Below are 115,343 nucleotides of genomic sequence, written 5' to 3'. Positions count from 1 at the left end.
AGAGCTCGCTGACGTTACCTGATAGCCCTCCGCTTCCATGCCGGCAACTAGTGCCGCAGAGAGCTTTCTATCGTCATCGATGACCAGGATATGAGAACGCCGCGGGGCGTTAAGCACGCTGACCTCCTGACATCATGATAGGCACAACAGCCAGGTGTTCAATTTCCCTGACCCTATTTGTCAGGAAATTGTCAGGATTCTGTCAGGCGACAAAATGATTCACTTCATGAGTATCAAGTTGAAGGAGGGTCATCATGTCATTTCTTCGCATCAGTTCGTTTCTGCTAGCTACGGCCAGCATCCTCCCCGTTCAGGCCCATGCAAAAACAGCAGGGACCGTTCCACAGCTAGCCGCACACGCTACACTGCCTATCACCTTCACCAAGAGCGTGAGTGCTTCCAACGCTAAGGCCGGAGACAGCGTTGAGGCCAGGACGATGCAGGCCGTTCATTTAGCGGACGGGCGCGAAGTGCCGGCTGGCGCACGAGTCACGGGTCATGTACTTACGGCGACGGCGTTCAAATATGACAGCACACCCTATGCGAAGCAGACCGCTGGAATCCTAGACATTCAGATAGACACGCTTGAGGTTCAGGGGGCACAGGTCCCGCTGCGAGTTTCTCTCCGCGCGATGGCCGACCCCACGACAACATGGCAGTCTCGCGAACCGGCTTCTTCGGACAATGATCCTCTGGCCACGACCACTCAGATCGGCGGCGATCTACTGACGCCTTCACAGAAGGAGATTCGCGACCGCATTGGCGATGTGATCGGCTACAACAAAAAAAGCGGACAGTTCGCACATCTGATCGCCAACTCTCGCGGGTCCCTGAGTTGCGACGGCGGAGATACAGAACAGCCTGTGTCGGTGTTCTCGGCGTCTGCCTGCGGTCTCTATGGCTTTACCGATGTTTCGTTGACCGATCTTGATCCGTCGCACATTGGTCTCTCCTCCACCCATGGCACACCCAAAATATGGAAGCACACCACAGCTCTTCTGGAAGTTACTCCACAGGGCTCAAAGTAGCCACGACCTGCTGCGAACGAGGAGGGTTCATGCTGCAACCCGGACCGGCCACGAAAGTGACGATCTATCTCAATCAAGACACAGGGGCTCGTCACGGATTTCTGAGTGACGAGATCCTATCCCTGCTCCAGGCAAAGGATGTGGGCGTGGCAGGCGCTACCGTCCTTCGTCCTTACGCCGGCTTCGGAGAGCATCGACACCTGCACAAGGCTAACGCAGGCGATGTAAGCGGGCTGCATCTGCCGGTGATTATTTTCTTCGTCGACACTGCTACAAAAGTGAATGCCCTTCTCCCGGCACTTTTAGACATGGTTACCGATGGTTTGGTTGAAGCGCACCCAACAGAGGTTTTGAAGAGTGCACGTGGGACGGAGAAGGTCATCTCCTGATGAAATTCACGAAGCCCCTTGCGCTTTGCGCACTGCTGTTTCCAACTTTCCACTGCTTCCTCCAAGCGCAAACCAGCCCGGCGCAATCGCCGACCGACATTTTGACGCTCTCGCAGGCAGAAGCCACAGCACTGGCGAATCAGCCCAGGATGCTAGCTGCGCAGCTTCGTGCGCGTGCTGCTGCGCAGAGGATTACAGAAGCGCGTTCAGCCTACTTCCCATCCGTGGACTTCCATGCGACCGGCGTTCGAATAGCGGATACCGGAACTGCGACAGCGGCTGGCGCATTGACGACGTCTTCCCTCTCCAATCGCTTCGCGTACGGCGCAGGATTAAGTCAGCTCGTTACCGACTTCGGTCGGACCAGCGCGTTGATTGGCAGTTCACGTTCCGATGCTCAAGCACAGCAAGACATCGCCACGCTGACGCGGGCTCAAGTGAGATTGAACGTTCGAGATAGCTACTATCAGGTGCTCGGCGCCGAGGCTATTCTTCGAGCAGCGCAATCAGCCCAGGCAAACCGACATCTGGTGGCTCGACAACTGAACGCGCTCGCACAGAGCGAGTTGCGGTCGACGGTCGACGTGAAGTTCGCGGAGGTCCTCGCGAGTGAAGCTGACCTGGCCGTGGTGCAAGCCAGCAGTATGGTGGCTCAGCAGCGCTCCCATCTCACTACAGCGATGGGAGCAACACGAACCATCGCCTCTGCGCTTACCGAGCCAGCCACGCCCGGTGCGCTTCCGCCGGATCCGGATTCGATCCTGCCCCAGGCACAAAATCTTCGTGCCGACCTGAACGCCGCGATGGCGCAGCAACATGCCGCCCGGCAGTTTGCAACGGCAGAAAAGAGATTGAGCTATCCCACCCTGAGTGTGGCTGGCGCTGGCGGGGAGATTCCGTATCACGATCACACCCTGCAGGATAACTACGCAGCCGCAGGCTTCAACCTCAACATACCGATCTTCAATGGCGGTCTGTTTGCGGCAAGGCGCGCAGAGGCCGACTTCGAATCGAAGGCACGCACAAAAGACGTTCAACAGTTGCACCTTGTGGTGACAGAGGAGGTTCGAAGCAGCTGGGAAAAAGCCAATGAGGCCTTCCAAAGTCTGGACGTCACGGCTCGGCTTGTGGCGCAGAGCAAGGAGGCTCTGCGTCTGGCCCAGGCACGATACGATGCAGGCCTCGGAAGCATCGTCGAGTTGAACGAGGCCCAGATGAACGAGACCTCTGCGGAGATCTCTGCGGCAGATGCGAACTACACCTATCTGTCCCGTCGCGCTGAGCTTGATTTCGCGGCGGGACTTCTGAACTGAGAGGGTTTCTCCGTATGGTTCAAAAGACGAGCAAGCTTGCACTGGGGCTGATGACGTTTTCGGGTGCGTGCCTGCTGATCGCATGCAAAGCGAACGTGGCGCCACCAGCCGAGCCTCCCATCGTACCCGTGGCCAGCGTCGGTCCGGCAACTCTGCAGAACAACGTGGTGCTGTCTGCCGAGTTTGAACCTTTCCAGGATGTGGATGTGATGGCGAAGGTGGCTGGCTATGTTCGCACGATTCGAGTGGACATAGGCTCCCACGTAAAGACCGGCGATGTCCTCGCTGTCCTCGAAGTTCCTGAGATCAACGACGATCTGCAAAAGGCAAAGGCAGGTGTTGCGGCCGCGCAAGCCAACATCGTGACCGCGCAAGCTGCGGTTCAGAGGGCAGAAGCTGGTGCCGACATCGCACACCTTTCGTACCAGAGGATCCATGATGTCGCAACCAAGAATCAAGGTTTGGTTCCGCGTCAGGATGTAGACGTCGCCCGGTCTCGCGATGCGGAAGCGGTTGCTCAGCTCGCGAGTGCGAAGTCCATGCTTCAGGCCGCGCAGGAATCGAAGTCCGCCGCCGATGCAGAGTACGCAAGAGCAGGGGCGATGATGCAGTACGCGACGATTCGCGCTCCATTCGACGGAATCGTAACGAAGCGTTACGCCAACACGGGTTCGATGATTCAGGCTGGCATCTCTTCACAAACGCAGGCAATGCCGCTTGTAAGACTTGCCCAGTACGATGTGCTTCGCCTTACGCTCCCGGTGCCTGTCACTGATGCCGCGGGAGTGAGGGAGGGGCAGCCCGTCGACGTTACAGTCGCCAATCCGAGCCGCCTGATCCAGGGCAAGATTGCACGCTATGCAGGCTCTGTCGAAATGGCGACTCGCACCATGGACACGCAGGTCGATGTACCGAACGCAGATGGCAGCCTGCTACCGGGCATGTACGCGCAGGTGCATCTTCACCTGGCCGATCGCCCGGATGTTTTGAGTGTTCCCATCGATGCCGTGGATGGCCTGGGGAGCAGCGTAGAGCAGGCATACACCGTGCGGAATGGCGTGGTGCGTATCGTTCAGGTGACCACCGGCATCCAGACGGCAACGCGCCTCGAAGTTCTTACCGGGCTAAGAGCCGGAGATCAGGTCATTGTCGGGCGGCATACAGGACTATCGGACGGAGAGCAGGTGCATGCCCAACAAGCCACCTACGAATCGGATGCCGCACATAGCTAGCGGCCAAGCAGCAGGCGGCACAAAAAGAAAATGCGAGGAATATGTCGGGATTCTCGATACGAAACCCTTATCTAATCGTCGTTCTGGGTCTGATGATGATGATCCTTGGCACGGTCAGTGCCTCGGATATGCCTGTCGATATGTTCCCGGCGGTAAACATGCCCGTTGTGGCTGTGGCGACGTTCTACTCGGGCATGCCTCCGGCGCAGATCGAGACCAACATTACGTATCATCTTGAGCGCCAGTTCACGCTGGCCAGTGGTATCGATCATATGGAGTCGCGCTCGCTCCCTGGGGTCAGCCTCATTAAGGTGTACTTCCGGACGGGCACGGATGCGGATGCAGACGCCGCAACAATCTCTTCGCTGGCCATGAGCGATCTACGGGATATGCCGCCCGGGACCTATCCACCAGTCGTGCTTAAGCAGGATGCAGCCAGTATCCCCGTTTCGCTTGTCACGCTTTCCGGTTCTGGTTTAGATGAGGCCAAGCTCAAGGACCTTGCGCAGAACTTCGTCCGCAACCAGTTAGCTGGCGTGGAGGGGGCATCCGTTCCGCAGCCCTTCGGTGGCCGCTGGCGGCAGATCATGCTGTATGCCGATCCTTACAAGCTGGAAGCCAATCAGCTAAGCCCGATGGATGTGGTTCGCAAGATAAATGAGGCCAATGTTGTACTACCCGCAGGCGACGTAGAAATTGGCCGCAATGATTACGATCTGTATACCAATTCCATGCTCGGAGCCGCGGGTGATATCGCTCAGGTCCCGCTGAAGATGGAGGGGCAATCACCTGTCCGCGTGGGCGATGTCGCGACTCCGCAGGACTCGTTCAGTCGCCAGTTCAACGTCGTTCGCGTAAACGGACAGCGCGCGGTGTACCTGCCGATTTTCAAGGCTGGAGCCGACTCCAATACCATCTCCATCGTCAACGGCGTGCGCGCGAAGCTGAAGAATCTCTTTGACGTTCCAGCCTCGCTCAAGACGGACGTCGTCTTCGACCAGTCGCGGTTTGTGAAGACGGCGATCGAAACGCTGCTACATGAAGGTGGCGTGGGACTATTCCTGACCTGCCTCATGATCCTGATCTTTCTGGGAAGCATGCGGGCCACGGTAGCCGTGTTCTTTTCGATTCCACTCTCGCTGCTTACAACGTTCCTGATTTTGAAGCTGACCGGCAGCTCTGTCAACAGTATGGTGCTGGGTGGCCTCGCGCTTGCGCTCTCTAGACTGATCGACAACTCAGTCGTCGTTCTTGAAAATATCTTCCGGCATCTGGAGGGTGGCGAAGCTCCAATGGTTGCCGCAGAAAAGGGGGGCAAGGAGGTTGCCCTTCCGGTGCTTGCGGGCACACTTTCTACCATCGTCGTCTTCTTTCCCGTAACAATGCTCTACGGTGTGAGCCGCTTCCTGTTCTCGTCACTTGCCCTCGCGGTCGTCATCTCACTGATCGCCTCTTACTTCGTGGCGCTCACCGTCGTACCGCTCTTCTGCTCGCGCTTTATCAAGAGCCCGCATGGTGAGATCGACCACATGTCTTCGCAGGATGAACAGATCGTAGCTGCAGACCAGCCACGCCAGAGAAGCCTTGGTCAACGCTTCAACAAGCGCTTTAATCGCTTCTTCGAAACGCTTCTTCACGAGTACGACAAACTGATCGCCAGAGTTCTCGATGCCCCAAGGACGATCCTGGCATTCTTCGCCGTCAGCTTCCTCGCAAGCTTATGCCTCTTCCCTCTCATCGGGAGGTCGTTCTTTCCAAGGACAGACGCCGGACAGTTTGTCATCAACTTCAAAGCCCCATCCGGAACGAAGCTGACCGATACAGAGGCAGAGGCTTCCAAGATTGAGAGCATCGTTCGCGGGATTGTCTCAAAACATGACATGGGGCTGACCGTGAGCAACATCGGAGTCGATCCCGGATTCTCTGCCCTGTTCACCCCGAACTCCGCAATGCATACCGGCTTCACGCAGGTCGCGCTCACCGAAGATCATACCGTCAGCAGCTACACCTATATAGACGAGGTAAAGCGTGCACTGTCCACTCAGATGCCCGAACTGCAAACGTTCTTTTCGAGCGGCAGCCTTGTGGATGGCGTGCTAAACATGGGAGCTCCCGCGCCCATCGACGTCCGAGTCGCGGGCAACAATATGACGGCTGACTTCCAGACGGCCCAGGCGCTTGCCGCCAGAATCCGGAAGCTCCGTGGCGTTGCCGACGTGTATATCCCTCAGGACATCGACTATCCGTCGCTCCGGATAGCGGTCGATCGCACCCGAGCCGATGAACTGGGGCTGACAGAACAAGAGATCGTCTCCAACGTCATCACAGCTGTCACATCGAATCAGATGATTGCGCCCTCGATCTGGATCGACCCCAAGAGTGGCAACAACTACTTTCTCACGGTGCAGTACAAGGAAGGTCAAATCAAGTCTCTGGAAGACCTCAAGGCCATCCCACTGCACGGTACGCATGTCACGCGCCCCACACGCCTGGACATGGTCGCCGACATCCAGCAATTCCAGGCTCCGACGGAGATGGACCACACGCAGATTCGAAGGTTTGTGGACATCTATGTGCGGCCACAGGATGAGCCGCTAAACCGCATTACAGACAAGATCAACAAGATCGTAGCGACGACGAACGCTCCACACGGGATCGACGTGACGCTGACCGGGAGCGTGAACTCCATGAACCAATCGTTCAGGAGTTTCGCGATCGGCTTGGGTCTTTCGGTGCTGTTGCTCTTTCTTATTCTGGTGGCGCAGTTCAGGTCTTTCACGGACGCCGGCATCATTCTGATGGCATTGCCGCCCGGCATTACCGGTGTCATTCTCGCACTTCTTCTGTGGCACACGACATTGAATGTCATGTCCCTGATGGGGGTCGTCATGCTTGGCGGTATTGCGACCTCGGACAGCATCTTGATCGTCGAGTTCGTGCATCATCTATTGGGCGAGGGCTTGCCCCTGCGTGAAGCCCTCTCTACAGCTTGCCGCGTTCGTCTGCGGCCGATCCTCATGACGTCCCTGGCGACACTCATCGGCTTGCTGCCGATGGCGCTCAAACTCGGCGAAGGTAGCGAAGCGTATGCTCCACTGGCGCGAGCCTTGATCGGCGGCCTCGCCGTGTCAGCAACTATGACCATCTTTGTTGTGCCTGCCGGCTTTTTTCTAATCTACCGAAACAAGCCTGAATTCCACGAGCAACAGGCGTGAACGTCCGTTCAGCACACCAGGGACACACCATATATTGGATGGATTCGGACGTTGATCCAGTCACAAAAGCCCTCTTCACAAAGGTGGGCTTGATTCCCGCAGCTACGGCTTGAAGCGGATCACCACGCCGGCTCCCAGCCGCAGCAGGTTCTGTGTATTACTGCCTCCATTGCCGAGCCCCGCATGCAGATAGCCCACATCCAGCACTCGGAACGCAATGTGCTGCGAGCTGCGACAGTCCAGCCCGCCATTCGCCTGAAACGCGAAGCTGCTCGCGTTTGATACCGCTCCGGTCGGCGTGGCAAATGTGCTATCCATCCCGGTCGCTTCGCCGATGAGCGCCTGCACGTACGGGGACCAGCGCCTCGCTGCATACATGCGGTAACGCGGGCCGACGGTCGCCGTGCCCAGCACCAGCGGCACACCGCTCGTACCGATGGAACTCGTCCGCGTGCCTGTGTAGTCGAAGGCAATTCCAAACCCATGCCCCAGGCCGATACCGAGCTCTGCCGAGCCGCCTTCCAGCCAGAAGTTCTGCCCCGTGCTGACCCGCAGTGTGCGCTGAGCGTTGAAGGTGAAGGCAACATCGACAGGATCGGCAGGCGCAGCAGCCTGCGCATTGCAAGCCGCTGCGCTGAATGCCAAGACCGCCGTGCAGATCGCCGTACGCAACATGGAAGACACTGGTGTCACTCTCCAGACCCTCAGGGATTTCAAACTGATCGTTGAGCTCACGTTACTCCACCACCAGAGTTACGGTCGTGGAGCGCTGCAGCGTTGCGCCGGTAGAGCTAGTGGCTGTTCCGGTCACGGTTACGGTGTAGGACTTCTGGTACTGCCCAAGGAATCCGTTGTTGGATCCGCAGCCGGTCAGACCACCGATTGCTCCCAGGGTAAGCAGCAGAAGTCCGCAGAGGGTAAGTAACCGTGTGCCGCGAACGCGACGGCGTAGGCTCTGCGAGAACGGCAGCAACAGCAGGCCCAGGGCAATCGTCACGCTGCCGAAGAACTGGTGCTGTTCTACCAACGCGACCAGAGTCAGGATCGTCATCGTAAAGGTGGTAGCAGTCGAGCCGAGCGTGATGGTCTGTGGATTGAAGCTGACTGTTGCTCCGGGCGGCAGTCCCGTGGCTGTCAGCACAATCGGCACGTTGAAGGGCAGGCCGACAGGGGCGACAGTGAAAGTGAAGACGCCAGCCTGCCCCGGCGTGACGGTCAGGTAGCCGTTCGCCGTCGACAGGTTGAGGCTGAAGTCCAGCACGGAGATCGGCAGCACCGGCGAGCTATTGCCTGTGTAATTGAGGTCGCCCGCGTACACCGCGGTGATGTTGTGCGATCCGTCAGCCAGAGCCGAGGTCGTCAGCGTTGCCACACCGTTCACCAGCGAACCACTTCCTATAGCCGTGGTGCCATCGAGGAAGGTCACAGTACCGGACGCAGGCACCGTACCCGCCACGTTCACTACCGCGGTAAAGAGGTCGGCCTGCCCATTGAAGGGGGTAGCTACGCTCGCCGTCAGCGTGACGGTGGTCGCCGTCTTGATCGCTGTGCCTGTGAGCAGGAGCGTTTGTGGCACAACACCCGCCCCACTGAAGATGACCGAACCCGAGCTTGTTCCTGTCACCAGCGGCGTATAAAGCAGATTCTCAACGCAGCTCGTGCCCGCCGTCAGCGTGATCGGCAGAGCCCCGCAGGGGCTGCCCGCTGCTGCCGAGTAGCTACCCGTGAACGCAGTTGAGGTGACGGTTATCGAAGCCGTACCTGTGTTGGCCAAAGTGACCGGCTGAGGCGAAGACGCCACACCGACTCCCTGATTCGCGAAAGTGATGGTCGGCAGAGCCGCGCCGCGAAGCCGCTGATTCAAGCGATCGCCGATGGAGAGGTTGCCCACTGCATCCGGCGCCACTGCCTTCGGCTCGTTCAGATTGACCTGGCTCGCAACCGAGCTGTCGCCGCCAAAGCCTTGCGCGCCACTGCCCACGATGGTGGCAATTGCACCCCCGCCGACCCGGCGGATACGCTGATTGTCTGTATCGGCGATATAAACATTGCCCGCAGCATCGACGCTGACGCCTGTAGGCTTGGCCAGCGTCGCAGCCGTAGGGCTGGCACCGTCACCTGAAAAGCCGCCCGAAAAACTGGCACTGCCACTGCCGGCGAGGGTCGAGATGATGCCGCTGGTGTTCACCACGCGGATGCGCTGATTGTTACGGTCGGCGATGTAAACCTTGCCTGCTGTATCGACCGCAACACCCGATGGCAGATCGAGTGCCGCTGCGGTCGCAGCTCCGCCGTCGCCAGCGAACAACTCTTCGCCATCGCCCGCGAGGGTATTGATGGTGCCACCGCTTACCTTGCGGATGCGCTGATTGTTGCGGTCGGCGATGTACAGATTGCCAGCGGTATCCACTGCCACTCCGCTCGGCAAGGCAAGTTGCGCAGCTGAAGCCGCGGCTCCGTCGCCGCTGAATCCTGGCGTACCCGTCCCCACCACCGTCGAGATGTTGCCGCCACTTACGAGACGGATGCGGTGGTTGTGCGAGTCCGCAATATAGATGTTGCCGCTGCCATCCACGGCCACGCCCGTAGGTGTATCAAGAAGCGCCGCCGTCGCCGCGCCGCCATCACCGCCGAACCCGGCCACGCCCGTTCCGGCGACCGTGGTGATCGTACCGTTTGTCGCAATCTCACGCACGACATGATTGAGCGAATCGGCCAGGTACAGATTGCCGTTGCCGTCATACGCCACCGCGCTGGGCGCGGCCAGCGTAGCGCTCGTCGCAGCTCCACCATCGCCGGTGTACCCCACCGTGCCAGTACCGGCAGAAGTAGAAAGCACACGCCCAGGCGTGACCGTCAAAATACCCTGCGCTTTGGCCAGACCGGCAGAGAGCAGCAGTGCCGCAGCGACCGCGACCCGCAGCGCACGGCCCCTGCCATGAGAAGGTTCAGAGAGATGTGCAGAGATCATAGGGTTCGACGCGGCGTTCGGTGTGGAGCATTCAGCCAGCGGTCTTGAAGCCGCAGCCCAGAACATCTGGATGGAGGTTTCGTTCGCGGCTACGGTTTGAAAACCGAGGCGACGATAGAGCGCCTCAGCCGGATTGCCCGGCGCAACCTGAAGGGTGATCGAGTTCCCTCCCGCAAGTGTTTGCAGGTGTGCGATTGCAAAGGAACCGATGCCCTGACTCTGAAACGCGGGCAGAACGGCGATATCGACCAGGTGGACGCCGCTCTCCGTCTTGCCGAAGAGCAGCCGACCGATGGGTGTAGCGTCGGCCAGGCTCAGGATGAGATTCTGCGCCGAAGGATAGCTGGCGGCATAACTCAGCACACGGCTGGAGTATTGCATCTCAGCGAGCTGAGACCGAAGCTCCTCCGGCATCAACGCGAGCGTCGCATTCGTCGAAACAAAGAGCAGGCGCAGAAACGCGTCGTCCTGGGGTGAAGCTGGCCGGAAGAGAATAGTTGACGACATCCGCGTTTGGTCTCGATCGTAAGGAAGTGATACCGGTGGCAATGAACACATCATCGCCACCGAAGGCTAAGTCGTTAGCTGCGTGCGGGGTAAATACCCTGCAGAGCGATGATGAACGTAAGACAAAGATAGGGCTGCATGTTGGTGTGAGGCTGACTGCCGCCAGCCGTTGCGATAGCGGTCGCGGCCATGGTGGTGTTCCCGGTGCCTTGTATGTAGCCAGGCTCAGGGGCTGCTGACTTTCCTGTACCGACACTGATTACCGCCGGTATCGCACTCGCCGGTGAGGTCTGGTTCGCCGTACTCGTGCTGGCATTATGCAAGTGGGTGTGTTGCGGCATCTGCGTCGATAGCAGCGTCACATTCTCTACACCCGCCGTTTGACCGACCACATATTGTGATCCGCTCGGAGCCGATCCCCAATGGATCGGCACCGTTCCCTGCAGATTCGGCAAGGCGAACGTGCTTGTGCCATTGCCGCCATACGTTGTGCCGAGCAAAGAAAACAGTGCAGTGTTTTGAGAAATGGACAGAATTGATCCATTACAAAGGGCCCAGCCTACGGGGGCAAAAGTGCCTGCAAACATTCGAATTTCACCAAGATACGGATCAGACATGACAAACTCCTGAGAAAACTGTTCGTTAATTGCTGGATGGGTAAATGCCCACCAAAGCGATGAGGTAAACCAGCGTGAGGTATGGCGGCTCTATATTGAACGGAGTACTGCTCCCGGTCAGGCTCACGGCGTTATTCGCCATCTGCGCTACCGGTGCTACCTGCGCGTAGGTTGGCAGCTGCTGCGCATCCTTACCTACACCCTGCACTGTAACTGCCGGTATGGATCCTCCCGGATTCACCGTGGTTCCATTGCCCGTACTCACGTTGATCATGTGATTGTGAGGCGGAAGGTTCTGAGTCTGCAGGGTGGCCGTCGTCGCTCCGCCGCTTTGTCCCAGCGTGTACGCGGGCAGGTTGTTGCCCTGACCAAAGCCTAGCGCCACCCGGCCGCGCAGGTCAGGCAGCGCGAAGTTCGATGTGCCGTTGCCGCCGAAGCGGGTTCCCAGCAGAGAAAACAGAGCGCTGTGACTGGCGATGGACATCAACTGGCCTTCGCAAAAAGCCCAGTTGGTGGGCGGGTTGTTCCCAGCCGCGAACCATGGAACGATACGAATTTCTCCAAGAAACGGGTCCATAGAAATCTTCCTCGAGCCTTTTGGGCGGTTAGGGCACCAGGACAGGTGCTGCTTGCTCTGTGTATGGAGGACACATCGTCCTCCCCTATGGCCCGAAATCTCCCGCTAAATCCGGCCAGTTCAAACAGCTGCGCTTGCTTCAAGCAACTACAAGTAAGTCAGTGGCAGATCTCCTACGCGAGGCACCTTTAGTTCGAGCGGCCCATCTTTCCTTTCATCTCTTTCTTCGCTGTGCTGACGAACGTCACGCAGAATGCCGAATGGGATGGATCGTTCCTCATCACCGCTGGCACACTCGAGCCGTCCGCTGCGATCTTTGGTTCCACCGCCGCGCTTGCCAGATGGTATTCACCGCTTGCGAGCAGCGGCGCATGGATGCGAAAGCGCATTCGGTAGTACCCGTTGTGAATGTCTTCAAGGGGAGTTTCCACGGGTGTGCTGGAACGCTGTGGACGCAGACGAAGCTCCAACACAGAACCCGCCCGGCTTGTTCGCTGTTCCACCGGTGCGGTAAAGCGCAAACGAAGGTTTTCCACGTCGGTAAGCGATAGTGCGGAGTCGATCGCCGGGTTCCACTCGAGCACCGCAATATCGCCATTCTGCACCGTAGGACAGGTCCCTGGCGTCAGCACTACTTCATTGCCGCTGGCGGGCTGCGCGTGGACGAACCCCGTCGCCATAGCCATCGTCACAACCGCCATGGCCTGGAGACACCGCCTGCTCACAGAACTTTTCTCTCTCCGACGCTTGGGAATCATTCCGTCACCTATCACTGGCACTTCATGGAAACGCTATAAACATCGAAGCCGCTCGTGTTGGACTCCTTGACGCCGATGTTGATCAGTTGGCCCGCGGCGACTGCCACCGTATGCGCTGTGTCCGAACACGTCACCGTCGTGCCTGGCGACGTGAGCGAAAGACCGCTCGCGCTGCAGGTCAGAGTCGATGCACTTTGATTGACATAGACCTGCACCGTGCCGGTCTGCGTTCCGCTGGGCGTACCACTCGTTCCGGTACTTGCAGTAAGGGCCACCTGCAGATTACTCAGTGTGCAGGCGTACGGCGCAGCGAAAAGATTACCGTTTTCGAAGGACGCGGCCGTTCCTCCGGTAGTAACACCAACGCTTACAACCCCGTTGACCGGCGAGAACAGATAGTTTGTGTTCGTGGTGAGCACGTCGTTATCGCTGAAGTTGGAGAACAGAATGCCTCCTCCACCGGACGACGGGAAGTTGATGGTCAGCGCACCAGTGCCTGTGTTCACGCTGGCCGAACCCGTCGCGTTCCCGTTCGTGACAGTCACCGATCCAACAGAGCCAGTGGCTCCAGCGGGTCCCATGGGTCCCACGGGTCCCTGCGCGCCAACATTGCCCTGTGGACCTTGAGAGCCGGTGGAGCCAGTTGGCCCGGTGGCTCCTGTTGCGCCACTTGAACCACCAGCGCTGTAGTTTTCAGGTCCCATGAAGTAGACCGACGCCTGATTATTGATACTCGCCGATGCGAGCAGGACGCCGACCACCTGGGTGCCGGTGGGGTAGGTTGCCACGGCGTGGCAGTAGCTGCCGAAGCCGGGTGTCGTGCTGGCGACGACGTAGTTGCCCGGTGCCCCACTGCCGTCAAAAAAGCAGTTTGCAATGCCCTCGAGTTGAATGGTGACGCTGTTTCCCGGAACAGCAAAGGACACGGCGACGCCGAGGACGGGACTGGTGGTGGTGCCACCTCCGGTGGTGGGAACCTGCTGTACCTGCCCAGCGGTACCGGTGAACTGTGCGAGTTGACCTGCACCGAGGGACGAGGTACCGCCATTGACGAAGCTCTGTGTACTGTTTGCGCTTCCTGTGGCACCAGTAGCTCCGGTGGTACCGGTCATTCCAGTTACGCCCGTAGCGCCGGTTGTGCCGTTGATACCCGTTGCGCCAGTGGCACCCGTCGAGCCGGTAACACCGGTGACGCCCTGCAGACCCGTTGCGCCGGTTGAGCCAGTAGCACCGATAGCACCCGTCGAGCCAGTCACACCGGTGACACCTTGGAGACCAGTCGCGCCGGTCGAACCAACGGCACCCGTTGCACCTGTAGAGCCAGTAGCACCGATAGCACCCGTCGAGCCAGTCACACCGGTGACACCCTGGAGACCAGTCGCGCCAGTTGAACCAACGGCACCCGTTGCACCTGTAGAGCCAGTAGCACCGATAGCACCCGTCGAGCCAGTCACACCGGTGACACCCTGGAGACCAGTCGCGCCAGTCGAACCGACGGCTCCTGTTGCACCCGTCAAGCCGGTGGCGCCGATAGCACCCGTCGAGCCAGTCACACCGGTGACACCTTGGAGACCAGTCGCGCCAGTCGAACCAACGGCTCCTGTTGCACCCGTCAAGCCAGTGGCGCCGATAGCACCCGTCGAGCCAGTCACACCGGTGACACCTTGGAGACCAGTTGCGCCCGTTGAACCAACGGCACCTGTTGCACCTGTAGAGCCAGTAGCACCAATAGCACCCGTCGAGCCGGTGACACCGGTGACGCCCTGGAGACCAGTTGCGCCGGTTGAACCAACGGCACCCGTTACACCCGTGGAGCCGGTGGCGCCGATAGCACCCGTCGAGCCAGTCACACCGGTGACGCCTTGGAGACCAGTTGCGCCGGTTGAACCAACGGCACCTGTCGCACCGGTAGAGCCAGTAGCGCCAGCCGTGCCCGTCGTGCCGGTGACACCCTGAAGACCGGTCGAGCCCGTTACGCCAGTGACACCTTGAAGACCCGTTGCACCAGTTGAGCCAACAGCACCCGTTACACCTGTAGAACCGGTTGCGCCAACAGCGCCTGTCGTACCTGTGACGCCTTGAAGACCGGTCGCGCCGGTAGATCCGATGGCCCCCGTCGCTCCAACCGCACCTGTGCTACCTGTCACACCTTGAATGCCTTGAGCGCCAGTCGAGCCCGTCGAACCGAGGGCTCCCGTTACGCCCTGAATACCTTGAGCGCCAGTCGCACCAGTAGAGCCGATCGCACCGGTGGCACCCGTGATGCCTTGAAGTCCCTGAGCACCAGTCACACCAACAGCACCCGTGCTACCTGTCACACCTTGAATGCCTTGAGCGCCGGTAGAACCCGTAGCACCAACGGCACCCGTAGCTCCAACCGCGCCAGTTGAGCCAATCGCGCCAGTCGTACCCGTCACACCCTGAATACCCTGAGCGCCGGTCACACCCGTGATGCCCTGAAGACCCTGGGCACCTGTAGCTCCAACCGCGCCCGTCACACCCTGGATACCCTGAGCGCCGGTCGCACCCACAGCACCCTGAATGCCTTGAATACCCTGAGCGCCAGTTGTGCCCACGAGGCCCTGAATACCCTGCGCTCCGGTTGCGCCTGCGATCCCTTGAATACCCTGGATGCCCTGCACGCCCTGAGCACCCGTGGCACCCGTAGCTCCGGTCGCGCCCATCGACGTGATCGTAATGTCCAGCGAGGCCGCATGGCCCGTTTCGTCGTTCTCCTTGGAATCCAGCAGGACGTAAGCGCCGGACGAGCTGAGCGCGAAGCCGAAGTTCGTCGCCGGTGTCGTCATCCAGCCCTGCACTGTGGACGTCACATCGAGCGTCACATACGTGCCCGCCGCGTTGGCGGAAAGCGTTCCCAGCGTCGCGCCGGTCGAGGGAATCGTGCTGTACGTCACACCCGACTCGCTCCAGGCAGAGGTCACCGGAGCTACTGCGATCGTTCCCGCCGCATTCACACGGTTTACGTAAACCGTCAGTGTCGCGCGCGCTATCTGGTTCGCGGTCACGCCTGTCGGCAGCGAAGTCAGGTCAAAGCGCAGCAGCGACGTGTTGCCGTTACCCACGTAGAGGTTCGCAACCGTCCCAAAGTTGTTGCCCGGGCGGGCGGAGCTGACGTGGGCGTCGGCGACCAGCGCGACCTGCGCAGCATGTGCAGCAGCCGGAACAGCGACAGCCAGAAAAGCAGCGGCAACAAGGCGGAGAACACCCGCACGGCACGAGAGGACGAACGATCGACGGTCCACGAATACTCCTCCCCGAGTCCAGACGCAGGCGTATACCAACTGCGGGGAGACCCGAGAAAACTAAACTTGTGACTTCGGCACAGCAACTCGCGTCCACGACGAACGGGAGCCAGCGCATATGTCGTCCGCGAAGTACATCGGTACGACTATGCCAACGGAGGTTTGAAATCTTTGAGGACGATACCCTGTCCGTCTGCGTCGTGTCAAAATAATCTTCGGCTCGCTCGTAATTTTTTTCCCGTCTCGCTTTTCCCTTCCTGGCACTCGTTGCTATTTGCCTGATTTTTCGCAAAGGACCTCCATCGCCTTGCCGCTGCCACCCTCCTCCGATCGCCGCCTTCCACTCGTCGCGACCGTCATCCTGCTACTGGCCGTCTGCCTTGTCTACGCCAACGCCTTTCAGAACGGTTTCCACCTCGACGACTCCCATACCGTCATCGACAACCCCTCCATCCGCAGCCTTCACAACGTCCCGCGCTTCTTTACCGACACCCGCACCTTCAGCGTGCTTCCCGCGAACCAGACTTACCGTCCGCTCGTCTCCGCGTCTCTCGCGCTTGACTACGCTCTAGGTCACGGTTACGTGCCTTTCTGGTTCCACCTCTCAACCTTCCTCTTGTTTTTGCTGCTGGTCTGGCTGCTTACGCAGATCTACCAAGTGATCTTCGATCGGACCGAGTCCTCAGCAGCCAATCCGTGGCTAGCCTTCGCAGCCGCCGCCTGGTTCGGCCTGCATCCCGCTATCGCAGAGACCGTCAACTACGTTATCCAGCGCGGCGACCTCTTCTGCACACTGGGCTGCGTCGCCGCGCTCTACCTGTTCGCGAAATTCCCCCAGCAGCGTCGTTTTGGCCTGTATCTGCTGCCATTCCTCGCAGCCATGTTGTCAAAGCCACCGGCAGCGGTCTTCCCGATCCTGCTGCTGCTCTACGTGCTTTTCTTCGAAAAGCCCCCGACGTCAACACGGGACTCGAAGCCACTTCGCTCCGCGCTCGTCGCCATCGTGCCCAGCGTCGTCCTCACCGCACTGCTGCTCTGGCTGCAGTCTGCGATGACGCCGAAGACGTATCTCCCCGCGATCGTCTCCGCTGCCAGCTATCGACTCACTCAGCCGTTCGTCTGGTTACGTTATGCAGGTACTCTCTTCTTGCCAATTCACCTTAACGTGGACACCGACCTCAGCCCGTTCCCCAGTTTCAATTTTGAAGCTGCCTGCGGTCTCTGTTTCCTCGTCGCGCTGATCGTTGCTATCGTCTACTGCTGCCGGCGACGCGCGCTCTATCCCATCGCCTACGGCCTGCTCTGGTTCATCATCACACAGCTGCCCACCTCGCTCTACACCTTGTCTGAGGTCGAAAACGACCACCGCATGTTCTTCTCTTTCGTCGGCCTTATCCTCGCCGTCGTATGGGCGGTCTGGCAACTGCTGCTTCGCTTCAGCACCTCCGAACAGCGCACCGCTCTCAGGCCTGTGCTGATCGCACTCGCCTGCCTCGTGCTAAGTGGCTATGCCTATGGCGTACACGTCCGCAATCGCGTCTGGCTCGACGAAGAGACGCTGTGGAAGGACGATGTCGCCAAGTCTCCACGCAACGGTCGGGGTCTCATGAACTATGGCCTCACGCAGATGAACAAGGGCAACTACGATGTTGCGCTTGATTACTTCGAACGCGCTCTGCAGTACACGCCAAACTACCCCACGCTTGAGATCAATCTAGGCGTCGTGAACGGTGCCATGGCCGACGCCGGTGCCACCACGCGAGGTCCCGAGGCCGAGCGCCACTTCCTCCGTGCGCTCGCGCTCGCTCCCGACGCCGATGAGACCCACACCTTCTACGGTCGCTGGCTGCTGCAACACAACCGCTTGCCCGAAGCCTTTCAACAGTTGAAGACAGCTATTACGCTCAACCCTATGCGCCTCATGCCGCGTGACCTGCTCATCGCCGCCGACAATCAGCTCGACGATACCGCTGCTGCACATCAACTCGCATCCGAGACACTCGCCATCGCCCCCGACGACGTGGCCGCACGCGCTTCCCTGCTACACCCCGCCACGCGGACAGCAGACTACTGGATCAATCTCTCGCTCACGCAATATCAGCAAGCGCAATATCCGCAGGCCATCGACTCCGCACAGCACGCACTCAGCATCAATCCAAAGTCAGCTCTCGCCTGGAACAACATCGGCGCGGCGCAGGCAGCCATGCACCAGTGGCAGCCAGCTATCGCCAGCGAGCGCAAGGCGCTGGAGATTGACCCCAGGTTGCAGATCGCACAGAACAACCTGCAGCTCTACACAAAGCAGAGCTCTGCCCCGAGCCAGGGACCAAAGACAGCCGCCGACCTGCTGGATGATTCTCTGAATCTCAACCGACAGGGCAAACTCGAAGAGAGCATCGCTGCCTCCCGTGCCGCGCTGCACCTTGATCCCGACATGGCCGAAGCCTGGAACAATATCGCCGCAGGCTATGAAGGGCTGCACCGCTGGGACGAGGCCATCGCAGCCGCCGAAAAGGCCATCGCCCTCAAGCCTGACTTCCAGTTGGCAAAGAATAATCTTGCCTGGTCGCTCTCACAAAAGCGACTACAACAAGGCGTCAAGTGAACTCCCTAACTTGTCTCTTCGGGCCGCACCGAGAACCGCGCCACCAGAGCGATCGCCAGGAAAAATAGCATTGTCACCGGCAGCACGCGATCGGCCCAGATCGTCAGCAGCACCCGCGCCGTGACCGTCTCACCCTCCACGAGCCAATAGAGGCTTGGCAGCCATGCGCAGGCAGCCAGGCTGAAGAGCCATGGCCGCGCGCGTTCGTAAAATACGTCGCGGCCACGCAAAGCCAAAAGTACGCCAGCCACGGGCAGCACGCTTGTGTACTGGTACTCCCACGTTGTGGGATACGCAAGGAAGAACGAGATCGACACAGCCATCAACAGCAGCAGCAAAGCCTCCAGCCGAGGTCTGCCCTGCCGCATCCGGCCCACCAGCAAAGACAGTCCCAGCACAGCTAGCGCAGGCATTTGATAGATCCATGCAGGCGTGCGCGTTCCCGTCAGCACATCCAGAAACACCGGCAGGGAGAATACGTCGATATGCACGAACCGCGTTCCCGTCTGGGCGATCAGGTTGAACCAGTGAATGCTGTTATCCTTCATGTCCGCGTTCAACTGGAAATGGTTCGCATAGATGTTCATCGTCGCGCGCACATAGCCAGGATGCCCTGCCAGCCAGGCCACGCGTCCCAGCCCGATCGCTTCAGGGTTCAGCGCGGGCACAACTTCAAAGACAACCGACACGATGGCATACACAGCCAGCGCGCGCACCGCCGATCGCCGCGTTTCCTTCACTAACAGCAAGGCAGGAAACATCAGCAGCACCACCGGCTTCGACAGCAGTGAGAGCAGCAGCCCTGCCAGCAGCAGCGTTTCGCCACGCCCACGATACGTCATCGCCAGCACTCCGGCAAACACCATGCCTATAGCCAGCACCAGCACCGCTTGCACGTTGCCTACAAACAGCATCCAGTACGTCGGGAACGCTGTCAGCATCAGGAACCAGATCAGCCGTTGCATCAGCGCATCGTCGGTCTGCCGCGACAGCAACCATGCACACGCGGCCATTATCGCCAGCGAGAGCATCGTGTAAACGCCGTAACTCGTCATTGCATCGAACCGCGACAGCCAGCTGCCTAACAACGGCGCCAAAGCCGGATGCGCGAGGTACATCGTCGCATGCGAACCATAGCTGGACTGACTGAAGGTGTCGTACATGCTTTTGCCCGCAACAAGATTGAGAAATCCCCGCGGCAGCGAGAAGTAGTCGATGCCCTGCACATCCGCATGCATCGCATCGAAGAAGAAGGCGTTCAGCAGACCCAGCCGCAAGCTCAGCAACTCTACCAACACGCCCAGCCCCGTCAACCACGGCAGCACCTTGATCAAGACGTTGCGCATCGCCTAACGGTTCTTCCTCTCTGCCAGCATCTCCTGTCCTCTGAAAACGAACGTTCGCTGCATCGCAAAACTTACCAGGCTAAGCACCGTGTCCACGACGATCTTTGCGGCATACACGTTCCAGTGTGCTCGCCTCGTCAAAGCTGTAATCGATACCGCACTGATGCAGGCAATAATCAACACCAACGCATAATAGCGCCACAGTGCCTGCTTCAACGCGCCTCGACTCTGGAAGACATATTTCTTGTTCACTGCAAAGTTCACCAGCGAACTCAAACGCCCCACGGCTATGCTGAACACGATGTTTCCTGTCGCTGCAAACGCCAGCGTGAATCCCACAAAGTCGATAGCTGCCGCCAGCACCGCTGAAAAATAAAATCGCACCAGCACAAAGTAAATGCGCATCGAGTCGCGCACCGGATCGAAGTGCGACGAGCGGTTGTTCTCGATGTACACCGTCTCGATTGGCACCTCCACCGGCTTGCGCCCGCTGCGGCACAGCACAGCGAGTACCGTCATCTCGTACTCATATCGCTCGCCATCGAGTTGCATCAACTCCGGCAACAGGGCGCCCGAAAAGCCGCGCAAACCCGACTGCGTATCTCCCAGCTTCGTGCCGGTCAAAAACGAGAAGACATACCGCGTAAGTCCGTTGCCAAAGCGACTTCGAAAAGGCACATCGCCAGAAAACGCCCGTGTTCCCAGGACCGCGCCACTGGCAGCCTCCGGCAGCGCCAGACCCACCGCAACAATATCAGCCGCTCTATGCTGACCATCGGCATCCGCCGTCACAACACCCACATATCCCGGTAAAGCATTCAACACATAATTCAGTCCCGACTTCAGCGCCCGGCCCTTGCCCAGGTTTACCGCGTGGCGCACCAGATGCACCCTGGGTCGCTGCTCCAGCCCATCGAATAAGCTGCGCGACTCTTCACCGCCGCCGTCATCCACCAACACAATCGCGCCGAAACCTGCCATCAGCAGTTCGTCTACCAGCAATACCAGCGCCTGCTCCGGCTGCCATGCCGGAATCAACGCAGCGATCAACGCAAGCGCAATCTCCGAACGCGGATCGGAATGGATCTGGGACGTCTGCATAAAATGAATGACTCCACCCTACAACAATGGTCACCTGACGTGCAGCCCTGCGTCCCCCGTGTTGAACTCCGCGCCACTCGACCCTCAGACAATGCATCTCCCAAGAATTGCGCCATCTGCACGCGAAACCTCACCCTTCAGCTGCTTTTTCATCCCACGCTACGGCTTCCACCCGATAAATCCGGGCAGGAGAAACCTCATCCCGCTCCCGCTGCATCCTAAAGAATAAGCTCGCGGCATCCGGTCGCTTTCACCCTCATCACAGCCGTGCTCCTAGCTCGGCCTCACTGTCAGCGCACCTGCCTCAAATCACCACGGTCATCGCTGGCTGGGACCTGTACGCAATGCCAAAACAGCTCACGTCTACATATCGCCTTCAGCTCAACGCCGACTTCAACTTCGACGACGCTGTCGCAACGACTGACTACCTCGCAACCCTCGGGATTTCACACGTCTACACCTCGCCTTACCTTCAGGCCGCCCCCGGCAGCACTCACGGCTATGACGTCACGGACTTTGAGCAGGTTAACGCCGAACTTGGCGGTTCTGAGGGACAGGAACGCTTCTTCGCGAAACTCGCAGAACTGAACCTGGGCCATATCCTCGACATTGTGCCGAATCACATGGCCCTCGCGCGCAACAATCCCTACTGGCGCGACGTGTTGGAGAATGGTCGCCACAGCCGCTATGCCGAGTTCTTCGATCTTGAATGGGAGTCCGGCGAAGAGCGGATGCGCAACAAGATACTGCTGCCCATCCTCGGCGATCAGTATGGGCTTGTCCTGAAATCAGGCGCGATCAAGGTTCTTCGTAGCAACGTCCGGTTTGAGGTTCTCTCGAACGATGAGCACCTTCCCGTGTCCATCGGCTCTCTCTCGCTGATCCTCGCCCCGGCGGCGAAGTCCTCTCGCTCCGCTGAACTGGGATTCCTTTCAGACGCCTTCGACCGACTCGCCCAGCGCGATGTCGATGGCTATGAGGCAGTGCAGACTCTCTATCGCGATCAGAGCGCCCTCTACTCGCTGCTTGAAAAACATCTCGCCGAAGATACCACCGTCTCTGTCGCCATCGACGAAGTCGTTAGCACGATGAACGGGAATATAGAAGCGCTCGACGCCTTCCTGCAGCGCCAGCACTATCGCCTTGCCAGCTGGCACGCTGCCGATCAGGACCTCGGCTACCGTCGCTTCTTCGACGTCAACTCCCTCATCGGTGTGCGCGTCGAGTCCGGTCGCGTCTTCCTCGCCACGCATAACCTCGTGCTGCGCTGGTTGCGCGAAGGCAAACTCGACGGCGTTCGTGTCGATCACTGCGACGGTCTACAGAACCCGCAGCAATACTTCGAACGCCTCCGTGCCGAAGCACCCGACGCTTGGATCGTCGCCGAGAAAATTCTCGCGCGCAATGAGTGTGTCCCCGATGAATGGCCCATCGATGGCACCACCGGCTACGAACTGCTCAACATGGTGAATGGTCTCCTCGTCTCCCCTGAAGGCTTCGCCGCGCTCGACCATACCTATTCGGAAGTCATCGGCAAGACCATCGACTATCCCGCGCTCATCCGCGAAAAGAAAATCAACGTACAGCAGGAAGCCCTCGGCAGCGACGTCAATCGTCTCGCTGGCCTTTTCCTTTCCGTCTGCGAGAACGATCTCGATCACCGCGATTACACGCGATCCGAGATCCGCCACGCCATCCAGGAGATCGCCGCTTCGATGCCGGTCTATCGCACCTACGTGTTGCCCGATCAGCATCTTCGCGCCTTCGACGCCGCCGTACTCAGCACAACCGTTGACACCGCCGCGCGTAATCGTCCCGACATCGACAAGCGTCTCTTCGACTTCATCGGCGATGTGCTCATGCTTCGCCGCACGGGCGCGCTCGAGTCCGCTTTCCTGCTCCACTTCCAGCAGTTCACTAGCGCCGTCATGGCCAAGGGCTACGAAGACACCGCCCTCTACTGCTACCACCGCTTCATCGGCCTCAACGAGGTCGGCAGCAATCCCGAAGCCCCGCTTGCCTCGATCGACGAGTTCCACCGCTTCAACACCGGCCAACAGAAGCACACACCTTGCACGATGGTCACACTCGCCACGCACGATATGAAGCGCGGCGAAGATGTGCGCGCTCGCCTCGCTGCCATCAGTGAGCTGCCTCGCTTCTTCACTGAGACTGTCGAACACTGGTACGAACTCAATGCATTCGCGCGCACGGACAACTCCCCTGATCCAAACACCGAATATCTCTACTACCAGACCGTCATCGGCGCATGGCCCATCGACGCCGATCGCATGAAGGCCTACATGCAGAAGGCCACTCGCGAAGCCAAGGAGCAGACCTCGTGGACCAACAACAACAAGGCCTTTGAGGACGCGCTCAACACCTTCATCGATCGGACGCTCGCGGACCCAAAGTTCACAGAAGACGTGCAGGCCTTCGTCGATCGCATCCAACTTGCTGGCCGCACCAACTCCCTCTCGCAGACCTTGCTCAAATACACGGTTCCCGGCATCCCCGATCTATACCAGGGTTCCGAGCTCTGGGACCACCGCCTCGTCGATCCTGACAATCGCACGCCGGTTGACTACGCAAACCGCATCGCGCTCCTTGCTGAACTCGACGCCCTTGCGCCTGAAGACATCCCTGCAAAGATCATGTCTCGCATGGAAGAAGGGCTTCCCAAACTTTGGACCACGCATCAAGCTCTCCGCGTTCGTCGTGAATGCGCCGCCTGCTTCGGTCCTAAAGGCAACTACAAGCCACTGCTCGCGCAAGGCACCCGCGCCGAGCACATCGTCGCTTTCTTACGCGGCTCGCGCGTCGTCAGCTGCGTACAGCGACTCTCATTCGGTCCTGCCGCTAGCGGCTGGCAGCAAACCTCCATCACCATCCCGCGCGGTAAGTGGACCAACGTCCTCGACATGAAGCATCACCGCGGCGGTCTTATTCTTATTGAAGATCTTTTCTCCACCTTCCCCGTCGCGCTGCTCGTAAAGGAGGCCTAGCGTCTATGCATCACTTCTCTCTCTGGGCTCCGCGCCGTAAATCCATCGCCGTGCAGGTCAACGGCGAACGCTTCCCTATGCAACGCGGCGACCGCGGCTACTGGACCGTCGATGTCCCGTCCGCCAAACCTGGAGACGACTACGGCTTCCTCGTTAACAAAGACACTAAGCCCTATCCAGATCCACGCTCGCTCCAGCAACCTCAAGGCGTCCATAGCCTCTCCCGCCTTGTTGATCTCGACGCCTTCGCATGGACCGACCACGACTACCAGCCACCAGCTTGGCCCTCCGCGATCGTCTACGAACTGCACATCGGCACTTTCACCACTGAAGGCACCTTCGCTGCTGCTGCTGAAAAGCTGCCCTGTTTACGCGACCTCGGCGTCACCCACGTCGAACTGCTTCCCGTTAACTCTTTCCCCGGCCATTGGGGTTGGGGCTACGATGGTGTCTCACTCTTCGCTCCGCAGGAAGACTACGGCGGTCCGCTCGGCCTGCAGCAGTTTGTCGATCGTGCACACTCTCTGGGTCTCGCCGTCCTCATGGATGTCGTCTACAACCACTTCGGTCCCGACGGCAATTACAGCGGCCTCTTCGCACCCTACATCACAGAAAGTCACCACACTCCCTGGGGCGGCGCCATCAACTTTGAAGAAGGTGGCAGCACCGAGGTCCGCCGCTTCTTCTGCGACAACGCTCTGCTCTGGCTTCGCGATTACCACATCGACGGACTTCGTCTCGACGCCGTCACCAGCTACGTCGATCGCTCCGCCGTGCATATCCTTGAGCAGTTAGCCACGGAAGTCGATGCTCTTTCGGCTGAGACGAAACGCCCCCGTGTCCTCATCGCCGAAAGCGATCTCAACGACCCGCGCATCATGACTCCCCGCACCACCGGCGCCCCCGGCGTCCCCGCGGGCTATGGCCTCAACGCGCAGTGGAGCGACGACTTCCACCACGCGCTCTTCGCTTTCCTCACCGGCGAGCGCCAGAGCTATTACGTCGACTTCGGCAAGCTCTCGCAGCTCGCCAAGACCCTCACCGACGCCTACGTCTACGATGGCACCTACTCCACCTTCCGCGAGCGCAACCACGGTCGCCCCATCAATGGCCTCGACGGTACCCACTTCCTCGGCTACATCCAGAACCACGACATGGTCGGCAACCGTCCCTACGGCAACCGTATCTATGACGTCGCTGGCTCGCGCAAGGCAAAGCTCGCCGCCGCCCTCGTTCTAACCTCGCCGTTTATCCCCATGCTCTTCCAGGGTGAAGAGTTCGCCGCCAGCTCTCCCTTTCTTTACTTTGCCGACCACGAAGACGAAGCTCTCGCCAAGGCCGTCTCCGATGGACGCCGCAACGAGCACCAACACCACGGCGCGGAAGACATCCCCGACCCCGAGTCCGAAGAGACTTTCCTTCGCTCCAAGCTCGACTGGTCCGAAACTTCCCAGCCCGAGCACGAAGCGATGCTCCACTGGTATCGCTCTCTCATCGAGCTGCGCCGCAACCAGCCTTCCCTCCACGACGGTCGCCTAGATCTGGTCCGCCCCGCTTTCGACGAGCAAGCGAAGTGGCTCACAATGCAGCGGCAGGATGTGAAGCTCTACTTCAACTTCAGCGACGTCCCTTTGACACTCCCTACCGACGCGAAGTCCATCCTGCTTTCGTCCGACGAGGCGATCACAATCAACGACAGCCGCCTCCAACTCCCGGCTCTTTCCTTCGCCGCCGCCCTAACAAAGATTTAGTCCCATGGAGATCCCATCTTCGCGACAGCTTCATCGTCGCGAAGGCGGGCATCGCGCAACGCGCGAGTTCCTAGCCTCCCTGCCCCGGCTCTCTCGCATGCCATCATAAGTAGATACATGACGCCGACGACTCCCAACACCATCGCCACGCCCCCGCCACCCGGAGCCAACAAGCAACTCCTCCCCTGGCTCGTCGCCGTCGCCTTCTTCATGGAGTCGCTCGACACTACCATCCTTAACACCGCCGTCCCCTCCATCTCTGCCGCTCTTCACGTCGCTCCGCTCAGCATGAAGTCTGTGCTTGCCAGTTACACCCTCGCGCTCGCGGTCTTCATCCCGATCAGCGGCTGGATGGCCGACCGCTTTGGCACCCGCCGCGTCTTCGCCTCCGCCATCGGCCTCTTCACTCTCGGCTCGCTGCTCTGCGGTCTCGCGCCCAACATCGACCTGCTCGTCGCCTGCCGTCTGCTGCAGGGTTGCGGCGGAGCCATGATGGTCCCCGTCGGTCGACTCACCCTCGTCCGTACCTTCGCCAAATCCGAGCTCATCCGCACCATGAGCTTCGTCTCCATCCCTGCACTCATCGCCCCTATGCTCGGCCCCGTCGCCGGCGGTCTCATCGTTGCCTACTTCCATTGGCGCGTCATCTTTTTCCTGAACGTCCCCATCGGTCTGCTCGGATTGCTCATGGTCTACAAGCACTTGCCCGATTACCGCGAAGAGAAGACCCATCCGCTCGATGTCGTCGGCCTCATCCTCTTCGGCGCCGGTGTCGGCCTGCTCTCGTACGTGCTCGAAATCTTCGGCGACCACGCTCTCTCCGCGACCGAGATGTCGATGCTTCTCCTCACTTCACTCGCCCTGCTTACCGGCTACTGGATGCACGCGCGCATCCTTCCCTATCCACTGCTCGAACTCTCGCTGCTCAAGATCCGATCCTTCCGCGCTGCGGTCAGCGGAGGCTTCTTTACGCGGCTCGGCATCGGCGGCGTCCCGTTTCTCCTGCCGCTGCTCTATCAGATCGGCCTCGGCTATACCCCCGTGCAATCCGGCCTGCTCATCATGCCGCAGGCGGTTGGAGCGATGGCCATCAAGGCCTCCAGCCCGCGCATCATCCGTCACTTCGGCTATCGCGGCATCCTGATCTCGAACACCTTCATCATCGGCCTGCTCCTGCTCGCCTTCTCCAGCATTCACCTGCACACCCCGCTCTGGTTCATTCTCGTCCTGGGCCTGTTTTACGGAGGCTTCACCTCGCTGCAGTACACCTGCCTCAACACCCTCGTCTATGCCGACACCGACGAGCACCAGGCCAGCTCCGCCAGTTCCATCGCCAGCACCGGCCAGCAGATGTCAATCTCCTTTGGCGTCGCTGCCGCAGGCCTCACCACCGCCCTGTTCATCCCGCACGACACCGACTCCTCGATCGCCACCATCGCAGGCATCCACAAAGCCTTCTACGCTCTGGGCGGGTTGACCATCCTCTCCACCTTCGTCTTCAGCAGCCTCAAGGCCTCCGACGGTGCCGATGTCAGCGGCGCAGACGAACACTCCGTCCCCCACGGCGCCTGATCGACACCCCTCATACGAAGAGGCGAGAGCAATTGCTCTCGCCTCTTCGTATGAGCGAACTTCTGCACAATGTTGCTTTGAAGGGTACGGGCTTCGGCCCCGGAGGGAAGGTCAGGTCTACTGCGGAGCCGGCCCGCGCACTACCTGCACCAGATTGTCCGTCCGAATCTGTCGAGCAAACGCGGCCTTCACCTGCTCCGCTGTCAGCCCGACATAGATCTTCGCAGCCCGCAGCGACTCATCCAGCGGCAGTCCCATCTCGGCACGCGCCAGCATCAGCCCGGCAACCGACTCCTCGCTCGACTCGTTCAACGGAATCTGCCGCAGCAGCAGCGCCTTCGCCTGATGCAGTTCGCCATCGGAGACGTTCTCCGTCGCCATCTGGTGCAGGTCGCGCTCAACCAGACCGCGTGCCTTCGACACTTTGTCCGGATCGCTGCCGTAATCGACCGAGTACGTCGCCCGCGTCTTCGAAGCCGACAGGCTCACATCGACCGTGTACACGTATCCCGCTACCTGCCGCAGGTCGTGATACAGCCGCGTCGCATAGAAGCCGCCACCCAGAACATGCGTCCCGAGCTGCAACGGATAGTAGTCAGGATCGAAGCGGTTCAGCTTCAACTCCTCTGCGAGCACCACCGAGTCCTGCACCTGCTCCGCGTCGGGAATGTTCGCAGCCGAAGCCTTATTCACCGGCACCGCAGGCAGGGTCGTCTCCGGCTTCGGTCCAGTCGCCTTCCACTCGCCGAAGTACTTCTCGACCACCGCCTTCGCCTCTGCCGGGGTCGTGTCGCCGATCACCACGATCGTCGTCAGGTCCGGTCGCATCGTCGCCGCATAGAACTGCTTCACATCCTCCAGCGTGACTCCCGTCAGGGAAGCAGGCGTCGACTCCCGCAGCTCAGGATCGCCCGTCGGCAGCAGCGCCAGCTCCAGCGCACGCGATGTTTTATACCCAGGGCTCTTCATGTTCCCTGCAGAGAACTGGACACTCTGCTGCTTCGTGATCTTAAACGCCTCGGCAGGCAGCGCCGGATGTAACTCATTATCTGCGAGCAGTTCCACGCCGCGCGAGAAGTGGTCCTTCAACACCGAAAGCGAGAACCGATAGCCCGCCGTCTCACTCGCCGCAATGTCATCGAGCGCCTTCTGGAACGCGATCCGATCCAGGCTCTTCGTGCCGTACGAGTACAACCCGTCGAGCAACTCGCCCACACCCTCCTTGCCAGCGGGCGTCTGCAGATCGCCATCATGCTTCACCGATCCGATTAGCGTCACCGTCGGGCTTGTCTTGTCCGTCCGCACGATCAGGCGAATGCCGTTTGCCAGCATCGTATCGCTCGCCTGCGGAATGCTCGTCGGCACCTTCAATTCGTTCAGCGAAGCCTTCGCCCACTCGGGCAGCTCCACCGGCTTCGTCGGAGCAGACGTCACCTGTTCAGCCCCACCAAATCCCTTCGTCGACGCCGGCTCTCCATTCGGAGTCGGCTTCAGCACCGCCGTGATGGTGTTCGCGTTCAACAGATATTGCTTTGCCACACGGTTCACATCCGCCAGCGTCACCTTGCGGATCGCCTCGATATCTTCATCGGGCGAGTTGCGCCCCTCGCCTGCCAGTGCCGCCGACCACACCGTCGCCAATCCTGGAATCGAGTTGCGCTGGAACTCCGTCTGCGCCAGCTCGCTCCGCTTCGAAGCCTCAACCAGCTCCTCAGGAACACCCTTCATCGCATAGGCATTAAGGATGTTACGCATCTCCGTCATCGCGGCATCGACGCTCACGCCCGCAGGCTGCGCAACGAGTCCGAAACCAACGCTGGCCTTCGGATAGCTCTCCGCCAAGCCAAACTCCGACGCCAGCGACTTGCCCGCAGGCACCATCGCATACAGATCGCCACGCTGGCTGCTGAGCACATCCACAAGGATCTGCGTCGCAGCGTAGTCCGGCGACTCCGTACCCGGCAAGCGGTACGCTACAAAGCCCAGCACATACGGCAGGTTGCTATCGAGCGAGAATGTCTCCGGCTTCACCGGCTGCAACTCGATCTTCGGCCGCTCCGGCAGCATGTGCTGCTTCGTATCGCCGAACAGCTTCTTGATCTTTTCGAGCGTCGCCGTCGCATCCACGTCACCCACGATCACCAGGATTGCATTCTGTGGCGTGTACCAGCGATCGGCAAACTCCTTCAGCATCGCACCCGTCGTCTTCTCGAACGACTCGCGCGTACCCAGCGGATCATGCGCATACGGCGTTCCGGCAAACATGTCAGCATTCAACCTATTGATGAACTTGTACGTCGGATTCGATAGATCGCGCGATACTTCCTGCTCGATCGCACCGCGCTCCTTCTCCCACTCCGCCTGAGAGTTGTCGATGCCATGCAGACATGCCGACTGAGCTTGAAGCGCTACATCAAGGTCTGCGGCCGGAACCGTCGCGTAAAACTGCGTGATGTTCTGCTGTGTGTCCGCGTTGTTCTGCCCACCAAGCTGCGCATAGATTGCCGCCGTTTGGTCCGCGCTCATCCCCGTGCAGCCACGGAAGGCCATGTGCTCCTCTGCGTGCGCGGAGCCGGGAAAGCCGTCAGGCGTCTCGTTGCCGCCGACGAGGAAGTTCGTCTCCACCGTGACCACCGGCGCCAGCGTGTTGCGCACAATGACCACGCGCATCCCGTTAGCCAGCGTGGCGCGCGTCACACCCTCTTCCGCAGCCTTCGCTCCCACCGCGCTGCTGAAGAACAGACCACTGCACAAAACTAAAACCAGCAGACGACTCGACATCACACACTCCTAAACCGTTTAACGTTCGCCAGATAACTTCGACACCTAAAGCTCTAAATGAGATCGAGACATCGTGACAGGTCTGCAATCAGATCGTCAGTATCTTCGATGCCCACCGCGAGACGCAGCAGATCGGCAGGCGGAATCCGCACACCCTTCATCCCCGCCGGAACGCTGGAGTGAGACATCTTCAGCGGAATGCTGATCGACGACTGCACGCTGCCAAAGCTCAGCGAGATGCTGAACAATTCCAACCCCTCGGCCATCTTCTTCGCCGCCTCAGCCGAGCCGACCGTGAAGCTGAGCAGCGCTCCGCCGCCCCGCGCCTGCCGCTGGTGCACGTCGTGGTCCTGATGGCTCGCCAGCCCTGGATAGAAGACCTCACCCACCTTCGGATGCGAAGCCAGGAAAGCCGCAATCTTCTCCGTGCTCCGCTGCGCGGCATCGATCCGAATCTTCAGCGTCTTTAGCCCGCGCAGAAACAGGTAGCTATCAAAAGGACCAAGTGCAGTTCCCTCCGCATTCTGTTGAAAGTAAACACGCTTGCCAAGCTCGGCGTCCTTCACCACAATCGCGCCAGCTGTCACGTCGCTGTGTCCGCACAGGAACTTTGTCGCAGAGTGGATCACGATGTCCGCTCCCAGTTCCAGAGGGTTCTGCAGGTACGGGCTCATCACGCTGCCATCGATCGCAAACAGCGCTCCGTGCTTCTTCGCCACAGCCGCCACCGCAGCAATGTCGACCACCCGCAGGAACGGGTTCGTCGGCGACTCGATATAGACCATCTTCGTCGCGGGCGTGATCGCGGCTTCGATCGCCGCCGTGTCCGTGGCGTCGACATACTTCACCACGATGCCCGCACGGTTCAGCACCTGCGCGAACAACCGGCTGGTTCCGCCATACAGGTCATAGTCGGAGACGATCTCATCCCCCGCACTCAGCAGCCGCATCGTCGCCGTGATCGCCGCCATGCCGCTGTTGAAGCAGAACGCCCGCGTGCCACCCTCCAGCGCAGCCATCTGGTCTTCAAGCACCTTGCGGGTCGGGTTGCCGCTGCGCGAGTAGTCATACTCCCCCAAGGCATCCGCCGCCTCCTGCTCGAAGGTCGCTGTCTGGTAGATCGGGGTCGTCTTGGGATGGTAAGGATCTTTCGGTGATGCATTGAACTGGATCAGCTTTGTTGCAAACTTCCATGCAGCTAACGTCATCGTGCACTCCCAAAGACCACCGTAAAGGCCTGCTCAAAATCCTTGATGAGATCCTTCGGCGACTCAAGGCCCACCGACAGACGAATCAGGCGATCCGTCACGCCGAGCTTCTCGCGAATCTCCAGCGGGATATCACAGTGCGAAGCCGTCGCCGGATTCGTGATCAGCGTCTCGACGCTGCCCAGGCTCTCCGCGCAGGTGCACAACTTCAGCGAGTTGATAAACTTCAGCGACTCCTCCGTGCTTGCCTTCAGCTCGAATGCCAGCATGCCGCCGAAGCCCTTCTGCTGCTTCTCGGCCAAAGCCTTCTGCGGGAACGAGTCGAGCCCCGGATAGTAGACGCGCTCCACACGAGGATGCGCCTCCAGCCACTCCGCCACCTGCTGCGCATGCTGGCAATGAATCGCCAGTCGCGCCGGCAGCGTCTTGATGCCCTGCAACGTCAACCACGAGTCCATCGGCGAAGCGATCGTGCCAAGCACCTTGCGGATAAACCGCAAACGCTCCGTGATCTCTTCATTGTGCGTGGCCAGCGAGCCGCCGATCGTCGCATTATGCCCATCGATATACTTCGTCGTCGAGAGCATCGAGATGTCGGCGCCCAGTTCCAACACGTTCTGCAGCAACGGCGTCAGGAAGGTGTTATCGACGGCGAGGAGGATGTTCTCATGACTGTGCGCAATCTCGGCCAACGCCTTCACGTCGCTTAGCCGCAGCGTTGGATTCGCAGGCGTCTCGATGAAGATGAGCCGCGTGTTCGGCTTGATCGCCTTCTCCACCGCCTCCGGCTTTGCCGTATCCACGAAGTCGAACTCGATGGCGAAGTTCTTCAGCACCTGCTGAAATAGACGCACTGTTCCGCCATAGATCACCTCGGAGAGAATGACGTGATCGCCAGCCTTCAACAAAGCGAGACACAGCGTGCTGATCGCACCCATACCTGAACGGAAACACAGGGCATGCTCTGTGCCTTCCAGAGCGGAGATCGCCTGCTCCAGCGCGTTGACCGTGGGGTTGGCACCGCGCGAATAGCCATAGCCCTTGGTGACACCGACCGACTCATGAATGTAGGTCGCCGTCAGGTGGATCGGAAACAGGATCGAGTTCGATTGATACTCGTACGCTCGGTTGGTATGAATGGCCAGTGTCGATGGCTCAAAATCGGGACGTTCGGACATGCCTTCTCCTCGCTACATTGCGACGTAGGTCCTGGCCGCAAACCTCCGTGTATCGAGCGAGTACTGTAAGCAGTATCTCCCGATCGGAGCGCGGCATCCTGCTCACGCATCGCAAGCTCTAATGGTATCGCGTTCCCCCGCGGAACCACTGTCTAGCGCCGAAGGCGCGAGAACATACCAACCTAGTCCGACGGCCTGGGTCCAAGGCTCCACACCACCAGGTGGCTGAAGGCCCGACACAAAACACCAACTCATTTCAACGATTCCGGTGCTTAAACACAAAGCCCCGGAAGGCCCAAAGGCACCTCCGGGGCTTCCGTACAAAAACCTACCGCCGTGACCCGTTGACGTGGAAGACCACGCCTGCTGTCATCCGCAGCTGGTTCTGGAAGTTGTTCTGACCGTTGGGAATCGTGGTGAAGAGATACTCTACCTCCGCTGGACGAATCGAGAACCGGTTCGACAGCCGCAAGTCGAGGCCACCGCCGACAGCCAGTGCCAGGCGTGCCGAGCTCTGATCGATCTTGTAATTACTGGTGGTCTTGCCCAGACCCACCATGCCCTGCCCGAAGGTCGACAAACGGCCACGCTCAAACGTGTAGCGACCGCCTTCCAGCACCGTCAGCAACGCCAGGTTTCGGTCGATATTGCCGATGTTGGTCTGCGAAGTGTAGCCGACGTTGGTCACGAAGGAGATGTTGTGACTGTTGGTCACTGCCAGCTCTCCACTACCGCCGTTCATGTAAAAGCAACCGCAGACCGCGGGGCCCTCGTTCGCACGGATGACCGTAAAGCCGCCAGCTACATCCACGCGCAGCATCTGTGAGCTGGCAACACTCGCCTGGGCGTGTGCCGTACTGGAACCGTACCCGACGACCCCTACACCCAGACCCAGAACGATAAGCAGGGTCTTTCCAAAGCGCTTCATGTGTGATCCTTTCACCTATCGTACCGTCAAAGTGACTGTTGTGGAATGGACAAGCGTACCACTTGTGCCGGTAACGGTGATCGTGTACGTGTTGGGTGCCGGTCCGAAGTAACCACCTCCGCAACCTGTCATCGCTCCAAGACCGCCTAGGAGAGCCATCGCCGCGAGGCAATAGGTGATTCCCTTCGGCAGAGCACGGATCTTGCGGCGAACCGAACCGATCCCAAGCAGCGGGAGCAGAAGCAGGCCGTAGTAGACGCCATTGAGACCGCCGCTCTTCCCATGCTGCAGCATCGCCTGCGTCGGTGACGTCACAATCGTCATCGTCGTCGTCGTCGGCCCCGCATTGGGAATGTACGTCGGGTTCGCGAAGGTGACCGTGGCACCCGGAGGCAGACCCGTCGCCGTCAACGTAACCGGCGAGGTGAACGGAACGTTCACACCCGAAAGCGAGATCGTGTACGTAGCCGAATCACCTGGGTTGACCGTCTGTGTCGGCGGTGTTGCCGCGATGCTGAAGTCTGGGTTCAGAACATTCAGCGTCGTCGGTCCGCCGGTGGACGGACCGTACGGCGATCCGGCCGGCGGCGTGTACACCGCAGTGATGACATCCGTAGTGCATGGCAGCGTCGAGCTCGTGAGTGTCACCACTCCCGATGCCGGAACCGGTATCGGGCTACCGAACGCCACACCGTTCACATAGAACTGCACCGTGCCGCCGAGAGCCACACCGTTCACCGCAGTGATGGTGTCCGTCAGCGTCACCGAGGAGCCACAGACCGGCGGAGTCGTCGGCACCGTGACCACACTGGTCGGCGTCACCGGCGTCACGTTGACCGTGACCGTCGGAGCTTCAGGAGCGTAGTTATTGTCACCCGGATACTGCGCGACCACTGTGTCCGTTCCGTAAGGCAGCGCGCTCGTGGTAATCGTCGCCACTCCCGCTGCATTGACGGTCGCCGTTCCAAGCAGCGTCGTTCCGTTGTAGAACGACACCGTACCTGTCGGAGCCACACCGTTGACCGGAGGTACCGTGAAGGTCAGCGTCACCGCGCCTCCGAAGATGCTCGGGTTCGGGGTAGCGGTCAAGGTATCCGCAGCCGCTGACTTGGTGATGACGACGTTCAGCGGACCGGAGGTGGCCGGAGCGTAGGTCGTGTCACCGGTATACGTTGCGGACACCGGATCGGTACCGATCGGCAGCGTCGTCGTAGTCAGCGTCGCCACACCATTCACGACCGTCGCCGTTCCCAGCGTCGTGCCGTTATAGGTGAAGGTCACCGAACCCGTCGGCGTCACACCGTTGACACCTGGGATCGACTCCGTCAGCGTCACCGTTGTACCGAACTGTGCGGGATTCGGCGTCGCCGAAAGCACAGGCAGCGAGCTGAACTGTGTGATCGTCTCGTTCACCGGCCCCGTCGACACCGGCGCGTAGTTGCCGTCGCCGTTGTAGACCGCGGTGATCGGATCGGTACCGATAGGCAGCGTCGTCGAGGTCAAAGTCGCCTTGCCCGTGCTGTCTACAGTACCCGTGCCGATCAGGACACCATTGTTATAGAAGGACACCGTGCCGGTCGGAGCCACGCCGCCGACGGTCGGAATCGTATCGACCATCGTGACGACAGAGCCGAACTGTGCCGGATCAGGATTGACCGTCAGCACATCAGCGCCGTTGGCCTTATTGATGATCTCGTTCACCGGACCCGACGACACCTTGCTGTAATTCGTGTCGCCTGGATAGGTTGCCGTGATGGCATCCGTGCCAACAGGCAGCGTCGACGAAGTAATCGTCGCTACACCGTTGACCAGCGTGCCCGTACCGATCTGTGTGCCGTTCGAGAAGAACGTCACCGTACCGGTGGCAGGTGTGCCGTTGGTCACCGGAATCGTCTCAGTGATCGTAACCGTCGTGCCGAAGTTGGCCGGGTTAGGACCAGCCGCCAGCGTCGCTACCGTCGAGACGGCCGTGACCACCTGGTTGACGGGACCCGCCGTAACCTGCGCATAGTTCGAATCTCCCAGGTAGACGCCGGTCAGCGAATCCGTGCCAACAGGCAAGGTCGCTGTGGTGATCGTCGCCACACCGTTCGTGATCGTTCCAGGTCCGATGAGCGTACCGAAGCTGTAGAAGTTCACCGTGCCCGTCGGAGCCACACCACCCACCGTCGGAATGGTGTCCGTGATGGTAACGGTGGTGCCAAAGACCGATGGGTTCGGGCTGGAGGTCAGCGTGTCCGCGCCGTTGGCCTTATTGATGACCAGGGCCACAGGACCCGAAGTAATGTCCGCAAAGCCGTTGCTTGCCGGGACGGTCGCCGTGATGGAGTCCGTGCCAACAGGCAGCGTCGAGCTGGTGATCGAAGCCACGCACGAACCGTTCGTCAGCGTCAGCGCCCCGGTACCGATCACCGTTCCATTGTTCAGGAAGGTGGCAGGACCCGCCGGGCAGACGCCGTTGATCGGAGTGATTGCTTCGGTGAGCGTAACCGGCGTTCCGAAGGTAGCTGGGTTCGGTCCAGCCGCCAATGTGGCAGCCGTGCCGGCAGTATTGACGACCTGCTGCACAGGTCCGCTCGTGACGATCGCATAGTTCGCATCGCCAGCATACGTCGCCGTGATCGGATCCGTACCTGCAGGCAACGTCGAGGTGGTAATCGTCGCCACACCGGCCACAATCGTTCCCGTGCCGATGGACGTGCCGTTGTTGTAGAACGTCACCGTTCCCGTCGGAGCCACACCACCCACCGTCGGCAGGGTCTCGGTCACAACGACCGGGTTGCCGAAGGTGCTGGGGTTGGGGTTCGTCGTCAGCGTGTCACCGACGCCAGCAGCCTTGCCCACAACCACGCTGATCGGACCCGAAGCGATAGCCGCAAAGCCGCCGCTGGCCGGAACCGTTGCCGTGATGTTGTCTGTGCCAACCGGCAGCGTCGAGGTGGTCAGAGTCGCCACGCAGGAGGTGCCAACCAGGCTGATCGCGCCCGTGCCGATCGACGTTCCGTTGTCCAGGAAGGTCGCCGGTCCGGTCGGGCAGGTGCCATTGATCGGAGCGATCGTCTCAGTCAGCGTCACCGGCGTGCCGAATGTGGTGGGGTTCGGGTTAGCCGTCAGCGTCGCAGCGCCATTCGAAGCGTTCACCACTTGGTTCACAGGACCAGTCGTACCGGTCGCGTAGTTCGCATCGCCCGCATACGTCGCGGTGATGGGATCGGTGCCGACAGGCAGCGTCGCCGTCGTCAGCGTCGCCACACCGTTCGTCACCGTTCCCGTGCCGATTGAAGTGCCATTGTTGAAGAAGGTCACCGTGCCCGTGGCAGGCGTACCCGCCTCGGTCGGAACAGCCAGGCTGATCGTGACCGTCTGACCAAACGTGCTCGGGTTCGGGCTCGTCGTCAGCGTGTTGTTGCTGGCAGGAGCCTTATTGATCGTTACCGCCACAGGACCGGAGGTGATAGCCGCGAAGCCGTTGCTCGCAGGTACCGTCGCCGTGATGTTGTCCGTCCCGACAGGCAGCGTCGAGGTGGTCAGCGTCGCCACACAGGAGGTGCCTTGTAGCGTAATTGCTCCCGTGCCGAGCGACGTTCCGTTGTTCAGGAAGGTCGCCGGTCCCGTTGGGCAGGTGCCGTTGATCGGAGTAATCGTCTCCGTCAGCGTCACTGGAGTACCGAAGGTCGTCGGGTTCGGCGTCGCCGTCAGATTCGACGTTCCATTGGAAGCGTTCACAACCTGGTTCACAGGACCCGTCGTACCGGTCGCGTAGTTCGCATCGCCCGCATACGTCGCCGTGATTGGGTCAGTGCCAACAGGCAGGGTCGCCGTCGTCACTGTCGCCACACCGTTTGTCACCGTTCCTGTGCCGATCGACGCGCCGTTGTTATAGAAGGTCACCGTGCCCGTGGCAGGCGTACCAGCCTCGGTCGGAACAGCCAGGCTGATCGTGACCGTCTGACCAAACGTGCTCGGGTTCGGGCTCGTCGTCAGCGTGTTGTTGCTGGCAGGAGCCTTATTGATCGTTACCGCCACAGGACCGGAGGTGATAGCCGCGAAGCCGTTGCTCGCAGGTACCGTCGCCGTGATGTTGTCCGTGCCGACAGGTAGCGTCGAGGTGGTGAGCGTCGCCACGCAGGAGCCACCGACCAGGCTGATCGCACCCGCTCCAATCGACGTTCCGTTGCTCAGGAAGGTCGCAGGGCCGGATGGGCAGGCGCCGCCGATCGGAGCAATCGTCTCCGTCAGCGTCACCGGAGTACCGAAGGTTGTCGGGTTCGGGTTCGCGGTCAGCGTCGCCGCACCGGTCGCTGCGTTGATGACCTCCACTGTGCTGAGAGCGCCACTGGCGTAGTTCGTGTCGCCAGTGAGAGTTCCCGTTACCGTGTCAGAACCGACAGGCAGCCCAGAGGTGGTAGTCGTATACGTCGTTACGCCATTTGCTGTGACACCCGTGATATTCGCCGTGCCCAGAACCGTCGAGCCGTTGGTGAAGGTCACCGTAGTGGCTGCCGAAGGAGGTGTGCTGTTCGCCGTCGGAACGGAGAAGACCAGCGTCACCGCGGAGCCGAAGGTCTGTGGGTTCGGACTCGCTGCGATACTGTCGCTCGAGACCGGTACCGGATTCACCGTCACATTGGCCGTCGGGGCCGAAGCTCCATAACCGGAGCCGGCAGTCGGGGTGAACGTCGCTGTCAGCGCCGTGGGGCTACCCACAGGAATGTTCGACGGAGAGATAGAGAGGGTGTAGAAACCGTTCACAGCCGTCGGGGTGGCTGGCCACGTGGCAGAGCCAAGTGCTGTCGTCGTGCCCGATCCCGCCGTGAAGACCACCGTACCCGCCGGAGCAGGAACGCCCGAGGTAACCGGAATGCTGAACGTCAGCGTGTCCGGCGTGCCGTACGTGGTGGGGTTATTTGCGACGGAAAGTGTACCGCCCGTGCCGCCGACAGGAGTGACATCGACCGTGGTGGTCGCCGTCGTCGAAGCGTAGCCCGAACCTGAGCCAGCAGTATAGGTCGCCGTCACCGGGGTGCTCGTCGCCGGTGCCACCGTCAGAGGAATGTTCGTCGGGGATGGGTTATCCGCCAGCAGATAGCAGGTACCCGTGCCGTTGGGGCAGGTTCCCGTCGTGGGCGTCGCGGGCCACGTCGCCGAACCAAGGTTCGTTGACCCACTGGTGAAGGAGACCGAACCCGTCGGGGCTGGAGCGCCGCTCACCACCGGAATGCTGAACGTCAGCGGATCGGCACTGCCGACCGTTGTCGTGCTGTTCGCCGCTGTCACCGCATCGCTCGTGCCTGCAACCTGGTTGATCACCACGGTCGTCGTCGCGGTCGCCGAAGAATAGCCCGAACCCGTACCGGAGGAATACGTCGCCAGCACCGGTGTGCTCGTGCTCGGAGCCACCGTCAACGGCAACGCCGTCGTCGTAATCGAAATCGTGTAGCAGGTGCCCGTTCCGCAAGCTACCGGCGTCGGAAGAGCCCAGGTCGCGTTGCCAAGGCTCGTGCTGCCGCTGGTAAACGCCACCGAACCCGTCGGCACGCTCGCTCCGGTTACCACCGGAATGCTGAACGTGATCGTCTCCGTCGATCCCACCGTGTTCGTCGCCGGGGTCGCCGTCACCGTGTCCGTCGTGGAATTCGAAGAGATAGCCACCGGCGTCGAGAGCGCGCCGCCAGCATAGTTCGTGTCGCCGGTGAACGTTCCCGTCACCGTATCAGTGCCCACAGGCAGTGTCGAGCTCGTCGTCGTATACGTCGTTGTGCCGTTCGCCGTCACACCCTTGACAGCGGATGTAATCGTGACCGGCGTTGTCGAACCGCTCGGAACATACGTGAACGTCACCGAGGACGTCGTCGCCGGAGCCGTACCGTTCACCGTCGGCACCGAGAACACGATCGTCACCGTGTTGCCCGAGGTCGTCGCGCTCGGCGTAGCCGAGATGCCATCATTCGACAGAGGGACAGGGTTCACTGTCACCGTCGTCGTCGCCGTTCCTGTGCCGTAACCCGAGCCAGAGGACGGAGTAAACGCCGCCGAAACCGTCGTCGGACTGCCAACTGGCAGGTTCGTCGTCGCAAACGGCAGGCTATACACGCCGCCGGTTGCCGTCGGATTCGCAGGCCATGTAGCCGTGCCCAGGGTGGTGGTACCTACGCTGTACGTCACCGTACCGGTCGGCGCCGGAGCTCCTGAGACCACGGGGATGCTGAACGTCAGCGTGTCGGAAGCGCCATAGGTAATCGTCGTCGGCGCAGCCGTCAGCGTGTCGCCCGTGCCAGAGGCCGGAGTCACAACCACCGAGGTCGTCGCCGTCGTCGAAGCGTAGCCCGAACCCGAGCCCGCCGTGTACGTCGCCGTCACCGGCGAGCTCGTCGCCGGAGCTACCGTCAGAGGAATGTTCGTCGGCGTGGGCGAGTCGGCCAGAATGTAGCAGGTGCCAGCAGCGCAGCTACCCGTCACCGGGCTCGCTGGCCAGGTCGCCGAACCTAGGTTCGTCGATCCGCTGGTGAACGCCACGGTTCCCGAAGGTACAGGAGCGCCAGAAACTACAGGCACATAGAAGGTCAAAGCATCCGGGCTGCCCACGGAGATCGTCCCGCTGGCAGCAACCACCGTATCGCCGCCGCCTGCAACCTGGTTGATCACCACGGTCGTCGTCGCGGTCGCCGAAGAATAGCCCGAACCCGTACCGGAGGAATACGTCGCCAGCACCGGTGTGCTCGTGCTCGGAGCCACCGTCAACGGCAACGCCGTCGTCGTAATCGAAATCGTGTAGCAGGTGCCCGTTCCGCAAGCCACAGGCGTGGGGTTATTCCAGGTCGCGTTGCCGAGGCTCGTGCTGCCGCTGGTAAACGCCACCGAACCCGTCGGCACACTCGCTCCGGTTACCACCGGAATGCTGAACGTGATCGTCTCCGTCGAACCCACCGTGTTCGTTGCCGGGGTCGCCGTCACCGTGTCCGTGGTCGAGTTCGAAGAGATGGCCACCGGCGTCGAAAGCGCGCCGCCAGCATAGTTCGTGTCACCGGTAAAGGTGCCCGTCACCGTATCAGTGCCCACAGGCAGTGTCGAACTCGTCGTCGTATACGTCGTTGTGCCGTTCGACGTCACACCCTTGACTGCGGATGCAATCGTAACCGGCGTCGTCGAACCGCTCGGAACATACGTGAACGTCACCGAAGACGTCGTCGCCGGAGCCGTACCGTTCACCGTCGGCACCGAGAACACGATCGTCACCGTGTTACCCGAGGTCGTCGCGCTCGGCGTAGCCGAGATGCCATCATTCGACAGAGGGACAGAGTTCACTGTCACCGTCGCCTGCGGAGCCGCCGAGCCGTAGCCCGAAGCTGCCGTCGCCGTGTACGTGCCTACCACCGTCGTCGGAGATCCGACCGGGAGCGCAGACGTCGTCAGCGACAGCGTGTAATACCCACCCGAAGCCGTCGGGCTCGCCGGCCACGTTGCCGTACCCAGCGAGGTCGAACCGACCGTGAACACCACAGAACCCGCGGGAGCCGGAGCGCCCGAGGTCACAGGGATGCTGAAGGTAAGTGTGTCCGAAGCTCCAAACGTTGTCGGGTTCGTCGCCACCGTCAGCGTGTCGCCCGAGCCGCCGGCCGGGTTCACCACCACCGTCGTCGTCGGTGCGCCCGAGGCGTAACCCGAAGCCGCTGTCGCTGTGTAGGTCGCCGTAATCGGCGTGCTCGTCGCCGGGGCAGTCGTCAGCGGAATGTTCGTCGGCGAAGGCGCGTCAGCCAGCAGGTAGCAGGTGCCGCTGCCGCTCGGGCAGGTGCCCGTCGTCGGCGTCGCCGGCCATGTCGCCGAACCGAGATTCGTCGAACCGCTGGCAAAGGTCACCGTGCCTGCAGGAGCGGGGACTCCCGTCACCACCGGGATGCTGTAGGTAAGAGGATCGGCCGTGCCGACCGTAGTCGTCTTGTTCGCCGCCGTTACCGCGTCCGCGGCGCTGGAGACCTGGTTCACCACAACCGTCGTGTTCGCCGTACCCGACGAATAACCCGAAGTCCCGCCCGCCGTATACGTGCCAGTTACCGGGGTGCTCGTCGCCGGGGAGACCGTCAGCGGCAGCGCCGTCGTGGAGATCGAAACGGTGTAGCAGTTACCCGTACCAACCGGGCAGGTTACCGCCGTCGGAGTTGCGGGGAAGGTCGCCGAACCAAGCGTGGTCGATCCGCTCACGAAGGACACAGAGCCAGTCGGCACCTGCGAACCAATCACAACAGGAATGCTGTATGTGATCGTGTCAGCCGAACCAACCGTAGTTGGGTTCGTAGCTACCGTCACAGCCTGCCCGACCGGACCAATGGCGTTCACCGTCTCCGGTGTGCTCAGAGAACCCGTTGCGTAGTTCGCGTCACCCGTAAAGTTCGCGATGATCGTGTCCGTGCCGATCGGCAGCAGCGCCGTCGTCGTGGTGTAGGTTGTCACGCCGTTCGCCGTGGTTCCCTTCACCGCCGCAGTGATCGTGATCGGCGTCGTCGAGCCGGGAGGCGTATACGTAAACGTCACCGAGGTCGCTGCCGAGGGAGCTGTATTCCCAGTCGCGGTCGGGACCGTAAACGAAATCGTCACCGTCTGTCCGGTTGTGGCCGGGCTCGGTGAAACCGTCAGCGTATCGGCAGAAACCGGCGCCAGATTCACCACCTGCGCCACCGTGCCCGACTTCGTGCCGGCGACATACGTGCCGTCACCGTTATAGGTAGCAAGGATCGTGTCCGTGCCCACGGGCAGGTTCGACGTATTCAGGGTTGCGACCGACGAGCCCGAGGTCGTGCTGATCGTCGCTGTCCCGATCGTCACCGCGGTCGTCGAACCCGTAGGCGTATAGGTGAAGGTCACCGTGCCGGTCGGCAACGTACCAGCTCCCGTCACCGTGGAGGTGAGCGCCACGCTCTGGTTGTAAGTCGAGGGATTCGGGTTTGTCGCCAGGCCCACCGTAGCGGTTGCCTGCGTCGCCGCTCCTACCAGGCTCACCAGTTGGGTCGCTGCCGTGGGGTACACCGTATTGCCGGTGGCGCCTGCATTGAACGAGTCGTCCGTCTCGATCAGCGTACCGGTGTAGTTGCCCGCAGTCGTCTTGGGCGTGAACGTCACCACAAAGTTGCACGTCGCGCCAGCACCCAGCGTGTTACCGGAGGTCGAGGTGGAGTAGATCGGACCGCAGGTCGTCGTATTCGCCTGGGCAAACGCCGCAGTCGTGCTGCCATCCGGGTCGGCTGAGGTCACCGCCGCGTTGCTGCCGCTGGCCGGGGTCGTGTACGTCAGCGTGCTGCTGCCAATATCCACCAGCGACGCGGTGAGAGGACCAGCGGTATTGCCTACCGGCACCGTCGGGAAGGTCAGCGTAATCGGATTTTGGGTGATCTTGCGGATCGCGAAGTTCGTCTGGTCCGCAATATATAGATTGCCGAAGCTGTCCAGACGCACGTCGTCCGGAGTCAGGTTTGCGGTTGCGCTGTTCGCAGGCGTACCGTCGCCGCAGCTGCCGTTGCCACTCGCCGTGCAGGTAGCCCCACCACCCGCCATGGTCGTTACAACGCCGGAAGCCGAGGACACGAACCGAACGACATTATTGCCGCGATCGGAGATATAGAGATCGCCGGCAGGATCAACCCAGATGCCATGCGGCTGATTGAAGGTCGCTGCCGTCGCTGCGCCGCCGTCGCCCGTATATCCCTGGGCTCCCGTACCGGCCACCGTCGTGATCGTTCCCTTCGCAACACTGCCCACCGTCGAGCCCGAAACATAGCGAATGCGGTTCGCCGTCTTGTCCACGATCCAGTAATTGCCGGTGACCTGGTCGACATAGAACGAAGCCGCTACGCCGATGTTGGCCGCCGTGGCAGGACCACCATCGCCGCACGTCTGTCCTGTACCCGCCGCGCACGGAGTCGCTGTTACGCCTGCGATCGTGGAGATGAAGCCTGTGTCGTGCGCGATGAAACGCACCGTCGCTCCCGGCGTCGTCGTGCCGCCGGTCGGAACCGAAGCGTTCGAGTCCAGAATGTAGAGGTTGTCCTGCGAATCGACGACCACAGCCTCAGGCGTATTCAGCGTGGCTGCGGTAGCAGCCTTGCCGTCGCCGGTCTCGCTCTGTGTGCCGGTTCCCGCGATGGTCGTGATATTGCCGCTGACCGCGTCCACACGGCGTACACGGTTATTGCCAAGATCGGCGATGTACATATTGCCCGCTGAATCGAAGGCTACGTCCGGCAGGTTCTTGCTGAAAGTTGCTGCTGTAGCGGCAGCACCGTCACCGCAGGCGCCGGTCGTCGTCGCGCACGAGCCGCGGCCCGAAGCGCCAGCCACCGTGGAGATCACACCGGCAGCCGTAATCTTGCGCACCGCAAGCGCCGAAAACTCAGCCTCATACAGGTTGCCAAGGGCATCGAAGGAGAAGCCGTGCGAGTTCACCTGGGCCGCCGTCGCCTGCCCGCCGTCGCCGGTGTAGGTCGTGCCCGTACCCGCGGTCGATCCGGCCAGCGCCGAAGCTGTGCCGTCGCCTGCGATCGAACTCAGAATGCCAGGCATCAGCACCGCCTGCGGGCCCACACCCACGCCATTCAGGCCAAACTGGAACGTGCCGCGGTTCGTGACCACCGTCAGCGGCGATGTCTGATAGCCGACATAGGCCGGCGTAAACGTCACTGAGATATTGCAGACCGCGTTCGCTGCTGCTGCCGTTCCTACGGTGCAGCCCGTCAAGGCTCCGGTCTTAAACTGCTGCGTACGCGCGGCCGCGCCGCTGGCGAGAGTCGCCGGCGCCGGAATCGAGAAGCTGGTGATTGTCACCGTGCCTCCGCTCACCAGCAGCGGCACATTCTGAGTGACGCTCTGACCCACCTGCGTCGCCGCAAAGTTCGAATACCCCGAACTGTACAAATCGGTGACACCATTCACCGACAGAGTCTGCGCCTTCGCTGCAGACCCCGACAGGGCCATAGCCGTCAGTGCGATCGTCGTCGACAAGAGCTTCCTTGCATGTCCCTTCAGGGCTGCGGATACGGGGCGAATGGAAGGGCTGGCAACGGGCGCAAAAAAGTGCTTGTAACGCATGGTGTGTTCTCTCCGAGTGGAACCGGCAGGTGAAATCGTTCAGCTAACGCAATAGGTTTTGTTCTCATAAGCGTCGGTTAGCCAACACGCCATGGCTACCGTTGGGTCTACACCCAGGGTTACCAAAGTGGCTGGTCCCGACTGAAACGTGCAAGTCAGAAAGCTGACAAAACAAACAAATTCAAAAGATTCAGTATTCGAAAGATGCAATATCCAGAGGCACAAGTCAAGAGAAAACAATGCCTTAACCCACACGTTTCAAAGCTCTGTCACACATTAGGACACTCCCCCGCCCTGCCCCTTACCCGCGCCCGCTCTGTCGTCTATAGCCCGAACCCCCGTCTCTCAATGGGTTTAGCCCAAATTGAACCCGATAGCCAAAATAATCTCGCGACCCGCCGCGGCCGTTCCAAAACCGATCCTTTTCAGTGGATCAAACTCCTCATCCATCCCGCTCAAACGACCTACCCGCACAGCCAATACCGTCCCCCACGCACAAACTCTTTCAGACCGCCGTCGATTGCGTTATGCTTTCCCAAACGACCACGACGTCTCTAGCCTCATAGCCAGTCCCGCAGCCACCCCTGCCGTTCGGCAAGTTCCGTCTGCAGCGCTGCGCCTCGCAAACACACCTGCGATCTCTTCAAAGCTCTGTATACGAACCTATTGCCTTACCTATCCGGAGCTCTCGGCAGCCGTCTCTCACACCGTATTCAACCCGTTCCACCCTTACACGACATACTTTCTACCCGGCCGCAGCAGGAGCATCCGTACTCCCGCCACCCAGCCAAAACGCAGTCATCTTCAGGAGGACACACGAGTGGTGCATAACAAGTTCAAATCCCCCGCCTTCAATCTCTCCGCCTTCAAATCGGCGTCCCGGCTCTTTGCCTCTCTCTGCCTTGCATCCCTGCTGGCTGCCAGCTCTGCCCTGGCCCAGCAAACCCTCGGTGGCATCACCGGCACCGTCGTCGACCCCCAGGGCTCCGCCATCCCCGGCGCGAACGTCACCGTCATCTCCGACGACACCAAGCTCTCCCGCTCCGCCACCAGCAACGGCCAGGGCACCTACTCCCTCAACGACCTCCCCATCGGCAAGTACACCGTCACCGTCACCATGCAGGGCTTCTCCGCCGTCAAGTTCCCCGGCATCCTCGTCCAGGCCGACCGCACCGACACCCTGCCCGTCCAGCTCGCCATCGGCGCCGCCACCGACTCCGTCACCGTCGACTTCAATCCCCTGCTCAATGCCGTCGACACCACCAACGGCTACGTCCTCGACAAGGAACAAATCCAGTCCATCCCTCTGCCCACCGGCAGCTTCACCGGCGTCGCCATCCTCTCCCCCGGCGTCAACGCCGAGCTCCCCTCAGGCACCGGTGCCAACGACGGTCTCGGCAACCAGCCCATCTGGGCCAATGGTCAGCGCGACACCTCCAACAGCTTCTCCCTCAACGGCGTCGACAGCTCCAACCTCTTCAACGGCAAGTCCACCTCCGCCGTCGCCTCGGGCCGCGTCATCAACAGCACCGGCTCCTCCGGCGGCAGCGCTGGCGGCATCATCGTCTCCGCCGCCTCGGTCTATCTCTCCATCGGTAACGCCCTGCCCACCCCAGCGCCCGAGACGCTCGCTGAAGTGAAAGTAAACGCCTCCATGTACGATGCCTCACAGGGATCAACCTCCGGCGCGCACATCGACCTCAGCACCGCCTCCGGCACCAACCAGTACCACGGCACCCTCTACGCCCACCGCGGCACCAACTGGATCAATTCAGCTCCCTTCTTCTTCAAGCAGGACGGCTCCATTCCGGCCAATGATAAGAATCCGCAGCTCCACCGCTACCTCCTCGGCGGTACCTTCGGCGGTCCCATCATCAAAGACAAGCTCTTCGCCTTCATCGCCTACCAGCACCTGCATGTTTCGGATCAGGCCATCGGCGACTCGCTACTCGACGTTCCCGTCGGTCTCACCAACGACCGCTCCGCCGCCGGTCTAGCCGCGCTTACCAACAACAACTTCGGCACCACGCTCGCCGGAACAGACATCAACTCCACAGCACAAGCTCTCTTCAACATTCCGGCGCTGCCCGGTGAGCCCGGCAAATACCTCATACCGAACGATGGTCTCAACGGCGTCGCCCCCACAGCTGCTCATCTCGATAACACGTTCCTCCCCGGCACCGGACGCTTCAAGAACGACTCCATCGTCGCCGATCTCGACTACAACATCACCAGCAAGGACACCCTCGCGCTGAAGTACTTCTATCAGCACGATCCCACGCTCGCTCCTTACGCCTATTCCAGCGTCCCCGGCTTCACCGAACACCTCGACTCCGGTGCCCAGGTCTTCTCCATCACCAATACCTACCTCGTCAAGTCCAACCTCAGCACCACCGAAACTATCGGCTTCGTACGCGAGAAGAACTACGCCGATAATGAGCAGCCATTCACTCCGGAGAACGTTCCCGGCTGCTCCAGCCCCTGCATCAACACCTTCGGCTCTACCTACTTCCCCGGTGTCTCCATCTATAACGTTCTGGGTAACAACCAGCCCTCCGGCACTTCGTCCGCAGTCCTGAATATCGGCCCCAACGCTGAAGGTCAGGCCTCCAACACTGGCGTCTTCCAGAACCGTATCTCGCCTTCCGGCAACGCCATCTGGACCCTCGGCAAGCACACCGTCAGCTTCGGCGCCATCTACAGCCTCACGCAGCTGAACACCATCGATAAGCGCGCTGGTACAGGCACCGTAGCCACCGACGACTTCAGCCAGTTTGCTCAAGGCTTTGTCACCCCCGGTAGTTCCTCCACCGGCTTCTACGTCACGTCGTTTCTGCAGGGCAACGCCAGCCGCTACTACCGCGCCAATCAACTCGGGACCTACGTGCAGGACAAGTTCCAGGTCACGCCCAGCATCTCCCTCACCGCTGGCATTCGTTACGACTGGGATGGAGGCCTGACCGAAAAATACGGTCGCCTCTTCAACTTCGACCCTTCCCTCTACAGCTACAACGCAACCGCCGATCAGATCGTCAACCCCGGCTTCATCATCGCTGGCAACAATGCCAATGGCAGCACCGGCGTCAGCAACACCACGTTAACAGGTCGCCAGTGGGGCATCGGCCCTCGCATTGGTGCCGCCTGGCAGCCAGAGATGTTCAAGAACAAGGTCGTCGTTCGTTCCGGCTTTGGCATGTACTACGATCGCGGCGAACTCTTCAGCTACTTCTCGCCCGGCTACGCACTAGGTACCGTGACCGGCGGTCCCTTTGGCGTGAACCAGCAACTTCCCTTCGTCAACGCCTCCAGCTGCCCCGTTGCCTCGCAGTCGCTCTACGAGTACTACATCCCTACCTGCGGCGGAAACGGCGGCTTCGGTCCTCCAACAGGACCCCCGACCGATGCAACCGGTGACCTCGGCAACCCCTACGGCCAGACGTTGCAATATGCTGCGCCCAACAATCCGAAGGCATCGGATCTGAAGAACTTCCTGCCCAACGCCGCCAGCATCGTCAACTACAACGCTGGCGCCACCATCAACAACGGCGTGCCGATCTCGCTCGGCGTCTACGACCGCGCCAACAAGCTGCCGTACACCATGAACTACACGCTCGATATCCAGTGGCAGCCACGCAACGACATCGCCATCGACCTCGGTTACGTCGGCAACCTGGGTCGTCATCAAGTGATCCCGGTTCCTTTCAACCAGCCGATGATCACCAACCCCACCACAGGGAATCCCGTTCTCGCCGGTGGCAACTACCAGCAAAAGTATAGCTATGGCTACAACGTCGGTGGGCAGAACCTACCGGACGGCACCAGCTACCTCGCCACAGCCGAAGGCGGTAACGTCGATCTCCGAGTTCCCTACATCGGCTACGCCGCCGAGTCCATCGACTACAAGGCTGCAGGCGTCGACGCTTACAACGCTCTCCAGGCTCATATCGAAAAGCGGATGAGCCATGGCATTCAGATCGCCGCCTCCTACACCTACTCTCACGCCACAGACGAGCAGTCCGGGCTCGGCCTTTTCTACAACGGCAACAACGCCCTCAACCTTCGCAGCGGCTACGGCTCCTCCGACTTCGACCGTACCCACGTCCTCAACTTCAACTACATCTTCCGCGCTCCCGATCTCATCCACGAGAAGAATGCCGTCAGTTACTTCGTCAACGGCTGGTCGCTCGTAGGCCTGACCGTTCTCCAGAGCGGTCAGCCTTACTCGATCATCGACTTCTCTGGTGCCGTCGGCAGCATCTACTACGGCGTCTCCGATGGCATCACCAACCCCATCGTTCCTCTCGCCAACGGTTGCACCGCCAAGACGGCTCTCACCCACCTCTCTGGAGCCTTCGGAGACACCGCTCTCAAGGCTTCCTGCTTTGGCATTCCGCTGCTCAATGCTGGCCCTTCCGGCAGCTTCAACGGCGCAATCCCCGGTACCGATCCCTATGAGACCGGCTTCACCAGCGGCCAGCGCAATATCTTCCGCCAGGCTTTCCAGAAGCGCGCCGATGCCTCTCTCGTCAAAGCGACGAAGTTCACCGACCGCTACTCTCTCAAGTACACCTTCGACGTTTACAACCTCACCAACACCGCCAGCTTCGACGTTCCCGGAAACGAGGTCTCCCAGAACGCGGGATACAACGGCTTCCCGCAGACAGGCACCCCCATCCTGCCGGGCACCTGTGACGCGAACGGAAACGGCTCAATCGCAGGCAGCTTCTACAGCTGCCCGAGCGGTCTAGGCAAGGTCACCCACACCATTGGCAGCCCCCGCCAGGTGCAGATGTCCCTGCAGTTCCTCTTCTAACGCCTCACCCAACCAAAGCCCCGGCACTCTCAGGTGCTGGGGCTTTTCCTTTGCCAGCCACAATTCCTGTCAAGCCCCTCCACTCCTCCAAAAACGAAATCCCCAACATCCACGCGCCTTTTCGCACCAAAGAAAAATGGATGTTCCCTTGCTTCAACCTTCTATAATAGAAATAGGAACAAGAAAAAAGGCCGCCATCACTGGCGGCTCTCGCATTCTTCAGACAACCTCTCATTTTGGTAAGCGCCACCAAACGGCAGGTCTTGGCTTCAGCCATGACAACAAGTCCGGCTCAAAGAGCGCGGCTTCAGCTGCTGAGAGACTTGTCTGCATCGAAGTCCGGACTCAACCGTTTTCATATCAAGACTTTGACGCCAAAAGTAGGGGGGGAGAGGGGGTCAGTTCCCGTCGCTCTTCTGAATCCGGCCCTTGTTCTCCCGCAGCAGCGTCAGAAAATCTTCCAACGCAACGCCCTGATTGTTCCGGTTCCAAACAACCGAAAGCCCAAGCGACAGCCGATCCGGATCGAGAGAGCTGAACGATAACCCTCGCGTTCTCAAATGCCTCACACCAGAAGGCACAATCGCGACGCCTTCGCCAGCTTCCACCAGCGTCAAAACTCCCGACCAGGTCGGAGACGAATTGACGATCTCCGGCGCAAATCCTTCTTCCGCGCACAGTTGAATGAAGTTGTCGAACAGGATCGGCGAAGCCTTCTGGTCGCAAACCACGACGCGTTCCTCCGCCAGCTCCGACACGCGCACCGTGCGCTTCGCAAACCGATGATCCGGCCTTACCGCAACGACAACCGGATCGCGATATAGCAACTCTGACTGCAGCATACGATCGAACGGCGGCTCCAGCGGCCGCGTAAGACCTACATCGATCCGCCCATCTTCAAGCGCGACCAGTTGCTCATGCGCCTGCATATCGATCAGAGAGAGCCGTATTCCAGGTCGCCGCCGCCGGAACTCGCGAATGATCCGCGGAAAGAAGCCGCCCGCGCCCCACAGGAAGAAACCGATAGAGAGCGTCCCAACTTCGCCCTGCAAAGACTGCCTAGTCAGGTCGATCGCGCGTTCCGCGGCTTCGAGCGTCTTGCGAGCCTCTTCCAGAAACACCTGTCCCTGCGCTGTCAGCCGTATCTTGCGCGCCGTACGGTCCAGAAGGCGCCCTCCAAGCTCCGCTTCGAGATCGTGAATCTGCTCGCTAATCGCGGACTGCGAGACATGTAAACGCTTGGCAGCCGCAGTTACGCTCCCATAATCCGCCACTGCGCGAAAATAGCGAAGGTGTCGTAATTCCATAAAGCTATCCTATCGGTAAAACCGATGGTTCGACCCGGAAAGAAGTGTTAGTCCTTATCGACGTTTGGCGCTCTAATAATAAAAGGCTCGTGCGAATTTAGATCACGGCTTGTTACGGAGTAAGCCTCATGGGAATTGTTCGGCTGGCGCTCAACCGGCCCTATACGTTCATCGTTCTTGCGATCCTTATTTTGATCGCGGCCCCGGTCATCATCGTCCGTACGCCTACGGACATCTTTCCGAACATCGATATTCCGGTGGTCTCGATCGCCTGGCAGTACACCGGCCTGGATCCCGAAGATCTTGAAGGTCGCCTCACGACTCCATACGAGAAGGTGCTGACTACCCTCGTTGATAACGTGCAGCATATCGAATCGACGACGATCAACGGTCAGGTCATCATCAAGGTGTACCTCCAGCCCGGCGCGTCACTCGACACGGCCAACGCTCAAGTCTCTGCCGCCTCCGAGTTCGAACTCCGTTCCCTTCCTCCAGGCCTTCTGCCTCCGCAGATCATCAACTTCTCAGCATCGAGCGTGCCCATCGTACAGCTCGGACTTTCAGGTGAGGGTCTTGACGAGCAGCAGCTCAATGACATCGGACTCAACTACATCCGTCCGCAACTCGTAACCGTTCCCGGCGCCGTGATCCCGAACGTTTATGGCGGCAAACAGCGTTCGATCATGGTCAACCTCGACCCAAAGCGCCTGCAGGCTGAGTCCCTTTCCCCCACAGACATCATCAACGCCTTGGCCGCGCAGAACGTCGTACAGCCCGGCGGAACCGCCAAGATCGGCACAGCTGAGTACGACGTCCGCTTCAACAGCACGCCGACCACCGTCGCTGGACTTGGCAACCTCCCCATCAAGCAACTCAACGGCGCAACGATCTACCTTAAGGACGTCGCAGACGTCACCGACGGATCGATTCCTCAAACCAATATCGTTCGCCAGGACGGTCGTCGTGGCGTTCTGATTGTGGCCCTCAAGTCTGGCTCAGCTTCCACGCTGTCGGTCGTGCAGGGTATCAAGGACATGCTGCCGCGCATCAAGGCGATCGTCAATCAGCCGAATCTGAAGATCACGCTCATTGGCGATCAATCGATCTTCGTTCGATCTTCGGTCAGCGGCGTGGTGCGAGAAGCCATCATCGCCGCCGCCCTTACCGGCCTGATGATCCTCCTGTTCCTCGGATCATGGCGCTCGACGCTGATCATCGCCGTCTCGATCCCGCTCTCGATTCTCAGCTCCATCATTATCCTTTCGCTACTCGGTCAGACCATCAACATCATGACCCTCGGCGGTCTCGCACTCGCCGTCGGCATCCTTGTCGACGACGCGACCGTAACCATCGAAAACATTGAGCGCTACCTCGAAGAAGGCCATGAGCTGCACGAAGCCATTCTCGAAGGCGCCTCGCAGATCTCGGTTCCGGCACTCGTCTCGACGTTGTCGATCTGTATCGTGTTCCTGCCCATGTTCTTCCTGGCGGGCGTTGCGCGCTTCCTCTTTGTCCCCCTGGCTGAAGCCGTTGTCTTCGCCATGCTTGCCTCGTACATCCTGTCTCGTACCCTGGTACCGACGCTGGCGATGTATCTCCTGAAGGCTCACGATCATCACGCGACGCCTTCCAATAACCCGCTTGCTCGCTTCCAGCGCGGCTTTGAAAAGATCTTCGAGAGTGTCCGCACAGCGTATGTCGCCATGCTCGGCAGACTCGTCGAGTTGCGCAAGATCTTCATCCCCATCTGGCTCATCCTCTGCGTCGTCGCTCTGCTGTTGGTTCCGGTCCTTGGCCAGAACTTCTTCCCCAACACCGACAACGGATCCTTCATCCTGCACGTTCGCGTCAAGACCGGTACCCGCATCGAAGAGACGGCCAAGACCTGTGATCTCGTCGAACAAAGCATCCGCTCGGTGATTCCAGCCGACCAGATGGACAACATCCTCGATAACATCGGTCTGCCTTACTCGACGCTGAACACGCAGCACGCCACCAGCGGTCTCTTCGGAGCAGGCGACGGCGATATTCTCGTGTCGCTCAAAGAGAACCACGGCCCCACCGCTGACTACGTCCGCACGCTGCGCCAGAAACTCCCGCGTCAGTTCCCCGGCGTCACGTTCTACTTCCTGCCATCGGATATCGTCACGCAAATCCTGAACTTCGGCCTACCTGCTCCGATCGACATCCAGATCGACGGCAACGACCAGACCGGCAACCGCAACGTCGCCGGACAGATGCTCACCGAGTTGCGCCGCATTCCCGGCCTCGTCGATCTTCGCCTTCAGCAGCCCAACGATTACCCCGTGCTCAACGTCGCGGTCGATCGTACGAAGGCATCGCAGGGTGGCTATACGCAACGCGATATCGGCACCTCCGCGCTGAACATCCTCTCCGGTTCCACGCAGTTGTCACCGCAGTTCTACCTCAATACCAAGAACGGCATCACCTACAACATCGTGGCGCAGACTCCTCAGTATCAGATCGAAACGATGCAGGATCTGCAGAACATACCCGTGAATTCGCCCACAGCGAAGACGCCTGAAATTCTCGCCGACGTTGCAACGATCACGCCTGGCTCCGAGGTGCCGATCGTCTCGCATTACAACATCCGCCGCACGCTGGACATCTATGCCAACGTGCAGGATCGTGACCTCGGCTCGGTGGCAAATGACGTGCAGAAGGTGGTGGACAAGTACAAGCCAAAGCTCTCACGCGGAAACTTCCTCAGCGTGCGCGGCCAGGTAGATACGATGAAGGCGTCCTACACCGGACTCCTCTTCGGTCTCGTCTTTTCGATCCTGCTGGTCTACCTGCTCATCGTGGTCAACTTCCAGTCATGGCTCGATCCATTCATCATCATCACGGCTCTACCTGCCGCTATCGCCGGCATCGTGCTCTTCCTCATGTTGACGCACACCACGCTGTCGGTGCCTGCGCTGATGGGTTCGATCATGTGTATGGGCGTCGCCACTGCCAACTCGATCCTGGTGGTCTCGTTCGCAAAGGAACGACTCTCTGCCCACGGCGATTCGATCAAGGCGGCTCTCGAAGCGGGCGCCACCCGTTTCCGTCCTGTCTGTATGACTGCGCTGGCTATGATCATCGGCATGATTCCCATGGCCCTTGGAGCCGGCGACGGCGGGGAGCAGAATGCACCGCTCGGCCGCGCCGTTATCGGCGGCCTGAGCTTCGCAACCCTCGCCACCCTCATCTTCGTCCCTGCGGTCTTCGCTCTGCTGCACAGTGGCAGCAAGCCTTTTGAAGAGAAGACGCCCGATTCCGATCCAGCAACTGCTTCGCACTAACAGAACACCGGAGACTCGACCATGTCCCCCAACGGCATCAACGACCAGAACGCCCACATGAACGAAGACACCACCTACCCTGCCCGCGACGGCGATCACCACGCTCCTGGCATTCCGCCAGCGGCGCGCGCTATCGTCATTATCGCGGCCGTACTGATCCTGCTCGGCGTCGGCTATCGCCTGGTAGGCCACTTCGCCGACGAGCGCAACCTCAAGCAGGTGACCATCGATAACTCCGTGCCGACGGTCAGCGTGATCAAGCCAACCGCTAGCGGCAGCACGAATGAGTTGGAGCTGCCCGGAAACACGCAGGCCTTCGTCGATACACCGATCTATGCGCGGACCAGCGGCTACCTGAAGAGCTGGTACTTCGACATCGGCGCGCACGTCACCAAGGGACAGCTCATGGCAACCATCGAAACCCCCGAGCTTGACGAACAGCTACAGGTGGCTCGCGCAGACCTCAAGAGCGCGCAGGCCGATCTCAACCTCGCCAACACGACCTCTGAGCGCTACCAGAACCTGCTGAAATCTGACTCCGTGTCGAAGCAGGAGACCGACGTCGCGGTCTCGGGGGCATCGGCTAAGCGGGCCGCAGTCGAGGCCGCGGAGGCCAACGTTCGCCGCCTCGCTCAATTGCAGTCGTTTGAGAAGATCTATGCACCCTACACCGGCGTCGTGACTGTACGTAACACCGACATTGGCGATCTCATCGACTCCGGCTCATCCGCGAGCAGCAACACTGCGAAGGAGCTCTTCCGTGTAGCTTCTACCAACCAGTTGCGTGTCTTCGTCGCTATCCCTGAGTTCTACGCCCCGGACATCCACAACGGCGACAAGGCGACGCTCACGCTCGATGAGTATCCCGGCCAGGGCTTCGTCGGTACCGTCACCCGGAACTCGGGCACCATCGACTCCGGCACCCGCACGCTGAACGTCGAAGTGGATATCGACAACAAGAGCGGCAAACTGCTCCCCGGCGCCTACGTCTTCGTCCACTTCAAGATCCCGACGCAGGCCCAGCTGCTTTCCATCCCCGCAAACGCGGTGCTCTTCCGCTCGCAGGGCATGCAGGTCGCGGTCGTGAAGGACGGCAAGGTTCACCTGCAGCACGTCACCATCGGCAAGGACAATGGCAAGACACTCGAGATCGCCTCAGGCGTTCAGGCCAGCGATACGATCATCGTCGACCCGTCCGACTCCATCGCGGAAGGCGCGCCGGTACAGATCAAGACATCCGCAGCGGGGGCAAAATGACCGAACAACCTCAAACGCCACGCGCCTCGCGGCATCTACGCCTGCCGTGGTTCTTCGCAGCCTCCGCGCTTCTGGCGGGCTGCCGCGTCGGTCCGGCCTATAAGGTCCCTGTAACGCCTGCCCCTCCTGCTTATAAGGAAGCGCAGCCGAACGGTAACGGCCAGTCCAACTCAGGCTGGAAGCCCGGGCAACCGGCAGACAGCCTCCCGCGCGGCGCCTGGTGGACGATCTTCAACGACACGCAGCTCAACGAGCTGGAGCCACAGGTGGAGACCGCCAACCAGACACTGCGACAGGCCGATGCCAACATTCGCGCGGCAGAGGCCGAAGTTCGTATCCGTAAAGCAGATCGCTTCCCCACGCTTGGCATAGATCCCACAAGCACCGCCGGCCGCTACAACGGCTCGCCCTACTTCAACGCCGCGCCGAACTTCGTAGGCAACACAGGCACCAGCACGCAGTATCCGGTGGAGATCAACTACGAGGCCGACCTTTGGGGCACGGTGCGTAAGAATATCGCCGCAGGCAAAGAGGAGATTCAGGCCTCCGCAGCTGATCGCGAAAATATCCTGCTCTCACTGCAGGCCACGTTGGCGATGGATTACTTCGAGCTGCGCACGGCTGATCGCCTGCAGCGTCTGCTCAACGATACCGTCAAGCAGTACCAGGATGCTGTACGCATCACTACGAATCGCTTCAACGGCGGTATCGCACCAAAGTCGGATGTCACACAGGCAGAGACCCAGCTTGATGCCGCTCGTGTTCGCGCCACCGACGTCGCCGTGCAGCGAGCGAACTATGAGCATGCGATCGCGGTGCTGATCGGCAAGCCACCTGCGATGCTGGACATTCCCTTTTCGCCTTTGCCTGAGACTACCGTTCCACCCATCATCCCGGCAGGACTGCCTTCGGAGCTTCTCGAACGTCGCCCTGACATCGCAGCTGCAGAACGTCGTGCCAATGAAGGCAACGAGGCCATCGGCATCGCGCAGGCAGCTTATTATCCGACCGTGCTGCTGAGTGGTGCGCTTGGCTATCAGAGCACTGCGTCCCTCGCGACGGTCTTCAACCCTTCCAATGTTGTCTACTCGCTCGGTCCCGGCCTCGCTTTCACGATCTTTGACGGCGGCCGACGCAAGGGCATCAAGGAAGAGGCGATCGCTCTCTTCGACCGCAACTCTGCAGCCTACAAGCAGTCAGTACTCGTGGGCTTCCAGCAGGTCGAGGACAACCTCGCTTCCCTGCATACCCTCACAGACGAGGCCGACGAACAGCACAGCGCCACCGCCGCTGCCCTCGAGTCCGAGCGCATCTTCAATAACCGCTACGTTGGCGGCGTGGACAACTACCTGCAGGTCATCACCGCGCAGACCACAGCACTCAACAACGAGGTCAACGACATCGACATCCTGCGCCGCCGCATGGACTCGACCGTCAACCTGATTCTCGCGCTTGGCGGAGGCTGGGATCGCACGCAACTCCCAAAGCAGTAGGTATGCAACAAACAAGAACGGCTCCCTCATCGGGAGCCGTTCTTGTTTGCGTGGACAAATGTCTTAGAGACTGCGCGCCTGAAACGCCTTCACAATCTCAAGGTACTTTTTCGCATCCGCCGTCACCGTCTCAGGATGACCGTTCTTGATCGCCTTCGTATCCACCAGATCCGCGCCCACACCCAGAGCAAACGCACCGGCCTCCAGGAACTCATGCGCCGTCGCCTGCGATACGCCGCCCGTCGGAATCATCTGGATCTGCGGCAGCGGGGCCTTCAGGCTCTTCAAATACTTCGCCCCGCCCATCGCGCTCGCCGGAAAGATCTTCACCACATCCGCGCCCGCGTTCCATGCCCGCAGCACCTCTGTCGGCGTCAGCGCGCCAGGCAGTACAGCGATCTCATTCTTTCGGCAGTGCTCCACAGTCTTCTCATCGAATGCAGGGCTCACGATGAACGTCGCGCCCTCGCCGATGCAGGCCTTCGCGCTTTCGACGTCGAGCACTGTACCTGCACCCAGCAGAATCTCCGGCCGCTCCTTCGCAAGCCGCGCAATCACTCTCACCGCGCCGGGCACGGTCATCGTCACCTCGAGACACGTCACGCCGCCATCGGCGATTGCCACAGCCAGGGCAAACGCCTGCTCTTCACTCTCCGCACGCAGCACCGGCACCAAGCCGATGTTTTTGATTCCTGACAGCACTTCCTGCTTCGTCATCACAACCTCTTATCTCTCGATCAACTACCGAACCGTACCTGCGCTGCCGCCAGCCATCAACCGCTCAACCTCAGCCAGGCTCGCCATCGACGAATCCCCAGCCGTCGTCATCGCCAACGCTCCATGCGCCACGCCGCAGTCGAGCGACCACTTCATCCCCTTGCCATTCAACAGCCCATAGATCAGCCCCGACGCAAAGGAATCTCCACCGCCCACACGGTCCAGAATCTCCAGATCGTCGAACTTCAGCGCCTCGTAGGATTTGCCACCCATATATCCAAAGGCGCTCCAGCCGTTGCGGTTCGCCGTAATCGGCTTGCGCACAGTGCTCGCGATCACCTTCAGATTTGGGAACTCGCTCACCACTCGCTCGGCCATCGGAGCAAAGCTTTCGAGCGTATGCCACACCGGCCCATGCGCGGCTTCGGTCAACACCTCAGCTACATCGCCCTCGTGTCCGAACAGTACATCTACCAGCGGCATCAGTTCTCGGTTCACCTTCACAGAACCCTTGCGACCGCCACGCGTCTTCCAGAGCGACGGTCGATAGTTGCAATCGAAGCTGACCAACGTGCCATGCTTCTTCGCTGCCGTCATCGCTTCGCGCACGACCGCCGTCGAGTTCTCACTCAACGCCGCCATCACGCCGCCGGTATGAAACCAACGCACTCCGTCACCTTTGGGCGAGAAGATTTTGTTCCAATCCACATCGCCTGGCTTCAACTGCGAGATGGCCGTATTGCCGCGGTCCATCATACCCAGACCGCCGCGCACGCCAAAGCCCCGTTCAAGGAAGTACACGCCGTTGCGGGCCTTGCGACCCACGCCGTCGAACTCGCGCCACTGCAGGTAGTCCAGCCCCACACCACCCTGCAGCATCAGGTCTTCCACCAGCCGTCCCACCGGGTTATCGACCAGCGCCGTCACAATCGCCGACCGCTGCTGAAAGCAGCGCCGCAGGCCGCGAGCGACGTTGTACTCGCCGCCACCCTCCCATACGTTGAAGCTGCGCGAGCCCACGATCCGACCCTCGCCCGGATCGAAGCGCAACATCACTTCACCCAGCGACACGAGGTCCCACTTGCAGGCCCTCGCTGCCCGAATCGTCAACTTCGTCGTCGTACTCTTATGCACGCAAACCTCGTCTTCTTACTTCAGATCGGCGATGGCGACCGCGTCCATATCGTCATAGCGCTGGTTCTCGCCACCCATGCCCCAGCAGAAACCGTAGCTCTTCGTGCCAACGCCCGCGTGAATGCTCCAGCCCGGGCTGACTACGATATCGCGGTCGCTCATAATCAAATGCCGCGTCTCATCGGCTGGTCCCATCAAATGAACGACCTTCTGCGACGAGTCCACGTCGAAGTAGAAATACACCTCGCTGCGTCGCATATGCGTATGCGGAGGCATCGTGTTCCAGTTCGATCCCGGAGCCAGCAGCGTAAAGCCCATCACGAGCTGGCAGCTGCGAATGCCGTCGAGGAAGATCGCTTTATAGATCGAGCGCTTGTTGCAGGTCTCTTCGCTACCCAGATGCACAGCACCAGCCTCAAGCTCCTTGAAGGTCACCATGCGCGTCGGATGCTCGGTGTGCGCCGGATAGCTCAGCAGGTAGAATGCTGCAGGCGCAGCCCCTTCGTCGCTCGCAAAGACCACACTCTTGCTGCCACGCGACACATACAGGCAATCGAGCTTGCCCAGTTCAAACACGGCTCCATCCACAGTTACCGTACCTGCGCCACCGACGTTCAGCACGCCCAGCTCGCGCCGCTCGCAGAAGAAATCCGAGCGCAGCTCAGGATACGTCTCCAGCGTTAGCGGAGCTCCCGTCGGTACCGCCCCACCCAGCACCGTGCGGTCCAGATCAACATACGCCAGCGAAATCTCGCCTGGCACAAACGCGCCCTCCAGCAGAAACGTCTCGCGCAACTCCGCGGTCGTCATGCGTGGATAGCGCACAGCATCAGCCATTTGCAGCAGCTTCATAGGTTCTCCCAAAATCCTGCCCCCTAAGTATAGACATCGCCACGCAACTCCGGCCCGCTTGGAAAACCTCTATGGAATATGTTTCACTTCTGCATGGTCAAACGTCCTTCTCGCCGCGTCTTCCTGCAGACGGTGCCTCTCGCCGCCGCTGCCGCCCTGCCCCTTACCGATAAAGCCCTCTTCGCAGAAGCTCCCGCGCAGATCGCCGCTCCTGTGCCTTTCCAGCTTTTTTCGGCCGAGAAGATTGCCGAGTCCACAGCAAAGCTGCACACCACTCCGGGCAACGACAACCTCTTCCAACCCGCATCGCTGCCCTTCACCATCGTCCTCACCACCGAAGACAAGAAGGCCGCGAAGGAGTTCGAATGGCACGAAGGACGTGACCACATCGTTCAAATTCTGGACGGTGAAACTCTCTACGACGTTGGCGGCACACCCCAAAACGGTCGTAACACCAAGCCCAGCGAATGGCTCGCCCCCACCTCCGAAGGAGCAACGAAGCTGCACCTCAAGAAGGGCGACATGCTCGTCATCCCGCGCGGCACCCCGCACAAGCGCACCACCGAGACCAGTGTCACCTTCTACCTCATCTCCACCACCGGCAACACGCCCGCATAGGTAGACTGAACCTATGTCCAGCATCCTCGATCTCTTTCGTCTCGACGGCAAAGTCGCCCTCGTCACCGGAGCCGCCAGCGGCCTCGGCGCAGCCATCGCCACGGCCCTCGCTGAGGCCGGTGCCACCGTCGCCGTCCACGGCAACCGTCGCGCCGCCACCGAAACCGCGGAGAGCATCGGCGGCACCGCCGCAGCCTTCCAGGCCGACCTATCCAGCACCACCGGCGCAGAGACTCTCTTCGGGGCGGTACATAAGCACTTCGGCAAGGTCGACATTCTTGTCAACAATGCAGGCACCATCCACCGCGATGCCGCAGTCGACACTACGCTCGAAAGCTGGCAGCAGGTTCTGCAGGTCAACCTTACCGGTGTCTTTCAGCTCTCGCAGCTCTTCGCGCGCGAGGTCATCGCTCGCGAGGTGTCAGGCCCCGAAGGCAAGCCTGTCGGAGGAAAAATCGTGAACATTGCCTCACTCCTCAGCTTCCAGGGAGGTATTCGCGTCCCTGCCTACGCCTCCAGCAAAGGTGGAGTCGCCCAGCTCACCAAGGCGCTCGCGAACGAGTGGGCGCCGAAGCACATCCAGGTCAACGCGATCGCTCCCGGCTACTTCGCCACCACCAACACTGAAGCGCTGCAGGCAGACGAGACACGTAACCGCCAGATCCTCGAGCGCATCCCCGCAGGCCGCTGGGGCCAGCCGCAGGACCTCGCCGGCGCCGCACTCTACCTGAGTGCCCCCGCCAGCGACTACACCACCGGCAGCGTCATCACGGTAGACGGCGGCTGGATGGGCCGCTAATTCCCCACATATCCAACAGAGAAGGCCGCCCTCGGGCGGCCTTCTCTGTTCCTACACCGGCTTTCGCAGGTGCAGATATCTTGCGCTGAGCCACTTTCGCACCGGCTCGTCATACAACTTCAGACTCGCATACGCAATCGTGATCGCTGTCACAAACAGCAATACCCCGACCACGATGCTCTTCCATAGCGGCGGGTGAGATTGCATCACCCACGCCGTCTGGATGTAGATCAGCGGATAGTGCGTGATGTACAGCGGAAATGAGAGGTCGCCGAGGAACTTGCTCAGCCGCTGCATCTTCCCGTCCGACTCCGAGCTGCCCGCACCGATCGCTACGATGATAGGGAAGACAATCAGGATGCACAGAGCGTCATACAGGCCGTTCTGCCACACGTGGTTCGGTGACCCGATGCGCGGGATGCAAAGCGCAGCGATCAACAGCAAGCTGGCAGTCGCAAAACCAGCAGGCACAGTAATCAACTTGCCGACCCGCATCAGCAGGATGCCCGCCATGAACGGATAGAGCAGCCGCGCAAAGCCGATATGCAGCTGTAACGACGTGATGCTCCAGCCCCCGATCACGTCGCCACCGTGCGAGGTGATGGCCATGTGCAGCAGAAACACGCCAGCCACAAAAGTCAGGACCGCGAGCCAGCGGTTCGCCAGCCGTCTCAGCACAAGCGCATACAGGATGTTCGCAACATACTCAAAGAACAGTGACCATCCCGGCCCGTCCAGCGGATGCATCTCCTGCCAGCCGCGAATATCCCAGGAGACAGGGATGGGAATCAGTGTGCAGCCGATGAGCATAATCAGCAGCATCTTCCAGACAGGCGTCACCGCGACCAGGGGGAAGGTCGATCCGCCCTGGAAGTAGAAGAGCGCCGCGCCGATGATCGATCCCATCACTACCATCGGCTGCAGACGAATCAGTCGCCGTTTCGCAAAGTCCAGAAAGTTCATGCGCGTCCAGCGGTCGTCGTATGCATACGCCACAACAAAGCCTGAAAGCAGGAAGAAGAAGTCGACCGCAAGATAACCGTGATTCAGTATCTGCTTCTTAGGATCGCCGCCGCTGTACACCTCGAACGTGTGAAAGATGATAACGATGACGGACGCCACGCCACGCAGACCGTCAAGGATCGGATAATGCCGCTTGGGTTCCAGTGCTACAGAAGAGGTGCTCATAAGTTGGCGACCATCATACCCTGACCGCGATAGAAAAGGCTGCCCCTGCGGGCAGCCTTTTTACCTTTAGACAATCGATTACTTAGTCGATCGAGATCTTCCGCAGCAGGCGGAAGTCGCTCAGCATCTTGCCCGTGCCCAACACCACGCTTGCGAGAGGATCATCCGCAATCGATACTGGCAGGCCCGTCTCTTCGCGAATGCGCTTATCGAGGTTCTTGATCAGCGCGCCGCCACCCGTCAGCACGATGCCGCGGTCACTGATGTCTGCTGAAAGCTCAGGCGGTGTCCGCTCCAGGGCCACGCGAATCGCGTTCATGATGGTCGCGATGCACTCGCCAAGGGCTTCGCGGATCTCCGAGTCTTCGATTGTGATCGTCTTCGGTACACCTTCAATCAGGTTGCGGCCCTTGATCTCCATCTGCAGCGGCTTCTCCAGCGGGAAGGCCGATCCAATTTCGATCTTGATCTGCTCCGCCGTGCGCTCACCCACCAGCAGGTTGTACTTGCGCTTCAGGTACGTCGCCACAGCCTCGTCCATCTGGTTGCCGGCCATGCGCACCGAACGCGAATACACGATACCCGCCAGCGAGATCACAGCAATGTCCGTCGTTCCGCCGCCGATGTCGACCACCATGTTGCCGCCCGGCTCCGTAATCGGCAGACCTGCACCGATAGCCGCCACCATCGCCTGTTCAACCAGGTGAACCTCAGATGCCTTCGCGCGATACGCAGAGTCCATAACCGCGCGCTTTTCCACCTGCGTAATTTCAGAAGGTACGCCGATCACGATGCGCGGATGCACCATCATCTTGCGGTTGTGCGCCTTCTGGATGAAGTAATTCAGCATCTTCTCCGTCTGCTTGAAGTCGGCGATCACACCGTCCTTCATCGGCTTGATGGCGATGATGTTGCCCGGCGTACGGCCAAGCATATCCTTGGCCTCTTTTCCGACGGCTTCCACCTCGCCGGTCACTCGATTTACCGCGATGATCGAAGGCTCATTGACGATAATGCCCTTGCCATGGGCGTACACAAGGGTGTTAGCCGTGCCAAGGTCGATGGCAAGGTCGCTCGAAAACAGCGAAAAGATGGACCGCATGTTGCTGACACGCGATGTACGCATCTGGAAGTTTTTTGAAGACATGAGACCGGTCAGTTCCTAAAATGGTGGGGAATTGGGCTTCGCGGAGCCCTTCCCGTTCATTGTACGGCTTTATCGGCCGCATGGAAGTTGTTATAAACGGTTCCCTTTTCCCGAAAATCCTGCTAGGAAATCGGCTCCCGGATCAGGTGCCAGAGCCGCCCCTCGTTCGTCTGCAGAACCTGCACGAACCGCCAGCCAACGACTGCTGTCGGAGCGCCATCACCCTTCCTCCACACGTAATCCACCCGAAACCGCTCTAGCTCCTGCGGTACGTCCATCGACGTATACCAACGAACCACACCGTCGATCCGGTCAGGAGCTACGCGGCGTTCGGCCCGGATGCGCTGATACTTCTCCGAAAACTCGAATAGGTACAGCGAGTAGTCCGCCGCCTGCACGTCCTCACTTGCCGGTGCCTCGCCCTCAAGCTTTGTCGCGACGATCGCTGGCGGCGACCCCAACAGCCGCGATGCCAGCAGAAACCGCTCCATCAACTCATCATCCGTCGCGCTTGACCGGCTCCCATCCGCGAAGAGCACACTATTATGCGTCTGCACCGGAAGCACAATGGACAAGGCAAGATCATTGGTCGCCACCACCGATCCCACCGGCGTGTTGGCATTGAGCCACGCAAACAGCGTTTGCTCGGCGGCAGGCAAACGATGCACCTCCGCCGTGTCGCGGCCTGCCTCTATCTGCGCCATGGCCGAAAGACCCAGCACCAGGACAAAACCGGCGCCCGCCACGATCTTCCAGATTCGTCCTTGCGGCACCAGCAGCGCCACCAGCACGCCGATCATCATGCAACCCACCGGCTGCAGAATCATGTGCGGATAATGCTGCGCCTGCTGCAGATTGAACCCGGTAATCACCTGCATGTTCAAACCGACAAGCCCGCTCATCATCGCTGCGAGCAGCACCGGCATCAGGGCGTCCGCATAGTGCCAGGCCTCGCTGCCCGCCCTGCGTCGGCGACGCAGCCACAGCCATACGAGAGCGCACGCCAGCGCCTGCAGCCCCCAGAACCGCGTCACCTCCAACGACGGTGGGTCCCATGCATGAGAGTGGTACAAGCCGATGCGAGCTGCGCGCAGCTCATAGTTTCCCTGCATGATCGAGACATGCTTCCACGCCATGAAGATCACGGCCAACATCCCGGTGATCCCTAGTGGCATCCACACCGTGTACGGAATCCACCGCCGCCACAACAGCGAGGCTACCGCCAGCAGACATAGCAGCGCAGCCCAGGTAATGGCGTAGTAGATATAGCTGAAGAAGAGTAGTCCACCCAGCAAACCCGCACCTGCGGCCCACTTCAACACGTTACTCGGTCGCTCGTCACCACGCACGCAGTTCGCCAGCAACAGCAACGCCGCCGCAGACTGCAGAAAAGTCATCGCTGGATTCGGCATTCGCGAGGCCTGCAGTGAATCCACCACTCGCGCGCCTTTCGCATGGTGCAGGAACGCCAGCACATCCAGCTTCAACGTCATCGGCGAAAACGCCCCCACCAGCACGGCCATCGCCAGCAGAGCAGCCAGCCACACCTCTGCACCCACCTTGCGAAACAACGCCATCAGCAGGAAACCGCTTAGGGCTGTGCACACAAAGGCCAGCATCATATGGGCCAGCTTCAGACTGCGCACCACCGCCGCAAGTGTTGCCTCCACCGCAGTCGGCACCACGGAGTATGGATATACCGCGTCGCGATGCTCCCACGTATCGTCGTACGCCATCGCCCCACCGCGCGTCAGCATGTGGTTCGCCTCGGCTGCGTACAAAAACGTCTCGTCGAAGACCATCGCGCTACGCGAGTGCGCGGTAAACGGCGTGTACGCCGTATAACTGCCCAGGGTAGCGATCCGCACCAGATGCGGGAGCACAAAGACCAGACCAATGAACGCAGCCAGCACCCACGCCAACCGGCGCTCCAGCCTTCTGCGCGGCTTGGTCTCCGGCTCCAAACGCTTGCTCAATAGCGGATTCACTAGGCTCTAAGATACACTCAAGTGGTTATGATTATTGGCGTTCCCAAAGAGCTCAAAGACCACGAAAGCCGCGTAGGCATTACTCCAGCAGGCGCTCGCGCCCTCGTCGAGGCGGGCCACAAAGTCCTCATCGAAAAAGATGCCGGTGCATTGTCCTCCTTCCCCGACGACGAATACCAGGCCGTCGGTGCTGAGATCGTCGGCGAGGCCTACCACGTCTGGTCGAACGCCAACATGATCGTCAAGGTCAAAGAGCCCATCCCGTCGGAGTACTACCACTTCCGCAAGGACCTCCTTCTCTTCACCTATCTGCATCTCGCTCCACTGCGTGAACTCACCGACGCCCTGCTCGAAAAAAAGGTCACAGGCATCGCCTATGAGACCGTTCGCGATCGCGTCGGTGGTCTGCCACTCCTCACTCCCATGTCCGAGGTTGCTGGGCGTCTCTCCGTTCAGGTCGGAGCTACCTGCCTTGAGAAGGAGCGCGGTGGTCGTGGTGTTCTGCTCGGCGGCGTACCCGGCGTGCCTCCCGGCAATGTCTGCATCATCGGCGGCGGTATCGTCGGCACCAACGCAGCCAAGATCGCTCTCGGCACCGGCGCAAAGGTCACCATGATTGACCTCAACCTGAATCGCCTTCGCGAAATCGACGACATCTTCGGTGGCCGCGTTCATACCCTTTATTCGAACGCCTACAACATCGAGAAGGCAGCGATGGAAGCCGACCTGCTTATCGGCGGCGTCCTTATCCCCGGCGCTGCAGCTCCCAAGCTCGTCACCAAGGCGATGGTCGCCAAGATGAAAAAGGGCGCGGTCATCGTCGACGTTGCTATCGATCAGGGTGGCTGTATCGAAACCGCTCATCCGACCACGCACACCGACCCCACCTACGAGGTCAACGGCGTTGTCCACTACTGCGTAACCAACATGCCCGCGGCCGTACCCAACACGAGCACGCTGGCGCTCACCAACGCGACCTTTCCTTATGTGATGAAGCTCGCCAGGCTCGGCGCAAACGTTGCCATCCGCGAGGATGCCGGCATCGCCGAAGGCGTCAACACCTTCAACGGCTTCCTCACCTACAAGGCCGTTGCCCAGGCCCAGAACCGCGAGTACAAGGCCATCAGCCAGGTCCATCCCTGAGTCCAATCCAGCAGCGCAAGCAAGGGCAGAGCTTCGGTTCTGCCCTTTTGCCGTCTGATACCCCCTGCAAGCGCGTAAACTTTCCCCATGGCACCCGCCTCCAGCCGCCGCGGAAACCTCGTCATCCTTCTCGGGATCACGACCCTCGTGCTGCTGCTCATCTTCTCCACGCTCAACGCCTTTCGTCTCAACTTCCTCAATCCTGTCTCGCCCATCCAGACGCTGGTCTTCATCGCTCTTTCGGTGCTGGCCTTCCTTCTCTTCGTTGGCGTGCTTGTGCTGCTCGTGCGCAACGTCCTCAAGCTCTACGCCGATCAGCGCAGCCGCGTTCTCGGCACCCGTCTGCGCACCCGCATGTTGTGGGGAGCAGCGCTCGTCTCGCTCGTCCCGCTCGCCTTCATGTTCGCCTTCAGCTACATGCTGATGAATCGTGCCGTCGATCGCTGGTTTTCGCAGCCCGTCACCGAGATGCGCGACGATGCCGACCGCATGGCTACCGAACTCTTCCGCTACGCCGCCACTAACTCCCGAGCCGAAGCCGGCACCATCACCGCGCAACTCGCCGACCTGCCACTCTTCGCCCCGAACAATCCCACAGCAGGCATCTCAGCCCAGGCGCAGCGCGTACTGCAGGAGCATGAACTTAGCCTGCAGGGTGGATTCGTCCTGCTCTATCGCAACGGCGCCGCCATCGCCTCGCTGAACGTTCCGCAGGACTCTCCAAACGGGGAGATCAAGAGTCTACAGCCGCCCAGCGAAGCCGACGAACGCACCCCGGACGAAGAAGCAACGGGTCCCGCCTCTCCGTCGCGCGTACTCCACGGCGCCGTCTCGCTGCGCGGCCCCGTGCAGCACGCCATCCTGCAGGCGGCCCAGCGCGGTGGCGACGATCCCTTCTACACCATTGCTGGCAACGACTACACCCTTGCCACTGCCGGCCTTCAGCAGGGCGGTATTGTCGTCGTCGGCTTGCCCATCCCCGCAGGCATCACCGACACCTCCTTGCGCCTGCGTAAATCTGCGGACGCCTATTGGCTCCTCTACCGCGAACGCCGCAAGATCCGCAACCTTTACATGGTGATCCTGCTGCTCGTCACCGGCCTGGCCGTCTTCGCCATCTGCTGGCTCGCGCTCAACCTCAGCAAGCAGGTCACACGCCCCATCGAATCACTCGCCGACGCTATGGAAGCCATCGCCATGGGCGACTACGCCTATCGAGTCGGAGAATTCGCCACCGAAGAACTAGGCGAACTTGTCGACCGCTTCAACGCCATGGCCAACGATCTCGAATCTGCCCACGAGACCGCCGCCCGCTCTACCCTCAAGCTCTCCGAACTCAACTACACCCTCGAGCAGCGCACCTCCGAGCTCGAGACCATCATCGAAACGATCCCCAACGGCGTCGTCACGCTCTCTGCCACCCGCGAGATCGTCCTAAGCAATCGCGCCTTCTCCGAGATGCTCGACCCCGGCGGCCAGAAGATCTTCATCGGCCTCCCTATCTCCTCCGTGCTCCCCGTCGAACTCACCGACGCTCTCGATCTTCTCCTCCGCCGAGCCCACCGCATGGGCTCTGCTTCGGGCGAAATTGAAATGCCCTCACCCTCCGGCACGCTCCACATCTCTGCCACTGCCGCGCTGCTTGAACTCGGCTCCAGTGGTGACCGCGCCCACGTCGGCTACGTCATCGTCATCGAAGACGCCACCGAGTTGCTCCACGCGCAGAAGCAGAGTGCCTGGAAGGAGGTCGCCCGTCGCGTTGCGCACGAGATCAAGAATCCCCTTACCCCCATCGGCCTCAACGCCGAACTCATCGCGCGCCATATCCCACGACTCAACACACTGCTCGCTGACAACTTGCTGCAATCGCCCTCCATCGCCACCATGCAGCGCTCCGTCGAGGTCATCTCTGCCTCGGTCGAAACCATGCGCGCGCTGGTCGATCAGTTCTCTTCACTCGCCGAGTTCCCTACCTCGCGCCCGCGGCCCGCAGACCTCAACACTATCGTGGACAGCGCCCTCGCACTCTTCGCCGGCCGCCTTCGCAACATCAACCTAAAACAGAGCCTCGCGCCCAACCTGCCTCTCATCCTGGCCGACCCCGAAGCCCTCAAGCGCGCTCTTACCAATCTCATCGACAACGCTGCGGAGGCTATGCAGAACTCGCTGCTCCGAGAGCTTCACATCACCACACGCTCCCTTTCTTCCACGACCGTCGAGCTCACCGTCGCCGACACTGGACCCGGCCTCACCGACGAGATGCGCGAACGCCTCTTCCTCCCTTACTTCTCCACTAAGCAGCGCGGCACCGGCCTGGGCCTCTCCATCGCCGCTAAAATCGTGCAGGAACACCAAGGCACCATCCGCGCTGAGAAGAACCTCCCTGCTGGCGCCGTCTTCATCCTCGAACTCCGCACCGCCTCCACAACCGAGTCGGAAACCTCAGATACTCTTCCGATCAACGAGAGGATCTCCGCATGACCACCTTTCACTCCTGTCTCCCCACTCCTGTCTTCTCCCTTTCCCTATGAATCACGTTCTTATCGTCGACGACGAACCGGGCATCCGCGACTCCCTCGAGGCCATCCTCCGCGAGGAGGACTACATCGTCACCACGGCCGCCACCGCAGCCGAAGCCCTCGAACTCCTCCGCGACGCCGACTATCAGGCCGTCCTGCTCGACATCTGGCTGCCCGACGGCGACGGCCTCGATGTCCTCTCACAAATTCGCAGCACACAGCCCAGTGAGCCTCCCGCCAACGCGCCCGAGGTCATCATGATCTCCGGCCACGGCACCATCGAATCCGCCGTACGTGCGACCAAGCTCGGAGCCTACGACTTCCTCGAAAAGCCGCTCTCGCTCGACCGCACGCTGCTCGTTCTGCGCAACGCCGTCAACGCCCATCGTCTCCGCCAGGACAATCACGAGTTCTCGCGCCAGCAGAACCGCAGCTCCATCACCGGCGAATCCATCTCCGTCAAAGCGCTTCGCCAGCAGATCAAGCTGATGGCCCCCACCAACGGCCGCGTGCTCATCTTCGGCGAATCCGGCACCGGCAAAGAGCTCATCGCCCGCGCCATCCACACCGAGTCCCTGCGTCGCGACCGCGTCTTCGTCGAGCTCAACTGCGCCGCCATTCCCGAGGACTACATCGAGGCCGAACTCTTCGGCTACCGCCACGGCGCAGGCCCCGGCGGTCCCAACCAGCCGTCGCAAAAACGCGGCACCTTCGAACGCGCCGACGGCGGCACCCTCTTCCTCGACGAGGTCGGCGACATGAGCCTCAAAACGCAGGCCAAGGTTCTGCGCGCGTTAGACGAACAGCGTTTCTATCCCGTCGGCGCCAGCACGCCCGTCCACATCGACGCCCGCGTCATCGCCGCCACCAACAAGGACCTCGAAGAAGAGATCGCCCGCGGCAACTTCCGCGAAGACCTCTTCTACCGCCTCAACGTCATCCCATTTTTCACTCCACCGCTGCGCGACCGCAAGGAAGATATCCCTCTGCTCTCGCGCGAGTTTCTCTCCGAGTTCGGCCAGCAGTATGGCCGCCCCCACGTTGAAATCGCTGACTCCGCCCTCACCGCGCTCAAGCAGTACCACTGGCCTGGCAACGTCCGCGAGCTGCGCAACGTCATGGAGCGCGTCCTCATCCTCAACCCCAAGGTCCAGCGCATCGAAGCCAAGCACCTGCCCATGCTCGTGCAGCGCACCGACGGCTCAGCCCCTCGCACAGGCAACCGAGAAGAGTTCACCACATTGCAACAGGCCCGCGAAGCCTATGAGCGCGACTACATCCTGAAAGAGCTCGACCGCTCCATGGGCAACGTCTCCCGAGCCGCCGAATCCCTCGGCCTCGAACGCTCCCACCTCTATCGCAAGATGAAAACCCTCGGCATCACCACCCGCGAATAATGCGTACACCAGACAACGCCGCCGCATGTCCTGATCATGCGGCTGCGTTGTCTTCAGGAAGCAACCTCAATGCGCTTCCAGCTCGATATGCTTCAGCACCGGCGGCTTCTTTAGAAAGAACACCAAAGGCACCATCAGCAGCATCAGCCCGCACAGCATCGAAAACTGGTCCATATACGACAGCAGCGAAGCCTGCCGCTGCAGCGCGCCATACAACTGCGCCATGCCCGAATAGTGAACATCCGCAGCATTCCCCGCCCTCGCCGCGACTCCATTCATGTATCTCTGCACCATCGGGCTTGTCGCCGTGATGTGCTGCCCCAGCATCGCCTGGTGGACCTGCTCGCGACGTTGCAGCATCGTGCTCACCAGCGCAATGCCCAGGCTGCCACCCTCGTTACGCATCAGCGCGAAGATGCCCGCAGCCTGCGAACTCTCCGTCTTCGGAAGGAAGCGAAATACCACCGTGCTGATCGGTACCGTGATGATACCCACTCCCAGCACCTGCAGAATGCGCGGCAGGATCAGGTTGCGCTCGGAGATCTCCAGGTCCAGCGAACTCATCCAGAAGAACGACGTAGCCACCACAAGGATGCCGCAGAGCGCCATCTTTCGTGGGTCGTACCCTTTGGTCAGCATGTATCCAACTAGTGGCACCTCAAGCATCGTAAACAGCCCGGCAGGTGAAAGAGCAAAGCCCGAGATCGTCGCGGTATAGCCCATCATCTCCTGCATGTAGAGCGGCAGAAGATAGGTAGCCGCATACAGCGCGGCGTACAACCCCAGAATAATCAGGCAGCAGAACAGGAAGTTCCGCTCCTTCAACAGTCGCAGGTTCACCACCGGGTTCTCGCGCTTCAACTCCCAGATCACCGCACAGACCAGCGCAATTGCCGAGAGCGACGCAAAGAACACGATGAAGTTCGAACCGAACCAGTCAAGCTCCTGTCCCTTGTCGAGAATGATCTCGAGCGACGCCAGTCCTATAGAGATCAACCCCAGCCCCGTCCAATCAACGGACAGCTTGCGGGCCTTCGCCTTCATCTCCTTCATGTACGCAGGATCTTCCAGCACGATACGCGTCAGGAAGATGCACGCAGCGCCGATCGGAATGTTGATGTAGAAGATCCAGCGCCACGAATAGTTGTCCGTGATCCATCCACCCGCCGTAGGTCCAAGCACCGGAGCCACCAGGATCGCCACCGTATACAGCGCCATCGCCATGCCGCGCTTCTCTGCCGGAAAGCTGTCCGCCAGAATCGCCTGCACCGAAGGCTGCAATCCGCCGCCAGCAAGTCCCTGCCCCACGCGAAACACCACCAGCATGCCGAGCGTCGGTGCCATGCCGCACAACGCAGAAAACAGCGTAAAGAATGCCACCGAAATCAGATAGTAGTTCTTGCGTCCCATCACCGACGAGAGCCACCCGCTCATCGGCAGCACCACCGCGTTCGCCACGAGGTAACTTGTCAGCACCCACGCACCCTCATCGAGCGACGCCGACAAACCGCCCGCAATATGCGGCAGCGCCACGTTCGCGATCGAGGTGTCCAGCACCTCCATAAACGTACCGATCGTCACCACCAGCGCCACGATCCACGGATTGAACAGCCGTGCCTCCGGTGTGCGCTCGTTATCGAACACGGGTGCGCCTTCGGCCAGCGCCAATTCCGCCCCGTTTATCCCCGCTTCTTGTTCTTCCAAAACCATAGATTAGACTCTCTGTACCTTTAGATGACCCACGGGTCATTTCGTCGCACACTTATACTCTATTTCAGCTTTGAAGGACCTCCCATGCCGCGCTCCGCTGCCGACCGCAAACAGCAACTCGTCGCCGAATTCCGCCGCTCCGAAATCCTCGTCGCCGCCACAAAAGTCTTTGCAAACAAGGGCTTTGAAGCCGCTAAGATGGCCGAAATCGCCAAGGCCGCCAAACTCGCCAAAGGCACACTCTATCGCTACTTTGACTCCAAGGACGCCGTCTATCAGGCCACCGTCGGACAGGCTCTTCACCAGCTCGCAGCACTTACCGACGAGCACGTCCGCCGCGAAACAGACTTCACCCGCAAGCTCGCCGCTTTCATCGCCGTCCGCATCGCTTTCTGGGATGAGCACCAGCAGCTATACCGCATCATCCTCACCATCAACCGCCAGTCCCAGCACCGCAAACGAACCTTCGCCTGGCTGCAGGAGGCGGTGCTCTACCTCAAAGGCCTCTACGAAGAAGCCGCCGCCGCGGGCGAAATCCCCCAGCAGGACTTCCTCTCTGCAGCCTGGGCCGCCATGGACGCCATCCGGGGCGTCAACGAACGCCGTGCCTTCTCCGAACACCATCAAGCCGCAGACGACACCCAGTTCCTCATGGCCTTCCTTCTCCACGGTCTGCGCGCAAAACCCTGATCTCCATCTCACCCCGTCCTCCTCCGCTATACTGCGAACACACCCGCAATTTTGGAGGCACCCTCTTGTCGATAGACCCCAAGCACCTCAGCCGCGCCGTCTTCTGCGCCGCCCTCGCTCTTCCTTTTGTCGCCCGCGCGCAGGACATCAACGGCCTCGTCGACGTCTACAAAGATCTCCACTCCCACCCCGAGCTCTCCCATCACGAAGAGCGCACCTCCTCCATCGTTGCCAAGGCTCTCCGCGCTGACGGCTACACCGTCACAGAGCACGTCGGCAAATATCCTGACGGCTCGCAGGCCTTCGGCGTTGTCGGCATTCTCAAAAACGGCGCAGGTCCCACGCTGCTCGTCCGCGCCGACATGGACGCCCTGCCCATCATCGAAGAGACCGGCGTCCCCTACGCCTCGCATGTCATGACCAAGAACCCCGCCGGGCAGGACGTCGGCGTCATGCACGCCTGCGGACACGACGTACACACCACCGTCCTGATCGGCACGGCCAAGGCGCTCGCCGAAAGCAAATCCAAGTGGCATGGCACGCTCATGCTTGTCGCGCAGCCCTCTGAAGAAACCATCGACGGCGCAAAAGCCATGCTCGCCGACCACCTCTACGAGCGCTTCGGCACGCCCGACAAGATCATCGGCCTGCACGACACCAACGCCCTCCCCGCAGGCAGGGTCGGCTTCGTCCTCGGCCCCACACTCGCTTCCTCCACCTCTATCGACGTCGTCATCAAGGGCATCGGCGGCCACGGCTCCGCGCCCAACCTCGGTCGCGATCCCATCGCCATGGCCGCGCTCTACATCACGCAGCTGCAGACCATCGTCAGCCGTGAAGAAGATCCGCAGGACCCCTCCGTCGTCACCGTCGGCGACATCCACGGTGGCACCAAGCGCAACATCATCCCCGACGAGGTCAAGCTCGAGCTCACCACGCGCTCCTTCACCGACAAGAGCCGCCAGACCATCATCGACGGCCTCACCCAGATGGCTGCAGGTCTCACCACCTCCTTCAACCTGCCCGCCGACAAGGCCGCGAAGGTCACCGTCCTCGACAACGAATCCACCCCTGTCCTCTACAACGATCCCAAGCTGATGACCGCCGTCAGCAAGACTCTCATCGCCACCCTCGGCGCAGCGAACGTCGAGCAGGAGCAGCGCGTAATGGGCTCGGAAGATGTCGGCGTCTTCGGACTCGAAGGCCACAAGATACCCGTAGCCTTCCTCTGGCTCGGCGCGATGGACCCTGCAAAGTTCGCCGCCGCCACCGCCGCAGGTAAGGCACTCCCTGGCCCCCACACCAATAAGTTCGAACCCCTGCCCGAACCCACTCTACGCACCGGCGTCACCGCGATGACCGCCGTCGCCACCTCACTCCTGCAATAAGCTTGCCCCCGTTCGAACACCAACGTCTCGATCCTGAGACGCTGGTGTTCGAAGAGTCTCAGCCCTTTCAAATCCCTAATCCCTGCACCTTTGATACCGCACCGTCCCGGGCTCATCCCCCAGCCCCACATACGTCATCCCGCACCGCTCCATCACCTTGATCGACTCCGGCAGCCTCGGAAACGTGCACGCACTCACACTCGTCACGCCGTCCCGCGTCAGCAGCCACTCCACCAGCGTCTTCGCCGTCGCCGTCGCATACCCTCGCCGCTGAAACTGCGGCAGCGTTGAGTACCCGATCTCCGCATCGCCATCGCCCTTGGGAAACGCCCCCACCGCACCCACCAGCGTACGCATCATCCCCAGTCCATCGCACAGCACCACATACCGATGCCATCCCATCGTCTGCGGATGCTCCTCATACTGCTTCGCGATGAACGCGTATACATGCGGCTCCCACTCCACCGGAGGCCACTCGCCCGTCATCTTCGCATGCAGCAGCTCGCCCAGCCGAGCCATGTCCTGAGCTGTCTCCGCCGCCAGCATCTCCGGCGTAATCGCCACCATCCGCAGATTCCCCACACGCAGGTCTGCGCAGCCCTTAGGCTGAGTCAGAGACTCCGCCCACTGGCGCAACCCCATCACTACTCAGCACCCTCATCGTCATCCGGAGCAGCGCCACCTCGCTGCTTCGCCAGGCTGCTGTTCCGCTGCTGCACTTCTGCCATCTGTTCCAGCTGACGCCGCCAGTCCAGCTCCTCCACAAATCCACGCGACGCCCGCCATTCGTCCTGCACCTTCACAAACAGCTCCAGAAACACCCTCGTTCCCAGCAGCCCCTCGAGGTCCTTCCGTGCCGTCGTTCCAATCTTTTTCAGCATCTCACCCTGCTTACCGATCAGGATGCCCTTCTGCCCTTGCCGCTCGCAGAATATCGCCGCCGTAATCTTCGTCATCGGCAGCTTGCCGTCCTTGCCCTTCTTCAGGCTCGCAGGCTCTTCGAACTTCTCGATCACCACCGCCGTTGCGTACGGCACTTCCTCACCCGTCAACAGCAGGATCTTCTCGCGAATGATCTCCGCCGCCAGAAACCGCTCCGGCTGATCCGTCAGCTGGTCCTTCGGGAAATACCGCTGTCCCTCGGGCAGCTGCGCCACCACCTTGTCCAGCAACAGTTCAAGGTTGTCCTTCTTCTTCGCCGATATCGGGATCACATCCGCAAACGTATGCAGCGCCGTCCAGTGCGCGATCAGCGGCAGCAGCGTCGTCTTCGGCAGCGCATCGATCTTGTTCAGCACCAGCACCACCGGACAATCGAGCTTCTTCACCAACTGCAGCGCGAAGTCGTCCTCAGCCTTGCTCAACTGCCGCCGATGCTGCCCCAGCGTCCGCACCTTGCGCGCCTCGGCAAACTCTTCACTCGTCTGAGGTTTCTTCGCCTCGGGCAGACGGTGCGTCACGTCGACAATAAACAGCACCACATCGCGCGTCTCCAGCGCGTCATGGACCTCCTGCATCATCCGCTTGTCCAGCTGTGTCTCCGGCTTATGCACACCAGGAGTATCCACCAGCACCACCTGCGCCGCAGGCCGTCCCGGATCGCCCTTGACCTTCTTACGCACGGGCAGTTCCAGCACGCCCTGGATGCGCGTCCGCGTCGTCTGCGGCTTATGCGTCACAATCGCCAGCTTCTGCCCCAGCAGGGCGTTCAAAAGCGTCGACTTACCTGCATTAGGACGCCCAACGATCGATACAAATCCACTCCGCAATGCCATCCCTCTATGATGACACCTTCGGCCCCACTATTCCCTGCTCCCCACTCCCTATTCCCTGCTTTTCCTTACTCCGGCTCGCTAGCCGACATCGCCTTCAGCCCCACCCGCACCCGCTCGACCCGCCGGTCCGTCGAAGCCACAACCTCCAGCCGCAGAGGTCCATCCTCCACCACCTCACCCGGCAGCGGAATATGCCCGGCGATCTCGCTTACCAGCCCACCCACCGTAGTCGCTTCATACCCACTCACTAGCTGAGACAGCCGTTGCTCATCTTCCTCTGCACGGTTTTCGTCGCCTTCCTCCTCTGAGGTTTCTTCCTCCGCGCCCAACGTTCGCGCTGTCTCAAATAGCTCTCGCAGGCGGCTTACGTCGTAGCTTCCAGGCAGCAGCCACGTCCCCTCCGGCTCGGCAGTCGCAGCGTCGTCATCGGTCTCCGTATCGTGCTCGTCCTCGATATTGCCGACAATCGCCTCCAACAGGTCTTCAATCGTCACCAGCCCCGCCACGCTGCCATACTCGTCGATCACGATCGACATGTGCTGTTTCTGCCGCTGCATCTCGCGCAGCAGCTCGTTCACCTTCTTCGTCTCCGGGATATACACCGCCGGCCGCTGCAGCTCCGCCACCGTCCGCCTCGCAGCCTCCGTGTCCTTCACACCCAGCAGGTCGCGAGCGAACGCAATACCTGTCACTTCATCCATGCTTTCGCCGTACACCGGCACACGCGAAAACTGGTGCGCGTTCACCTCGGTCGTGAACTGCTCCAGCGTCGTTGCGCCAGCAACCGCAAACATCTCGGGACGCGGCGTCATCACCTCGCGCACAACCTTGTCGCCAAACTCCACCACGCTCCGCACCAGCTCGCGATCTTCCTGGTCGAGTACGCCTTCTTCTTCGCCAGCCTCCAGCAGAGCATCCATCGCCTCACCCGAATGCTCAGGCGTCGTAATCTCCGGCTCCGCCAGTCCTGCAATCGACAGCAACAGTCCAATCGCCAGCGTTACCGGCAGCACGATGTAGAACAAGCACTGCAGCAGCGGAATGATCCGCGCGATCCACTCACCCTTCGTCTTCGTGAAAAAAATCTGCGGAAGCAGCCGGTCAAACACCACCAGCACCAGCAGCAGTTCGAACACCGTCCGCGCAATCTCCTCCAGGCTGTGACCGAGTTTTCCCTGCAGCCGGATCGCCAGCAGAAACGTTAACGCGATCAGCGACATCTGTCGCAGCACGCTAGCAGACATCGCCGCCGACTCACGGCTCAGCCGCAGCTTCGGCTCGACCCGTTCCTCCCACACCTCGATGTTCTCGGTGTACTCCCGCGAGAGAAACTTGCCCATCTCAAAATAAATCCGGTCAACATAAGCCACCAGCGCGAGCAGGCAAAGCAGCAACAGCACCGCAAGACTCGATCCAGTCATCACGCCACCACCACCCGTCCACGTTTTGTCATTCCCGCAGGGAATCTGCTGTTGCCTTTGCTCTTCCTAATCCCCACTCCCCGTCCCCGAACCCCTGTCACCCGAGCAATCAACCCGCTCTTCAACCGCAGCTGCTTCCGCAGCTCCGCCTCACGAGCAGCCATCTCCCCACCATCCACCTCATGGTCCATCCCCGCGAGATGCAGCATCCCGTGCAGCAGCAACACCCGCACCTCATCCCGCAGCGTATGCCCCTGCTCCGCCGCCTGCTTCGCCGCCGTCTCCAGCGATACCGCCAGGTCCCCGGCAGCAATCCCTTCCAACTCCTCAGAAGCCGGAAAGCTCAGCACATCCGTCGCCTTGTCCTTGCCGCGCCACTCGCGATTCAGCCGCCGCAGGGTCTTGTCGTCGGTCAACAGCACTTCAACCTCGCCGCGCAGTCCCACCGCCCGCTGCGCCACGCCAACAAACCGCGTCAGTCCCGCCTGGGAGAGCCCAAGCTCCCGCCAGTCCGTACCCATCTTTCGAGGAGGCTCCAAAGTCATCATGCGTCCTTTGATGCTACCGCAGTCGATCCCCTCTCTCCTTGTCATTCCGAAGTGCAGCGGAGGAATCTGCATCTCCCGCGGCTACCCAAACAGCCAAAGGGGCCGACATCAGTCGGCCCCTTTGCTTGACTCCCTACTCCCTATTCCCCGCTTCACTGCGTATGCACCGTCCGCTTCACCGGCTCCGTCGGTGCACTCCCCGGAATCTCCATCGCCAGCGGAAGCTGCTCCACCGCCTTGTATCCGTCGTAAGCGCGCACGATCCGCTGCACCAGCTGGTGCCGCACCACGTCCACGTCTTCAAAGTGGCAGAACTTAATCCCATCTACGCCATCGAGCACATGCAGGGCCTCCAGCAGTCCACTCTTCTTCGGATTCGGCAAATCCGTCTGCGTCAGGTCGCCCGTGATGATCGCCTTCGCGCCGTTGCCCAGGCGCGTTAGGAACATCTTCATCTGCTCGTTCGTCGTATTCTGAGCCTCATCCATGATGATGAACGCATCGTTCAATGTCCGCCCACGCATAAACGCCAGCGGAGCGATCTCGATCACATTCGTCTCCAGCATCTTGTCGACCTTGATCGGATCGAGCAGGTCATACAGCGCGTCATACAGCGGTCGCATGTATGGATCGACCTTCTCCTGTAGCGATCCCGGCAGGAACCCCAGCCGCTCGCCCGCCTCCACCGCCGGCCGCACCAGGATGATCCGCGACACCTTCTTCGCCAGCAGCGCACTGACCGCCATCGCCACCGCAAGGTACGTCTTACCTGTACCCGCCGGTCCGATGCCGAATGTCATGTCGTGGTTCTCGATCGCCTCGACATACTTCCGCTGATTCGGGCTCCGCGGCTGCACCATCCGCTTTACGCCCGCATTGCGCTGCTTGCCACTCTCCACCAGCCCACGCAGCGTCACTGTCGGGTCCGAAACCACCATCTTCAGCAAGGCATTCAGCTCGCCGTTGTGAGGATGAATCCCTATCTTCCGCAGGTACTCAAAGTCCGTAAAAATCCCTTCAACCCGGGCGACCGCCGTGGCGTCCCCCATCAACTGAATACTGTCCGATCGTAGGTCGATCTGAACGTCCAGCCCATCTTCCATCAGACGAAGATTCTCGTCGCGTGTGCCATACAGCGGCTCAATTCCGGGAGTGAGTTGCAGCGATTTTTTTACCAAGTTGGTGCCTGACCTCCGTCAGGAGAGTACACAGGGTTAGGATGCAGGGGATGGCGATCGAGACCTCCGAACCAGACGCCAGACCCAGCGACCTTCGCCGCCTGCCTCGCCTGCCCCGGATTGGCTGTAGGAACCAATAGAGTATCGATGTTGCTCAGAAAGTAACGCCACCCCCAACCCGGCGTCAACCGCCCCTGTGTAAATCTTGAACCAATCTCGGTGCATATCCTTTTGGCAGTGTCATCCTGAGCGCAGGCGGGGTGCAAGCGAAGGACCTGCTTTCTGAACCACCTGAGATGTGTCATCTCGACCGGAGGCGGCTTCACCGCCGGAGCGGAGAGACCTGCTCTTCAGCCTGCATCGCGCCTGGTCCCCCACACCTATCCCCTGCCAAACATTGCCCCAACCCCTAATTTCCGCTAAAATTAACCTCGTACCGGATCCGCTGCACTACGTGTACCAACACAGCGCATCAGCCTCCGAGTGCATCCCTCAAAATTCCCCGCGCAGGCGGGCGACATAGAAAGAATCAATCACCATGGCAAATCACGTATCCTCCCTCAAGCGCGCCCGTCAGACCGTCACCAAGACGGCCATCAACCGCGCCAACAAGTCCAAGCTCCGCGGCTCGCTCCGCCTCATGCGCGAGTCCCTCGCCGCCGGCGACAAGACCAAGGTCGCAGAAGTCTACCGCGCCACCGTCTCCGTCCTCGACAAGGCTGTCCAGAAGGGTGTCCTGCACAAGAACACCGCCAGCCGCTACAAGGGCCGTCTCAACGCCCGCGTCAAGGCCGTCGTCACCAAGGCTTAAGCATCCGCAGCATGCATCACGAAGAGGCCGGGAGACTTTCTCCCGGCCTCTTTCATTCATAATCCCTGAAGTGTCATCTCGACCGAAGGCGGTCTCATCGCCGTAGCGGAGAGACCTGCTTCTAGCTCCGCCCCCATTCTCATTGCGGCGCCGCCTCCGCACCCTTGCTCCCCCCAAACTGCGCCTTCTCCCCCGGCTTCAGCAGCGTCGGAGGCTTCCGCTTCGGCACCGCCGGTCCCGCCACCTTCGCATTTCCGGGAGCATCCACCGCCGCCGACACATCCGCCAGCGCTGCTGGCTGCGGTTCCGCCATCGCGGCCGCCTTTACCGTCTCCCTGGCCTTCGGCCTGCCCGTCAGCAGACCCAGCAGCACCGGCCCGGTATCCTCCGGCGGAGCAAACTTCGCCACCTCCGCCACATCGTCCTTGTCCCTCGCCGTCAGCCCCGGCAGCTTGAACACCTCGATCGCTCCCTCGCGCACCACAGCAAGCTCCGTCCCATCCTCGCTCAGCGAAAAATTCTCAGCCGTCTTGATTGCAGGCGACGCATCAGTCTTCAGCAGCAGGCTCCCGCTCGCCGTCTGATACACCCGCACCTCCTGCCGGTCCGCAGTCGACGCAGCATCATTGTTCATCATCGGAGGTCCGCCCAGCGCTGTCGGCAGCACCACCGGCGCCTCCACCTTCCGGCTCATCGCAAACCGCCCCGCCGCTGGAGCAGCCTGGAACACCGGCGGCCCGAAGTCCCCAAAGTCCTCCTGCCACGTCTCCTGCGCATCCAGCCCGTAGCTCGCCATCCGCACCCGGTCATCCGCCCCGCGGCACGTCAGCGCCAGGTACTCGCTATGGCTCACCATCTCCAGTCTCGGCGTGCAACTGCTCTGCAGCTGTCCCATCGGGGCCGTCTTGCCCTGCATGTCGTCGAACATCACCGACCACATGTTGTTCCCCACCTCCGTCGGCCATAGGTACCCGCGCGAATCCAGAGGCAGATAGAACGGCACCGGCGACCGCAGACTTCCCGCTGAGGTCACCTCCACCGGCGAGCCCTCAGCTCCCGTACCCTTCAGCCGATAAAACTCCATCACGGTCGTCAGGTCCTGATGCACCTCGACCGTGTCCCCCACATCGATCTGCGGCCGCGCATTCGGCGCCGCCACCTGCGCCATCAGCGTCAACATCCCGCCGTCCTCTGACACAAAGACCGCGCTCGCCAGCCCATGCCGCCACGGAAACGATGTCCGCGCAAACGGCTCCTTCTCCCCCAGCTTCGCCAGCGGCGCAAACGTCGAAAATCCACTCCCGATTCGCAACAGGAACCGTCCCTGTCCCAGGCTCCACAGATACCGCGAGTGGTCATGCATCCGCCACTCGGTCTGCGCCATCACCTTACCCGTCGGCAGCTCGAGCACCTCGGCCACCACCACGCGGTCGTCATCGTCCTTCGGATCACCCTCCAGCCGCGGCAGCAAACCTCGCTTGCTGAACGTCACCAGCAGGTGCGAATCATCCAGCAGGTGGATCGTCAGCATCGACGTGCCCGCATCCAGAAAGCTCGTGGATATCCCCGGAATCCCCAGCGACTCCAGCGATAACTTCATCGCAGGCCCATTCTTCTCCGCCGCGAAGGCAGTGCCATTTCCGGCTGCAAGGAGCATCGCCGCAGCCACGCACCCGCATAGGCTGCTTATCGCAGTCCGCTCTCGCGACCTTCGCCATGGAACCAGCATTCTCAACCCCGCGTACAGTACTCTTTCACAGACGCCCTCACTGGAGCCAGCCCCCGGCCATCTCCCTTCGCACACTCGTTTTCAGGAGCCCACATGAACCGCCTCTCTCTGCTGGCCCTCGCCACAGCCCTCACCACTCCCGCAGCCCTCTGCGCCCAGACGCCGGAAGCCCATTACACCCCGGCCTCGTCCTTCGACACCGCCGCCATCGACACCAAGGCCGATCCCTGCACCGACTTCTACAAGTTCGCCTGCGGCAACTTCGCCGCCCAGCACCCCATCCCCAACGACCAGACCGCCGTCGACCAGTTCTACCTCCTCTACAACGTCAACACCCAGAATCTCAACGGCATCCTCAAGACCTACGCCGCCAAGGCCGACCAGCACTCCCCCAACGAGCAGAAGATCGGCGACTACTACGCCGCCTGCATGAACACCGACATCATCGAGCAGAAGGGCCTCGCTCCCATCCAGCCACTGCTCACCGAGATCGATAAGGTCTCCGTCTCCGGCCTCCCCTACCTCACCGGTGAGCTCCAGCGCTATGGCGTCAATCTCTTCTTCGGCTTCGGCCAGGGACAGGACTTCAAGGACGCCACGAAACAGGTCGCCCAGCTCGATCAGGGCGGTCTCGGCCTGCCCGAGCGTGACTACTACACCCGCACCGGCGACGCCGACAAGAAGGTCCGTGACGAGTACGTCACCCACATCACCAACATGCTCACCCTCGCCGGTGAAACCCCTGCGCAGGCCGCCACAGACGCTAAAAACATCCTCGCCTTCGAGACCAAACTCGCCGTCGCCTCCATGACCAACACCGAGCGCCGCGATCCCGATAAGATCTACCACCCCCAGACTCTTGCCGACTTCGAAGCCTCCATCAAGCCCGTCAACTTCAAGCCGTTCCTTGAGGCCATCCACGCGCCCGCCGCGCTCCCCGGCCCGCTAGGTCCAGACTCAATCGTCAACGCTAATCCGAGCTTCTTCCCCGCCATGGTCGCCGCCGTCCGCTCTGCCGACATCCAGACCCTGCGCGCGTACATGAAGCTCCGCCTGCTCGATACCTATCCGCACAATCTCCCCAAGCGCTTCACCGACGAGAACTTCCACTTCTTCGGCACCGAACTCGAAGGCCAGCCCCAGGATCGCCCCCGCTGGAAGATCTGCTCCTCCGGCGTTGATACCTTCCTCGGCGAAGCCCTCGGTCAGGTCTACGTGCAGCAGTACTTCCCCGCCTCCAGCAAGGACAAGACCCTCGAGATGGTCCACGACATCGAGTCCGCGATGGACGCCGACATCGACACCCTCACCTGGATGAGCCCCGCCACCCGCGTCCGCGCCAAGGAAAAGCTCCACGGCGTCGCCGATAAGATCGGCTACCCAGACCACTGGCGCGACTACTCTAAGTTTGAAGTCTCTCCAACCGACGCTCTCGGCAATGCCGAACGCGGCACCGCCTTCGAGAACGATCGCCAACTCGCCAAGATCGGCAAGCCCGTCGACAAGCTCGAGTGGGGCATGTCGCCCCCGACCGTCAACGCCTACTACAACCCCAGCATGAACGACATCAACTTCCCCGCTGGCATCCTGCAACCCGCCTTCTTCGACCCCAAGGCTGACCTCGCCGTGAACTACGGCCACGCCGGAGCCGTCATCGGCCACGAACTGACCCACGGCTTCGACGACGAAGGCGCCAAGTTCGACGGCAAGGGCAATCTCTCCGACTGGTGGTCTGCCGAGGACAAGAAGCAGTTCGAAGTCAAGACCAGCTGCCTCGTGAACCAGTACGGCAACTTCACCGCAGTCGGTGAGGGCAAGGATGCCGTCAAGGTCAACGGCAAGCTCACCCTCGGCGAAAACACCGCCGACAACGGCGGCCTCGTCCTCGCCTACATGGCCTACCTCGCCCGCGCGAAGAAGGAGGGCGTCAACGTCACCAGCAAGACAGATGGCTACACCGGCATCCAGCGCTTCTACATCGCCTTCGCGCAGAACTGGTGCGAAAACTCCCGCCCCGAAGCCGTCCGCCAGCAGGTGCTCACCGACCCCCACTCCCCCGACCACTTCCGCGCCAACGGAGCGATCGTCAACCAGCCCGGCTTCTCCGCAGCCTTCAGCTGCAAGAAGAACTCCCCCATGACCCCAGCCGACTCCTGCCGCGTCTGGTAGTCGCTTGTAGCTTGTTGGCTCTTAGCTCTTAGCTCTTAGCTCTTAGCTCTTAGTTTTGGCTTTTGGCTTTTAGCTTGTCATCCTGAGCGCAGCGAAGGACCTGCTTCTCGGGACGCCACAGCATCGGATACCCGGGTCCGGACTCTCGGACTCGGGTATCTCCACTTCGCCTGTTCTCCTGGGTTCCCCCGCCGCCCCTCTTCGTCATTCTGAGCGAGGCCCGAAGAGCCGCAGTCGAAGAACCCCGATACACCCCGGCTCCCCGAAAAGTCGAACCAATCTCCCACCTCAACTCCGCGCCACCTGCTCCCCCAGAATCCGTGTCAATACCCATTCACGCCTCTCAGCGCGAAACCCCAACAAACACGCACCTTTTCGCACCAAAACTTTTTGCATGTTTACCCTTCTACGCTTGATATACTGAATATAAGAGACAGGAAGAAGCCGCCGACCTTGGCGGCTTTCGTCGTCTCAGACGGTCGTAAAACACCGGAAGCCCAGACTTAACCAACGCCATATCAAGACTTTGAAACCAAAACTCAGGGGGGGGGGGGAGGGGGTACCCGCCGAAGCATGGATCAGGCTCGACCCAAAAACCGTACCATCGGCTTCCTCAGCTGCGCTCTCGCCGGAGCCCTCTGGGGCTGTGGCTTCTTCTTCGGCAAGATCGCACTGGAAGAAATGAACGTCGGTTCGATGGTCCTCTTCCGCTTCCTCTTCGCCTGCGTCGGTCTGCTCCCGCTGGCGCTTACGCATCGCCCGAAGTTCTCACCTAGCGCCTGGCGAACCCTCGCTCTCGCTGCCTGCCTCGGCATTCCGCTGCAGTTCCTGCTCCAGTTCCGCGGCCTCTCGCTGACCACCGTCTCGCACGCGTCGCTGATGGTCGGAACGCTTCCCGTCGTGCTTGCTCTCGGAGCCGCGGTCTTCGCCCACGAACGCCTCGACGTCATCGGCTGGATTGCCCTCGTCGCTTCCACTCTCGGTGCCGCTCTCATCGCCCTCGGCGCCAATCACAGCACCTCCGCCAGTGGCCCTACGCTCGCCGGAGATCTCCTCGTCGTCGTCTCCCTCTTCATCGCGCTCTTCTGGATCCTCATCAACCAGCGCCTCATGAAGACTAACGACCACATCGCCGTCAGCGTCTACGGCACACTGCTTGGCACCGCGATGCTCAGCGTCTGGGTCCCGCTCACCTGGGGCCTTCCGCCGATGCACAGCGTCTCGCTCAAAGCCTGGGCCGCCCTCGCCGCCAGCGGTCTGCTCTGCACCGCGACGACCACGCTGCTGTGGAACTTCGGTCTTACGCAGGTCCCTGCCTCGCAGGCCGGAATCCTCCTCAACATGGAGCCGCTCATCGGCTCGCTGCTCGGCGTCTTCATCCTCCACGAGCATCTCGGTGGACTCGCGTGGCTCGGCGGAGCCCTCATCCTCGCCGCCGCCATCACCCTCACAACCCGCGGCAAACAACAGGAACTCGCCGAAGCCATCCTCGCCGAAACCTAAAGATTCACCTGTATCCTCCGCAAAAGCTGCTACCATCCTCGGGTAATTCTGACTCATTCCCACACGTCGCACATTTCTATCGGAGAACACTCATGATCCAAGCACGACTCGTACTCCCAACCCTCGCAGCCGCCATCCTCTGTTCCGCCGCAGCGCTCGCGCAGAAGCCCGCAGGCGCTCCCGCCGGCGCCAACGGCACCTGCAAAGACGGCACCTACAGCATGAACGCCACCAAGGCTGGCGCCTGCTCCGGTCACAAGGGCGTAGCCGCCTGGTATGGCCCCGCAGTTGCAACGCCCGCTGCGAAGCCCGCTCCTGCCGCAACACCGGCTCCTGCACCCGCACCGGCCGCAGCGATGAAGCCAGCTCCCACGCCGGCTCCGACTCCTGCACCCGCACCGGCAGCCTCGTCCAAGCCCGCCACAAGTGGCTCGCACGCCCTGCCCGCGACCGCTGCAGCCGGCGGCGGTCCTGGCCTCGTCTGGGTCAACCTCTCCAGCCATGTCTACCATTGCCCCACCGACCGCTACTACGGCAAGACAAAGTCCGGCAAGTACCTCTCGGAATCAGCAGCCATCGGCGAGGGCGATAAAGCCGACGCAGGCAAAAAGTGCTTCTAACCTAACTTCGAAGCTCGCAACACCAACAGGCAATCCCTTACAGGGATTGCCTGTTTTCTTTCCGCTCTCGCCCCGCATCTACACTCGAAGAGACCCGATGCGCCTTCTGCCCAACCCAAACCGCCGCTCCGCCGTGCGCTCCCTGCAATGGACGCGCGGTCTGCGCACGGTCCTGGCCGTCGGCGTCGCGATCAGCGTGTGCCATCTCTTCGGCAAACCCTCTGGCTGGGCAGCCCTCGGAGGCCTCTACGTCAATCTTGTCGATAACGGTGGCCCTTACCGATCGCGCCTTGCCAACATCGTCACCATGCTGCTCGGCGGCTCGCTTGCCGTTCTCATCGGCGTCTTCGCAGGCATCAATCTGCCAGTCGAGATCCTCGTCACCTTCGCCTTCTGCTTTGCCGCGACCCTCGCCCGCGTCGTCTCGCAGCCCCTCGCCGCTTCCAGCGTCAACATCCTCATTTGCTATGTCGTCGCCGTCGGCGGAACCACACATACCGCCGAGCACGCCTTCAGCAGCATGGCTTACTTCACGCTCGGAGCACTCTGGGCAGGTCTGCTCTCGCTCGTTCTCTGGCCTACCGATCCGTTCCGCCCTGCTCGCCTCGCCATCGCTGATGTCTATGCCGCTCTCGCGCAACTCATCCAACAGCTTCCGGCAACTCGCGACGCCGAAGACGTGGCCACCTACAACGAAGCCCTCGCACATCTTCGCCTGCGCCTCGAACTCGCACAGCAGACCCTCGCTGCCTCACCCGCGCGCATGCCCTCGCGCACCGTTCGAGCTCGCAATCTCAGCGTCATCACCGAGAGCGCCGACCTGCTGATGGCACGTCTGCTTCGCCTCGATGAACTTACTGGCGAAGAGGCCGCGCAGCAACGCAGCGCCATCGTCCAATGGTTACTCCGCGCTATCGAGCCCATTGAACCCGCGTTACGCAACGAGCCATACGACCGCGCCGTTGCCTTTGACCACGAAGGCTCGCTCTGGATCGACCTGCGCCGCACACTGCAGCCCATCGCCGCCACGCTCCCGGACGCACCTCACCTCAACGCCGCGCTCGAAGACACCCTCTTCACCCTGCAGGTCCTCTACGAATCCATCCGCGCCATCTGGACCGGCTATGAGCCGCATCGCCCGACGAAGGCATCCCCATCCGCACCTCAATCGCCAGCGCCACTCTTCCTGAGCCTGCCCGTCTTGGACACGTTGCGGGCTAACCTGACGCGCGGCTCCCTGCGCTTCCGTCATGCTCTTCGCCTGGGTGCGGTCGTTGCGCTCGACGAGTTCATCACCCACTTCGTCCACATTCGCGGAACCCAGGTCACGCACGGTTACTGGCTCGCCATGACCTCGCTGATCGTGCTGCAACCTTACACGGGCGAGACGGTCCGCAAGTCTACGCAGCGTGTCGGTGGGACCATTGCAGGCGCCGTCATCGCCGCGTTGCTCGCCGCCGCCATCCCCGGCGAGTGGGGTCTCATCGCGCTCATCAGCCTCGGCGCAGGCGCTGCTGTCGCCTTCTACGCCGTCGACTACGCCTGGTACAGCTTCTTCCTCACACCCACCATCGTGCTGATGACCTTGCCTCATCTGCACGACTGGCGATTCGCCGCCGTCCGCGTCAGCATGACCTTCCTCGGCGCGCTGATCTCCGTGCTCGCGATGCTGCTGCTCTGGCCTGAACGCGAAAGCCTGCAATTGCCGCGCCTGCTCAGTCGAGGATCCAGCGCCGACGCCGCCTACCTGGAAGCCGTATTGCGCTTCTGGCAGCAAGCCGGAGGTCTTGCTTCTGCAGCCCGCATCGAGGCCGAACGTACCCACCTGGCTCCCGCGCGCCGCCTCTGCGGTCTTGCAGCAAACGAAGCCGAGGAGACCCTCGATCGTGCCCTGCTCGAAGGTTCCCTGCCGCTGAACCCAAGCCACGACCGCACATCTCGACTCAACGCCGCAGCCCTCACCTTCACCACCTACCTTCGTCGGCTCACGCAGACAATCACCACCATCGCTGCCATCGGTCGCGCCGATCAGGCTACCTGTGATCTGCTCAGTTCATACAGCGTGCGTTTGAAGAACGTCTCCCAGGCTCTGGCGACGAACGAGACCTTCTCGCCCACAGGCAACAACGACGCGTTGAAATCGACAGTTCTCCCCAGCGAACAACTCCGCCGCATCGAGCGCCAGGTCTCTGTGCTCGAACGCACTGCAGCGGAGCTCTCCACGCTTTAAACAGGAGTGATGATTCCGCCCACCGGCAGCGAAGTCGGCAGCGATCCTGGCCGCTTCAGATGCATCGCTTCCGCAGTCATGTCGGTGTACTTCAAGCCAGCGCCCGTGTTGAACAACACAACCCGCTCGCCAGCCTTGATCTCCCCACTCGCGCGTAGTGAATCATACGCAGCCGTCGCAGCTGCCCCCTCGGGCGAGAGGAAGATCCCCTCTTCCTTCGCCCAGTCAAGGATCGAAGCCAGGATCGCCGCATCATCGGCAGACACAGCCTTGCCGCCCGACGCCCGCAGAATCTCCAGGATGATGCTGTCGCCATAGGGCTTCGGCACACGGAGACCGGCAGCAAAGGTGGCAGCGTTCTGGAAGAACTCGCTCGCGTCCTTGCCTTCGTCATACGCCTTCGTCACCGGCGCGCAACCCGCAGCCTGCAGCGCGTACATGCGCGGACGCTTGCCTGAAACCCACCCCAGCTGCTCCATCTCATCAAACGCCTTCCACATCCCGATCAGGCCAACGCCTCCACCTGTCGGATAGAACACCGCGTCGGGATACTCCCATCCCAGCTGCTCCACGAGTTCGTAACCCATCGTCTTCTTGCCCTCGACGCGGAACGGTTCCTTCAGCGTCGAGATGTCGAACCACACATCCTCCGCCGCAGTGCCAGCCTCCTTCTGCGCCTTAATCCGCTCGCCGACCATGCGAGCGCAATCGGAGATCAAGCCATCGACCATGGTCACATCCGCTCCATAGATGACGCCTTCCAGATAGTTCGCGAACGGCACATCCTGCGGCATAAAAATATGCGCGGCGATCTGCCCCGCAGCCGCATACGCAGCCAGCGCACCCGCAGCGTTTCCCGCAGATGGCACCGCAAGATGACGCAAACCATAGTGCTTCGCCATCGTCACCGCAAGCCCGAGCCCACGCGCCTTGAAGGTGCCCGTCGGGTTCGCTCCTTCTTCCTTCACGAAGAGACCCTCATAACGACGGCTCTTCAACATCGGCGTCCAGCCTTCGCCCAACGTCACGGGCGTCACCTCGGGCAGCACATCGGCATAACGCCACATGCCTGCAGCGGTTTTTCCTTCCGCATTCGCAGCCGCGGCAATCTCTGATGGCCGCTCGCGCCGCGCGGTCTTCTTCACCGCCTCCATGTCATAGCGCACATACAGCGAACCTGCATCGATCGGGCAGAGTGTCTGGGGGGTGTCGGCGGAAACTTTGTGGTGGCAACGGGAGCATTCGAGGTAAGCGATCTTCGGCATACCTCCATTTTAGCTGTCGCCTATCGCCATGTTTCTTCCGTCAGGACACAAGAATCCACGGAAACTATGGCGGTAACAAACGTACTCAAACCCAATGTCCGCTTTTGTCCTACCCTAAATCAATGCCCCCTCGCCTGATCGCGATCGACATGGACGGTACGTTGCTGAACTCCGATGGCCGCGTAAGCCCGCGCAATCACGCCGCTTTGCGCGTCGCCGAACAGGAAGGCATAGAGGTCGTCATCGCTACCGGTCGCCGCCACTGCTACGCCATGCGCGTCCTGCGCGACCTGCACCTCAATCCCGCAAGCGCACTGGTAAGCTCGAACGGCACCGTCATCCGGACCATTGGCTCCGCACTTCTGCACCGCTCGCAGATGTCGAACGAGAGCGCGCTCAAGCTCTGCGAACATCTCTCCGAGTTCCGCAATACGCTCGTGCTCACCTTCGACACCGTAGGTCCCACCGGTGAAGACTCCCGAGGCGCTCTCGTCTGCGAAGAACTCGATGAGCTTCACGCCAGCATCGGTCAGTGGATGCGCAGCAACGAGCCCTACATTCTGCGTGTCAACCATATCGAAGACTCTCTGCAAGGTGACGCTCCCATCCAGATGATGCTCTGTGGCACCATCGAGCACATGGCCCGCGCCGAGGCCCGCCTGCTCGAAGACCCGCGAATCAGTGCCGTCGGCAGCGATACTCGACCAGACACAGAAATTACCTTGCACCGCACCAGCTACCCCGAGCGCGATCTCTCCATCGTCGACATTCTGCCCGCGGGCTGTTCGAAGGCCTCTGCCCTTACCCAGCTCGCCGCGCTCCGCGGCATCTCCACCCACGACATCCTCGCTATCGGCGACAACTGGAACGACCTGCCGATGCTGAAGCTCGCAGGCTCGGCCGTGCTGATGGCCAACGCGCCCGAGGACCTTAAGCAACTCGCCCGCCGCAACGGCTGGGCCATCACGGCGCCGAACGATGAGGACGGCGTCGCCGACGCTATCGAAAGCGCCCTCCAGGACGCGCTTGTACCGCTCGGTTCCTAGCTTTCGGGTGCTAACCCCAGGCCGGCGATGCTAGTCTCATAGATAGTGCTTCGTCGCTCTCCAAATCGCCTTCCGCTGATGGCAGCCGTGTGTGCGCTTTGCGCCACTCCTGCGGCCCATGCGCTCGAGCGCGTAAATCTGACCACCGGCTTCTCCTATGACTGCACACGCCATGAATCAGAAGATGCAGGCCACGTGCGGCTCTATCTCTACTCCGCCGATGCCACTGAGACCAGCAACAACTTCATTCTCATTCCCGCAGACAAAATAGTCAGCGTTGAAACGCTACCCGACCCTCCAAAGCCAGTGGCAGTTGCCGTTGTTTTGCCTGCCTCCGCCGCGCCAGATATGCGTGAGATCCTCACCCACGCCGGCGAGCAGCACAATATCGATGTCGAACTTCTCGCCAGCGTCGTCAAGGCCGAGAGCGGCGGCAACGCCCGCGCTGTCTCACGCACCGGAGCCCGTGGCCTCATGCAGCTGATGCCGGGTACGGCGCGCGATCTCGGTGTGGATGACGCCTTCAAGCCTGACCAGAACATCAACGGCGGCGCAAAGTATCTCGACGCGCTGCTCACGCAGTACAAAAACAACCTCTCGCTCGCTCTCGCCGCCTACAACGCAGGTCCGGCAGCCGTGGCTCGCTATCACGGCATCCCTCCCTACCGCGAGACGCGCGCCTATGTCGCCCGCGTCGAAAGGGAATTCATCCGCCGCACCGAAGCCGCCAGACAAGCTGCCAAACACTCCGCTCAGCTCGCCGCCGCCCACGCAACATCTCCCGGCACAGCGATGGCCTCGGCCGTTCTGCCGTAGCGTATCGTCATCTAAGCCATGACGACGGATACCGCGAACCTCCCCGTAAAAAATCAGACCCGACGCGTTGCCATTCTGCTGCTCTTTCTGCTAACGGCATCTGTCGCTCTCTGGCTCACCCGCGACCGCATCGCAGCCTCATGGCATCCTCTGCACACGCAGCTATGGGCCGTCTCCTGGACACGCATCGTCCTCGCTGTCGTCGTCATTAACCTCTGCTATGTGCTTCGAGCCGCACGCTGGGCGGTGCTCCTCAGTCCCACCCGCAAGACCACCACCCTGCAGATGCTGCCCGCGCAGATCATCGGCTTCACCGCCGTCGCCATCTTCGGCCGCGTGGCCGACCTCGCTCGTCCCTATATGATCGCGCGCCGCACCCATACCGCCGTCACCACCCAGATCGCCGTCTATTCGATGGAGCGCACCTTCGACCTCGCCGCCGCAGCCACGCTCTTCTCCGCCGCGCTGGCCTTCGCACCTTCCTCCATGCCGCACCATGAAGCCTTCGCCCATACCGGCGTCCTGTCGCTGGCTGCCACCGTCGTCCTGGCTGCGGCTGCCATCTCCATCCGCGTCGCCGGTGCACGGCTGGCAGTCCTCGCCGAGCGCTTACTCCGCCCTATCGCTCCCAAACTCGCTCCCGCCCTCGCAGCCCGGATGCTCGATCTACAGCAGGGCTTTCGCGCCATTACCACCTTCGGCGAGTTCGCCGCCGCCATGTCGCTCTCACTCTCGATGTGGCTGGGCATCGCCAGCTGCTATCTGCTCGGCGCCACCGCCTTTCGCGCCACCCCGCAACTCGCCACCTTCAGCTTCTCCGCCACCATGCTGATTCTCGCCACCGGTATTGGCGGCGGCATCGTTCAGCTACCGATCATCGGCTGGTTCACACAGATCGCCCTCTTCGCCACCGCCATGCACACCCTCTTCGCCGTGCCGGTCGAGACAGCCACCGCCTGCGCGACCGTGATCTTCTGCGTCAACAATCTCACCGTCGTCCCCATCGGCCTGCTCACCGCATACCTGCAAGGCATCAGCCTACGCGAGATGACGCGCCCCACTCAGAACGTCGTCAGGTCCACCGTCCCCATGTGACCGTTCAAAGCATCGCGCACCACAAAGCGCAGCCGCACCGCCCCCGGCGGCACCTGCACTCTCATCGAGTACACAGCATCCCCATCGACAATCACCCGCTTGAATATCTGCTCCTGCGCCAGGTTCCCCATCAGCTTGCCGTCAGCGTCGTACCAGCCCACCGCCACCGTCGCCTCGGAGTGCTGCGTCCCATCCTTCGTACCTGCACCCCAGCCAATACCCTCCGGCGCAACGGTCATTACCCACAGACCAGTAGCCGTCTTCGCAGCCTTCATCCGCAGCGCATCGAAGCTCTGTGTTGTTGTCAGCGCAGCTTGCAGATCGCTTTTCAGCGTCGCCGTCACACCCGTACTCTGCGCGACAGCAGGGTGCTGGACACCTGCCGTCCCCAATGCGATCCCCGCCACCAGCAACATTGCGTGAAGACTCTTCACCGCGAAACTCCCCGTCTGCTATCAAGAACCCCACCAGTGTATCCGCACGCAAAGCCAGCTATCGTCGCTGCTTGCTAGAATGAAGGCCTAATGAAATGTCCGTACTGCGGTTTCACCCAGGACAAGGTCATCGATAGTCGCGAAAGCAAGGAGGCCGAGTCCATCCGCCGCCGCCGCGAGTGTGAGCGCTGCAACAAGCGCTTCACCACCTACGAACGCCTTGATGAAATTCCCTACATGGTCGTCAAGAAGGACGGCCGCCGTGAGAACTTCGATCGCCAGAAGGTCCTCTCCGGCTTGCTCCACTCCTGCCAGAAGCGCAAGGTCTCCGTCACGCAGATGCAGGAGATCGTCGACGCCGTCGAAGCCTTCGTCGTCGACAGCGCCGAACGCGAGCGCTCCACCGCCTCGGTCGGCGAGCTGATCATGGCGCGCCTCAAAGAGATCGACACCGTCGCCTACATCCGCTTCGCCAGCGTCTACCGCGACTTCAAGGACGTCAACGAGTTCAAGGAAGAACTCGAGGGCCTGCTCTCGAATCACAACTCGCGCTCTCGCAAGGCCAACCCCCGCTAAGGTGCAACAATCTGTCGCGACCCGAAACTTCCAACGCAAGGCTGTGTCTGCACCCTCAGCGGTCAGGCTTCAGCCTTAGGAACGGAGTCCTCCATGGGTCGCATCTCCTCGTCGGTCGTTGCCAGGTTTGCAGGCAGCTTGATGCTGATAAGCACGCTCGCGCTCAGCGGCTGCAACCGCATCCAGGTCTTCGTCGGCGCAAAGGTGTACCTCGCCAAGCTACCCGTCACCAACATGGAAGTCACCTTGCCGAACGGTCCGGCTGTCGCTCCGGGAGAGAAGACGCCGCTCGTCGCCACCTTCACTGACACGACAGGCAAAGTATGGACCACCGAAGGCAAAGGCAAGGGCAAGATCCTTTGGTCTGACCTCGTGGTCACGCCGACTGTCGTCGGTTATAAGAAGGGTGTTCTTTCGCTCCCACACGATCCCCGGCTCAGCCAAGGCAAAATCGGACACATAGACGTCGCGGTGCCGAGTCATCCTGATCTGCACGCCACGCTCGACATACCGCTCACGTATGTCTATCCCTTCTCTGCCAGCTACAGCGGTGCCAATGGCAACAACGGCAGCGACGGACAGGCAGGCACCGACGGAACAGATGGTTCCACCGGTTCCATCGACCCCAACAATCCTTCAGCGGGTGGCAACGGCTCCAGCGGTGGCAACGGTACCGATGGCGGCAATGGCGGAGATGGAAGCGATGGCCCAGTCGTGCAGGCGAAGGTAACCGTGCTTGTCGGAACTCCAGTTCTGCTTGAGGCCGAGGTAACGGCCTCCAATGCAAAAACACGCTACTACCTGATTGACCCGCAGGGAGGCTCCCTCACGCTGCGATCCAGCGGAGGCTCCGGGGGGCGGGGTGGCACCGGCGGCCGCGCAGGCCGTGGCGGCTCTGGCGGCATCGGCACACCCAGCGGCATGTCTGGCTCCGATGGCCTTGCTGGCCATGATGGCCTGGCAGGCCACGACGGCTCTCCTGGCTCCATCACCGTGATTTACGATCCTGCTGCGAAGCCCTACTTAGCGGCTATCCTGGCAGCCTCCGGCGGCAAGGCTGTCCAGTGGATCGAACAACCGGTCGCGCCCCTCTGGTAGTAGAGCCACACTTACTCTCTGCAGGCCGCATTCTCCGCTCCGCTGATGCCAAAGAACGTGATCGTCGCCGGGGCCAGCGTCACCTCTCCTGCTGCCACCGTCGCGCCACGCAACGCAGGCAGCGCATCCCCTTCACCCAGTCGCAACTCCACTCCGTTCAACTCAACATGCGCGCTCTGCAGCTCGGTCGCCGACAGCGTATAGCGCTCCGCCGCCTTCGGGAGACTCATCGTCGCGGGCGAGTTCTTATCTGCATTGATCGCCAGCACCGCCACGCCGCCCTTTACGCCCCGCAGACACTGCGCGTACACATACACGTTCGGCCCTGGCGACACTCCCGGATCAAGCACCGTCGTCCCCATCATCTTCCGCCATAGCAGCGCGGCCCAGTAGTTCGGTCGCGGCTCGTAGGTGTGCTCATCCAGCAGCGCATAATCGCTCGCGTCCAGCGTGTTATGCATCACTACTTTCACACCCTTCTGCGCCAGCGTGCCCAGCTGATTCAAATAGCGGAAGCTATCCAGGTACGTCTTCGCCCACGGATCGCCGCCACACGCAGTCTCTCCCGTCTCCGTCACCCACAGCGGTTTACCAGGCTCAAACTTGTCGCGCATCTGCGCGTAAAACACTTCGACCTTGTTGGTTTTTTCAAGCCAGTTCTCACTTAACGCATCGGCGACGGTGGTGCCACCGGAAGGCATCATTTTCGAACAACGCTCCGAGATGCCGCCGTAGTAATGGTAAGAAAAGACGTCATAGACGGGCCCAGTGGATACCATCAGCTTTTCACTCGGCAGAAGATTCGGAAACGGCACGTCAAGCTGTCCTCCCTCCGCCGCCCCACCCGGACCCAGGAAAACGGTGTGAGGCGAATGCTGCCTCAACCACGGGTGGAAAACCGCTACATCCTTCCCATAGCTGGACGCATCGTAACCCGCCGGAGCGCCACCCATAGCTGCAATGGTCGGCTCATTCATATACTCCGCCGCCGCAATCTCTCCACCCGCCGCCTTCGTGAAAGCTACGAACTTGTCAGCCTCCTTTGGCGTCCACACACCTGCCGCATCGCGCGTTCCTCCACTCGTCGCAAACGAGGTCACGATCTTCGCGTTCGCTGCCTTCGAAAAATCGATGACGCCCTTCCACTCACTCCGCGTCAGCGTCCCCTTGAATCCCGCTGGCGGCGTCTTCGGTGCCGGCGCATCCGAGTCCTGAAAATACGTCGAGTTCGCCCACGTTCCGCTCACCCGCACATACGCCGGTCCCAGTGCTGCAGCCAGCTTGCGCAGCCGCGCAGACGACAGATCGAGAGGCGCTCGATACTCATACATGTTCGGGTCCATGCCCACCGGATGATTGCCGCTATCCAGCTTCGACGGCCCGATCGAACTGTACGGCTTCCAGAAGTCGCCCCCCGTCACCTCCAGCATCTCGATGTTGTAGGACTGGTAGCGCTCATCCACCGTCGCGATCTTTTTCATCATCGCGGGATTCAGCGCAGATACCTGCGCCGATAGCGGCACCGCGACGCCAGCAACCATAAGTGCTACAGAAATCTTCCGCATCAACCGCTTCTGCATCGCGTCTCTCCGCATTTAGTTTGAACCTCGTACCAGTTGGCCGTACCTATATACGCTCGCTCCGTGAACGATGGCAACAGGTATTTCGAACTTCCTCGCTAACGCTTCGCCCAGCCCAGGCCATCCGCTAGCGGACTCGTCGATATGATCTTCTGCACTGCCCACGTCCCCAGGTTGATCGCCGCCACCTGCCCGCTCTCGTTGCACGACACATACGCCACCTTATCGTCAGGCCGGATCAGCACCTCCTGCGGCAGCGCGGGCACATCAATCGTGCGGGCAACCTTCATCGCCTTCAAATCGATCACCGCCACTTGCTTCGCTTGCGGCACCGCGATCAGCAGCCACTTACCATCCTTCGTCGACGCCGATCCATAGCCAAGGTTCGGCAGCGCAATCGTCTGCTTCACCTTGCGCGTCGCCGTATCGATCACCACCAGCTGCGGCTTCGTATAGTCCGAAGTGAACACCAGCTTGTCGTCGTTTGAAATCGAAATGCGCTGCACCTCGCCCGCCACCGGAATGACCGCCAGCGTCTTGCGCTCCTTCAGATCCAGCACCGACACCGTGCCCGGCCCCACATTCGCCGTATACCCCAGCTTGCCGTCGTGCGACAGCACCAGCATGTGCGACTGCTCCTGCCCCGTCGGCACCGTACCCACAATCTTCCGCGTCTTCGGATCGATCACCGTCACCGTCTTGTCCAGCTCGGTCGTCACGTACAGCAACCCGCTCACCGGATCCAGCACCGGCAGATGCGGCCGTATCCCATGCCCAAAATCGAGCCTGCTTGTAATCGTCCGCGAAGGCACATCGATGAAGAACATCTCATGCCCATCGATCCCCGGCTTGCCCACGCCCGTGCTGCCGTAGATCGGCAGATACGCCGTCTTGCCATCCGGCGAAACCGTGATCTCGTGCCCATGCACGTTGCCCGTCTTCTCCTCGATCACAGCCACCTTCTGCTGTGTCACCGGATCGACGACGCTGACCGTAGCATCCCCCTGGTTCACCACCAGCAACGACTGGGCCTCCATCGTTGCCGAAGACAGCGCCATCGCGCACACACCCACACACAGAGCCGAAAGAACCGATATCTTTTGCATGGCACAAAAGCATACTCCAGCCACGCGACTTCGCTCTACAGCACGATCTTCGCCCGCAGCCCCAGCAGCGTCGTCGTATAAGCCTTCTGTGCATTGGTCGGATGAATATCCACCTCAAGGTCCGGTCCGAACTCCACGCTGTGCGTCATCCGCACCCGGTAGAACGTCTCGAACTGCGACTCGTGATGCAGCGCCGTATGGCTCGGGTCAGTGATGTTCAGCGCAAAACCGAACATATCGCCGCGTCGCCCGAATGGGCGGATGTTCGCAATCCCTGCATCGAAGACGCGCTTGATGTTATTGCCCGTATCCGTTGCGACTCCCAACCGACCGAACGGCACCCAACCGCTCTTCAGCTCATAGTCCGCACCGAAGCCCGCGCCCGCGCCGCTGCCCAGCGACTTCGTATCGTCCCGCCACAACGCGAAGCGAAACAGGTGCTCCTGCTGCGTGGGCGAGCCTTCCTTCCATCCGAACTCGATCGCATTCATGTATTTCTTATCGACCAGCGTCTTCAGGTTGCTCGTCTCCGAGCCCTCCGTATCGACCGTCACCGCATGCACATAAACGTGCTTCGACATCTGGTACTCCAGCGCCGCTCCGCCCGCATACGTTCCGTCCGAAGGAATCGTCAGGTTCCCATCGTTCTCGCCATTCAAAAACTGGCTGCGCTCGTCGTTGTTGTACAGGCTCAGGCTGATGTACTCGTTCGGATGGATCTTGCCCACATAGAACGCCACCTTCTTCTGCCAGAAGTCCTGCCGGTAATACAAAATGTTCAACGAGATCGTGTCCTGCTTCCCGCCACCCTGCAGGCAGTTCAATACCAACGCCGACCCCAGCGCATTGCTCAGGTTGTACTGCTCGCTCACCCCGATATTTGTCCCCGAACGCACCAGGACGCTCAGCGTGCCCGCGTTCGTCTCATGGTCGTAAAGCTTCCATCCCCCCACCAGATCGAATCGTCCACCGCCAACATTGTGCCGTGCCCCCGCCGGAGTAGCCGTCGCATACTGATTCAGCAGCGTATATGATGCCGAAAAGCTGATGTTGTCCGTCCCTTTAAGCGTATCGAGCGCACGTTCCGCAGGCTTCAGCGTGCGATGCAGCGTATCGTCATCGACCAGCGGATCGGTCGGCACCTTGGCCAGTACGCGCGCATCCACATCGAGCGCCTGCCCCGGATACTTCGGTGGCACCGCCGCCTTGCCCTGCTTGTCCGCATCCTCTCGAGCCTCGCGGTCCCGCTGCGACCTCGCCGAAGCATCCGGCTCACCTGAACCGACCTGCGCTGCCGCTCGTTGCGTCACAGCCATCAGCGCCAGTAACAACAGCAGCCCACCACAGCCCCTCAGAATGGTTCTTTCCCACAAACACTTGCCTGACGTACGAACCATCTCACGAGCCTCAATTTCTACTTCGGTGGTGTGCATTCGATGTTCCGATATCCGATCAGGTTGCGCTTCTTCCACACCCAAAGCACCCACGCCTTACAATGAATCGTGACGGACGCCGCGAACCCACACTTTCGCACGCGTTCCAACTCCAATTGCATCAGCGGGAGACATCTCTCCCAGAAGGAAACATCCACCGTATGTCGACGCGCACGCACAAGATTACGTTGATCGCCGGAGACGGCATCGGTCCCGAAGTCGCAGCCGCCATGGTTGCCGTCGTCGAAGCCGCAGGCAAGCAGACCGGAGCCAGCTTCGAGTGGCATCCCTTCGAGTGCGGTGCCGAAGCCTACGAGAAGAATGGCGACATCCTGCCCAAGGCCGCCCTCGACTCCATCGAACAGAACAAGGTCGCCATCAAGGGACCCACCGCGACCCCCATCGGTGGCGGCTTCTCGTCCATCAACGTGGCCATGCGCAAGAAGTTCGACCTCTACTCCAACTTTCGCCCCGTCAAAAGCCTCCCCGGCCTCGAAACGAAGTTCCCCAACATCGACATGATCATCTTCCGCGAGAACACGGAAGACCTCTACGCGGGGCTCGAAGTCATGATCAATCCCGACATCGCGCAGTCGCTGAAAATTATCACCCGCAAAGGCTCGACCCGCATCGCTCGCTCCGCCTTCGAGTTCGCCCGCAAGCACGGTCGCAAGAAGGTACACGCCATCCACAAGGCGAACATCATGAAGAAGTCCGACGGCCTATTCCTCGAGTGCTGCAAGGCCGTCGCCGCCGAGTACCCGGAAATCACCTACGCCGAGCACATCGTCGACAACACCTGCATGCAGCTCGTCATGAACCCCTGGCAGTACGACGTCATCCTCACCGAAAACCTCTACGGCGACATCCTCTCCGACCTCTGCTCCGGCCTCATCGGCGGTCTCGGTCTCGTCCCCGGAGCCAACCTCGGTGCCGATTGTGCCATCTTCGAAGCCGTCCACGGCTCCGCTCCGGACATCGCCGGACAGGACAAAGCCAATCCCACCGCCCTGCTCCAGTCAGCCGTCCTCATGCTCCACCACCTCAACGAGACCGAAACCGCGAACAAGGTCCAGGCAGCCATCGAAAAGGTCTACGCCGACGGCAAGACCCTCACCCGCGACGTCGGCGGCAACTCCGGCACCAAGGCCTTCACCGAAGCCGTCATCGCCGCGCTCTAAAGAGTTCCTGTCGAAAAAGAAAAAGGCCACGGCTCGAATGCCGTGGCCTTATCCCTTGCTCCAAGTTATTCAGCTGTGGGGATCGAGCCGGTGACGTTCGCCATGACCGAGGCGTTGACGACCGACGAGAAGCTCGCCATGTTGGCAGCGCTTGCCACCGACACAGGGTTGGTGCCCGCCGCGATGAACGGAGTGAGTGCCGCGCCAGCGGTGGTCGTCGTGCTGCCGCTGACGCTGACCAGCAGGCCGGTAAGGCCGTCGGTGATCTCATAGTTCAAGTTGTTCGCAGGGATGAGGTTTAGGCCCGCGTAGCTCGGTGAGCCCAGGGTGACGGATGGGATGCCGCGAACGAGAGCGCGGTGCTCCGACTCAACCCCGAGGATAGCCGAAGCCACCTTGGCATAGAGGATCAGCGTGGCTTGGCTCAGAGTACCGCCGGTTGTCGACGACGGATCTTTTTGCGTGGCGCTGAAGCCGTTGTAGGCTGCGGCCATCGACGAGAACTCTTCGACAGCGGTCATATAGGCACCGATGAACGCAGTCTCCAGAGCAAGCAGCACAGGCACAAATCCCATCAGCGAGGAGAAGGTGCCGGTTGGGTAGTAGAAGGTTTGCGGTACACCGGCAGCTGCATCGCCGGAGCCGTTCGTAGGCAGGCCGAGGAGAGAACGCAGCAGTTGCGCATGCGCGACCTCTTCTAGCAAGGCTCCCTGTAGATAGGCAACGTTGATCTGACTGCCACTCGCGCTGACGCTGGTAGCGGTTCCACCGCTTCCAGCAAGGTTGGGGTCCGTGATCACAGCACTGGTGTTCAGGGCGGTGTAGTACGTGGTGATCGCGAGGGTCTCGGCGATTAACGCCGCCGTAAGAATCTGCGTGGCGGTGTCCGCAGTGGTGGCGGCGGAAACAGGCGTCGGCGTAGAAGTCGCATTGTTCGAGCAACCGATGACTAGTGCGGAGGCCGCAGCGCCAAGGCCAAACATGCCTGCCCCTACTAGGAAGGAACGGCGGTTCGTGATGTTTTCGATTTCCTGCTGAGTGACCTCTGGCAATGCCATGAAAAACCTCCATCGTACGGTGTATGGTTTGGGCGCAAAATTGCGAACAGCACTGGGATTTCGCACGACCACGCTAGGTGGCTGCACGCATGAGGCGGTAACTGCAAATGGACTCGGTATGGCGTACGTATCGCACAGAAGCTATAGGCGGGTTTGCCCGATCTTCAGCCGGAGAACACCTTTGCTAGGTGCCGGCCGTGCTCGCGTGTAGTGGGAACGCTGGCCCGCAGAAGTCGGATTGCGACTCAAAGTGACGATCTTGTCATTTTGAACCCGTGCCAGATACTAGCCAGATTTTTCGTCGGATACAGACACGGCGCAAACGTCATGGCTCTAGCTTTAGCATGTCCAACCGTGCCTTTTTATATTCGCCTTCGCAGGTTGCGCTGCGACGCAGCGCCCGGCTTACGTAGTGATGTCGAAACCGCTGCTGGCGCCGCCCCTACCAAACAGCATCTTCAGCGCAGAGCTCTGCAGCGCCTGGTACTTTTCCGTCACATGGAGCCTCGTTCTGCCAAAGCTGATTGGATTGGGTTGCGAATGCCCCCCCGCCTAACCGCTTACAATGATCTTGTGCCTATGCGAGCTTTTTCTACGACCGCCCTTCGTCTCCGTCATCAAGCTCTTACCGCCCTGCTGCTAGGCGTCACGATGACCTCGGTAGGCTGCAAGCACGCCGCTGCACCCACAACCTCCACAGCGGGCAGCCCTGCTGCTGCTCCCGTCGTCGATCCCGCCACCGCTGGCTCCATCTCCGGCACCGTGCACTTCGACGGAAAAGCCCCGGCCCCGGTCGCCATTGACATGAGCATGGACCCGGCCTGCGCCATGTCCGCCACGCCCAACAACTCCGAGCAGATCGTCGTCGCGAACCACGCCCTCGCGAACGTCTACGTCTACGTCAAGTCCGGCATCCCCGCCTCCGCCGCTCCCGCTGGCACCGCGCCCGTCGTGCTCGATCAGAAGGGCTGCCGCTACGTTCCGCACGTCATCGCTCTGCAGCAGGGCGGTTCGGTCGAGTTCCACAACTCCGACCCCACCATGCACAACATCCACACCACCCCCACCGACGGCACCGCCTCGGTCGACGTCTCGCAGTCCCCCATGGGCGCGCCGCAGACGCAGAAGTTCGACAAGCCCGAGACCATGCTGCCCGTGCGCTGCAACAACCACCCCTGGATGAACTCCTTCATCAACGTCGCTCCCAACCCCTACTTCGCCGTCACCGGCGCCGACGGCAGCTTCACGCTGAAGAACCTGCCCCCGGGTACCTACACCGTCGCCGCCGTGCACGAAACCCTCGGTGAGCAGGACATTCAAGTCACCGTCCCCGCTAAGGCCACGGCCCCCGCAGCCTTCACCTTCGCAGCGAAATAAAGCCGTAGGACGCTCTCAAAAACGATAAAGCTCGGCCACCGATACAACTCGACAGCCCCCCACGCTCTCCATACAAGTACTGACGCTGTCGAAAGGTACCCCCATGCACGAATATTCGGTTGCCCTGCCCGTCCATGCGATCCCGCTCTGGTTCCTGGTGCTCTCGCTCTTCCTGCCGCGCATCTGCATCCTGCTGGCGTGGCTGCAACACAGCATGACGGCCTATATTCCACCCGCCGTCGGTCTCATCCCGGTCATCGTGGCACTGCTCGTTCCGCGCCTGCTCATCCTCTTCTGGATCTATCAGGATCAGGGCATCGGTCTGTGGTTCCTGCTCCACGTCATCGCCCTGCTCTTCGCCTGGGGAGGCGGCGGCAACACCGTCTACCGCCGTCGCCGTGTCGAGTACGTCAGCTAATCGTTACACCTTCTACAGATGCCCGCGGCCACTCAGGTTGCGGGCATCTGTCTTTTCTAGCTTCTGAGATCCGCAGACTTGATACGCTGGCAACATGCCTTTCGATCTGGCAACTTTCGAAGCGGAAATCGCGCTAAGTCTGATCCCCACGGAACAACTGCCTAGAGTTGCACAAGATGCCATGGAACAGGGTTTCGACGGTCCCGGCGTCCTCCGCATGGCAATTTTGGAACCCGACGCGGGATGGGCAATCGACCAAGCGTTGCAGCCGATGCTCGCTGAGCTTGGTTGCCAGGCAATCTCTCCACAACAAGCCGCCTTAAGCCTTGCTCTTCAGCTCGCGCGACGCATCTTGGACAGTGGCGAAGATCCACTCCCCTCTATTCCTTACTTTTATCGACTCATGTTGGCAGCCGACTATCCGAGTGAACTGGTTGCTCTCGGCTATTTCGACGATCTCTTCTTTGAAGATGAAACAGAGGAAGAGGAGAAGAAGACTCTCGCACGCGAAGCTCTCGAGGAATTGCTCTCACCAGAACTTCGTGAGCAACGGGTGGCGGAAAGAAAAGCTGCGTGGGAGCTGAAACAGGCGAAGGTTAAATCAGAATGGCCTTACATTCTCAATTCGCCCACAGGTCGAGCACTCTTCAAGGCACGATACAAAGAAAAGTTAGCCGAGATGCGACCAGTTCTCTGGATTGAAGCGGTTGCATGGATAGCCGTCGGTTGGGCATTCAGCTCGTGGCGCACATCTGTCACGGGCTTTGTTACAACGATGCCCATTCTGTTCGCTCTGGCGGCATGGGCAGAGTATCGGCGAATGAAGCGTGAACGCCGCGACCTTCTGCTCCGTCTTAGAGTTCCTGAGGATCAAATCTGAAAGAGGTCGTCTCAGCGATTCCCTGCATCCTACTCCCTATCTCTTGCGTTATCCTAGATGGATTATGGAACGGCGTAACGTAGGTATTCTGGGCGCGACCGGAGCGGTCGGCCAGCGATTCATTCAACTCCTCGCAGACCACCCCTGGTTCAACATCACCTGGCTTGCCGCCAGCGATCGCAGCGCGGGTAAACCCTACGCCGAGGCCTGCAACTGGCGTCTCGACACTCCGCTTCCTGACCACATCGCCAAGATGGTGCTGCAACCCAACACCCCCGAAGATGCAGGCGCTGACCTCCCGCGCATCATCTTTTCCTCGGTGGACTCTCCGATTGCGAAAGAACTCGAGCCACGCTTTGCCGCCGCTGGCTGCGCCGTCATCTCGAACTCCTCGGCCTTCCGCATGGGTGCCGACGTGCCGCTAGTCGTCCCTGAAGTCAACGCCGACCATCTCGAAGTGATCGAGTCCCAAGCCACTCGCAAAACGAGTGGCGGCTTCCTCGTCACCAATCCCAACTGTTGCGCCATCGGCCTCGTCCTTCCGCTCGCTGCTCTGCACGAGCGCTTCGGCATCGAGAAGCTCTTCGTTACCACCATGCAGGCCGTCTCCGGCGCGGGCTACCCCGGCGTGCCGTCGCTCGACATCCTCGGCAACGTCATCCCCTTCATCAAGTCCGAAGAAGAGAAGCTGCAGGAGGAGGTTGCCAAGCTCCTCGGCACCGCCACCGCGAACAGCTTCCAGGACGCCGACCTCACCGTCTCCGCCATGTGCAACCGCGTGGCTGTACTCGAAGGGCACACCGAGTGCGTCAGCGTCAAGCTCCGCAAGGCCGCCACTCATGCCGAGATCCTCGCCGCCTGGGCTGAGTTCCAACCGCTCCATGGCAAGGGTCTCGACGGCCTCCATCTGCCCTCCGCTCCCGAGTTTTCCGTCGAGTATCAGCACGGCGATACTCGCCCGCAGCCCCGCGTCGACCTGATGCGCGGCAATGGCATGACCACCACCGTCGGCCGCCTGCGCCCCTGCACCCTCTTCGACTGGAAGTTCACCCTGCTCTCGCACAACACCATCCGCGGAGCCGCCGGTGCGGCCATCCTCAACGCCGAGATCCTCGCCATGCTCGGCAAGTTCGACTTCCGCAAATTCCCTGCCGTAAACAGCGCCAAGAGCCTTCAGCCAGCAGAAAGCCCGGTGCAGGCATGAGCACTCCTCGCAGCCACATCGTCGTCATGAAGTTTGGCGGCACCTCCGTTGAGGACGCCACTGCCATCACGCGCACCGCCAACATCGTCGCTGGCCGCGTCCGCAAGGGCCTCAACCCCATCGTCGTCGTCTCGGCCATGTCCAAGGTCACGGATACCCTGCTCGCCGCCGCAGCCGCAGCAGGCAAGAACGATCGCGAAGGCGCCCTGCGTCTCTCCGACGGCCTGCGTACGCGCCACCTCAAGACCGCAGGCGACCTCGTCTCAGGCGATCGACTCACCAGCCTGCAGCTCAACATCCATCATGACTTCGACGCGCTCGACGATCTCCTCCGCGGAATCTCCGCCGTCGGCGAGCTCACCCCGCGCACCGAAGACAACGTCGTCAGCTTCGGCGAACGCCTCAGCAGCCAGATGGTCGCCGCCGCCTTCGCCGAGCAGGGCATGTCGTCCACCCACGTCGACGCGCGCACCGTCATCCTCACCGACGCGCACTACGGCAAGGCCACGCCCAACGAGCACGCCATCGAAAACGCGCTCGTCTCGCAGGTCCTTCCTCTCGTCGACCTCGGCAAGGTCCCCGTCATGGGCGGCTTCATCGGCTCCTGCGACGGCATCACCACCACCCTCGGTCGCGGCGGCTCCGATTACACCGGGGCTCTCGTCGGCGGCGGTCTCCACGCCGGTGCCATCGAGATCTGGACTGACGTCAACGGCATCATGACCACCGATCCCCGCATCTGCGCCGACGCGCTTCGCGTGAAGACCATCAGTTTCGAAGAGGCCGCCGAACTTGCCTACTTCGGTGCAAAGGTCCTGCACCCCGCAACGATCCTGCCCGCCGTGCAGAAGAACATCCCCGTCTGGGTGCTGAACAGCCGTAACGCAGAAAACGAAGGCACCAAGATCGTCGCCACGCCGCCGCCCTGCGCCAGCCCGTTCAAGTCCATCGCCGCGAAAAAGAAGCTCACCATCATCGACATCGTCGCCAGCCGCATGCTGCTCGCGCACGGCTTCCTCAAGATGGTCTTCGACGTCTTCGACAAGCACCACTGCGCCATCGACATGGTCTCCACCTCCGAGGTCTCCATCTCTGTCACCGTCGACAGCAAGGAAGCTCTGCCCGCCATCTGCGCAGAGCTCTCCCAGATCGCCGACGTCAAGTACGAGTCCAACAAGGCCCTCATCTGCCTCGTCGGCGAAGATATCCGCGGCCACGCCGGCATCTCCGGCCAAGTCTTCACTGCGATCTCGCACGTCAACGTCCGCATGATCTCGCAGGGTGCCAGCGAGATCAACATGAGCTTCATGATCAATGAAGAAGATGTCGAAGAGGCGATTCGCTCACTGCACAACAGGTTCTTCGTCTCACCAGACCCGACGGTATTCGACACCGAAGCGCGGACAGTCGTAGCCGGAAAGGTTTAGGATCTCAGCCATGCGTATCCTCGTTCTCGGAGTCGGCAAGACCGGCAAACTCGTTGCAGATGTCGCCGCCGAACGCGGCCATAGTGTTCACGTGCTCGATGCCAAGGAGAACAAGGACGGAGCCGCTCTCACCGCCCCCTTTGTCGCTGGCTTCGATGTCGTCATAGACTTCACCACGCCCGAGGCCGTGCTCACCAACATGCGCGCCGTGCTCGCGACCGGCGCGAAGATGGTCATCGGCACCACCGGCTGGTACGACAAGCTCAATGACATGAAGTCCCTCACCGAGCGCCGCACGGCATCACTGCTCTATGGCACCAACTTCTCCGTCGGCGTGCAGCTCATGATCAAGCTCACCCGCCAGATGATCACCACGCTCAAGGACGCCGGCTACAGCTTCTCCATCTCCGAAACGCACCACACCAGCAAGCTCGACTCCCCCAGCGGCACCGCCATCACCATCGCCGAGGCCGTCAAGAAGTCGCTCGACTCCATCGACGATGTGCCCATCGAATCCATCCGCACCGCCGACGTCGCTGGCATCCATACCGTCGAAGCCAAGAGCTCTGGCGACCGCATCCTGCTCACCCACGACAGCACCTCGCGCCGCCCCTTCGCTGAAGGCGCGGTCCGCGCCGCCGAATGGCTCGTCAAGCAGAAACCTGGCGTCTACGACATCCGCGAAGTCGTCGACCACCTCTAACTACAGAACTGGGTGCCTCACTCATGACGACAGCCTTAGCGTCGCCCTGAGTGGGAAGCGAACCCGTCCGCGGATTTCCTACCGCCGCCCCAGCACCACCTGCACCCCCGCCATAATCGACCGCGTCTGGTTCTGCACCCCGACAATCTCTTGGTAATCCGTGTTGCTCAGATTTGTCGCGCGCACATATGGCTGCACATACCTAGTGCCCTCGTACGAAGCCGAAGCATCCCACACCGGATACACCGCCCGCGCAATTCGATTCACCACCCGCACCCGCTGCCGCAGCACCAGCCCGTTCTTCCATCTGCCTATCCACTCCGCGCTCGCATTCTGCACCGGATAATTGAACACATACTCTGACTTCAGCCCGTCCAGCGCGCGCTGCGCCCCCGCCAGCGTCGTCAGCCCCACCCGAAACTCCTGCCCTGTCATCGGACGCCAGTCCACCGTCGTCTCCGTACCCGTGAAGTGCAGCCCGCTCAAGTTCTCCGCCATCCACTTCTGCGCCGCATTCGCTCGCACATAATCAATCGTGTCCGTCTGGATCGAGTGAAATGCCGTGAACGAAAGCGCCAGCTTCGCACTCACATACCAGTCCGCGCCGCCATCGAAGCTCCACGCACTCTCCGGCTTCAATTCCGCATTGCCCACCGTCGTCGGATCGCTGTAGTACAGGTCCGTGTACGTCGGCAGCCGGAACCCTCGCCCCGTCGAAGCCCGCAGCTTCACGTTGTGCTTCAGCCGCACACTCCCCGCCACATCGGGAGTAAACACCGCCGTCCCGCCGCTGAAGATCTCCTCGCGTGCCCCTGCTGACAGCGTCCCCCACTTCGACCCGAGCCATTCAAACCCCAGGTACCCCGCGCCGCGATTCCGCCCATGATCCCCAAGGCTGTTGCTGTGGATCTCATCCGTGTTGGCTTCCAGCCCATAGAACACCGCCGCGCCCTTCAGCGGCAGCTCTTCCTTGCGCCGCACCGCGCCCTGCCAGCTGGTATCGATGTGGTTGTTCTCATACACATTCGGCTGATCACGCAACAGCACAAACTCGTCCGTGTGCCGCCGAAACCCCACCGCCGCCAGCGTCTTCGCATCGATTTGCTGACTCAGCGCGGCAAACCACCCCTTCGTCCGCTCATACGACGGATAGTCCCCATAAAACTGGTTCGCTCCATACGCCCGATCGCTCGCCGCGACCAGCAGATCGCTGTCCCCCAGCGCCGATCGAGCCCGCGTCTCTGAACTCCCTTCCTCCGAGCGAAAGTCGCGGTCTGCAATGAATCCATCCGAAAACTCTCGCCCTCCCGACACCACCTCGCTCGCGCGCTTCCCACCCCACGACAACATCGCCGCCTGCTCCTGAGCCCCATAGCTGCCACCACCCGCTCGCGCCAGCAGCGACCACCCCGGCGCAGGTGCAGCCGTCACAAAGTCCACCACACCCGCCACCGCATCCGAGCCATACAACGCTGAACCGGCCCCATGCAGCACATTCACGCTCGCTAGCGCATCCGTCACAATCGGCAGATCCAGATTGAAGTGCGACGTCTGCGAATCATTGATCCGCAGCCCGTTCAGCAGCACCAGCGTCTGCTCGAACGATCCACCCCGGATCGTCACATCGCTCTGCACACCCCCGCCCCCACGTTCTTCCAGGTCAACTGAATTATCACTACGCAACAAATCCTGCGCATTCCCGTAGAGCAGCTTTGAACCCTGCACGTCGAGCGTCGCCGTCGAGCGCGCCGACTCTGCCTCGGTCACCGCATCCGGAGCCCCCACCACGATCACCGTCGTGCTCACCTCAGGAATCTTGCTCACCGGCGTCGGCTGCTGCGCCCCGCCCACCATCGCAGTTCCTGCAAGCCAAATCACCCAAGCCGTCTTCTTCAAAACAATCTGTCGCAAAATCAAAGCCTCACCGTTGAGCTTCAGCCACGACGAGCTCCCACACAAGCATAGTTTGGTATCGTCAGAGATAATTGAGTAGCTCAATCAAATACCGACCTATGCGCATCGAAACCTTCCTCAACGAAAGCCCCATGTTCTGCATCACGCTCACCGCGCGTCGCTTCGACGTGCTGGCAGCCCACCTCTTGCAGGCCGACGATCTCAACTTCCTCGAAGCCCTCATCCTCTCGGCACTCTTCTTCGAATCCCCCGCGCCGGTCAAGCCTTCGCAGCTCGCGCAGACCTTCGGCACCACCCGTGGCAACGTCAGCCACTGCATCTCCTCGCTCGAAGCCCGCGGCCTCGTCCAGCGCAGGATCGATCCTGAAGACGCCCGTGCCTACCACCTCGCGCTCAAACCGCAAGGCCGTAAGACCGCCATCCGCGTCATCGGCGCGCTCGACAAGGTCCAGAAGCAGTTTGAATCCGCCGTCGGCAAAGAAGCCCTGCAAGCCTCGCTCGCCACCATCCGTTCTCTGGCTGAATCAACCTAGCGAACTCTCACAAGTCTCGAGCACCTGCACACGAGCTTGCTTTGAAGGGTACGGGCTTCAGCCCCGGAGGCAACGGATGCTTAATTGGTTCAGTCTTCCCACACCCCGCTTGCGCTCCCCGCCCCACCGACCTACGCTAGAAGCATGGCTACCGCAACCGCTCCCGTCTTCGCCGCTGGTGCTTCCAACGGATTTGCTGCGCTCTCGTTTGACCAGAAGCTCGACCGCCTCGCCGAGGTCGCCGTCCGCGTCGGCCTAAACCTCAAGCCCGGCCAGGAACTCTTCCTCACCGCGCCGACTGACGCCATGCCGCTCGCACGCCGCATCACCGAGCACGCTTACAAAGCCGGAGCCAAGCTCGTCACCACCATCTACTCCGACGACGCAGCCACCCTCGCCCGCTACCAGTACGCCCCCGACGACAGCTTCGACTACGCGCCCACCTGGTTCTACGATGGCGTCTCCGCAGCCTTCAAGTCCGGCGCCGCGCGCATGGCCATCTCCGGCACAAACCCCGCACTCCTCGCCGGCCAGGACCCCGACAAGGTCTCCCGCGCCAACGTCGCCGTCTCCAAGGCCTACAAACCCGCGCTCGAGTTCATCACCCGTCACGACATCAACTGGACCATTATCGCCGCCGCCACCCCCGCCTGGGCCGCGCTCGTCTTCCCCAACGACGCACCCGACGTCGCGCTCAACAAGCTATGGGAGGCCATCTTCTTCTGCTCCCGCATCACCGGCGACGACTTCCTCGCCGACTGGAAGCAGCACAACGCCAACCTCCGCACCCGCGTTGAGTTCCTCAACAACAAGCGCTACCACTCGCTCCGCTTCTTCACCTGCGGAGCCGATGGAAATCCCGACAACGCAACCGACCTCACAGTCGGTCTTGCCGACACGCACCTCTGGGCTGGCGGCGGTACCACCGCAGGCAACGGCATCTACTGCAATGCCAACATTCCTACCGAAGAGTGCTTCACCACGCCGCACAAGGACCGCGTCAACGGCCACGTCAGCGCCTCCAAGCCACTTTCGCATCAGGGCACACTCATCGAAAACATCCACTGCGAGTTCAAGGACGGCAAGATCACTAAGGCCACCGCAACCGCCGGCGAAGCCGCTCTGAACAAGCTCATCTCAGCCGACGAAGGAGCTCGCCAGCTCGGCGAAGTCGCCCTCGTGCCCAACCCCTCGCCCATTGCGCAGTCCGGCATCCTCTTCTGGAACACCCTCTTCGACGAGAACGCCGCCAGCCACATCGCGCTCGGCCAGGCCTACTCCACCTGCCTCATCGACGGCGACAAGCTCGGCAATGAACAGCTTGCAAAGTTGGGGGCTAACGAGAGCCTCATCCACGTCGACTGGATGATCGGCGGCCCCACCATGTCCGTCGACGGCCTCTCCGCCGATGGCACCGCCGAACCCCTCATGCGTAACGGCGACTGGGTCTAATACCTGAGCACATCAGGTTGTCTTGAATGACTGAATACAGCAGGTTGTTTTGAAGGGGCGGGACTTCAGTCCCGCCGTCCCGACCACCTTCAAGTAAGGGGCTTCAGCCCCCGAGGTCAAACTCTACCGTCCCACGGAGCCTTAGCCATGCCGAAGCGCCCCACGCTCGTGACAGCCATCTGCATCTACGAAGGCCTCGCCGGTCTCTTCACCCTCGGCGGCGAGGTCCTCTCGCTCTATCTCTTCTACGCCGTCACCCCCGGCGCACACACCCTTCCGATCAACCACCTGCACAGCGCCGTGACGCTCTTTTCGGCGATCCTTTCCCTCGGCATCGCCAGCTCCCTCTGGTGGATGCGCGGCCAGGCATTCTTCCTCTCAGTCCTGAAGGTCCTTCTCAACCTCTTCGCAACCGTCTCGCTCTTCTACGTCCTCTTCAGCAGCCGACTCCACGGCATAGATCGCATCGGCAACAGTCCCGTCGCGGTGCTAGTCTTCTGGCTGCCACGTTTCACAGAAGCAGCCCTCCTGCTCGTCAGCATCGCAATCACCATCTACATCTACCGCGTCACCATCGCCACCCCACCACCCATCATCCCCTCCGGCTCAACAGACGGATATATCCCATAGCCCATCTCTGGGTGCCCCACGTCTCGCTTCTGAGACGTGGGTTCGCAGGATGCAGACTCGCAAACAACCTATGAACTCGCCACTCACCCGCCTCGCCACCCCCGCCGACCTCCCGCAGGTCCTCGCCCTCCTCGACCACTACTACACCGAGTGGGACATCTGGCAGCGCGACACCGAAGCCACCGTCCGCGAAGCCCTCCAGCATCCGCCCTTGGGCTACATCCTCGTTGAAGTCGACAGCCAGCCCGCAGGCTGCGTCCTCCTCAAGCCACTCCCCGCTATGCCCGGCGTTGTCGGCAAGCCCGTCGAGTGCAAGCGCCTCTTCGTCTCCCCGGACTTCCGCGGTCGCCGCCTCGCCGACACCCTCATGGACGCAGCCGAAGCTGCGGCCCGCACCGCTGGCTACGCCTGGATGTACCTCGACACCAAGCCCGAGTTCGCCGCCGCTATCGCCCTCTATCACCGCCGCGGCTACCAGCCCGTCGAACGCTACAACGACAACCCCCAAGCCACCATCTTCCTCCGCCTCGCCCTCACCTGACACACAAGCCACCCACATTGTCATCCTGAGCGAAGCGTAGCGCAGCCGAAGGACCCCGACGATCTCGTCTCACCACAACCGCTCTAGGCTTTTCAACCGGCACCCTCACAGGCACTTCAGCACAAAAACTGCCCCGGCCGTCTGCGATATCCTTTCCACACCATGGCCACCGAACAGCTCAGCACCGCCCGCATGGAAGCCTTCTCCGACGGCGTCATCGCCGTCATCATCACCATCATGGTGCTCGAACTCCACGTCCCCGCTGAACACCTCAGCAACCTCGACGGCCTCCGCGCCATCCTGCCCACGCTCTTCATCTATCTCCTCAGCTTCGTCCAGGTCGGCATTTACTGGGTCAACCATCACTACCTCGTCGACGACGCAGACAGCGTTACCCACGGCATGCTCTGGGCCAACCTCGCCTTCCTCTTCTGCCTCTCGCTCTTCCCCTTCGGAGCCCGCTGGGTCGGCGAGCGCGGCATCTCGTCTCTCTCCATCGCTCTCTACGCCTTCATCTCCGTCCTTCCCGCGCTCGCATGGAACATCCTCTCCTCCATCATCTGCCGCCGCAGCGGAGCCACCTCCGTCGACAGCCCCATCAAGGTCTTCGGCTCCAGCGCTCTCTACATCGGAGCCATTCCCGTCGCCTTCCTCTCGCCCTACGCCGCCCTCGCCATGCTGATCGCCGTAGCCATCGTCTGGCTCACTCCACCCCGCAAGATCGTCGAGCGCACGCAAACGACCCACACCTCTTCCCTGTAAACTAACCCTCGGCATGAACCTCTCTGGCTGCGGCACCGCTCTCGTCACTCCTTTCCACTCCGACGGCTCTCTCGACGAGACCGCGCTCACCGCGCACGTTCACTGGCAGATCGAGCAGGGCGTCAAACTCCTCATCCCCTGCGGCACGACAGGAGAAGCGTCGACCCTTACCGAAGCCGAATGGCTCCGCGTCATCACCCTCACCGTCGAAGCCGCCGCAGGCCGCGTCCCCGTCTTCGCCGGCTGCACCCACAACTCCACCGCCCAGGCTGTCGCCAACGCGAAGAAGCTCGCCACCATCACCGGTCTCAACGGCATCCTCACCGCGAACCCCTACTACACCAAGCCCAGTCAGGAAGGCCAGTACCAGCACTTCCGCGCCATTGCGGAAGCCACGCCCTTGCCCGTGCTGCTCTACAACATCCCCGGCCGCACCGCCGCCAACCTCCCGCCCGAAACCGCCCTCCGCCTCGCCGAGCTACCCTCGGTCGTTGGCATCAAGGAGTCCAGCGGCCTCATGACCCAGATCACCGAGCTCCTCGCGCATGCACCCGCAGACTTCGCCGTCTTCGCAGGCGACGACGCCCTCGCGCTCCCCACCATCGCCATCGGTGGTGTCGGCGTCATCTCCGTCGCCTCCAACGCCATCCCCGGCCCCATGTCGCAGCTCGTCGCCGCAGCCCTCGCCGGAGACTTCGCCACCGCCCGCACCCTCAACACCAGGTACTTCGCCCTCATGCAGGCCCACTTCCTCGAGCCAAGCCCCGCTCCCATCAAGGCCTCGCTCGCTCTCCTCGGCCGTGGCAACGAAACCCTCCGCCTCCCCATGCTCCCCGTCACCGAACCCACCCGCGACAAGCTACGCACCATACTTCAGAGTCTGGGCTTACTGTCCGCATAAAGCGATGCACTTCAAAGTACTCATTGCCGCTCTCGCAGTCTCTTCGATCGGAGCGATGGCACAGTCGCGTTGGCCGGAACAAAGCACGCACCAGATAAGCAAGCCGATCAGCCAACTCAACCCGCCAGACAGGCATGAGATTCTGAAGCAGCTTCAGATCGTTGCGTCCCAACTTAGAGCCGAGGCTATAGACCAACCGAATGGCCGCACCTTCTTCGTTCAAAGCTATGGGAATGAACTCTGCGGGGCCGCAGGAAATTGCAGTTTCTGGGTGTTCGACCGCAGCCATCGCATTCTTCTCGATACCATCGCGCAAACTGCGGGATACCTTTCTACATCGCACGATGGGCGCAACGACATCCTGACAGCCGAGCACGCCTCAGCCTTCGAACAAGAAGAAACTCTCTGGCAATTCGACGGTAAGCACTACAAACGCTCAGCGTGTACCGATGTTAAGTACAGCGAACTAGCCAGCAAACACGCTCACCCGCGCATCACATCGATTCCCTGTCGCTGAGATTCGACAATCTTCCTGTCAGACAGGTATCGTTCCGGCGAGGAACCTCCATGCGCCCCACCCGCCGCGACCTTCTTAAATCCAGCCTCGCCGCAGCAGCCGCGACCGCTCTCCCCACCTCAGCCCAGACCTTCACCCGCTCCCACACCACCCACCGCGCCCTCACCCCTGCGGAGCTCCATGCCAACTACGTAAAGTGTGACGCCGCCGCAGCGCGTCCCGTCTTCCGCCGCGATCTCTTCCCGAACCCTGTCATCATCGACACCATAGAACTCCTGCACTACAAAAAGTCCTGGCTCTGCCGCGTCCGCTCCAAAGACGGCGCCGAAGGTATCTCCATCTCCAACGCCGCGCAGATGGCCTCGCTTTACCCCATCTTCGTCGACCGCATCGCGCCCTACTGGCTCGGCCTCGACGCCCGCGACCTCGAAAAACACCTCGACCTCTGCATGGTCTACCAGTCGAACTATAAGGCCACCGGCATGGCCATGTTCGTTCCCCTCGCCACACTCGAGTTCGCTATCCTCGACCTCTTTGGCAAGCTCGTCGACAAGCCCATCGGCCTCCTCATCTCCGACAAGATCCACAACCCCAGCATCGCCGTTTACCAGGCCAACGGCGAGCGTTACATCTCGCCCGAAGAGACCATCGAGCACCTGCAGCGCGACGTCGCCATCTCCCACGCCAAAGCTATCAAGTTCAAGCTTGGCGGCCGCATGTCCCACGTCGAAACCCCACCCGACCGCAGCGCCCGCCTCATCCCCATGGTCCGCAAAACCTTCGGCGATCAGATGGTCATCTCCGCCGACTCCAACGGCAGCTACGATGTAGCCGAAGCCATTCGCATCGGCAAGATCATGCAGGAGTACAAGTACGCGTTCTACGAAGAGCCCGTCCCGTTCGACGACTATGACGGCCTCCAGCAGGTTGCGGACGCCCTCGACATCCCCATCGCGCTGGGCGAGCAGGAACCCTCCACCTGGAACTTCCGCCACGTCCTCGCCCACAACGCCGTCGGCATCGTGCAGCAGGACATGTTCTACTTTGGCGGCATGGTCCGCTGCATGAAGGTTGCCCGCATGGCCGCCGCCCTCAACAAGCAGTGCATCCCGCACATCTCCAGCACCGGCCTCGGCTACGTCTACATGATGCACTTCGTCTCCGCCATCACGAACTCCGGCCCCTTCCACGAGTTCAAGGAGTTCAACAACGATCTCCCTTACAAGTGCGACACCTCCACCCTCCGCGCCAGCTCCGAAGGCATCATCACCGTCCCCACTGGCCCCGGCGTCGGCGTAGAAATCGACCCCGACTACATCAAAAAACATGAGGTCATGAAGGTCATCAAGCCCGCCAACTTCAAAGACGCAGAGTAAAGCCACTGGATTTTGTTTGTCATTCCCGCAGGGAATCTGCGTTAAGGACCTGCCCATGATCCTCTTAGCCCTCGCCCTCCTCCAAATCGCCCGCCCCCACCCGTCATCCTTTGGCCGCACGGAGTCTCGCCCCTCGGCATCACCCAC

81 protein-coding genes (1 of these 81 cut by a window edge) are annotated in these 115,343 nt (G+C 61.0%); 45 read left to right on the top strand and 36 right to left on the bottom strand.

The window, feature by feature from the left end; all coding sequences use genetic code 11:
- Positions 1 to 117: the start of a response regulator transcription factor gene (locus tag OHL14_RS13070; RefSeq protein ID WP_263379797.1), read on the bottom strand. Its footprint begins 591 nt before the window's first position; the window shows 117 of its 708 coding nt (coding positions 1–117); its start codon is at positions 115 to 117; its stop codon lies beyond the left edge, outside the window.
- Positions 118 to 254: 137 nt separating this feature from the next.
- On the opposite strand from OHL14_RS13070, the gene OHL14_RS13065 reads away from it, so the two are divergent.
- Genes OHL14_RS13065 through OHL14_RS13045 form a run of 5 tightly spaced genes read left to right on the top strand, consistent with a single transcriptional unit; the run spans position 255 to position 7,177 of the window.
- Positions 255 to 1,028: a hypothetical protein gene (locus OHL14_RS13065; RefSeq protein ID WP_263379796.1), complete on the top strand. Its 774-nt coding sequence runs from the start codon at positions 255 to 257 to the stop codon at positions 1,026 to 1,028.
- 29 nt (positions 1,029 to 1,057) lie between these two features.
- Positions 1,058 to 1,417 carry a DUF190 domain-containing protein gene (locus OHL14_RS13060; protein ID WP_263379795.1) on the top strand — a complete coding sequence of 120 codons (360 nt, stop codon included), beginning with the start codon at positions 1,058 to 1,060 and terminating at the stop codon, positions 1,415 to 1,417.
- Positions 1,417 to 2,730, top strand: coding sequence for a TolC family protein (locus tag OHL14_RS13055; RefSeq protein ID WP_263379794.1), 1,314 nt, complete (start codon positions 1,417 to 1,419; stop codon positions 2,728 to 2,730). The genes OHL14_RS13060 and OHL14_RS13055 overlap by 1 nt, the downstream gene beginning before the upstream one ends.
- A 14-nt stretch (positions 2,731 to 2,744) precedes the next feature.
- Positions 2,745 to 3,962 carry an efflux RND transporter periplasmic adaptor subunit gene (locus OHL14_RS13050; protein ID WP_263379793.1) on the top strand — a complete coding sequence of 406 codons (1,218 nt, stop codon included), beginning with the start codon at positions 2,745 to 2,747 and terminating at the stop codon, positions 3,960 to 3,962.
- A gap of 41 nt (positions 3,963 to 4,003) precedes the next feature.
- Complete coding sequence (locus OHL14_RS13045) at positions 4,004 to 7,177, top strand: efflux RND transporter permease subunit (RefSeq protein WP_263379792.1); 3,174 nt, start codon at positions 4,004 to 4,006, stop codon at positions 7,175 to 7,177.
- A gap of 102 nt (positions 7,178 to 7,279) precedes the next feature.
- Here the strand turns inward: OHL14_RS13045 and OHL14_RS13040 are convergent, their stop codons facing one another.
- From OHL14_RS13040 to OHL14_RS20045, 6 genes are all read right to left on the bottom strand, one after another.
- On the bottom strand, positions 7,280 to 7,852 hold the full coding sequence (locus OHL14_RS13040; protein ID WP_263380281.1) for a porin family protein: 573 nt from the start codon (positions 7,850 to 7,852) through the stop codon (positions 7,280 to 7,282).
- A gap of 61 nt (positions 7,853 to 7,913) precedes the next feature.
- Entirely contained in the window at positions 7,914 to 10,655 is a 2,742-nt protein-coding gene (locus OHL14_RS13035) for a GNAT family N-acetyltransferase (RefSeq protein ID WP_263379791.1), read from the bottom strand.
- Positions 10,656 to 10,729: 74 nt separating this feature from the next.
- Entirely contained in the window at positions 10,730 to 11,242 is a 513-nt protein-coding gene (locus tag OHL14_RS13030) for a phage tail protein (protein WP_263380280.1), read from the bottom strand.
- A gap of 55 nt (positions 11,243 to 11,297) precedes the next feature.
- Positions 11,298 to 11,849 carry a phage tail protein gene (locus OHL14_RS13025; RefSeq protein WP_263379790.1) on the bottom strand — a complete coding sequence of 184 codons (552 nt, stop codon included), beginning with the start codon at positions 11,847 to 11,849 and terminating at the stop codon, positions 11,298 to 11,300.
- 188 nt (positions 11,850 to 12,037) lie between these two features.
- Positions 12,038 to 12,574: a hypothetical protein gene (locus OHL14_RS13020; RefSeq protein ID WP_263379789.1), complete on the bottom strand. Its 537-nt coding sequence runs from the start codon at positions 12,572 to 12,574 to the stop codon at positions 12,038 to 12,040.
- Positions 12,575 to 12,618: 44 nt separating this feature from the next.
- Positions 12,619 to 15,870: a beta strand repeat-containing protein gene (locus OHL14_RS20045; protein ID WP_317890417.1), complete on the bottom strand. Its 3,252-nt coding sequence runs from the start codon at positions 15,868 to 15,870 to the stop codon at positions 12,619 to 12,621.
- 307 nt (positions 15,871 to 16,177) lie between these two features.
- Between OHL14_RS20045 and OHL14_RS13000 the strand changes: the two genes are divergently transcribed.
- A complete protein-coding gene (locus tag OHL14_RS13000) occupies positions 16,178 to 18,475 on the top strand; it encodes a tetratricopeptide repeat protein (protein ID WP_263379788.1) in 2,298 nt (765 codons plus the stop codon).
- Between the two features lie 5 nt (positions 18,476 to 18,480).
- Here the strand turns inward: OHL14_RS13000 and OHL14_RS12995 are convergent, their stop codons facing one another.
- Together OHL14_RS12995 and OHL14_RS12990 are read right to left on the bottom strand one after the other, a co-directional pair.
- Complete coding sequence (locus OHL14_RS12995) at positions 18,481 to 19,821, bottom strand: hypothetical protein (RefSeq protein ID WP_263379787.1); 1,341 nt, start codon at positions 19,819 to 19,821, stop codon at positions 18,481 to 18,483.
- A gap of 3 nt (positions 19,822 to 19,824) precedes the next feature.
- On the bottom strand, positions 19,825 to 20,922 hold the full coding sequence (locus OHL14_RS12990) for a bifunctional glycosyltransferase family 2/GtrA family protein (RefSeq protein ID WP_263379786.1): 1,098 nt from the start codon (positions 20,920 to 20,922) through the stop codon (positions 19,825 to 19,827).
- A gap of 344 nt (positions 20,923 to 21,266) precedes the next feature.
- On the opposite strand from OHL14_RS12990, the gene treY reads away from it, so the two are divergent.
- The 3 genes from treY (at position 21,267) to OHL14_RS12975 (ending at position 27,250) form a co-directional block, all read left to right on the top strand.
- A complete protein-coding gene (gene treY, locus OHL14_RS12985) occupies positions 21,267 to 23,927 on the top strand; it encodes a malto-oligosyltrehalose synthase (protein WP_263379785.1) in 2,661 nt (886 codons plus the stop codon).
- A gap of 5 nt (positions 23,928 to 23,932) precedes the next feature.
- Positions 23,933 to 25,678: a malto-oligosyltrehalose trehalohydrolase gene (gene treZ, locus OHL14_RS12980; RefSeq protein ID WP_263379784.1), complete on the top strand. Its 1,746-nt coding sequence runs from the start codon at positions 23,933 to 23,935 to the stop codon at positions 25,676 to 25,678.
- Between the two features lie 117 nt (positions 25,679 to 25,795).
- Positions 25,796 to 27,250: a DHA2 family efflux MFS transporter permease subunit gene (locus OHL14_RS12975; RefSeq protein WP_263379783.1), complete on the top strand. Its 1,455-nt coding sequence runs from the start codon at positions 25,796 to 25,798 to the stop codon at positions 27,248 to 27,250.
- Between the two features lie 117 nt (positions 27,251 to 27,367).
- On the opposite strand, the gene OHL14_RS12970 is transcribed toward OHL14_RS12975, so the two are convergent.
- From OHL14_RS12970 to OHL14_RS12950, 5 genes are all read right to left on the bottom strand, one after another.
- A complete protein-coding gene (locus OHL14_RS12970) occupies positions 27,368 to 30,031 on the bottom strand; it encodes a M16 family metallopeptidase (RefSeq protein ID WP_263379782.1) in 2,664 nt (887 codons plus the stop codon).
- A 53-nt stretch (positions 30,032 to 30,084) separates the two neighbouring features.
- A complete protein-coding gene (locus tag OHL14_RS12965; protein WP_263379781.1) occupies positions 30,085 to 31,239 on the bottom strand; it encodes a trans-sulfuration enzyme family protein in 1,155 nt (384 codons plus the stop codon).
- The gene (locus OHL14_RS12960; RefSeq protein WP_263379780.1) at positions 31,236 to 32,417 is read right to left on the bottom strand and encodes a trans-sulfuration enzyme family protein; all 1,182 of its coding nucleotides are present in this window, start codon (positions 32,415 to 32,417) and stop codon (positions 31,236 to 31,238) included. The genes OHL14_RS12965 and OHL14_RS12960 overlap by 4 nt, the downstream gene beginning before the upstream one ends.
- A 328-nt stretch (positions 32,418 to 32,745) precedes the next feature.
- Positions 32,746 to 33,345, bottom strand: a complete 600-nt coding sequence (locus tag OHL14_RS12955; RefSeq protein WP_263379779.1) for a hypothetical protein — start codon at positions 33,343 to 33,345, stop codon at positions 32,746 to 32,748.
- Positions 33,346 to 33,360: 15 nt separating this feature from the next.
- Positions 33,361 to 44,421, bottom strand: coding sequence for an Ig-like domain repeat protein (locus OHL14_RS12950; protein ID WP_263379778.1), 11,061 nt, complete (start codon positions 44,419 to 44,421; stop codon positions 33,361 to 33,363).
- Positions 44,422 to 45,241: 820 nt separating this feature from the next.
- On the opposite strand from OHL14_RS12950, the gene OHL14_RS12945 reads away from it, so the two are divergent.
- The gene (locus OHL14_RS12945) at positions 45,242 to 49,234 is read left to right on the top strand and encodes a TonB-dependent receptor (protein ID WP_263379777.1); all 3,993 of its coding nucleotides are present in this window, start codon (positions 45,242 to 45,244) and stop codon (positions 49,232 to 49,234) included.
- A 4-nt stretch (positions 49,235 to 49,238) separates the two neighbouring features.
- Here OHL14_RS12945 and OHL14_RS12940 read toward each other — a convergent pair whose 3' ends face one another.
- Together OHL14_RS12940 and OHL14_RS12935 are read right to left on the bottom strand one after the other, a co-directional pair.
- Positions 49,239 to 49,511: a hypothetical protein gene (locus OHL14_RS12940; RefSeq protein WP_263379776.1), complete on the bottom strand. Its 273-nt coding sequence runs from the start codon at positions 49,509 to 49,511 to the stop codon at positions 49,239 to 49,241.
- Positions 49,512 to 49,632: 121 nt separating this feature from the next.
- A complete protein-coding gene (locus tag OHL14_RS12935; protein WP_263379775.1) occupies positions 49,633 to 50,541 on the bottom strand; it encodes a LysR family transcriptional regulator in 909 nt (302 codons plus the stop codon).
- A gap of 128 nt (positions 50,542 to 50,669) precedes the next feature.
- Here OHL14_RS12935 and OHL14_RS12930 point away from each other — a divergent pair, with 128 nt between their 5' ends.
- From OHL14_RS12930 to OHL14_RS12920, 3 genes are read left to right on the top strand one after another with little or no spacing between them, the layout of a single operon-like run.
- A complete protein-coding gene (locus OHL14_RS12930) occupies positions 50,670 to 53,849 on the top strand; it encodes an efflux RND transporter permease subunit (RefSeq protein ID WP_263379774.1) in 3,180 nt (1,059 codons plus the stop codon).
- 21 nt (positions 53,850 to 53,870) lie between these two features.
- Positions 53,871 to 55,106 (top strand): efflux RND transporter periplasmic adaptor subunit, encoded by a 1,236-nt coding sequence (locus OHL14_RS12925; protein WP_263379773.1) that lies wholly within the window; start codon positions 53,871 to 53,873, stop codon positions 55,104 to 55,106.
- Positions 55,103 to 56,599 carry an efflux transporter outer membrane subunit gene (locus OHL14_RS12920; RefSeq protein ID WP_263379772.1) on the top strand — a complete coding sequence of 499 codons (1,497 nt, stop codon included), beginning with the start codon at positions 55,103 to 55,105 and terminating at the stop codon, positions 56,597 to 56,599. The genes OHL14_RS12925 and OHL14_RS12920 overlap by 4 nt, the downstream gene beginning before the upstream one ends.
- Before the next feature lie 63 nt (positions 56,600 to 56,662).
- Here OHL14_RS12920 and OHL14_RS12915 read toward each other — a convergent pair whose 3' ends face one another.
- From OHL14_RS12915 to kduI, 3 genes are read right to left on the bottom strand one after another with little or no spacing between them, the layout of a single operon-like run.
- Positions 56,663 to 57,316: a bifunctional 4-hydroxy-2-oxoglutarate aldolase/2-dehydro-3-deoxy-phosphogluconate aldolase gene (locus tag OHL14_RS12915; protein ID WP_263379771.1), complete on the bottom strand. Its 654-nt coding sequence runs from the start codon at positions 57,314 to 57,316 to the stop codon at positions 56,663 to 56,665.
- 24 nt (positions 57,317 to 57,340) lie between these two features.
- Complete coding sequence (locus OHL14_RS12910) at positions 57,341 to 58,450, bottom strand: sugar kinase (protein ID WP_263379770.1); 1,110 nt, start codon at positions 58,448 to 58,450, stop codon at positions 57,341 to 57,343.
- A gap of 15 nt (positions 58,451 to 58,465) precedes the next feature.
- Positions 58,466 to 59,302 (bottom strand): 5-dehydro-4-deoxy-D-glucuronate isomerase, encoded by an 837-nt coding sequence (kduI, locus tag OHL14_RS12905; protein ID WP_263379769.1) that lies wholly within the window; start codon positions 59,300 to 59,302, stop codon positions 58,466 to 58,468.
- A gap of 93 nt (positions 59,303 to 59,395) precedes the next feature.
- Between kduI and OHL14_RS12900 the strand changes: the two genes are divergently transcribed.
- A complete protein-coding gene (locus OHL14_RS12900; protein WP_263379768.1) occupies positions 59,396 to 59,920 on the top strand; it encodes a JmjC domain-containing protein in 525 nt (174 codons plus the stop codon).
- A gap of 13 nt (positions 59,921 to 59,933) precedes the next feature.
- On the top strand, positions 59,934 to 60,719 hold the full coding sequence (locus OHL14_RS12895; RefSeq protein WP_263379767.1) for a glucose 1-dehydrogenase: 786 nt from the start codon (positions 59,934 to 59,936) through the stop codon (positions 60,717 to 60,719).
- 51 nt (positions 60,720 to 60,770) lie between these two features.
- Here the strand turns inward: OHL14_RS12895 and OHL14_RS12890 are convergent, their stop codons facing one another.
- The 3 genes from OHL14_RS12890 to OHL14_RS12880 form a co-directional block, all read right to left on the bottom strand.
- Positions 60,771 to 61,907, bottom strand: coding sequence for an acyltransferase family protein (locus OHL14_RS12890; protein ID WP_263379766.1), 1,137 nt, complete (start codon positions 61,905 to 61,907; stop codon positions 60,771 to 60,773).
- Between the two features lie 82 nt (positions 61,908 to 61,989).
- Complete coding sequence (locus tag OHL14_RS12885; RefSeq protein ID WP_317890416.1) at positions 61,990 to 63,054, bottom strand: rod shape-determining protein; 1,065 nt, start codon at positions 63,052 to 63,054, stop codon at positions 61,990 to 61,992.
- Between the two features lie 122 nt (positions 63,055 to 63,176).
- Positions 63,177 to 65,030, bottom strand: coding sequence for a hypothetical protein (locus tag OHL14_RS12880; protein ID WP_263379765.1), 1,854 nt, complete (start codon positions 65,028 to 65,030; stop codon positions 63,177 to 63,179).
- A gap of 39 nt (positions 65,031 to 65,069) precedes the next feature.
- Between OHL14_RS12880 and ald the strand changes: the two genes are divergently transcribed.
- From ald to OHL14_RS12865, 3 genes are all read left to right on the top strand, one after another.
- Positions 65,070 to 66,185 carry an alanine dehydrogenase gene (gene ald, locus OHL14_RS12875; RefSeq protein ID WP_263379764.1) on the top strand — a complete coding sequence of 372 codons (1,116 nt, stop codon included), beginning with the start codon at positions 65,070 to 65,072 and terminating at the stop codon, positions 66,183 to 66,185.
- An 87-nt stretch (positions 66,186 to 66,272) separates the two neighbouring features.
- Positions 66,273 to 68,666, top strand: coding sequence for a sensor histidine kinase (locus OHL14_RS12870; protein WP_263379763.1), 2,394 nt, complete (start codon positions 66,273 to 66,275; stop codon positions 68,664 to 68,666).
- A 46-nt stretch (positions 68,667 to 68,712) separates the two neighbouring features.
- Positions 68,713 to 70,101 carry a sigma-54-dependent transcriptional regulator gene (locus OHL14_RS12865; RefSeq protein ID WP_263379762.1) on the top strand — a complete coding sequence of 463 codons (1,389 nt, stop codon included), beginning with the start codon at positions 68,713 to 68,715 and terminating at the stop codon, positions 70,099 to 70,101.
- A 66-nt stretch (positions 70,102 to 70,167) separates the two neighbouring features.
- On the opposite strand, the gene OHL14_RS12860 is transcribed toward OHL14_RS12865, so the two are convergent.
- Positions 70,168 to 71,805 (bottom strand): DHA2 family efflux MFS transporter permease subunit, encoded by a 1,638-nt coding sequence (locus OHL14_RS12860; protein ID WP_263379761.1) that lies wholly within the window; start codon positions 71,803 to 71,805, stop codon positions 70,168 to 70,170.
- 90 nt (positions 71,806 to 71,895) lie between these two features.
- On the opposite strand from OHL14_RS12860, the gene OHL14_RS12855 reads away from it, so the two are divergent.
- Positions 71,896 to 72,501: a TetR/AcrR family transcriptional regulator gene (locus OHL14_RS12855; protein WP_263379760.1), complete on the top strand. Its 606-nt coding sequence runs from the start codon at positions 71,896 to 71,898 to the stop codon at positions 72,499 to 72,501.
- Between the two features lie 65 nt (positions 72,502 to 72,566).
- Complete coding sequence (locus OHL14_RS12850) at positions 72,567 to 73,889, top strand: M20 metallopeptidase family protein (RefSeq protein WP_263379759.1); 1,323 nt, start codon at positions 72,567 to 72,569, stop codon at positions 73,887 to 73,889.
- Positions 73,890 to 73,964: 75 nt separating this feature from the next.
- Here the strand turns inward: OHL14_RS12850 and OHL14_RS12845 are convergent, their stop codons facing one another.
- From OHL14_RS12845 to OHL14_RS12825, 5 genes are all read right to left on the bottom strand, one after another.
- Positions 73,965 to 74,531: a GNAT family N-acetyltransferase gene (locus OHL14_RS12845; RefSeq protein ID WP_263379758.1), complete on the bottom strand. Its 567-nt coding sequence runs from the start codon at positions 74,529 to 74,531 to the stop codon at positions 73,965 to 73,967.
- A 2-nt stretch (positions 74,532 to 74,533) separates the two neighbouring features.
- Entirely contained in the window at positions 74,534 to 75,664 is a 1,131-nt protein-coding gene (era, locus tag OHL14_RS12840) for a GTPase Era (RefSeq protein ID WP_263379757.1), read from the bottom strand.
- Positions 75,665 to 75,729: 65 nt separating this feature from the next.
- Positions 75,730 to 77,085, bottom strand: a complete 1,356-nt coding sequence (locus OHL14_RS12835) for a hemolysin family protein (RefSeq protein ID WP_263379756.1) — start codon at positions 77,083 to 77,085, stop codon at positions 75,730 to 75,732.
- Positions 77,085 to 77,633 (bottom strand): rRNA maturation RNase YbeY, encoded by a 549-nt coding sequence (gene ybeY, locus OHL14_RS12830; protein WP_263379755.1) that lies wholly within the window; start codon positions 77,631 to 77,633, stop codon positions 77,085 to 77,087. The genes OHL14_RS12835 and ybeY overlap by 1 nt, the downstream gene beginning before the upstream one ends.
- A 152-nt stretch (positions 77,634 to 77,785) precedes the next feature.
- Positions 77,786 to 78,811: a PhoH family protein gene (locus OHL14_RS12825; RefSeq protein ID WP_263379754.1), complete on the bottom strand. Its 1,026-nt coding sequence runs from the start codon at positions 78,809 to 78,811 to the stop codon at positions 77,786 to 77,788.
- Positions 78,812 to 79,349: 538 nt separating this feature from the next.
- Between OHL14_RS12825 and rpsT the strand changes: the two genes are divergently transcribed.
- Positions 79,350 to 79,622: a 30S ribosomal protein S20 gene (rpsT, locus tag OHL14_RS12820; protein WP_263379753.1), complete on the top strand. Its 273-nt coding sequence runs from the start codon at positions 79,350 to 79,352 to the stop codon at positions 79,620 to 79,622.
- A gap of 139 nt (positions 79,623 to 79,761) precedes the next feature.
- Here the strand turns inward: rpsT and OHL14_RS12815 are convergent, their stop codons facing one another.
- Positions 79,762 to 81,279, bottom strand: coding sequence for a hypothetical protein (locus OHL14_RS12815; RefSeq protein ID WP_263379752.1), 1,518 nt, complete (start codon positions 81,277 to 81,279; stop codon positions 79,762 to 79,764).
- A 165-nt stretch (positions 81,280 to 81,444) separates the two neighbouring features.
- On the opposite strand from OHL14_RS12815, the gene OHL14_RS12810 reads away from it, so the two are divergent.
- The 4 genes from OHL14_RS12810 to OHL14_RS12795 all read left to right on the top strand — a co-directional run bounded on the left by OHL14_RS12810 (position 81,445) and on the right by OHL14_RS12795 (position 87,873).
- Positions 81,445 to 83,520 carry a M13 family metallopeptidase gene (locus OHL14_RS12810; protein WP_263379751.1) on the top strand — a complete coding sequence of 692 codons (2,076 nt, stop codon included), beginning with the start codon at positions 81,445 to 81,447 and terminating at the stop codon, positions 83,518 to 83,520.
- 573 nt (positions 83,521 to 84,093) lie between these two features.
- Positions 84,094 to 85,023, top strand: a complete 930-nt coding sequence (locus OHL14_RS12805; RefSeq protein ID WP_263379750.1) for a DMT family transporter — start codon at positions 84,094 to 84,096, stop codon at positions 85,021 to 85,023.
- 92 nt (positions 85,024 to 85,115) lie between these two features.
- On the top strand, positions 85,116 to 85,643 hold the full coding sequence (locus OHL14_RS12800) for a DUF3761 domain-containing protein (RefSeq protein WP_263379749.1): 528 nt from the start codon (positions 85,116 to 85,118) through the stop codon (positions 85,641 to 85,643).
- A gap of 97 nt (positions 85,644 to 85,740) precedes the next feature.
- Positions 85,741 to 87,873: an FUSC family protein gene (locus OHL14_RS12795; RefSeq protein WP_263379748.1), complete on the top strand. Its 2,133-nt coding sequence runs from the start codon at positions 85,741 to 85,743 to the stop codon at positions 87,871 to 87,873.
- Here the strand turns inward: OHL14_RS12795 and OHL14_RS12790 are convergent.
- The gene (locus OHL14_RS12790; RefSeq protein ID WP_263379747.1) at positions 87,870 to 89,138 is read right to left on the bottom strand and encodes a threonine synthase; all 1,269 of its coding nucleotides are present in this window, start codon (positions 89,136 to 89,138) and stop codon (positions 87,870 to 87,872) included. The genes OHL14_RS12795 and OHL14_RS12790 overlap by 4 nt on opposite strands.
- 122 nt (positions 89,139 to 89,260) lie before the next feature.
- On the opposite strand from OHL14_RS12790, the gene OHL14_RS12785 reads away from it, so the two are divergent.
- The 3 genes from OHL14_RS12785 (at position 89,261) to OHL14_RS12775 (ending at position 92,095) form a co-directional block, all read left to right on the top strand.
- Complete coding sequence (locus OHL14_RS12785; protein ID WP_263379746.1) at positions 89,261 to 90,184, top strand: Cof-type HAD-IIB family hydrolase; 924 nt, start codon at positions 89,261 to 89,263, stop codon at positions 90,182 to 90,184.
- Positions 90,185 to 90,262: 78 nt separating this feature from the next.
- Positions 90,263 to 91,000: a lytic transglycosylase domain-containing protein gene (locus OHL14_RS12780; RefSeq protein WP_263379745.1), complete on the top strand. Its 738-nt coding sequence runs from the start codon at positions 90,263 to 90,265 to the stop codon at positions 90,998 to 91,000.
- Between the two features lie 18 nt (positions 91,001 to 91,018).
- Positions 91,019 to 92,095 carry a flippase-like domain-containing protein gene (locus tag OHL14_RS12775; RefSeq protein ID WP_263379744.1) on the top strand — a complete coding sequence of 359 codons (1,077 nt, stop codon included), beginning with the start codon at positions 91,019 to 91,021 and terminating at the stop codon, positions 92,093 to 92,095.
- Here OHL14_RS12775 and OHL14_RS12770 read toward each other — a convergent pair.
- Positions 92,062 to 92,529 (bottom strand): hypothetical protein, encoded by a 468-nt coding sequence (locus OHL14_RS12770; protein WP_263379743.1) that lies wholly within the window; start codon positions 92,527 to 92,529, stop codon positions 92,062 to 92,064. The genes OHL14_RS12775 and OHL14_RS12770 overlap by 34 nt on opposite strands.
- A 90-nt stretch (positions 92,530 to 92,619) precedes the next feature.
- Between OHL14_RS12770 and nrdR the strand changes: the two genes are divergently transcribed.
- Both nrdR and OHL14_RS12760 read left to right on the top strand, forming a co-directional pair.
- Complete coding sequence (nrdR, locus tag OHL14_RS12765) at positions 92,620 to 93,105, top strand: transcriptional regulator NrdR (RefSeq protein WP_263379742.1); 486 nt, start codon at positions 92,620 to 92,622, stop codon at positions 93,103 to 93,105.
- Positions 93,106 to 93,198: 93 nt separating this feature from the next.
- Positions 93,199 to 94,203: a hypothetical protein gene (locus OHL14_RS12760; protein ID WP_263379741.1), complete on the top strand. Its 1,005-nt coding sequence runs from the start codon at positions 93,199 to 93,201 to the stop codon at positions 94,201 to 94,203.
- An 11-nt stretch (positions 94,204 to 94,214) separates the two neighbouring features.
- Here the strand turns inward: OHL14_RS12760 and OHL14_RS12755 are convergent, their stop codons facing one another.
- The 3 genes from OHL14_RS12755 to OHL14_RS12745 all read right to left on the bottom strand — a co-directional run bounded on the left by OHL14_RS12755 (position 94,215) and on the right by OHL14_RS12745 (position 98,205).
- Complete coding sequence (locus OHL14_RS12755) at positions 94,215 to 95,783, bottom strand: hypothetical protein (protein WP_263379740.1); 1,569 nt, start codon at positions 95,781 to 95,783, stop codon at positions 94,215 to 94,217.
- Positions 95,784 to 95,881: 98 nt separating this feature from the next.
- Entirely contained in the window at positions 95,882 to 96,889 is a 1,008-nt protein-coding gene (locus OHL14_RS12750; protein ID WP_263379739.1) for a cytochrome D1 domain-containing protein, read from the bottom strand.
- A gap of 35 nt (positions 96,890 to 96,924) precedes the next feature.
- Positions 96,925 to 98,205, bottom strand: a complete 1,281-nt coding sequence (locus OHL14_RS12745) for a carbohydrate porin (RefSeq protein WP_263379738.1) — start codon at positions 98,203 to 98,205, stop codon at positions 96,925 to 96,927.
- Positions 98,206 to 98,483: 278 nt separating this feature from the next.
- Between OHL14_RS12745 and OHL14_RS12740 the strand changes: the two genes are divergently transcribed.
- Complete coding sequence (locus OHL14_RS12740; RefSeq protein WP_263379737.1) at positions 98,484 to 99,503, top strand: isocitrate/isopropylmalate dehydrogenase family protein; 1,020 nt, start codon at positions 98,484 to 98,486, stop codon at positions 99,501 to 99,503.
- Positions 99,504 to 99,568: 65 nt separating this feature from the next.
- On the opposite strand, the gene OHL14_RS12735 is transcribed toward OHL14_RS12740, so the two are convergent.
- Positions 99,569 to 100,561, bottom strand: a complete 993-nt coding sequence (locus tag OHL14_RS12735) for a hypothetical protein (RefSeq protein ID WP_263379736.1) — start codon at positions 100,559 to 100,561, stop codon at positions 99,569 to 99,571.
- A gap of 579 nt (positions 100,562 to 101,140) precedes the next feature.
- On the opposite strand from OHL14_RS12735, the gene OHL14_RS12730 reads away from it, so the two are divergent.
- The 6 genes from OHL14_RS12730 (at position 101,141) to OHL14_RS12705 (ending at position 106,570) form a co-directional block, all read left to right on the top strand.
- Positions 101,141 to 101,938, top strand: a complete 798-nt coding sequence (locus tag OHL14_RS12730; protein WP_263379735.1) for a carboxypeptidase regulatory-like domain-containing protein — start codon at positions 101,141 to 101,143, stop codon at positions 101,936 to 101,938.
- Between the two features lie 103 nt (positions 101,939 to 102,041).
- On the top strand, positions 102,042 to 102,356 hold the full coding sequence (locus OHL14_RS12725; protein WP_263379734.1) for a hypothetical protein: 315 nt from the start codon (positions 102,042 to 102,044) through the stop codon (positions 102,354 to 102,356).
- A 94-nt stretch (positions 102,357 to 102,450) separates the two neighbouring features.
- Positions 102,451 to 103,236: a hypothetical protein gene (locus tag OHL14_RS12720; protein ID WP_263379733.1), complete on the top strand. Its 786-nt coding sequence runs from the start codon at positions 102,451 to 102,453 to the stop codon at positions 103,234 to 103,236.
- 64 nt (positions 103,237 to 103,300) lie between these two features.
- Positions 103,301 to 104,440 carry an aspartate-semialdehyde dehydrogenase gene (asd, locus tag OHL14_RS12715; protein WP_263379732.1) on the top strand — a complete coding sequence of 380 codons (1,140 nt, stop codon included), beginning with the start codon at positions 103,301 to 103,303 and terminating at the stop codon, positions 104,438 to 104,440.
- A complete protein-coding gene (gene lysC / locus OHL14_RS12710) occupies positions 104,437 to 105,867 on the top strand; it encodes a lysine-sensitive aspartokinase 3 (protein WP_263379731.1) in 1,431 nt (476 codons plus the stop codon). Before asd ends, lysC begins: the two co-directional genes overlap by 4 nt.
- 10 nt (positions 105,868 to 105,877) lie before the next feature.
- Complete coding sequence (locus OHL14_RS12705) at positions 105,878 to 106,570, top strand: 4-hydroxy-tetrahydrodipicolinate reductase (RefSeq protein WP_263379730.1); 693 nt, start codon at positions 105,878 to 105,880, stop codon at positions 106,568 to 106,570.
- Positions 106,571 to 106,648: 78 nt separating this feature from the next.
- Here the strand turns inward: OHL14_RS12705 and OHL14_RS12700 are convergent, their stop codons facing one another.
- On the bottom strand, positions 106,649 to 108,448 hold the full coding sequence (locus OHL14_RS12700) for a TonB-dependent receptor plug domain-containing protein (protein ID WP_263379729.1): 1,800 nt from the start codon (positions 108,446 to 108,448) through the stop codon (positions 106,649 to 106,651).
- A gap of 134 nt (positions 108,449 to 108,582) precedes the next feature.
- On the opposite strand from OHL14_RS12700, the gene OHL14_RS12695 reads away from it, so the two are divergent.
- The 8 genes from OHL14_RS12695 (at position 108,583) to OHL14_RS12660 (ending at position 115,196) form a co-directional block, all read left to right on the top strand.
- The gene (locus tag OHL14_RS12695; RefSeq protein ID WP_263379728.1) at positions 108,583 to 109,017 is read left to right on the top strand and encodes a MarR family winged helix-turn-helix transcriptional regulator; all 435 of its coding nucleotides are present in this window, start codon (positions 108,583 to 108,585) and stop codon (positions 109,015 to 109,017) included.
- A 144-nt stretch (positions 109,018 to 109,161) separates the two neighbouring features.
- Positions 109,162 to 110,469, top strand: a complete 1,308-nt coding sequence (locus OHL14_RS12690; protein ID WP_263379727.1) for an aminopeptidase — start codon at positions 109,162 to 109,164, stop codon at positions 110,467 to 110,469.
- A gap of 147 nt (positions 110,470 to 110,616) precedes the next feature.
- Positions 110,617 to 111,099 carry a hypothetical protein gene (locus OHL14_RS12685; protein ID WP_263379726.1) on the top strand — a complete coding sequence of 161 codons (483 nt, stop codon included), beginning with the start codon at positions 110,617 to 110,619 and terminating at the stop codon, positions 111,097 to 111,099.
- Between the two features lie 70 nt (positions 111,100 to 111,169).
- On the top strand, positions 111,170 to 111,640 hold the full coding sequence (locus OHL14_RS12680) for a GNAT family N-acetyltransferase (RefSeq protein ID WP_263379725.1): 471 nt from the start codon (positions 111,170 to 111,172) through the stop codon (positions 111,638 to 111,640).
- A 162-nt stretch (positions 111,641 to 111,802) separates the two neighbouring features.
- On the top strand, positions 111,803 to 112,402 hold the full coding sequence (locus OHL14_RS12675; protein WP_263379724.1) for a TMEM175 family protein: 600 nt from the start codon (positions 111,803 to 111,805) through the stop codon (positions 112,400 to 112,402).
- A gap of 13 nt (positions 112,403 to 112,415) precedes the next feature.
- Entirely contained in the window at positions 112,416 to 113,303 is an 888-nt protein-coding gene (gene dapA, locus OHL14_RS12670) for a 4-hydroxy-tetrahydrodipicolinate synthase (RefSeq protein ID WP_263379723.1), read from the top strand.
- Positions 113,304 to 113,307: 4 nt separating this feature from the next.
- Entirely contained in the window at positions 113,308 to 113,820 is a 513-nt protein-coding gene (locus tag OHL14_RS12665; protein WP_263379722.1) for a hypothetical protein, read from the top strand.
- 50 nt (positions 113,821 to 113,870) lie between these two features.
- Positions 113,871 to 115,196 carry a mandelate racemase/muconate lactonizing enzyme family protein gene (locus tag OHL14_RS12660; protein WP_263379721.1) on the top strand — a complete coding sequence of 442 codons (1,326 nt, stop codon included), beginning with the start codon at positions 113,871 to 113,873 and terminating at the stop codon, positions 115,194 to 115,196.
- Positions 115,197 to 115,343: the final 147 nt, after the last annotated feature.

Origin of the sequence: Granulicella paludicola (genome assembly GCF_025685545.1) — a bacterium.
GTDB classification, from domain to species: Bacteria; Acidobacteriota; Terriglobia; order Terriglobales; family Acidobacteriaceae; genus Granulicella; species Granulicella paludicola.
Note: the sequence above shows the minus strand (reverse complement) of the source record. Positions and strands in the feature narration are given on the sequence as shown.

What these genes read in the sequence shown, in the direction of transcription:
- nrdR (WP_263379742.1), top strand. Translation starts at nt 92,620, where the DNA reads ATGAAATGTCCGTACTGCGGTTTCACCCAGGACAAGGTCATCGATAGT.
- OHL14_RS12935 (WP_263379775.1), bottom strand. Translation starts at nt 50,541, where the DNA reads ATGGAATTACGACACCTTCGCTATTTTCGCGCAGTGGCGGATTATGGG.
- OHL14_RS12815 (WP_263379752.1), bottom strand. Translation starts at nt 81,279, where the DNA reads ATGCTCCTTGCAGCCGGAAATGGCACTGCCTTCGCGGCGGAGAAGAAT.
- ybeY (WP_263379755.1), bottom strand. Translation starts at nt 77,633, where the DNA reads ATGATGACTTTGGAGCCTCCTCGAAAGATGGGTACGGACTGGCGGGAG.
- OHL14_RS12755 (WP_263379740.1), bottom strand. Translation starts at nt 95,783, where the DNA reads ATGCAGAAGCGGTTGATGCGGAAGATTTCTGTAGCACTTATGGTTGCT.
- OHL14_RS12900 (WP_263379768.1), top strand. Translation starts at nt 59,396, where the DNA reads ATGGTCAAACGTCCTTCTCGCCGCGTCTTCCTGCAGACGGTGCCTCTC.
- OHL14_RS12760 (WP_263379741.1), top strand. Translation starts at nt 93,199, where the DNA reads ATGGGTCGCATCTCCTCGTCGGTCGTTGCCAGGTTTGCAGGCAGCTTG.
- OHL14_RS12785 (WP_263379746.1), top strand. Translation starts at nt 89,261, where the DNA reads ATGCCCCCTCGCCTGATCGCGATCGACATGGACGGTACGTTGCTGAAC.
- OHL14_RS12705 (WP_263379730.1), top strand. Translation starts at nt 105,878, where the DNA reads ATGCGTATCCTCGTTCTCGGAGTCGGCAAGACCGGCAAACTCGTTGCA.
- OHL14_RS12955 (WP_263379779.1), bottom strand. Translation starts at nt 33,345, where the DNA reads ATGAAGCGCTTTGGAAAGACCCTGCTTATCGTTCTGGGTCTGGGTGTA.
- OHL14_RS12960 (WP_263379780.1), bottom strand. Translation starts at nt 32,417, where the DNA reads ATGTCCGAACGTCCCGATTTTGAGCCATCGACACTGGCCATTCATACC.
- OHL14_RS12890 (WP_263379766.1), bottom strand. Translation starts at nt 61,907, where the DNA reads ATGAGCACCTCTTCTGTAGCACTGGAACCCAAGCGGCATTATCCGATC.
- OHL14_RS12675 (WP_263379724.1), top strand. Translation starts at nt 111,803, where the DNA reads ATGGCCACCGAACAGCTCAGCACCGCCCGCATGGAAGCCTTCTCCGAC.
- dapA (WP_263379723.1), top strand. Translation starts at nt 112,416, where the DNA reads ATGAACCTCTCTGGCTGCGGCACCGCTCTCGTCACTCCTTTCCACTCC.
- OHL14_RS12990 (WP_263379786.1), bottom strand. Translation starts at nt 20,922, where the DNA reads ATGCAGACGTCCCAGATCCATTCCGATCCGCGTTCGGAGATTGCGCTT.
- OHL14_RS12805 (WP_263379750.1), top strand. Translation starts at nt 84,094, where the DNA reads ATGGATCAGGCTCGACCCAAAAACCGTACCATCGGCTTCCTCAGCTGC.
- OHL14_RS12845 (WP_263379758.1), bottom strand. Translation starts at nt 74,531, where the DNA reads ATGGGGTTGCGCCAGTGGGCGGAGTCTCTGACTCAGCCTAAGGGCTGC.
- OHL14_RS12660 (WP_263379721.1), top strand. Translation starts at nt 113,871, where the DNA reads ATGCGCCCCACCCGCCGCGACCTTCTTAAATCCAGCCTCGCCGCAGCA.
- OHL14_RS12745 (WP_263379738.1), bottom strand. Translation starts at nt 98,205, where the DNA reads ATGGCTGTGACGCAACGAGCGGCAGCGCAGGTCGGTTCAGGTGAGCCG.
- OHL14_RS12740 (WP_263379737.1), top strand. Translation starts at nt 98,484, where the DNA reads ATGTCGACGCGCACGCACAAGATTACGTTGATCGCCGGAGACGGCATC.
- OHL14_RS12915 (WP_263379771.1), bottom strand. Translation starts at nt 57,316, where the DNA reads ATGACGAAGCAGGAAGTGCTGTCAGGAATCAAAAACATCGGCTTGGTG.
- lysC (WP_263379731.1), top strand. Translation starts at nt 104,437, where the DNA reads ATGAGCACTCCTCGCAGCCACATCGTCGTCATGAAGTTTGGCGGCACC.
- treZ (WP_263379784.1), top strand. Translation starts at nt 23,933, where the DNA reads ATGCATCACTTCTCTCTCTGGGCTCCGCGCCGTAAATCCATCGCCGTG.
- OHL14_RS12810 (WP_263379751.1), top strand. Translation starts at nt 81,445, where the DNA reads ATGAACCGCCTCTCTCTGCTGGCCCTCGCCACAGCCCTCACCACTCCC.
- OHL14_RS12695 (WP_263379728.1), top strand. Translation starts at nt 108,583, where the DNA reads ATGCGCATCGAAACCTTCCTCAACGAAAGCCCCATGTTCTGCATCACG.
- OHL14_RS12720 (WP_263379733.1), top strand. Translation starts at nt 102,451, where the DNA reads ATGCCTTTCGATCTGGCAACTTTCGAAGCGGAAATCGCGCTAAGTCTG.
- OHL14_RS13025 (WP_263379790.1), bottom strand. Translation starts at nt 11,849, where the DNA reads ATGGACCCGTTTCTTGGAGAAATTCGTATCGTTCCATGGTTCGCGGCT.
- OHL14_RS12870 (WP_263379763.1), top strand. Translation starts at nt 66,273, where the DNA reads ATGGCACCCGCCTCCAGCCGCCGCGGAAACCTCGTCATCCTTCTCGGG.
- OHL14_RS12975 (WP_263379783.1), top strand. Translation starts at nt 25,796, where the DNA reads ATGACGCCGACGACTCCCAACACCATCGCCACGCCCCCGCCACCCGGA.
- OHL14_RS12680 (WP_263379725.1), top strand. Translation starts at nt 111,170, where the DNA reads ATGAACTCGCCACTCACCCGCCTCGCCACCCCCGCCGACCTCCCGCAG.
- OHL14_RS12940 (WP_263379776.1), bottom strand. Translation starts at nt 49,511, where the DNA reads ATGGCTGAAGCCAAGACCTGCCGTTTGGTGGCGCTTACCAAAATGAGA.
- OHL14_RS12835 (WP_263379756.1), bottom strand. Translation starts at nt 77,085, where the DNA reads ATGACTGGATCGAGTCTTGCGGTGCTGTTGCTGCTTTGCCTGCTCGCG.
- OHL14_RS12795 (WP_263379748.1), top strand. Translation starts at nt 85,741, where the DNA reads ATGCGCCTTCTGCCCAACCCAAACCGCCGCTCCGCCGTGCGCTCCCTG.
- OHL14_RS12730 (WP_263379735.1), top strand. Translation starts at nt 101,141, where the DNA reads ATGCGAGCTTTTTCTACGACCGCCCTTCGTCTCCGTCATCAAGCTCTT.
- rpsT (WP_263379753.1), top strand. Translation starts at nt 79,350, where the DNA reads ATGGCAAATCACGTATCCTCCCTCAAGCGCGCCCGTCAGACCGTCACC.
- OHL14_RS13045 (WP_263379792.1), top strand. Translation starts at nt 4,004, where the DNA reads ATGTCGGGATTCTCGATACGAAACCCTTATCTAATCGTCGTTCTGGGT.
- OHL14_RS12775 (WP_263379744.1), top strand. Translation starts at nt 91,019, where the DNA reads ATGACGACGGATACCGCGAACCTCCCCGTAAAAAATCAGACCCGACGC.
- kduI (WP_263379769.1), bottom strand. Translation starts at nt 59,302, where the DNA reads ATGAAGCTGCTGCAAATGGCTGATGCTGTGCGCTATCCACGCATGACG.
- OHL14_RS13065 (WP_263379796.1), top strand. Translation starts at nt 255, where the DNA reads ATGTCATTTCTTCGCATCAGTTCGTTTCTGCTAGCTACGGCCAGCATC.
- OHL14_RS12895 (WP_263379767.1), top strand. Translation starts at nt 59,934, where the DNA reads ATGTCCAGCATCCTCGATCTCTTTCGTCTCGACGGCAAAGTCGCCCTC.
- OHL14_RS12725 (WP_263379734.1), top strand. Translation starts at nt 102,042, where the DNA reads ATGCACGAATATTCGGTTGCCCTGCCCGTCCATGCGATCCCGCTCTGG.
- OHL14_RS12750 (WP_263379739.1), bottom strand. Translation starts at nt 96,889, where the DNA reads ATGCAAAAGATATCGGTTCTTTCGGCTCTGTGTGTGGGTGTGTGCGCG.
- OHL14_RS12930 (WP_263379774.1), top strand. Translation starts at nt 50,670, where the DNA reads ATGGGAATTGTTCGGCTGGCGCTCAACCGGCCCTATACGTTCATCGTT.
- OHL14_RS12965 (WP_263379781.1), bottom strand. Translation starts at nt 31,239, where the DNA reads ATGACGTTAGCTGCATGGAAGTTTGCAACAAAGCTGATCCAGTTCAAT.
- OHL14_RS12995 (WP_263379787.1), bottom strand. Translation starts at nt 19,821, where the DNA reads ATGCGCAACGTCTTGATCAAGGTGCTGCCGTGGTTGACGGGGCTGGGC.
- OHL14_RS12690 (WP_263379727.1), top strand. Translation starts at nt 109,162, where the DNA reads ATGGCTACCGCAACCGCTCCCGTCTTCGCCGCTGGTGCTTCCAACGGA.
- OHL14_RS12970 (WP_263379782.1), bottom strand. Translation starts at nt 30,031, where the DNA reads ATGTCGAGTCGTCTGCTGGTTTTAGTTTTGTGCAGTGGTCTGTTCTTC.
- OHL14_RS13030 (WP_263380280.1), bottom strand. Translation starts at nt 11,242, where the DNA reads ATGTTTGCAGGCACTTTTGCCCCCGTAGGCTGGGCCCTTTGTAATGGA.
- OHL14_RS12855 (WP_263379760.1), top strand. Translation starts at nt 71,896, where the DNA reads ATGCCGCGCTCCGCTGCCGACCGCAAACAGCAACTCGTCGCCGAATTC.
- asd (WP_263379732.1), top strand. Translation starts at nt 103,301, where the DNA reads ATGGAACGGCGTAACGTAGGTATTCTGGGCGCGACCGGAGCGGTCGGC.
- ald (WP_263379764.1), top strand. Translation starts at nt 65,070, where the DNA reads ATGATTATTGGCGTTCCCAAAGAGCTCAAAGACCACGAAAGCCGCGTA.
- OHL14_RS13060 (WP_263379795.1), top strand. Translation starts at nt 1,058, where the DNA reads ATGCTGCAACCCGGACCGGCCACGAAAGTGACGATCTATCTCAATCAA.
- era (WP_263379757.1), bottom strand. Translation starts at nt 75,664, where the DNA reads ATGGCATTGCGGAGTGGATTTGTATCGATCGTTGGGCGTCCTAATGCA.
- OHL14_RS12790 (WP_263379747.1), bottom strand. Translation starts at nt 89,138, where the DNA reads ATGCCGAAGATCGCTTACCTCGAATGCTCCCGTTGCCACCACAAAGTT.
- OHL14_RS13050 (WP_263379793.1), top strand. Translation starts at nt 2,745, where the DNA reads ATGGTTCAAAAGACGAGCAAGCTTGCACTGGGGCTGATGACGTTTTCG.
- OHL14_RS12950 (WP_263379778.1), bottom strand. Translation starts at nt 44,421, where the DNA reads ATGCGTTACAAGCACTTTTTTGCGCCCGTTGCCAGCCCTTCCATTCGC.
- OHL14_RS12685 (WP_263379726.1), top strand. Translation starts at nt 110,617, where the DNA reads ATGCCGAAGCGCCCCACGCTCGTGACAGCCATCTGCATCTACGAAGGC.
- OHL14_RS13040 (WP_263380281.1), bottom strand. Translation starts at nt 7,852, where the DNA reads ATGTTGCGTACGGCGATCTGCACGGCGGTCTTGGCATTCAGCGCAGCG.
- OHL14_RS12665 (WP_263379722.1), top strand. Translation starts at nt 113,308, where the DNA reads ATGCACTTCAAAGTACTCATTGCCGCTCTCGCAGTCTCTTCGATCGGA.
- OHL14_RS12735 (WP_263379736.1), bottom strand. Translation starts at nt 100,561, where the DNA reads ATGGCATTGCCAGAGGTCACTCAGCAGGAAATCGAAAACATCACGAAC.
- OHL14_RS13055 (WP_263379794.1), top strand. Translation starts at nt 1,417, where the DNA reads ATGAAATTCACGAAGCCCCTTGCGCTTTGCGCACTGCTGTTTCCAACT.
- OHL14_RS12920 (WP_263379772.1), top strand. Translation starts at nt 55,103, where the DNA reads ATGACCGAACAACCTCAAACGCCACGCGCCTCGCGGCATCTACGCCTG.
- OHL14_RS12865 (WP_263379762.1), top strand. Translation starts at nt 68,713, where the DNA reads ATGAATCACGTTCTTATCGTCGACGACGAACCGGGCATCCGCGACTCC.
- OHL14_RS12925 (WP_263379773.1), top strand. Translation starts at nt 53,871, where the DNA reads ATGTCCCCCAACGGCATCAACGACCAGAACGCCCACATGAACGAAGAC.
- treY (WP_263379785.1), top strand. Translation starts at nt 21,267, where the DNA reads ATGCCAAAACAGCTCACGTCTACATATCGCCTTCAGCTCAACGCCGAC.
- OHL14_RS12800 (WP_263379749.1), top strand. Translation starts at nt 85,116, where the DNA reads ATGATCCAAGCACGACTCGTACTCCCAACCCTCGCAGCCGCCATCCTC.
- OHL14_RS12885 (WP_317890416.1), bottom strand. Translation starts at nt 63,054, where the DNA reads ATGTCTTCAAAAAACTTCCAGATGCGTACATCGCGTGTCAGCAACATG.
- OHL14_RS12780 (WP_263379745.1), top strand. Translation starts at nt 90,263, where the DNA reads ATGGCAGCCGTGTGTGCGCTTTGCGCCACTCCTGCGGCCCATGCGCTC.
- OHL14_RS13035 (WP_263379791.1), bottom strand. Translation starts at nt 10,655, where the DNA reads ATGTCGTCAACTATTCTCTTCCGGCCAGCTTCACCCCAGGACGACGCG.